General features: G+C 70.1%; 102 protein-coding genes, 5 tRNA genes, 1 other RNA gene and 1 pseudogene (1 of these 109 only partly in view). 43 read left to right on the forward strand and 66 right to left on the reverse strand.

Annotation, left to right across the window (positions count from 1 at the left end):
* Window positions 1–23: 23 nt before the first annotated feature.
* Window positions 24–920 (forward strand): shikimate dehydrogenase, encoded by an 897-nt coding sequence (locus tag AC6CQV_RS05790; protein WP_498260498.1) that lies wholly within the window; start codon window positions 24–26, stop codon window positions 918–920.
* A gap of 42 nt (window positions 921–962) precedes the next feature.
* A pseudogene (locus tag AC6CQV_RS05795) lies at window positions 963–2291 on the forward strand (MFS transporter).
* A 62-nt stretch (window positions 2292–2353) separates the two neighbouring features.
* On the opposite strand, the gene AC6CQV_RS05800 reads toward AC6CQV_RS05795, so the two are convergent.
* The 13 genes from AC6CQV_RS05800 to AC6CQV_RS05860 form a co-directional block, all read right to left on the reverse strand.
* Window positions 2354–2890 (reverse strand): GNAT family N-acetyltransferase, encoded by a 537-nt coding sequence (locus AC6CQV_RS05800; RefSeq protein WP_498260499.1) that lies wholly within the window; start codon window positions 2888–2890, stop codon window positions 2354–2356.
* Window positions 2887–3966, reverse strand: a complete 1080-nt coding sequence (gene aroB / locus AC6CQV_RS05805; RefSeq protein ID WP_060958596.1) for a 3-dehydroquinate synthase — start codon at window positions 3964–3966, stop codon at window positions 2887–2889. The genes AC6CQV_RS05800 and aroB overlap by 4 nt, the downstream gene beginning before the upstream one ends.
* Entirely contained in the window at window positions 3963–4487 is a 525-nt protein-coding gene (locus tag AC6CQV_RS05810; RefSeq protein ID WP_060958595.1) for a shikimate kinase, read from the reverse strand. The genes aroB and AC6CQV_RS05810 overlap by 4 nt, the downstream gene beginning before the upstream one ends.
* Entirely contained in the window at window positions 4484–5701 is a 1218-nt protein-coding gene (gene aroC, locus AC6CQV_RS05815) for a chorismate synthase (RefSeq protein ID WP_060958594.1), read from the reverse strand. The genes AC6CQV_RS05810 and aroC overlap by 4 nt, the downstream gene beginning before the upstream one ends.
* Window positions 5702–5705: 4 nt before the next feature.
* Window positions 5706–6578 (reverse strand): shikimate dehydrogenase family protein, encoded by an 873-nt coding sequence (locus tag AC6CQV_RS05820; protein ID WP_232783905.1) that lies wholly within the window; start codon window positions 6576–6578, stop codon window positions 5706–5708.
* Window positions 6565–8103: an endolytic transglycosylase MltG gene (mltG, locus tag AC6CQV_RS05825; RefSeq protein ID WP_498260500.1), complete on the reverse strand. Its 1539-nt coding sequence runs from the start codon at window positions 8101–8103 to the stop codon at window positions 6565–6567. The genes AC6CQV_RS05820 and mltG overlap by 14 nt, the downstream gene beginning before the upstream one ends.
* Window positions 8103–8576, reverse strand: a complete 474-nt coding sequence (gene ruvX, locus AC6CQV_RS05830) for a Holliday junction resolvase RuvX (RefSeq protein ID WP_101306390.1) — start codon at window positions 8574–8576, stop codon at window positions 8103–8105. The genes mltG and ruvX overlap by 1 nt, the downstream gene beginning before the upstream one ends.
* Window positions 8573–11236, reverse strand: a complete 2664-nt coding sequence (alaS, locus tag AC6CQV_RS05835; protein ID WP_498260501.1) for an alanine--tRNA ligase — start codon at window positions 11234–11236, stop codon at window positions 8573–8575. The genes ruvX and alaS overlap by 4 nt, the downstream gene beginning before the upstream one ends.
* 70 nt (window positions 11237–11306) lie before the next feature.
* Complete coding sequence (locus AC6CQV_RS05840) at window positions 11307–11588, reverse strand: ATPase (protein WP_223848932.1); 282 nt, start codon at window positions 11586–11588, stop codon at window positions 11307–11309.
* A 123-nt stretch (window positions 11589–11711) separates the two neighbouring features.
* A complete protein-coding gene (gene rpsD, locus AC6CQV_RS05845; protein ID WP_060959594.1) occupies window positions 11712–12341 on the reverse strand; it encodes a 30S ribosomal protein S4 in 630 nt (209 codons plus the stop codon).
* A gap of 153 nt (window positions 12342–12494) precedes the next feature.
* Entirely contained in the window at window positions 12495–13229 is a 735-nt protein-coding gene (locus tag AC6CQV_RS05850; protein ID WP_101306388.1) for a DUF1361 domain-containing protein, read from the reverse strand.
* A 44-nt stretch (window positions 13230–13273) separates the two neighbouring features.
* Window positions 13274–14824 carry a tetratricopeptide repeat protein gene (locus AC6CQV_RS05855; protein ID WP_498260502.1) on the reverse strand — a complete coding sequence of 517 codons (1551 nt, stop codon included), beginning with the start codon at window positions 14822–14824 and terminating at the stop codon, window positions 13274–13276.
* 29 nt (window positions 14825–14853) lie between these two features.
* Window positions 14854–16146 (reverse strand): replication-associated recombination protein A, encoded by a 1293-nt coding sequence (locus tag AC6CQV_RS05860; RefSeq protein WP_061781829.1) that lies wholly within the window; start codon window positions 16144–16146, stop codon window positions 14854–14856.
* Between the two features lie 192 nt (window positions 16147–16338).
* Here AC6CQV_RS05860 and AC6CQV_RS05865 point away from each other — a divergent pair, with 192 nt between their 5' ends.
* From AC6CQV_RS05865 to AC6CQV_RS05875, 3 genes are all read left to right on the forward strand, one after another.
* Window positions 16339–16632 carry a dioxygenase gene (locus tag AC6CQV_RS05865; protein ID WP_101306387.1) on the forward strand — a complete coding sequence of 98 codons (294 nt, stop codon included), beginning with the start codon at window positions 16339–16341 and terminating at the stop codon, window positions 16630–16632.
* A 117-nt stretch (window positions 16633–16749) separates the two neighbouring features.
* Window positions 16750–18267 carry a DUF349 domain-containing protein gene (locus AC6CQV_RS05870; protein WP_498260503.1) on the forward strand — a complete coding sequence of 506 codons (1518 nt, stop codon included), beginning with the start codon at window positions 16750–16752 and terminating at the stop codon, window positions 18265–18267.
* 156 nt (window positions 18268–18423) lie between these two features.
* A complete protein-coding gene (locus AC6CQV_RS05875) occupies window positions 18424–18996 on the forward strand; it encodes a type IV toxin-antitoxin system AbiEi family antitoxin (RefSeq protein WP_498260504.1) in 573 nt (190 codons plus the stop codon).
* Here AC6CQV_RS05875 and AC6CQV_RS05880 read toward each other — a convergent pair.
* From AC6CQV_RS05880 to pdxS, 12 genes are all read right to left on the reverse strand, one after another.
* Window positions 18975–21254 (reverse strand): RelA/SpoT family protein, encoded by a 2280-nt coding sequence (locus AC6CQV_RS05880; RefSeq protein WP_060959590.1) that lies wholly within the window; start codon window positions 21252–21254, stop codon window positions 18975–18977. The two genes, AC6CQV_RS05875 and AC6CQV_RS05880, sit on opposite strands and share 22 nt — an antisense overlap.
* Window positions 21255–21313: 59 nt before the next feature.
* Entirely contained in the window at window positions 21314–22303 is a 990-nt protein-coding gene (gene secF, locus AC6CQV_RS05885) for a protein translocase subunit SecF (RefSeq protein ID WP_060959589.1), read from the reverse strand.
* Window positions 22303–24042 carry a protein translocase subunit SecD gene (gene secD, locus AC6CQV_RS05890; RefSeq protein ID WP_498260505.1) on the reverse strand — a complete coding sequence of 580 codons (1740 nt, stop codon included), beginning with the start codon at window positions 24040–24042 and terminating at the stop codon, window positions 22303–22305. The genes secF and secD overlap by 1 nt, the downstream gene beginning before the upstream one ends.
* A 38-nt stretch (window positions 24043–24080) precedes the next feature.
* Complete coding sequence (locus AC6CQV_RS05895) at window positions 24081–24521, reverse strand: preprotein translocase subunit YajC (protein ID WP_498260506.1); 441 nt, start codon at window positions 24519–24521, stop codon at window positions 24081–24083.
* A 63-nt stretch (window positions 24522–24584) separates the two neighbouring features.
* Window positions 24585–25616, reverse strand: coding sequence for a Holliday junction branch migration DNA helicase RuvB (ruvB, locus tag AC6CQV_RS05900; protein ID WP_205282990.1), 1032 nt, complete (start codon window positions 25614–25616; stop codon window positions 24585–24587).
* The gene (gene ruvA, locus AC6CQV_RS05905) at window positions 25609–26232 is read right to left on the reverse strand and encodes a Holliday junction branch migration protein RuvA (RefSeq protein ID WP_061781754.1); all 624 of its coding nucleotides are present in this window, start codon (window positions 26230–26232) and stop codon (window positions 25609–25611) included. The genes ruvB and ruvA overlap by 8 nt, the downstream gene beginning before the upstream one ends.
* A gap of 58 nt (window positions 26233–26290) precedes the next feature.
* Entirely contained in the window at window positions 26291–26857 is a 567-nt protein-coding gene (gene ruvC, locus AC6CQV_RS05910; RefSeq protein ID WP_060959585.1) for a crossover junction endodeoxyribonuclease RuvC, read from the reverse strand.
* 252 nt (window positions 26858–27109) lie between these two features.
* On the reverse strand, window positions 27110–27868 hold the full coding sequence (locus AC6CQV_RS05915; protein ID WP_060959584.1) for a YebC/PmpR family DNA-binding transcriptional regulator: 759 nt from the start codon (window positions 27866–27868) through the stop codon (window positions 27110–27112).
* 33 nt (window positions 27869–27901) lie between these two features.
* Window positions 27902–28435 (reverse strand): DUF1697 domain-containing protein, encoded by a 534-nt coding sequence (locus AC6CQV_RS05920; protein WP_498260507.1) that lies wholly within the window; start codon window positions 28433–28435, stop codon window positions 27902–27904.
* Window positions 28436–28481: 46 nt separating this feature from the next.
* The gene (locus AC6CQV_RS05925; RefSeq protein ID WP_498260508.1) at window positions 28482–29288 is read right to left on the reverse strand and encodes a hypothetical protein; all 807 of its coding nucleotides are present in this window, start codon (window positions 29286–29288) and stop codon (window positions 28482–28484) included.
* A gap of 43 nt (window positions 29289–29331) precedes the next feature.
* Window positions 29332–29934, reverse strand: a complete 603-nt coding sequence (gene pdxT / locus AC6CQV_RS05930) for a pyridoxal 5'-phosphate synthase glutaminase subunit PdxT (RefSeq protein WP_498260509.1) — start codon at window positions 29932–29934, stop codon at window positions 29332–29334.
* Window positions 29928–30767 (reverse strand): pyridoxal 5'-phosphate synthase lyase subunit PdxS, encoded by an 840-nt coding sequence (pdxS, locus tag AC6CQV_RS05935; protein ID WP_498260687.1) that lies wholly within the window; start codon window positions 30765–30767, stop codon window positions 29928–29930. The genes pdxT and pdxS overlap by 7 nt, the downstream gene beginning before the upstream one ends.
* A gap of 134 nt (window positions 30768–30901) precedes the next feature.
* On the opposite strand from pdxS, the gene AC6CQV_RS05940 reads away from it, so the two are divergent.
* On the forward strand, window positions 30902–32260 hold the full coding sequence (locus tag AC6CQV_RS05940; RefSeq protein WP_498260510.1) for an aminotransferase class I/II-fold pyridoxal phosphate-dependent enzyme: 1359 nt from the start codon (window positions 30902–30904) through the stop codon (window positions 32258–32260).
* A 7-nt stretch (window positions 32261–32267) separates the two neighbouring features.
* Window positions 32268–33119 carry a pyridoxal kinase PdxY gene (pdxY, locus tag AC6CQV_RS05945; protein ID WP_498260511.1) on the forward strand — a complete coding sequence of 284 codons (852 nt, stop codon included), beginning with the start codon at window positions 32268–32270 and terminating at the stop codon, window positions 33117–33119.
* Window positions 33120–33462: 343 nt separating this feature from the next.
* Here the strand turns inward: pdxY and AC6CQV_RS05950 are convergent, their stop codons facing one another.
* The 3 genes from AC6CQV_RS05950 to thrS all read right to left on the reverse strand — a co-directional run bounded on the left by AC6CQV_RS05950 (window position 33463) and on the right by thrS (window position 36602).
* Entirely contained in the window at window positions 33463–33927 is a 465-nt protein-coding gene (locus AC6CQV_RS05950) for an SMI1/KNR4 family protein (RefSeq protein WP_498260512.1), read from the reverse strand.
* A gap of 13 nt (window positions 33928–33940) precedes the next feature.
* Window positions 33941–34510: an HIT family protein gene (locus AC6CQV_RS05955; protein ID WP_492490701.1), complete on the reverse strand. Its 570-nt coding sequence runs from the start codon at window positions 34508–34510 to the stop codon at window positions 33941–33943.
* A 73-nt stretch (window positions 34511–34583) separates the two neighbouring features.
* The gene (gene thrS / locus AC6CQV_RS05960) at window positions 34584–36602 is read right to left on the reverse strand and encodes a threonine--tRNA ligase (RefSeq protein ID WP_498260513.1); all 2019 of its coding nucleotides are present in this window, start codon (window positions 36600–36602) and stop codon (window positions 34584–34586) included.
* Window positions 36603–36783: 181 nt separating this feature from the next.
* On the opposite strand from thrS, the gene AC6CQV_RS05965 reads away from it, so the two are divergent.
* The gene (locus tag AC6CQV_RS05965) at window positions 36784–37944 is read left to right on the forward strand and encodes an ArsB/NhaD family transporter (RefSeq protein ID WP_498260688.1); all 1161 of its coding nucleotides are present in this window, start codon (window positions 36784–36786) and stop codon (window positions 37942–37944) included.
* 41 nt (window positions 37945–37985) lie between these two features.
* Here AC6CQV_RS05965 and AC6CQV_RS05970 read toward each other — a convergent pair whose 3' ends face one another.
* From AC6CQV_RS05970 to AC6CQV_RS05980, 3 genes are read right to left on the reverse strand one after another with little or no spacing between them, the layout of a single operon-like run.
* The gene (locus AC6CQV_RS05970; protein ID WP_498260514.1) at window positions 37986–38645 is read right to left on the reverse strand and encodes a DNA alkylation repair protein; all 660 of its coding nucleotides are present in this window, start codon (window positions 38643–38645) and stop codon (window positions 37986–37988) included.
* Between the two features lie 8 nt (window positions 38646–38653).
* Window positions 38654–39163: a glycine cleavage system transcriptional repressor gene (locus AC6CQV_RS05975; RefSeq protein WP_498260515.1), complete on the reverse strand. Its 510-nt coding sequence runs from the start codon at window positions 39161–39163 to the stop codon at window positions 38654–38656.
* 16 nt (window positions 39164–39179) lie between these two features.
* A complete protein-coding gene (locus AC6CQV_RS05980; RefSeq protein WP_498260516.1) occupies window positions 39180–39968 on the reverse strand; it encodes a COG4705 family protein in 789 nt (262 codons plus the stop codon).
* Between the two features lie 651 nt (window positions 39969–40619).
* Between AC6CQV_RS05980 and AC6CQV_RS05985 the strand changes: the two genes are divergently transcribed.
* Window positions 40620–40868, forward strand: a complete 249-nt coding sequence (locus AC6CQV_RS05985; protein ID WP_498260517.1) for a hypothetical protein — start codon at window positions 40620–40622, stop codon at window positions 40866–40868.
* A complete protein-coding gene (locus AC6CQV_RS05990; protein ID WP_498260518.1) occupies window positions 40861–41124 on the forward strand; it encodes a hypothetical protein in 264 nt (87 codons plus the stop codon). Before AC6CQV_RS05985 ends, AC6CQV_RS05990 begins: the two co-directional genes overlap by 8 nt.
* Before the next feature lie 87 nt (window positions 41125–41211).
* Here AC6CQV_RS05990 and AC6CQV_RS05995 read toward each other — a convergent pair whose 3' ends face one another.
* Complete coding sequence (locus AC6CQV_RS05995) at window positions 41212–41727, reverse strand: hypothetical protein (RefSeq protein ID WP_157831616.1); 516 nt, start codon at window positions 41725–41727, stop codon at window positions 41212–41214.
* A gap of 155 nt (window positions 41728–41882) precedes the next feature.
* Here AC6CQV_RS05995 and AC6CQV_RS06000 point away from each other — a divergent pair, with 155 nt between their 5' ends.
* A complete protein-coding gene (locus AC6CQV_RS06000) occupies window positions 41883–42305 on the forward strand; it encodes a tyrosine-type recombinase/integrase (protein ID WP_198553617.1) in 423 nt (140 codons plus the stop codon).
* Between the two features lie 7 nt (window positions 42306–42312).
* On the opposite strand, the gene AC6CQV_RS06005 is transcribed toward AC6CQV_RS06000, so the two are convergent.
* From AC6CQV_RS06005 to AC6CQV_RS06035, 7 genes are all read right to left on the reverse strand, one after another.
* Complete coding sequence (locus AC6CQV_RS06005) at window positions 42313–42996, reverse strand: hypothetical protein (protein ID WP_101306367.1); 684 nt, start codon at window positions 42994–42996, stop codon at window positions 42313–42315.
* A gap of 882 nt (window positions 42997–43878) precedes the next feature.
* Window positions 43879–44574 (reverse strand): DUF3800 domain-containing protein, encoded by a 696-nt coding sequence (locus AC6CQV_RS06010; protein ID WP_198553616.1) that lies wholly within the window; start codon window positions 44572–44574, stop codon window positions 43879–43881.
* Window positions 44575–44690: 116 nt separating this feature from the next.
* Window positions 44691–44957 (reverse strand): hypothetical protein, encoded by a 267-nt coding sequence (locus tag AC6CQV_RS06015; protein ID WP_101306366.1) that lies wholly within the window; start codon window positions 44955–44957, stop codon window positions 44691–44693.
* A gap of 723 nt (window positions 44958–45680) precedes the next feature.
* Window positions 45681–46169, reverse strand: coding sequence for a hypothetical protein (locus AC6CQV_RS06020; RefSeq protein WP_498260519.1), 489 nt, complete (start codon window positions 46167–46169; stop codon window positions 45681–45683).
* Between the two features lie 124 nt (window positions 46170–46293).
* Window positions 46294–46365 (reverse strand) — tRNA-Val (locus AC6CQV_RS06025).
* 28 nt (window positions 46366–46393) lie between these two features.
* Window positions 46394–46464, reverse strand: a tRNA-Cys gene (locus AC6CQV_RS06030).
* 67 nt (window positions 46465–46531) lie between these two features.
* Window positions 46532–46604: transfer RNA gene (locus tag AC6CQV_RS06035), tRNA-Gly, on the reverse strand.
* A 159-nt stretch (window positions 46605–46763) separates the two neighbouring features.
* On the opposite strand from AC6CQV_RS06035, the gene AC6CQV_RS06040 reads away from it, so the two are divergent.
* The 3 genes from AC6CQV_RS06040 to AC6CQV_RS06050 all read left to right on the forward strand — a co-directional run bounded on the left by AC6CQV_RS06040 (window position 46764) and on the right by AC6CQV_RS06050 (window position 47750).
* Window positions 46764–46839 (forward strand) — tRNA-Val (locus tag AC6CQV_RS06040).
* Between the two features lie 79 nt (window positions 46840–46918).
* A complete protein-coding gene (locus tag AC6CQV_RS06045; RefSeq protein ID WP_498260520.1) occupies window positions 46919–47395 on the forward strand; it encodes a hypothetical protein in 477 nt (158 codons plus the stop codon).
* A gap of 4 nt (window positions 47396–47399) precedes the next feature.
* On the forward strand, window positions 47400–47750 hold the full coding sequence (locus tag AC6CQV_RS06050) for a YnfA family protein (protein WP_191008602.1): 351 nt from the start codon (window positions 47400–47402) through the stop codon (window positions 47748–47750).
* A gap of 30 nt (window positions 47751–47780) precedes the next feature.
* Here AC6CQV_RS06050 and AC6CQV_RS06055 read toward each other — a convergent pair whose 3' ends face one another.
* The 4 genes from AC6CQV_RS06055 to AC6CQV_RS06070 form a co-directional block, all read right to left on the reverse strand.
* Window positions 47781–48341: a type II toxin-antitoxin system PemK/MazF family toxin gene (locus AC6CQV_RS06055; protein ID WP_498260521.1), complete on the reverse strand. Its 561-nt coding sequence runs from the start codon at window positions 48339–48341 to the stop codon at window positions 47781–47783.
* A gap of 207 nt (window positions 48342–48548) precedes the next feature.
* Complete coding sequence (locus AC6CQV_RS06060) at window positions 48549–49820, reverse strand: ammonium transporter (RefSeq protein ID WP_060959568.1); 1272 nt, start codon at window positions 49818–49820, stop codon at window positions 48549–48551.
* Between the two features lie 191 nt (window positions 49821–50011).
* Window positions 50012–51040 (reverse strand): cell division protein ZapE, encoded by a 1029-nt coding sequence (gene zapE, locus AC6CQV_RS06065; RefSeq protein WP_101306360.1) that lies wholly within the window; start codon window positions 51038–51040, stop codon window positions 50012–50014.
* Entirely contained in the window at window positions 51037–52287 is a 1251-nt protein-coding gene (locus AC6CQV_RS06070; RefSeq protein WP_061781757.1) for an alpha/beta hydrolase family protein, read from the reverse strand. Before AC6CQV_RS06070 ends, zapE begins: the two co-directional genes overlap by 4 nt.
* 25 nt (window positions 52288–52312) lie before the next feature.
* On the opposite strand from AC6CQV_RS06070, the gene AC6CQV_RS06075 reads away from it, so the two are divergent.
* From AC6CQV_RS06075 to AC6CQV_RS06090, 4 genes are all read left to right on the forward strand, one after another.
* A complete protein-coding gene (locus tag AC6CQV_RS06075) occupies window positions 52313–52918 on the forward strand; it encodes a DUF3000 domain-containing protein (protein WP_060959565.1) in 606 nt (201 codons plus the stop codon).
* The gene (locus AC6CQV_RS06080; RefSeq protein WP_060959564.1) at window positions 52911–54107 is read left to right on the forward strand and encodes a ribonuclease D; all 1197 of its coding nucleotides are present in this window, start codon (window positions 52911–52913) and stop codon (window positions 54105–54107) included. Before AC6CQV_RS06075 ends, AC6CQV_RS06080 begins: the two co-directional genes overlap by 8 nt.
* A gap of 72 nt (window positions 54108–54179) precedes the next feature.
* Window positions 54180–55382, forward strand: a complete 1203-nt coding sequence (locus AC6CQV_RS06085) for a thiolase family protein (protein ID WP_061781758.1) — start codon at window positions 54180–54182, stop codon at window positions 55380–55382.
* 11 nt (window positions 55383–55393) lie between these two features.
* Window positions 55394–57538 carry a 3-hydroxyacyl-CoA dehydrogenase NAD-binding domain-containing protein gene (locus AC6CQV_RS06090; RefSeq protein WP_498260522.1) on the forward strand — a complete coding sequence of 715 codons (2145 nt, stop codon included), beginning with the start codon at window positions 55394–55396 and terminating at the stop codon, window positions 57536–57538.
* 116 nt (window positions 57539–57654) lie between these two features.
* On the opposite strand, the gene pepN is transcribed toward AC6CQV_RS06090, so the two are convergent.
* Complete coding sequence (gene pepN / locus AC6CQV_RS06095; RefSeq protein ID WP_498260523.1) at window positions 57655–60168, reverse strand: aminopeptidase N; 2514 nt, start codon at window positions 60166–60168, stop codon at window positions 57655–57657.
* Window positions 60169–60210: 42 nt separating this feature from the next.
* On the opposite strand from pepN, the gene AC6CQV_RS06100 reads away from it, so the two are divergent.
* Complete coding sequence (locus AC6CQV_RS06100) at window positions 60211–60891, forward strand: TetR/AcrR family transcriptional regulator (RefSeq protein ID WP_498260524.1); 681 nt, start codon at window positions 60211–60213, stop codon at window positions 60889–60891.
* Window positions 60888–61391: a hypothetical protein gene (locus AC6CQV_RS06105; RefSeq protein WP_498260525.1), complete on the forward strand. Its 504-nt coding sequence runs from the start codon at window positions 60888–60890 to the stop codon at window positions 61389–61391. The genes AC6CQV_RS06100 and AC6CQV_RS06105 overlap by 4 nt, the downstream gene beginning before the upstream one ends.
* Before the next feature lie 6 nt (window positions 61392–61397).
* On the opposite strand, the gene dxs is transcribed toward AC6CQV_RS06105, so the two are convergent.
* The 5 genes from dxs to dut all read right to left on the reverse strand — a co-directional run bounded on the left by dxs (window position 61398) and on the right by dut (window position 68282).
* Window positions 61398–63377 carry a 1-deoxy-D-xylulose-5-phosphate synthase gene (dxs, locus tag AC6CQV_RS06110; RefSeq protein ID WP_060959558.1) on the reverse strand — a complete coding sequence of 660 codons (1980 nt, stop codon included), beginning with the start codon at window positions 63375–63377 and terminating at the stop codon, window positions 61398–61400.
* A gap of 86 nt (window positions 63378–63463) precedes the next feature.
* Window positions 63464–66301, reverse strand: a complete 2838-nt coding sequence (locus tag AC6CQV_RS06115; protein WP_060959557.1) for an aconitate hydratase — start codon at window positions 66299–66301, stop codon at window positions 63464–63466.
* A 201-nt stretch (window positions 66302–66502) separates the two neighbouring features.
* Window positions 66503–67255 (reverse strand): DUF3159 domain-containing protein, encoded by a 753-nt coding sequence (locus tag AC6CQV_RS06120; RefSeq protein ID WP_101306354.1) that lies wholly within the window; start codon window positions 67253–67255, stop codon window positions 66503–66505.
* The gene (locus AC6CQV_RS06125; protein WP_060959555.1) at window positions 67252–67836 is read right to left on the reverse strand and encodes a DUF3710 domain-containing protein; all 585 of its coding nucleotides are present in this window, start codon (window positions 67834–67836) and stop codon (window positions 67252–67254) included. Before AC6CQV_RS06125 ends, AC6CQV_RS06120 begins: the two co-directional genes overlap by 4 nt.
* Complete coding sequence (gene dut / locus AC6CQV_RS06130; RefSeq protein WP_498260526.1) at window positions 67833–68282, reverse strand: dUTP diphosphatase; 450 nt, start codon at window positions 68280–68282, stop codon at window positions 67833–67835. The genes AC6CQV_RS06125 and dut overlap by 4 nt, the downstream gene beginning before the upstream one ends.
* Window positions 68283–68294: 12 nt before the next feature.
* On the opposite strand from dut, the gene AC6CQV_RS06135 reads away from it, so the two are divergent.
* Window positions 68295–68774 carry a DUF3093 domain-containing protein gene (locus AC6CQV_RS06135; protein WP_060959553.1) on the forward strand — a complete coding sequence of 160 codons (480 nt, stop codon included), beginning with the start codon at window positions 68295–68297 and terminating at the stop codon, window positions 68772–68774.
* 7 nt (window positions 68775–68781) lie between these two features.
* Here AC6CQV_RS06135 and AC6CQV_RS06140 read toward each other — a convergent pair whose 3' ends face one another.
* A complete protein-coding gene (locus AC6CQV_RS06140) occupies window positions 68782–69072 on the reverse strand; it encodes a DUF4193 domain-containing protein (protein WP_060959552.1) in 291 nt (96 codons plus the stop codon).
* Window positions 69073–69317: 245 nt separating this feature from the next.
* Here AC6CQV_RS06140 and sepH point away from each other — a divergent pair, with 245 nt between their 5' ends.
* Window positions 69318–70364: a septation protein SepH gene (gene sepH / locus AC6CQV_RS06145; protein ID WP_060959551.1), complete on the forward strand. Its 1047-nt coding sequence runs from the start codon at window positions 69318–69320 to the stop codon at window positions 70362–70364.
* Between the two features lie 21 nt (window positions 70365–70385).
* Here sepH and AC6CQV_RS06150 read toward each other — a convergent pair whose 3' ends face one another.
* A complete protein-coding gene (locus tag AC6CQV_RS06150; protein ID WP_498260527.1) occupies window positions 70386–71522 on the reverse strand; it encodes an alkaline phosphatase family protein in 1137 nt (378 codons plus the stop codon).
* Between the two features lie 73 nt (window positions 71523–71595).
* On the opposite strand from AC6CQV_RS06150, the gene AC6CQV_RS06155 reads away from it, so the two are divergent.
* The gene (locus AC6CQV_RS06155; RefSeq protein WP_101306352.1) at window positions 71596–74040 is read left to right on the forward strand and encodes a DNA gyrase/topoisomerase IV subunit A; all 2445 of its coding nucleotides are present in this window, start codon (window positions 71596–71598) and stop codon (window positions 74038–74040) included.
* 6 nt (window positions 74041–74046) lie between these two features.
* Here AC6CQV_RS06155 and AC6CQV_RS06160 read toward each other — a convergent pair whose 3' ends face one another.
* A complete protein-coding gene (locus tag AC6CQV_RS06160) occupies window positions 74047–74709 on the reverse strand; it encodes a response regulator (RefSeq protein WP_082734145.1) in 663 nt (220 codons plus the stop codon).
* A 210-nt stretch (window positions 74710–74919) separates the two neighbouring features.
* On the opposite strand from AC6CQV_RS06160, the gene AC6CQV_RS06165 reads away from it, so the two are divergent.
* Window positions 74920–76089 carry a sensor histidine kinase gene (locus AC6CQV_RS06165; RefSeq protein WP_498260528.1) on the forward strand — a complete coding sequence of 390 codons (1170 nt, stop codon included), beginning with the start codon at window positions 74920–74922 and terminating at the stop codon, window positions 76087–76089.
* Between the two features lie 281 nt (window positions 76090–76370).
* Here the strand turns inward: AC6CQV_RS06165 and AC6CQV_RS06170 are convergent, their stop codons facing one another.
* Entirely contained in the window at window positions 76371–78443 is a 2073-nt protein-coding gene (locus AC6CQV_RS06170) for a DNA gyrase/topoisomerase IV subunit B (protein ID WP_375140947.1), read from the reverse strand.
* 192 nt (window positions 78444–78635) lie between these two features.
* Here AC6CQV_RS06170 and AC6CQV_RS06175 point away from each other — a divergent pair, with 192 nt between their 5' ends.
* The gene (locus AC6CQV_RS06175) at window positions 78636–78854 is read left to right on the forward strand and encodes a DUF7455 domain-containing protein (RefSeq protein WP_060959546.1); all 219 of its coding nucleotides are present in this window, start codon (window positions 78636–78638) and stop codon (window positions 78852–78854) included.
* A 68-nt stretch (window positions 78855–78922) separates the two neighbouring features.
* The gene (locus tag AC6CQV_RS06180) at window positions 78923–79948 is read left to right on the forward strand and encodes a sugar-transfer associated ATP-grasp domain-containing protein (protein ID WP_498260529.1); all 1026 of its coding nucleotides are present in this window, start codon (window positions 78923–78925) and stop codon (window positions 79946–79948) included.
* 84 nt (window positions 79949–80032) lie between these two features.
* On the opposite strand, the gene AC6CQV_RS06185 is transcribed toward AC6CQV_RS06180, so the two are convergent.
* The 3 genes from AC6CQV_RS06185 to AC6CQV_RS06195 form a co-directional block, all read right to left on the reverse strand.
* Window positions 80033–80734, reverse strand: coding sequence for a coenzyme F420-0:L-glutamate ligase (locus AC6CQV_RS06185; RefSeq protein ID WP_498260530.1), 702 nt, complete (start codon window positions 80732–80734; stop codon window positions 80033–80035).
* Window positions 80731–82071, reverse strand: a complete 1341-nt coding sequence (locus tag AC6CQV_RS06190) for an RNA polymerase sigma factor (RefSeq protein ID WP_101306349.1) — start codon at window positions 82069–82071, stop codon at window positions 80731–80733. The genes AC6CQV_RS06185 and AC6CQV_RS06190 overlap by 4 nt, the downstream gene beginning before the upstream one ends.
* 206 nt (window positions 82072–82277) lie before the next feature.
* Window positions 82278–83261, reverse strand: a complete 984-nt coding sequence (locus AC6CQV_RS06195; protein ID WP_498260531.1) for a proteasome assembly chaperone family protein — start codon at window positions 83259–83261, stop codon at window positions 82278–82280.
* A gap of 131 nt (window positions 83262–83392) precedes the next feature.
* Between AC6CQV_RS06195 and AC6CQV_RS06200 the strand changes: the two genes are divergently transcribed.
* From AC6CQV_RS06200 to sucB, 3 genes are all read left to right on the forward strand, one after another.
* On the forward strand, window positions 83393–84862 hold the full coding sequence (locus AC6CQV_RS06200; protein ID WP_498260532.1) for a leucyl aminopeptidase: 1470 nt from the start codon (window positions 83393–83395) through the stop codon (window positions 84860–84862).
* Window positions 84859–86238: a dihydrolipoyl dehydrogenase gene (gene lpdA / locus AC6CQV_RS06205; protein ID WP_498260533.1), complete on the forward strand. Its 1380-nt coding sequence runs from the start codon at window positions 84859–84861 to the stop codon at window positions 86236–86238. The genes AC6CQV_RS06200 and lpdA overlap by 4 nt, the downstream gene beginning before the upstream one ends.
* A gap of 105 nt (window positions 86239–86343) precedes the next feature.
* Complete coding sequence (sucB, locus tag AC6CQV_RS06210) at window positions 86344–88083, forward strand: 2-oxoglutarate dehydrogenase, E2 component, dihydrolipoamide succinyltransferase (protein WP_498260534.1); 1740 nt, start codon at window positions 86344–86346, stop codon at window positions 88081–88083.
* A 29-nt stretch (window positions 88084–88112) separates the two neighbouring features.
* Here the strand turns inward: sucB and AC6CQV_RS06215 are convergent, their stop codons facing one another.
* Window positions 88113–89504, reverse strand: a complete 1392-nt coding sequence (locus tag AC6CQV_RS06215; protein WP_498260535.1) for a hypothetical protein — start codon at window positions 89502–89504, stop codon at window positions 88113–88115.
* Between the two features lie 148 nt (window positions 89505–89652).
* Here AC6CQV_RS06215 and AC6CQV_RS06220 point away from each other — a divergent pair, with 148 nt between their 5' ends.
* On the forward strand, window positions 89653–90363 hold the full coding sequence (locus tag AC6CQV_RS06220; RefSeq protein ID WP_060958907.1) for a DUF4191 domain-containing protein: 711 nt from the start codon (window positions 89653–89655) through the stop codon (window positions 90361–90363).
* A gap of 3 nt (window positions 90364–90366) precedes the next feature.
* Here AC6CQV_RS06220 and AC6CQV_RS06225 read toward each other — a convergent pair whose 3' ends face one another.
* Complete coding sequence (locus AC6CQV_RS06225) at window positions 90367–90816, reverse strand: RDD family protein (RefSeq protein ID WP_060958908.1); 450 nt, start codon at window positions 90814–90816, stop codon at window positions 90367–90369.
* A gap of 131 nt (window positions 90817–90947) precedes the next feature.
* On the opposite strand from AC6CQV_RS06225, the gene glnA (AC6CQV_RS06230) reads away from it, so the two are divergent.
* Window positions 90948–92372: a type I glutamate--ammonia ligase gene (gene glnA, locus AC6CQV_RS06230; RefSeq protein ID WP_060958909.1), complete on the forward strand. Its 1425-nt coding sequence runs from the start codon at window positions 90948–90950 to the stop codon at window positions 92370–92372.
* A 208-nt stretch (window positions 92373–92580) separates the two neighbouring features.
* Here glnA (AC6CQV_RS06230) and AC6CQV_RS06235 read toward each other — a convergent pair whose 3' ends face one another.
* On the reverse strand, window positions 92581–93348 hold the full coding sequence (locus tag AC6CQV_RS06235; protein ID WP_498260536.1) for a M23 family metallopeptidase: 768 nt from the start codon (window positions 93346–93348) through the stop codon (window positions 92581–92583).
* Between the two features lie 330 nt (window positions 93349–93678).
* Between AC6CQV_RS06235 and AC6CQV_RS06240 the strand changes: the two genes are divergently transcribed.
* The 4 genes from AC6CQV_RS06240 (at window position 93679) to AC6CQV_RS06255 (ending at window position 96847) form a co-directional block, all read left to right on the forward strand.
* Window positions 93679–94011 (forward strand): YbjQ family protein, encoded by a 333-nt coding sequence (locus tag AC6CQV_RS06240; protein WP_060958910.1) that lies wholly within the window; start codon window positions 93679–93681, stop codon window positions 94009–94011.
* Between the two features lie 123 nt (window positions 94012–94134).
* Window positions 94135–95913 (forward strand): TIGR03767 family metallophosphoesterase, encoded by a 1779-nt coding sequence (locus AC6CQV_RS06245; RefSeq protein ID WP_498260537.1) that lies wholly within the window; start codon window positions 94135–94137, stop codon window positions 95911–95913.
* Window positions 95913–96266: a hypothetical protein gene (locus tag AC6CQV_RS06250; RefSeq protein WP_498260538.1), complete on the forward strand. Its 354-nt coding sequence runs from the start codon at window positions 95913–95915 to the stop codon at window positions 96264–96266. Before AC6CQV_RS06245 ends, AC6CQV_RS06250 begins: the two co-directional genes overlap by 1 nt.
* Complete coding sequence (locus AC6CQV_RS06255; RefSeq protein WP_498260539.1) at window positions 96263–96847, forward strand: hypothetical protein; 585 nt, start codon at window positions 96263–96265, stop codon at window positions 96845–96847. Before AC6CQV_RS06250 ends, AC6CQV_RS06255 begins: the two co-directional genes overlap by 4 nt.
* Here the strand turns inward: AC6CQV_RS06255 and AC6CQV_RS06260 are convergent.
* From AC6CQV_RS06260 to AC6CQV_RS06270, 3 genes are read right to left on the reverse strand one after another with little or no spacing between them, the layout of a single operon-like run.
* Complete coding sequence (locus tag AC6CQV_RS06260) at window positions 96838–99837, reverse strand: bifunctional [glutamine synthetase] adenylyltransferase/[glutamine synthetase]-adenylyl-L-tyrosine phosphorylase (protein WP_498260540.1); 3000 nt, start codon at window positions 99835–99837, stop codon at window positions 96838–96840. The genes AC6CQV_RS06255 and AC6CQV_RS06260 overlap by 10 nt on opposite strands.
* A gap of 6 nt (window positions 99838–99843) precedes the next feature.
* Window positions 99844–101181 carry a type I glutamate--ammonia ligase gene (gene glnA / locus AC6CQV_RS06265; protein ID WP_060958915.1) on the reverse strand — a complete coding sequence of 446 codons (1338 nt, stop codon included), beginning with the start codon at window positions 101179–101181 and terminating at the stop codon, window positions 99844–99846.
* Window positions 101182–101230: 49 nt separating this feature from the next.
* Window positions 101231–101458, reverse strand: coding sequence for a hypothetical protein (locus tag AC6CQV_RS06270; RefSeq protein WP_060958916.1), 228 nt, complete (start codon window positions 101456–101458; stop codon window positions 101231–101233).
* A gap of 73 nt (window positions 101459–101531) precedes the next feature.
* On the opposite strand from AC6CQV_RS06270, the gene ppgK reads away from it, so the two are divergent.
* On the forward strand, window positions 101532–102290 hold the full coding sequence (gene ppgK / locus AC6CQV_RS06275) for a polyphosphate--glucose phosphotransferase (protein WP_492491376.1): 759 nt from the start codon (window positions 101532–101534) through the stop codon (window positions 102288–102290).
* Window positions 102291–102466: 176 nt separating this feature from the next.
* Window positions 102467–102670, forward strand: a complete 204-nt coding sequence (locus AC6CQV_RS06280) for a three-helix bundle dimerization domain-containing protein (RefSeq protein WP_060958918.1) — start codon at window positions 102467–102469, stop codon at window positions 102668–102670.
* A 267-nt stretch (window positions 102671–102937) separates the two neighbouring features.
* On the opposite strand, the gene AC6CQV_RS06285 is transcribed toward AC6CQV_RS06280, so the two are convergent.
* Together AC6CQV_RS06285 and rnpB are read right to left on the reverse strand one after the other, a co-directional pair.
* Window positions 102938–103360, reverse strand: coding sequence for a hypothetical protein (locus AC6CQV_RS06285; protein ID WP_498260541.1), 423 nt, complete (start codon window positions 103358–103360; stop codon window positions 102938–102940).
* Window positions 103361–104159: 799 nt separating this feature from the next.
* Window positions 104160–104534, reverse strand: an RNA gene (gene rnpB / locus AC6CQV_RS06290) — RNase P RNA component class A.
* A gap of 106 nt (window positions 104535–104640) precedes the next feature.
* Between rnpB and AC6CQV_RS06295 the strand changes: the two genes are divergently transcribed.
* Window positions 104641–105312, forward strand: a complete 672-nt coding sequence (locus AC6CQV_RS06295; RefSeq protein WP_498260542.1) for an LPXTG cell wall anchor domain-containing protein — start codon at window positions 104641–104643, stop codon at window positions 105310–105312.
* Window positions 105305–107083, forward strand: coding sequence for a DUF4012 domain-containing protein (locus AC6CQV_RS06300; RefSeq protein WP_498260543.1), 1779 nt, complete (start codon window positions 105305–105307; stop codon window positions 107081–107083). The genes AC6CQV_RS06295 and AC6CQV_RS06300 overlap by 8 nt, the downstream gene beginning before the upstream one ends.
* A 4-nt stretch (window positions 107084–107087) precedes the next feature.
* Here AC6CQV_RS06300 and AC6CQV_RS06305 read toward each other — a convergent pair whose 3' ends face one another.
* Window positions 107088–108809, reverse strand: coding sequence for a bifunctional 3'-5' exonuclease/DNA polymerase (locus tag AC6CQV_RS06305; protein WP_498260544.1), 1722 nt, complete (start codon window positions 108807–108809; stop codon window positions 107088–107090).
* Window positions 108806–109537, reverse strand: a complete 732-nt coding sequence (locus AC6CQV_RS06310; RefSeq protein ID WP_498260545.1) for a zinc ribbon domain-containing protein — start codon at window positions 109535–109537, stop codon at window positions 108806–108808. Before AC6CQV_RS06310 ends, AC6CQV_RS06305 begins: the two co-directional genes overlap by 4 nt.
* A 119-nt stretch (window positions 109538–109656) precedes the next feature.
* Here AC6CQV_RS06310 and AC6CQV_RS06315 point away from each other — a divergent pair, with 119 nt between their 5' ends.
* The 4 genes from AC6CQV_RS06315 to AC6CQV_RS06330 form a co-directional block, all read left to right on the forward strand.
* The gene (locus AC6CQV_RS06315; protein ID WP_101306333.1) at window positions 109657–111159 is read left to right on the forward strand and encodes an amino acid permease; all 1503 of its coding nucleotides are present in this window, start codon (window positions 109657–109659) and stop codon (window positions 111157–111159) included.
* Window positions 111160–111191: 32 nt separating this feature from the next.
* Window positions 111192–111264: transfer RNA gene (locus tag AC6CQV_RS06320), tRNA-Val, on the forward strand.
* A gap of 133 nt (window positions 111265–111397) precedes the next feature.
* The gene (aceE, locus tag AC6CQV_RS06325) at window positions 111398–114127 is read left to right on the forward strand and encodes a pyruvate dehydrogenase (acetyl-transferring), homodimeric type (protein ID WP_101306321.1); all 2730 of its coding nucleotides are present in this window, start codon (window positions 111398–111400) and stop codon (window positions 114125–114127) included.
* A gap of 8 nt (window positions 114128–114135) precedes the next feature.
* Window positions 114136–114261: the 5' end (the start) of a PucR family transcriptional regulator gene (locus tag AC6CQV_RS06330; protein ID WP_101306320.1), read on the forward strand. It continues 1098 nt past the right edge of the window; only the first 126 of its 1224 coding nucleotides appear in the window; it begins with the start codon at window positions 114136–114138; its stop codon lies off the right edge, out of view.

Below are 114261 nucleotides of genomic sequence, written 5' to 3' on the forward strand. Positions count from 1 at the left end.
GGAGCGTACAAAGGAGTACACCCGTGATCGTCACCCACACCGCTCGGCGTCCCTATCTCGTGGGACTCGTCGGCAGCGGGGTCACGCCCTCGCTCACGCCGCCGATGCACATGGCGGCCGCACGCGAGCTCGGTCTCGAGTACGTCTACCGCCCCCTCGACATCACGGCGCTCGGCCTGTCCCCCACCGCAATCGGCGACATCCTCACGTGGGCGGAGCGCCTCGGCTACGACGCCCTCAACATCACGCATCCGTGCAAGCGGCTCGTCCTGGACCACCTCGACCACGTCGACCCGCTGGCCGCGGCGCTCGGTGCCGTCAACACCGTGCTGTTCACGCCGGAGGGCCGTATCGGCCACAACACCGACACGACCGGCTTCGCCGCCGGGTTCGTGTCCGGCCTCCCCGGCGTCGCGACCGACCGCGTCGTGCAGCTCGGTGCCGGCGGTGCGGGGTCGGCGGTCGCCGATGCGCTCCTGCGCGGTGGCGTCGGTCGACTGATCGTGGTCGACATCGACGGCCGTCGCGCGGCGGAACTGGTCGACGATCTGCGGTCGCGCCACGGAGTCGAGCGCGTCGCCGTCGGTGCCGCCGACGAGCTGGCCGTCCTGCTGGCCGCGGCGGACGGACTGGTCCACTGCACGCCCACGGGGATGGCCGAACACCCCGGGATGCCCGTCGACGCGGCGCTCCTGCGGCCCACCCTCTGGGTCGCCGACATCGTCTACCGCCCCTATGAGACGGCGCTGCTGCGGGCCGCGCGCGCTCTCGGTGCCCCGACGCTCGACGGCGGACGGATGGCCGTGTTCCAGGCCGTCGACGCCTTCGAGCTGATCACCGGCATCCGGCCCGACGCCGATCGGATGTCCGCCCACTTCCACGCTCTCGTGGCCGCCGACCACGACGTGCTCACCCGCTGACCCGAGTCCGGCGCTCACGTCCCCTTCGAAGGAGAACCACCGATGTCCGAATCCGCAATGGCGCGGAAGACCCCTGTCAGAGCCGCCGTGGCCTCTTTCATGGGCAGCGCCGTCGAGTACTACGACTTCTTCCTGTTCGGCTCCGCCGCCGCGCTGATCTTCCCCACCGTGTTCTTCCCCAGCGGTGACCAGGCCGTGCTGGTGATGTCGTTCGCCACGTTCGGGTTCGCCTAAATCGCGCGTCCGTTCGGCGCGGTCATCCTCGGCCACTTCGGCGACCGCATCGGCCGCCAGAAGGTGCTGATGTTCACGCTCATCCTCATGGGGGCATCGACGTTCATCATCGGCTGCCTCCCCGGCTTCGCACAGATCGGCTGGGCCGCCCCGGCCCTGCTCGTGCTGTGCCGGCTCCTGCAGGGACTGTCCGCCGCCGGCGAGCAGGCCGGCGCGTCGTCGCTGACCCTCGAGCACGCACCCGACGACCGACGCTCGTTCTTCACCTCCTGGACGCTGACCGGCACACAGGGCGGGCAGATCCTCGCGGCGCTGATCTTCATCCCGGTGGTCGCCATGCCCGACGAGCTCAAGTTCAGCTGGGGCTGGCGCATCCCCTTCTGGCTGAGCGCCGTCGTCGTCGTGGTCGCCTACGTCATCCGCCGCTCCCTTCACGAGACCCCCGAGTTCGAGGACGCGAAGGCGGAGGGCAAGATCGCCCGTCTGCCCCTGATCCCGTTGCTGCGCGATCACTGGCGCGACGTCCTGCGCGTGATCTTCTGCGCCTTCATCGCCGCCGTCTCGACGGTCTTCGGCAACCTCGCCCTGGCCTACGGCAAGCAGGTGGGACTGGCGGAGAGCCTGACCCTCTGGCTCGTCGTCATCGCCAACGTCGTCGCGCTCGGCACGCAGCCCATCTTCGGTACCCTCGCCGACCGCTACGGACGCAAGCCCGTCTTCATCTACGGCGCGGCCGCGTCGGCGGCGCTGATGCCCTTCTACATGCTCTCGATGAGCAGCGGCAACACCTTCCTCACCCTCGTGCTCGCCGTGCTGACCTTCTCGTTCGGCTACGCGGCGGCCAACGCGGTGTGGCCGTCGTTCTACGGCGAGATGTTCTCGACGCGGGTGCGCTTCTCCGGAATGGCGATCGGCACGCAGCTCGGCTTCCTCATGACCGGATTCGCTCCCTCGATCGTCACCGCGCTGGGCGGCGTCGCACCCGGCGGGTGGGTCGTCATCAGCATCTTCACCGCCGTGATCGCCCTCATCGCCATCGTCAGCGCGGCGACGGCGCGCGAGACCCGCAGCGTCCCGACCGCGCAGCTGGGCCTCCCGCGCACGACCGTGCGGACGAGGGAGAGCGTCTCGGCCTGACGCGCCGGAACGGCCGTACGCCGCGTCCCCTCGCCGGGGCGCGGCGTCCGGCCGTGTGCCGCTCAGGGGCGGGGGCGCCGCATCACGATCTCGGCACCGATCGCGCTCGAGAACGTCTCCCCCGTCGGCACGAAGCCGAGCCGGCGGTAAGCGGCCTGCGCGCGGGCGTTGTCGACGTGCACGTCGAGGGTCAGCGCCTCGGCACCGCGGTCGAGGGCCCAGTCGTGGGCGGCGTCGACGAGTCGCCCGAGCAGCCCCGTCCCCCGGTGCGAGGGCGCGACGTAGACGCCCACGAGGTCCGCTCGCGACGCCGTCACGGCGCGATCGAGATGATCCGATGCCCCCGGCTCCCGCAGGAGCACCGTGACCGTTCCGACCCACCGGCCGCCGTCGTCGGCGATGAACTGCGCCGCATCCGCGCCGATCGCGGCGCCCGCGGCCCGCTCACGCCAGAAGGACTCGTCGCGCGCTCGCTCCTGCTCGATGGTGGTCAGGAACGCGATGGATGCCGCGGGATCGCCGACGGCCTCGATCCGCAGGTCGCGCACCTGGCGCCATTCCGGCATCCGCACGCGGCGGACGTCCGGCTCGTCCGTCACTCCGCGACGTCCTGATAGGCGGCGAAGAGCAGCGACTCGTCCGGTGCCTGGAGGACCGTCGGCTTGGCGATGTCGTCGAGCACGATGAAACGGAGCATCGCGCCCCGCGTCTTCTTGTCGCGCTGCATCGTCGCCAGCAGCTGCTTCCATGCTCCCGAGCGGTAGGAGGTGGGCAGGCCCAGCAGCTCGAGGATGCGGCGGTGCCGGGCGGCGGCGTCGTCCGAGAGACGCCCCGCCAGCCGCGACAGCTCGGCGGCGAACAGCATCCCCACCGAGATGGCGGCGCCGTGGCGCCATTGGTACCGCTCGGCGTGCTCGATCGCGTGACCCAGCGTGTGCCCGTAGTTGAGCACCTCCCGAAGCCCCGCCTCGCGCAGGTCCTCCCCCACGACGCGAGCCTTCATCTCGATGGCCAGCTCGATGCAGCGGCGGAAGGCGGGCGACTGCGGGTCGACGGCGGCGTCGGGGTCGGCCTCGATCAGGTCGAGGATCTCCGGGTACCAGATGAACCCCGCCTTGACGACCTCGGCGAAACCGGCCACCCGCTCGTTGCGGCTCAGCGAGTCGAGCATCGCCAGATCGCAGACGACGGCGCGCGGCGGCCAGAACGCCCCGACGAGGTTCTTGCCCTCCGCGGTGTTGATCCCGGTCTTGCCGCCCACGGCGGCGTCGACCATGCCGAGCACGGTGGTGGGCACCTGGACGACCGCCACGCCGCGCAGCCAGGTGGCGGCCACGAACCCGGCGAGATCGGTGACCGCGCCGCCGCCGAAGCCGACGACGGCGTCGGTGCGGGTGAAGTCGGCCTGTCCCATCACCTGCCAGCAGAAGGCCGCGACCTCGACCCGCTTGCCGGACTCGGCATCGGGGATCTCGGCCAGGAGCACCTGACGCTCGGTCGTCATCAGCAGCTCTCGCAGCTGCGCCGCCTGCGCCGCCAGGGTCGGCGGGTGGATCACGAGCACCTTGCGGGCCGTCTCGGGCAGCGCCGAGCCGACGAGGGGAAGGATGTCGCGGCCGATCGTGATGTCGTAGGGCTGATCTCCCGCGACGGTGATGACGGTGTTCTCGCTCATGAGTCCTCCTGACGCCGGGCGTCTGCGTGCACCCAGTCGACGATGCCGGCCACGACATCGGCGAGGGGTCCGGTCGAGGTGTCGAAGGTGATGTCGGCGACCTGCTCGTACACGGGGCGCCGCTCATCGAAGATGCGGGTCCAGCGCGCCACGGGGTCTTCGCCGGCCAGGAGCGGGCGCGCACCGCCCCCGATGCGCGAGGCGATGATGTGCGGTTGGACGGTCAGCAGCACGACGTCGTGCCGTCGGAGGTCATCGCGGGTGGCGGGGTCGAGGACCGACCCGCCGCCGAGGGCGACCACGCCGCCGACGGCGAGGGCCTCCTGCACCGCGAGGCGCTCGACGGAGCGGAAGTGCGCCTCGCCGTGCGTGGTGAACAGGTCGGCGATCGCCCCGTGATCGCGGACGACGATCTTGTCGGTGTCGGTGAACGGTCGATCCAGGGCCCTCGCGACGCGGCGGCCGACGCTCGTCTTGCCGGCTCCCATCGGCCCGATCAGGACGAGTGCGCGCCCCGTCATCCGAGCGACAGGGCGTCGTCGCTGTCCGACGCCGTCTGCAGGGTGCCCGGGATGGCGGCGAGGTAGCCCTCGAGGTTCCGCCGCGTCTCGGCGACGCTGTCGCCGCCGAACTTCTCCAGCACCGCCTCCGCGAGCACGATGGCCACCATCGCCTCGGCGACCACGCCGGCCGCGGGCACCGCGCACACGTCGGAGCGCTGGTGGTGGGCCGTCGCGGCCTCGCCGGTCGCGACGTCGATCGTGCGCAGAGCGTGCGGGACGGTCGCGATCGGCTTCATCCCGGCGCGTACGCGCAGGACGGTGCCGGTGGACATGCCGCCCTCGGTGCCGCCCGCCTTGTCGGAGGCGCGCGTGATGCCCTCCGACGCCGCGAACAGCTCGTCGTGAGCGGCCGACCCGCGCCGGCGCGTGGTCTCGAAGCCGTCGCCCACCTCGACGCCCTTGATGGCCTGGATGCTCATGAGGGCCTGCGCGAGCCGGCCGTCGAGGCGGCGGTCCCACTGCACGTGCGAACCGAGGCCGGGCGGCAGCCCGTACGCGAGCACCTCCACGATGCCGCCGAGCGTGTCGCCGTCCTTCTTCGCGGCATCCACCTCGGCCACCATCCGCGCCGACGTCGCGGGGTCGAAGCACCGCAGCGGATCGGCGTCGAGCGCCTCGACGTCGTCGGGGGTCGGCAGCGCCGCGTCGGAGGGCACCTGCACGGGACCGATCGAGAGGGTGTGACTCACGAGACGGATGCCGAGCTCGCCGAGGAAACCCCGGGCGATCGCACCGAGGGCGACGCGCGCCGCGGTCTCGCGGGCGCTGGCGCGCTCCAGGATCGGGCGGGCTTCGTCGAAACCGTACTTCTGCATGCCGACGAGGTCGGCGTGTCCGGGGCGCGGCCGGGTGAGAGCGGCCCCGCGGCCGCGGGACTTCTCCGTCAGCTCGACGGGCTCCGCGCTCATGACCTCGGTCCACTTCGGCCACTCGGTGTTGCCGATGCGCAGGGCGATCGGGCTTCCCATGCTGAAGCCGTGTCGGACGCCGGACGAGATGGTGAGTTCGTCCTCTTCGAACTTCATCCGCGAGCCGCGGCCGTAGCCGAGCTTGCGGCGCGCGAGATCGGCCTGGATGGCGGCGCGCGAGACGGGGACGCCGGCGGGCAGTCCCTCCATGAAGGCGACGAGTTCGGGGCCGTGCGATTCGCCGGCCGTGAGCACGCGGAGCATTCGCCTAGTCTCCCACGAGCGCGCGGGCCATGACGTCCACGACGGCAACCTCGTCGGCGAGCGGCACTTCCGGATCCCCCGTCAGGAACGCCCGGATCTGCAGCACCGCCTGGTGCAGCAGCATCCCGCGCCCGTCGACGGCGGGAGCGCCGGCGTCCTCCCACGCCCGGGCGAGATCGGTGGGCCAGTGCCCGTAGACGACGTCGTAGAGGAGCCCGCCGCCGGCGGCCAGGCGGCGGCAGGTCTCGTCGGCGAGGGTGGTGCCGCCCGGCAGCGTCGAGACGGTGAGATCCACGGATGCCGGGGCCTCGGCATCCGTCGGGGCCGTCGTCACCCGCACCGACAGGCGCGCGCCCAGCTCGAGGAGGGCGGCGGCCGCCTCGGGGCGCCGCGCGACGACCTCGACCGTCTGCGCGCCCAGCTGGGCCAAGGCGACGAGGGCGGATGTCGCCGTCGCGCCGGCGCCGACGATGCGCGCCCGTTCCACGCCGTCGACGCCCTGCGCGCGCACGTCCGCGACGATGCCGCCGACGTCGGTGTTGAACCCGACCCGGTCCCTTTCGGTGAGCACGAGCGTGTTGACGGCACCGGTGAGCGTCGCGGTGCGGTCGCGGCGGGTGGCCGCGGCGAACGCCTCGGCCTTCAGCGGGAAGGTCAGCGACAGTCCGCGGAAAGCGGGCGGCAGGCCGTCCAGAACGGTGCGGAGGTCGGCCGCGGCCACGCGCCGCCGACCGTAGGTCCAGTCGAGGCCGAGCCGCGCGTACGCGGCGCGATGCAGCCGCGGCGACAGGCTGTGGTCGATGGGGTCGCCCCACACCTCCAGAGCGGTGCCCGAGGGCAGCACCGCGGAGGCGGTCGAGGCGTCAGCAGTCGTCACTGGCGTTGGCGGCGCACCACTGCTGCCACTGGGCGACGGCCTTCTCATGCTCGGCGTAGGTCGTGCTGAACACGGTCTCGCCCGTCTCCAGGTTGACGGTCACGAAGTACAGCCAGGGGCCGTCGGCGGGGTGCATGGCGGCGTCGATCGCGAGGTCGCCCGGGTTCGCGATGGGCCCCACCGGCAGTCCCGGGTGGAGGTAGGTGTTCCACGGGTTGTCGTTGGCGAGGGCCTCGGCCGAGGAGCTGGCCGTGCCCTTGTTGATCTCGTTGTAGCCGTACTGCGCGGTGGAGTCCATCTGCAGGAGGCCGTGGGTCTCCTCGTTGTCCGGGTCCAGGCGGTTCTCGATGACGCGCGACACCTTGTAGAAGTCGGCGGTGAACCGCGCTTCGCGCTGGATGATCGAGGCGACCGTCAGGATGCGCTCACGCTGGTCGACGGGCACGCCGGCGGCATCCAGCGACGAGACCGTGCGGTCCACGAGGGTCTTGATCACCTGCTGCGCACTCGTGCCGGGGTCGAAGGTGTAGGTCGCCGGGAACAGCCAGCCCTCCAGCGTCGTCGCCGCGACGCCGTACTGCGACGGGTCGGCGGCGGCGGCCTGCAGATCGGCGAGCGGGATGCCGGTGCCGTCCGCGAGCCGCGTGAGGGTCGACTCCATGGTGAGGCCTTCGGGCAGCTGCGCCGTGTTCTCCCGACGACTGGCCGGATCCTCCAGGGCCTTCAGGGCCGCCGCGGACGACATCTTCTGCTTCAGCGCGTAGACGCCGGGCTGGAAGGTCGGGTTCTGGCCGGTCTTGATGAGGTAGTCGTAGAACGCGCCGTCGGTCTTCGTGACCCCGGCCTGGAAGAGCGTCGTGGAGATCGTCGAGCCGGTGTCGCCGCTGACGATGGTCACCGTCGCGTCGCCCTCCGCGATGCCGTCCTCGTAGTCCTTCGGCTCCTCCCAGCCCATGAACGAGCGGATCTTGTCCTCGTACGTGTTCCACACGTAGAAGCCGCCGCCGGCGATCCCGCCGACGATGGCGAGGATCACGCCGAAGATCACCCAGCCGGCGATGCGGCTCTTGCGGCGGTCCCGGTCGTGCTGCTTCACACGCTCGCGTTCGGCGTGCTCTTCGGCCTGGAACAGCGCGGCGAGCTGGTGGTGCTCCGACGGCGGCTCCTCGCGGCGCTCCGGTGCGTCGACGGCGCCCTCGCCGGCGGCATCGGCTGCGGCGACGGGGCCGGCCGGCTCCCCCCTGCGCGCCGACACGGGCGGCGCGCTCGCGGCGAGGTCGGCGGGCGGCTCGGCCGCGGCGGCGGGCACGTTCGCGACCGGGGAGGTCGCGGCGCCCGCCGCGGCCGCTTCCCGGGCGGCGCGGCGCGACGGCGGGACGGCCGGCGGCTCCTCGGTGCGGGGTCGGTCGCTCGCACGGGTCTCGGAGCCCCCGGGAGCACCGGACGACGGCGCCGCGCTCCGCGGCGTCGGGAGTTTGCTGAACAGGTCCGCGAACTCATCGTCGTTCGGCGGGGTTTCGGGCATCAGACGGGCTCCTGCAGATCGGGCACGGCGGCGCCGGCGGGGGCACCGGTGCTCTTCTCGACATCGATCGCCTGCTGCAGCAGGACCACCGCGGCGACTTGGTCGACAATCCTACGAGACGAACGCTGAGAGCGCCCGGCGCTGCGCAGGGCCGCGTGGGCGGTCACCGTGCTGAGCCGCTCGTCCACCAGTCGCACGTCGATCCCGGATGCCGCGCGCAGCGCCGCCGCGAACTCCCGCGCGTCCGCGGTGGACGCGGTGTCCCCGCCCGCGAGGCTGATCGGCAGTCCCACCAGCAGCTCCATGGCGGAGTACTCCTCGGCGAGCTCGACGATGCGCGCCACGGCGGCGTCCGTGCGCGCGACCGTCTCGACCGGGACGGCCAGCAGACCGTCGCGGTCGCACCGCGCCACCCCGACGCGCGCCTTCCCGACGTCGATGCCGAGGCGCACGCCCGGGCGGAATCCGCTCACGCGCCCGGGGTCTCCAGCGCGCGGGTGAGGGCGGTGAGCGCGCTCGGAAGGGCGCTCACCTCCGTCCCGCCGCCCTGGGCGACGTCATCGCGGCCTCCCCCGCCGCCGCCGAGCACGCCGGCGGCGGTCTTGGCGAGCACGCCGGCCTTCGCACCGGCGCCGCGGGCCGCATCGTCGGTGGCGACGATCACGATCGGCCGTCCGCCGACGTCGGCGCCGAGCGCCACGACGGCTCCGGCCCCGACCCGTTCGCGGATCTGCAGCGCGAGCGTACGCACATCGTCGGCGGATGCCGCCGTGCCGAGCGTCTGCGCGACGACACGGTAGGCCCCGATCTGCTGCGCCGTCGCCGCCAACTCGGGCAGGCGGCTCTCCAGCGCCTTCGCCTCGAACTGGGCGATGCGCTTCTCGGCGGCCTTGAGACTCGCGGCGAGATCCGCGACGCGGGCGGCGAGCTGATCCTTCGGCGTCTTCAGCGAGCTGGTCAGCTGCGACACGATGGCGCGCTCGGCCGCCAGCTCGCGGAAGGCGTCCAGCCCGACCAGGGCCTCGACGCGGCGCGTCGACGCCCCCACCGAGGACTCCCCCACGAGGTTGATCAGACCGATCTCGGCGCTGGACGCGACGTGCGTGCCGCCGCACAGCTCACGCGACCACGGGCCGCCGATGTCCACCATGCGCACGGTGTCGCCGTACTTCTCGCCGAACAGCGCCATCGCGCCGGCGGCCTTCGCCTCGTCGAGGGGAAGCACGCGCGTGGTCACCTGCAGGTTGTCCCGCACGGCGTTGTTCGCGATCTCCTCGATCTCCGTCTTCGTCGCCTCCGACAGGGTCTGGCCCCACGAGAAGTCGAAGCGCATGTAACCGGCGCGGTTCAGCGATCCGGCCTGCGTCGCGGACCTGCCGAGGGTGTCGCGCAGGGCCGCGTGCACGAGGTGGGTCGCCGAGTGGGCCTGCTGCGCGGCGCGACGGTTGACGGCGTCCACGACGCTCGTCGCCGGCTGCCCGACGCCGACCTCGCCGGAGGTGACCTCGACCGTGTGGCTCACGAGACCCGGGACGGGACGCTGCACATCGAGCACCTCGAGCTCGTAGCCCGGGCCGACGATGACGCCCTTGTCGGCGACCTGGCCGCCGCTCTCGGCGTACAGCGAGGTCTCGGCGAGGATCACCTCGGCGATCTGGCCCTGCAGCGCGCGCTGGGCGGGAGCGCCGTCGACGAGCAGGCCGAGCACGGTCGACGGGGTCTCCCACTCCGTGTAGCCGGTGAAGACCGTCTCGCCGTGCGCGCGGAAGTCGCGGTACACGCTCGTGTCGGCGAGCTGACGCTTGCGCGAGCGGGCGTCGGCCTTCGCGCGGGCGCGCTGCTCGTGCATCAGCGAGTCGAACGCGTCGCGGTCGACGGACAGGCCCGCCTCCTCCACGATCTCCATCGTCAGATCGATCGGGAACCCGTACGTGTCGTGCAGGAGGAACGCCTCCGCGCCGCCGATCGCGGTGGCGCCGGCATCCTTGGCCGCGGCGATCGAGGCGTCGAGGTTCTCGGAGCCCGCCGCGAGCGTGCGCAGGAACGTCGCCTCCTCGGCGAGGGCGTAGGCGACGAGACGGTCGTAGTCGATGCCCACGACCGGGTACGCCTCCTTCATCGCGTCGCGCGACGCGGCGAAGAGGATCTCGAAGGTCGGGCCGTCCACGCCCAGCAGCCGCATCGAGCGGATGACGCGGCGCATGAGGCGACGCAGGATGTAGCCGCGGCCCTCGTTGGCGGGCGTGACGCCGTCGCTCAGCAGCATCAGCGACGAGCGCACGTGGTCGGCGACGACGCGGAAGCGCACGTCGTCCTCGTGGTTCGCGCCGTACGCCTTTCCGGAGAGGGCGACCGCGGCGTCGAGCACCGGGCGCACCTGATCGGTCTCGTACATGTTGTCGACGCCCTGCTTGAGGAACGCGATGCGCTCGAGCCCCATGCCGGTGTCGATGTTCTTGTTCGGCAGCTCGCCGACGATCGTGAAGTCGTACTTGCTGCGCACGTCGGTGATCTCGTACTGCATGAACACGAGGTTCCAGATCTCGACGTAGCGGTCGTCATCGGTGGCCGGGCCCCCGTCGATGCCGTAGGCGGGACCGCGGTCGAAGAAGATCTCCGAGCACGGACCGGCGGGGCCGGGAAGACCGGTCGACCAGTAGTTCGTGTCCTTGCCGAGGCGCTGGATGCGCTCCTCGGGCAGGTCGGTGAGGCGCAGCCACAGGTCGTGCGCCTCGTCGTCCTCCTCGTAGACGGTGACCCAGAGGTCCTTCGGGTCGAAGCCGAGGCCGCCCTCCTCCTCCGCCGTGGTCAGCAGCTCCCACGCGTAGCGGATCGCGCCTTCCTTGAAGTAGTCGCCGAACGACCAGTTGCCGAGCATCTGGAAGAACGTGCCGTGGCGCGGCGTCTTGCCGACCTCTTCGATGTCGTTCGTGCGGATGCACTTCTGGTTGTCGGCCGCGCGCGCGTAGGGCGCCGGCACGTCGCCGGACAGGTACGGGATGAACGGCACCATGCCGGCCACGGTGAACAGCAGCGCCGGGTCGTCGGTGACCAGGGATGCCGAGGGCACGATCGTGTGCCCGTTCTTCTCGAAGTAGTCCAGGTAGCGCTGGGCGATCTCGGCGGTCTTCATCTGTGGGTTCCTCGGCAGAGCACGGGCGTGCGGGATCGGGCGGTCCCGCACGGGGACGATGCGGGGTGGGTCAGTCGGCGTTCTCGACGGCGTCGGCCGCGGCGTCGACGGCGCTGGAGGCGGCATCCTTCGCGGCCTCCACGGCGTGGGCTGCGGCATCCTTGACGTTCTCGGCGATGCCGTCGATCTTCGCCTCCTGGGCGCGATAGGCCTCGCCGATGCGGTCGGTGAACTCGGTGATGCGGGCATCGACCTCCGCGAGCACCTCGTGGCCGCGCGGATCCTTGTTCACCAGGTGGGCGGCGACGAAGCCCCCCGCGAGTCCGACGACGAACCACAGCACGCTCTTCATGGGTTCCATGTTAGGTGCACGGGTGATCCGGATGGGCGCGGGGACGACGAAGGGCGCCGGGGGAACCCCGACGCCCTTCGGGCGGCATCCGATCGCTGAGCGGATGCCGCGAGTCGAAACGGCTCAGCGCGCGGCGTAGTACTCGACGACGAGCTGCACGTCACCGGTCACGGGGACCTCGGCGCGCTTGGGGCGACGCACGAGACGCGCCTGGAGCTTGTCGAGCTCGACCTCGAGGTAGCCCGGAACGGGGGGCAGGACCTCGGCGTGGCCACCGAGCGCGGCGACCTGGAAGGGCTCCAGCGACTCGCTCTTCGGCTTGACGTGGATGAGCTGACCCGGCTTCACACGGAACGACGGGCGGTCGACGAGCTGGCCGTCCACGAGGATGTGGCGGTGCACGACGAGCTGACGGGCCTGCGCGGTGGTGCGGGCGAAGCCGGCACGCAGCACGAGGGCGTCGAGGCGCATCTCGAGCAGCTCGACCAGGTTCTCACCGGTCAGGCCGTCCTTGCGGCGGGCCTCGTTGAACGTGTTGCGCATCTGCTTCTCGCGGATGCCGTACTGCTCGCGCAGACGCTGCTTCTCGCGCAGACGGACGGCGAAGTCGCTGTCCTGCTTGCGCTTGGTGCGGCCGTGCTCGCCGGGGGCGTACGGGCGCTTCTCGAGGTACTTGGCTGCCTTGGGGGTCAGCGCGATGCCGAGGGCACGCGACAGACGCACCTTGCGGCGGTCCTGGGACTTCGTAGCCACGAAGTGTTCCTTTCGTTACGCGGACGCGACTGTCGCGCCTCGCGGACGTATCGCCTCTCCTCGCCCTGTCCGGACTGCACGCCGGGGCATGCCGGAAGGTCGGTCAAGAAGAGAGGGGATGCCCGAAAACCGGTTTCGAGCCCCTCAAGCCTATCAGAGCGCTCCCCCGCTGAGCGCGGACCAGCCCAGCGCGAACAGCGGCACGTACAGGAGCGCGATCAGCAGCGCGTGCGTCAGGACGAAACCGAAGGCCTCCAGCGCCTTCCCGCGCAGGCGGAGGTGCCCGGTGAGCTTGCGGATCATCGAGGTGGGATGGCGCACGTCCCAGCTGTTGAACCGCAGGTAGCGGCCGAGGTAGACCCCGACGGCGCCGAGCACGATCACGACCCCGGCGAACACCCAGCTCCCGCCGGGAATGCGCCGGTCCGCCGGATCGAGCAGCAGGACGACCATCGTCTGGACGACCGCCAGGCTGAGGACGGCGTTCGCGATGCCCGACAGCGTCAGCGCCAGCGTCTGGACGATGTCGTACCAGAGCGGGACGGGAGTCGCCCGCCCGCGGTGGCTGAAGTTCAGCTCCGTGATGAGGTAGACCGAGTTCGGGAAGAACAGCAGCCAGACGGCGGTCGCGATGACGAGGTAGACCCAGATCGCGACCGTGCCGCCGCCGTCGACCACCTGCGCCGCGCGGCCGAACACGGGTGTCAGCAGCAGGAAGCCGACCCCGAAGACGATCGCCAACAGCACCGGCAGGAAGGACAGGCCGATGTTCACGAGCATCGGCCGGTACAGCCGCACGGCGTACACGCGGGCTCGCAGCACGACGAGCACGGCGGCGTAGACGTTGAGCAGCGCGACCGCCAGGACACCGAGAAGCAGAGCCGACACCCCGCCAGCCTGGCACATCGCCCGTGCGCGCCGGGGCGCGCGGGTCAGCCGAGCAGGTCGAGGATGCCGACGGGGTAGACGGGCCGTGTCGTGTCCCGCGCCGCGGCGGCGATGTCGTACCAGCCGACGCTCGTGTGGCTGTCGCGGACCGCGATCCGCCCGTCGACGGGGAGGGCGCTGAGCGTGCGCGAGCGCACCCGGAAGACGTGCACGATCTCGTGGCCGCGTCCGGCGGGGCCATCGAAGATGTTCTCGGTGACGCCGAGCGCCTCGACGTCGTCGAGCACGGCGTCGAGCTCCTCCGCGAACTCGCGGGCGAGTGCCGCCGCGGCCGGCTCGCCGAAGGCGATTCCGCCGCCCGGAGCTCGGAGGAACTCGCCGTGCCGGTCGTTCGCGGGGTACGACTCGAGCAGCACGCGACCGTCGTGCACGACGAGCCCGACGGCGATGGCGCGGACGCGATCGGGTGCGCTCAGCTCTGCCGCATACGCGCGGACCGCGCGCTGATAGCGCGGCAGTCGCGGAGCGAGGGTGGTGAGGGCGGTGGTCAGCGCGCGCGCCGGCTTCTCGTCGGAGAACAGCGCGAGCGAGAGGAAGGCGCGGGCGGCGTCGATGAGGGGGTCGTCGTCGGCGACGCCCTGCAGAAGGGCGATGGCGGCCGAGGATTCGCCGACGTTTCGCAGGGAGCTGGCCAGCTGGATGACCGCGCGTGTGCGGTGCGGGCTCGCCAGTCCCCGGCCGAGGGCGTCGCGATAGAGCGGGATCGCCTCCCGCTCCTCTCCGAGGGAATCGTGCAGAGAGGCGCGTTCGTAGCTCGCGCGGGCGTCGTCCTGCCCGCGGGCGGCCAGGATCGCGGCCAGCTCGGCGCGGGCCCGCTCCGGTCGCTCGAGGTCGACGTGCTCCCAGAAGCGGTCGAGGTCGTCCTCCGCTGCCGCCGGATTCGCCGCCGTCGCCGTCGCCGTCGCCGTCGCCGCACCGACCGCGGCGCCGTCGCGCCCCGTCCACGCCGAGCCGACGACGCCCTGCAGGTCGCGGAGGGTCGGATCGTCGAGGTCGGATCGCAGGAAGACCTGCAGGCCCCGCACCGCCTCCCCCGCGTCGCTCAGGTCTCCCGACAACAGGTGGGCGATGAGGGCGTCGAGGGTGACGGTGAGGACGGTGCCCGTCTCGCCCGTCTCCCATCGCGGTTCGCCGACGCGGCGGCATCCGGCGGCGATCACGACGTGCTTGCGCCGCGTCGAGTTGGCGCCCGACCACTCCGAGCCGGCGTGGAACAGGGCCGCCGCGCGGTGGCCGGTCTCCTCCCGCAGCTCCCGCGCCGCTGCGGTGACCGGGTCCTCACCGGGATCGATGAGGCCGCCCGGAAGCTCCCGCACGGGCATGCGCGGGCCGACGCGGAACTGTTCGAACAGCAGCGCACGGCCCGCGTCCGTCACCGCGATCACCGCGACCGTGTCGCCCTGCACGAGGACGTCCCAGTCCGAGACGGAGCCGTCGGGAAGACGGTAGGTGTCACGGCGCACCGTGGTGTAGCCGTCGTAGACGGTCTCGTGGCCGAGGCGGACCCAGGGGGTTGCTGCGCTGTCGTCGTCCATCATCCGATCCTCGCACCGGGGCGGCCGCGTCAGTCGCCGAGGATCTTCCTGATCTTCTCGACGCGGGCCGCGATGTCGCGCTCGAGCCCGCGTCCCGTCGGCTCGTAGTAGTGACGGCCGCGGAGCTCGTCGGGCAGGTACTGCTGCGTCGCCACACCGACCTCGAGGTCGTGCGGATAGACGTACCCCTTGCCGTGGCCGAGGCGCTTGGCGCCCGGGTAGTGGGCATCGCGAAGGTGGGTGGGGACGCGGCCGAAGCCGCCCGCGCGGACGTCGGCGATCGCCTTGTCGATCGCCGTGTACGCGGCATTCGACTTCGCCGTCGTCGCGAGGTAGGCGGTCGCCTCCGCGAGCGGGATCCTGCCCTCGGGCATGCCGATGAACGCCACGGCGTCGGCGGCCGCGACGGCGATGACGAGCGCCTGAGGGTCGGCGAGCCCGATGTCCTCGGATGCCGAGATCACCAGGCGCCGCGCGATGAAGCGCGGGTCCTCACCGGCCTCGATCATGCGCGCGAGGTAGTGCATCGCGGCATCCACGTCGGATCCGCGGATGGACTTGATGAACGCGCTGATGACGTCGTAGTGCTCGTCGCCCTGCCGGTCGTAGCGCAGCAGGGCGCGATCGACGGCCTGGGCGACCTGAGCGGCGGTGACGGTCGGCGCCTCGACCTCGGACTCGTCTGCCGTCTCGTCGCCGTCGGCGACCATCGCGGCCGCCGCCTCCAGCGACGTCAGCGCCCGGCGGGCGTCGCCCGACGCGAGCTGGATGAGGGCCGTCCGCGCCTCCGCGTCGAGCCGGACGCGGCCGGCGAGCCCGCGCGCGTCGTCGACGGCGCGGTCCAGGAGCAGGCCCAGATCGTCGTCGGTCAGCGGCTGCAGCGTCAGCAGCAGCGAGCGCGACAGCAGCGGCGAGATGACCGAGAACGACGGGTTCTCGGTCGTGGCCGCGATGAGGATGACCCAGCCGTTCTCGACGCCGGGAAGCAGCGCGTCCTGCTGCGCCTTGGTGAACCGGTGGATCTCGTCGAGGAACAGGATCGTCGAGATCCCGTAGAGGTCGCGCTGGGTCATGGCCTCCTGCATGACCTCGCGCACGTCCTTCACGCCCGCCGTCACCGCCGACAGCTCGACGAAGCGGCGCCCCGAGGTGCGCGCGATGGCCTGCGCGAGCGTGGTCTTGCCCGTGCCCGGCGGTCCCCACAGGATCACCGAGACGGCGGTCTTGGCCGCGCCGGACGGATCCGCGAGCGCGACCAGGGGCGACCCCGGGCGCAGCAGGTGCGCCTGCCCGGCGACCTCGTCGAGCGACGTGGGGCGCATCCGAACGGCCAACGGGGTCTGACCCTGGAAGAGAGCGGATGCCGATGCCACGCACCCAGGCTATCCGCGCCCCCCGACGCCGGGGTCGCCGACGGGGACCCGACGGCGCCGTTTGTGGGCGGGAACGGCCGACACGTAGTCTTCGCGTAGTGTTTGTGCGCCCCCGGATCGCGGGGAACGAGGGAGGTCCGGGTGGCTGCGGCGACAGGGAAGAAGCAATCGCGCGTCGAGAAGGAGCGGGCGCGCGCCTACCGTGCGCGCCAGGAGTTCCATGAGGGCCTGATCGCGCGTCGCCGCCGCGACAACCTCATCGCCGGAGTCGCCGGCGGTCTGTTGATCCTCGCGGTCGTCGGCGGCCAGGTCGCCTACTACACGACGGGCCCGGGCGCCCCGACGCCGGTTCCCACCGACACCGGCACCCCCGCGCCGACTCCGATCGAGCTGCCCGGGTCGTCGCAGATCCCGACGCCGACCCCCACTCCCTGACGCGTCCGGCCCCGGGTCCGGCGGGTGCGTGCGCCCACCACGGACGACGGGGTCGCGCATATAGGCTGTAAGCCGACCGAACCCCCATGCGGCGTGCGCCGCGACGAGGTGCTATCCGTGACTGACGTCTCCCCTTCCCAGCCCGACCACGAGCCCGCAGAGCAGGCCGCCGTCGAGGAACCCGTGCTCGCCGACGACGGCGTGGACGCCGACGCTCCGACCGCGCCCGCGCCCGTCGACGAGGTGCCCTCCGACGAGGCGCCGGTGGAGTCGGCTCCCGTCGAAGAACCCGCCGCCGACCCCGCGCCCGCGGCGGACGCCGGTGCGGCTCCCGTGCCGACGCCGCGAGCCGTTCCCGTGCCGCGCCCGCCGGCGCGTCGGGCGGCCGTCGCTCCCCTGCCGTCGGCCGTGCCCGACACGTTCGGCCGCGTCGACGACGACGGCACCGTCTCGGTGCGCGAGGGCGATGAGTGGCGCGTCGTCGGCCAGTACCCGGACGGCACGCCCGCGGAGGCGCTCGCCTACTTCGAGCGCAAGTACGTCGACCTCGCCGGCGAGGTCACCCTGCTCGAGGTGCGCCACCGCAACGGCGGCGCCTCGGCATCCGATCTGCGGGCCACCCTCGCGACCGTTCGCGAGCGTGTGACCGGCGCGGCCGCGGTGGGCGACCTCGCGGCGCTGGAAGAACGCCTCTCCGCCCTGGATGCCGCGCTCAGCGAGGCGTCCGCGGAGGAGGCCCAGGCCCAGCGCGAAGCGGTGGATGCCGCGATCGCCGAGCGGACCGCTCTCGTCGAGCGCATCGAGGCCATCGCCGCCCGCGATCCGAAGTCGATCCAGTGGAAGCAGACGACCGCCGAGGTGGGCGAGCTCTTCGCGCAGTGGCAGGCGCACCAGGCCACCGGGCCGCGCCTTCCCAAGAGCACGGGCCAGCAGCTGTGGAAGCGATTCCGCGACGCGCGTGCGGTTCTCGACAAGCACCGTCGTGAGTTCTACGCCGGCATGGACGAGCAGCACCGCACCGCGCGCGACGCCAAGGCGCGGCTCGTCGAGCGGGCCGAGGCCCTCGCCAGCAAGGGTGAGGACGGCATCGGCGCGTACCGCACGCTGCTGGACGAGTGGAAGAGCGCGGGCCGCGCGGGCAAGAAGGCGGACGACGCCCTGTGGGCCCGCTTCAAGGCGGCCGGTGACGCCCTCTACGCCGCGCGCAGCGACCGCGAGCAGGCCGACGCCGAAGCCTCGCGCGAGAAGATCGACGCCAAGCGCGAGCTGCTCGCCGAGGCGGCCGCGGTGCCGCAGGAGAAGGACCTGGTGAAGGCCCGCACGCTCCTGACGGGCATCCAGCGCCGCTGGGACGAGATCGGACGCGTGTTCCCCCGCGAGGCCGAGCGGGGCCTCGACGACGACCTCCGCAAGATCGAGCAGAGCCTCAAGGCGCGCGAAGACGCCGACTGGAAGTCGAACAACCCCGAGACGAAGGCGCGTCAGAACGACATGACGCAGCAGCTGCGCGACGCGATCGCGGGTCTCGAGGCCGATCTCGAGAAGGCGAAGGCGTCCAAGAACGCCGGGGCCATCGCCAAGGCCACCGAAGCGCTCGAGGCGCGCAAGGGCTGGCTCAAGGCGCTCGGCGGCTGACATCCGGAGCCGGCGGTCTCTCCGCCGGCTCCTCTGCCCCCTGCTCCCTGCTCCCTGCCTCTGCGGCTTCCTCCCCGGCGGGGGCGTCGCTCGCGATTGTCCACAGTTCGGTGCCTGTCGTGCCTGCCCGCACGCCGCGGGCGTGAGACTGCCGTCATGCCCTGGCCGTTCCTCTACTTCCCCGGCGACCGTCTGTCACGAACCGAGCTGTCGGCCGCGCGTCTCGACGGTCATGTCGTCGAGGTCGGCGAGGCGTACATGCCCGCCGACGCCGTCGAGACCCGGGAACTTCGCGCCGGATCGGCGCGGTCGTGGTTGTCGGCCGCGCTGGCGTTGACGCACGAGTCGGCGGCCTGGGTGCACGGCGCCCTCGCCGAGCCCCCGGTGCGCCAGCGGGTGCAGCGCGTGACGGCGCGCCGCATCCCGTCGGTGCTCGACGTGCGGCTCGTGTACCGGGATGTCGCGCTCCGGCCGGAGGACGTCGAGGTCATCTCGGGCGTCGCGGTGACCACACCGGAGAAGACCCTCGGCGATCTGGTCCGCGATCTCTGCGGCGGCATCGACACGCAGGGCGCCGTCGACGCCCTCCTGGCGTGGCGCCCCGGCCTCGCCCGGTCGACGGCGGATGCGGTGGCAGAGGGGCCGCCACTGCATCACAAGCGCGCGGCGATCGTCTACCTCCGCGCGCGGGCGCAGGAGGTCCGGGCTCAGGAGGAGGTGACGCGGTAGACGTCGTAGACGGCGTCGATGCGGCGCACCGCGTTCAGCACGCGATCCAGGTGCACGATGTCGCCCATCTCGAAGACGTACCGGCTCAGCGCCAGGCGATCGTTGGTGGTCTGCACGGAGGCGGACAGGATGTTCACGTGGTGCTCGCTGAGAACGCGCGTGATGTCGCTGAGCAGCCCGGAGCGGTCGAGGGCCTCGACCTGGATGTGCACGAGGAAGACGCTCTTGGTCGTCGGGGCCCACGAGACGTCGATCATCCGGTCGGGGTCGTCCTTGAGCGAGCGCACGTTCGTGCAGTCCGCGCGATGCACCGACACGCCGCTGCCGCGCGTGACGAACCCGACGATCTGGTCTCCGGGGACGGGCGTGCAGCATTTCGCGAGCTTGACGAGGATGTCGGGCGCCCCGCGTACCAGCACGCCGGAGTCTCCCCCGCGCGGAGCCTTCGAGCGCCCGATGTGCGGGATCTCGATCGGCCCGGTGGAGGTGTCCTCCTGCGAGCTGACGAGCGCCGTGACCTTCTCGAGCACCGACTGGGTGGACACGTGTCCTTCGCCGACGGCGGCGTAGAGCGCGGTGACGTCCTCGTAGCGGAGCTGATGGGCGACCTCGGTGAACGAGTCCTGGTTCATCAGCCGCTGCAGCGGCAGGTTCTGCCGTCGCATCGCGCGGGCGATGGCGTCCTTGCCCTGCTCGACGGCTTCCTCTCGGCGTTCCTTCGTGAACCACCCGCGGATCTTGTTGCGGGCACGGGTGCTCTTGACGAACCCCAGCCAGTCCTGGCTCGGGCCGGCATCCGGGTTCTTCGAGGTGAACACCTCGACGACGTCACCCGAGTGCAGCTCGGACTCGAGGGGAACGAGGCGCCCGTTGACCTTGGCGCCCATCGTCCGATGGCCGACCTCGGTGTGCACGGCATACGCGAAGTCCACCGGCGTGCCACCGGCGGGAAGACCGATCACGCGTCCCTTGGGCGTGAAGACGTAGACCTCTTTCGCCCCGATCTCGAAGCGCAGCGAGTCGAGGAACTCGCCCGGATCGGCCGTCTCGGCCTGCCAGTCGGAGATGTGGGCGATCCACGCCATGTCGGTGTCGACCGACTTGGCCTCGGACTTGCCGCCGGCCATCCGCTCCTTGTACTTCCAATGCGCCGCCACGCCGTACTCGGCCTGCTGGTGCATCTCGTTGGTGCGGATCTGGATCTCGACGGTGCGTCCGCCGGGACCGATCACCGTCGTGTGCAGCGACTGGTAGAGGTTGAACTTCGGGGTCGCGATGTAGTCCTTGAACCGGCCGGGGATCGGTGTCCACCGCGCGTGGATCGAGCCCAGCACCGCGTAGCAGTCGCGCACGGTGTTCACGAGCACGCGGATGCCGATGAGGTCGTAGATGTCGTCGAACTCGCGGCCGCGCACCACCATCTTCTGGTAGACGGAGTACAGCTGCTTGGGGCGCCCCATCACGCGACCGCGGATGCGCAGATCGCGGAGGTCCGCCTCGACCGCCTCGATCACCTTGTGCATGTACTCCTCGCGCTGCGGCGTGCGCTGCTTCACGAGGCTGTCGATCTCGGCGTAGAGCTTCGGGTGCAGGACGGCGAAGGAGAGGTCTTCGAGCTCGCTCTTGACGGCCTGGATGCCGAGGCGATGCGCCAGCGGGGCGTAGATCTCGAGCGTCTCGGTCGCCTTCTTCGCCGCCTTCTCCGGCGGGACGAAGCCCCAGGTCCGTGCGTTGTGCAGGCGGTCGGCGAGCTTGATGATCAGCACCCGGATGTCCTTCGACATCGCGACGATCATCTTGCGGACGGTCTCGGCCTGCGCGGCATCCCCGTACTTGACCTTGTCGAGCTTGGTGACGCCGTCGACGAGCATCGCGACCTCGTCGCCGAACTCCGCGGCCAGCTCGTCGAGGCGGTAGTCGGTGTCTTCGACGGTGTCGTGCAGGAGGGCCGCGGCGATCGCGCGGGGACCGAGGCCCAGGTCGGCGAGGATCTGCGCGACCGCGAGCGGATGCGTGATGTAGGGCTCGCCGCTCTGACGCTTCTGCGCCGCATGCGCCCGAGCGGCCACCTCGTAGGCGCGCTCGATGATGGCGACATCGCCCTTGGGGTGGTGCGTGCGCACCGTGCGGATCAGCTGCTCGAGGCCGTTGCGCGACGGCGCGCGGGAGAAGATGCGCGGCACGAGGCGGCGCAGGGAGGAGCTGGGCGGTGGCGCGACGTTTCCGGCACTGTTGGACGTGGGAACCGTCTCGGCCATCCGCTCACCTCCGCCTTGAATGATCCGTCAATCCTACGCCCGGGCCCACGGCGCCGCGTTCACGCCTCGACGCGCGCGCGTTCGCGTGCCGCGAGCACCCGGGTGTCGCGCGCCTTCAGCTCCGTCTCGTTCTCGCGCAGCAGCGAGTACAGGGGGGCGGCGACGAAGAGCGTCGAGTAGGCCGCGACGATCGTTCCGACGAAGATCGACAGCGAGATGTCGGTCAGCGTCTGCGCACCCAGCCAGAGCGCACCGATGAACAGGATCGCGCCGGTGGGCAGGGCCGCGACGACGGTCGTGTTGATCGAGCGGATCAGCGTCTGGTTGACGGCCAGGTTGACCGACTCGCCGAACGTCCGCCCCGACTTCTCGCCGTCCTCGCGCGTGTTCTCCCGCACCTTGTCGAAGACGACGGTGGTGTCGTACAGCGAGTAGGACAGGATCGTCAGGAAGCCGATGACGGCGGCCGGCGAGATCTCGAACCCGAACAGCGCGTAGACGCCGACCGTGATCACGAGGACGTCGACGAGGCCGATGATGGCCGCGACGGACATCTTCCACGTCCGGAAGTAGATCGCGAGGATGACGAAGGTCAGCGCGAGGAAGATCGCGAGACCCCACAGCGACTGGCGCGTGACGTCCTGACCCCAGCTGGGTCCGATGAACGACGAGCTGACGTCCGACTCCTGCACGCCGAACTCCTGCGCGAGCGCGGTCGTGACGGCCTGTGTCTGGGTGTTGGTCATCTGGTCGGTCTGGATGCGGAGCGCGTCCGAGCCGATCGTCGTGACCTTGGTGGTCGCCCCGGGGACGACGGACTGCACGGCGGCGGTCGCGGCGGTCTGGTCGGGGCTCGCGACCTGGTTGACGGTGAACTGCGATCCGCCGGTGAACTCGATCGAGAACTGGATGGGGCGGAACAGCGGGACGAGGGCCGCTCCGATGACCAGCACCGCGGCGATGATGAACCACAGGCGACGGCGTCCCACGAAGGGGAAGGAGGTCTTTCCGGTGTAGAGGTCGTTTCCGAACTCGTTCATGGAGCGCATCAGTCGTCTCCCTCCGTCGTCGAGCTCGGTCTGGTTCCGTTCTTGCCCGCCAGTTCCGCCTGCTTGCGTTCGGCGATCGTCTGTCGGCGCTCCGCCTCTCCGCGCGAGCGTGCGGCGCGCCGGGCTGCGGCACCCTTCGCGCCCTCCGACACCGGCGCACGGAACTGCGCGCGGCCCCGGTAGACGGCGCCGAGTGCTTCGGGGTCCAGGCCCGACAGGGGGTGACCCCCGCCGAAGAAGCGCGTGCGGGCCAGCAGCTGGAGCACGGGATGCGTGAAGAGGATGAAGATCAGGATGTCGATCAGCGTCGTGAGCCCGAGGGTGAAGGCGAAGCCCTTCACCGTCGCATCGGCGAGGATGTAGAGCACGACGGCGGCGAGGATGTTGATCGACTTCGAGATGTAGATCGTGCGCTTGGCGCGACCCCACCCGTCCTCGACGGCGCCCGTGATCGACTTGCCGTCGCGCAGCTCGTCGCGGATGCGCTCGAAGTACACGATGAAGGAGTCCGCCGTGAACCCGATCGTGACGATCAGGCCCGCGACGCCGGCGAGCGACAGGCGGAAGCCCATCCGCCACGCGAGGATGCACAGGGTGATATAGGTCAGCACGCCCATCACGCCGAGCGACGCGATGATCACGAAGCCGAGGGCGCGGTAGACGATCAGCGAGTACAGGGCGACGAGAGCGAGTCCGATCAGACCCGCGATGAGGCCGATCTGCAGCTGCTGCGAGCCGAGCGTCGCGGAGATCGCGTTGTCGCTGACGATGCCGAAGCTGAGCGGCAGGGCGCCGTACTTGAGCTGATCCGCGAGCGTCTTGGCGCTCTCCTGGTTGAACGAGCCGCTGATCTGCGGCTTGCCGTCGAGGATGACGCCGTTCATCGACGGAGCGGAGATGACCGCGCCGTCGAGCACGAAGGCGAACTGGTTCTGCGGGCTCTTGCCGGCCTGCGTGAACGCGTAGAGGCGCTGGCTCACCTCGCCGAAGGTCTTGGTGCCCTGCTCGTCGAACACGATGTTGACGACCCACTGGCCGTTCTGCGTGTTCATGCCGCTGGTCGCGTCGGTGATCGCCGATCCGTCGAGCTCGACGGGACCGAGGAGGTACTTCGCGGTGCCGGTGGGGTCACAGGCGATCAGCGGCTCACCGGCGGGGCTGTTGGCGGGGTCGTTGTCGGCGGCGGCGCAGTCGTACGCCAGGAACTTCGCCTGCAGCGCGGGGGTGATCCAGTTCAGATCGCTCCCGTCGGTGGGCGACACCGTCGGCGTCGAGGCCAGGCCCGGGTCGGGCGTGGGATACGGCGTGGAGTTGCCGTCCTCTCCGACGTAGGACGTGCTCGCGGCGGTCGTGGCCAGCACCGCGCGCAGCTGCATCTGCGCCGAGGACTCGATGCGCTTGCGCGTCTCCTCATCGGCCTGGCCGGGGATCTGCACGACGATCTGGTTGCCGGCCTGGGTCGTGATGTCCGCCTCACCCACGCCGGACGCATCGACGCGCTGACGGATGATCGCGGCGGCCTGGTTCATCTGGTCGGTCGACGGCGTCGCACCGTCGGGCGTCTTCGCCTCGAGGATGATCTGCGTGCCGCCCTGCAGGTCGAGCGCGAGCTCGGGCGTCCAGGAGCTCTTACCGAAGACGTAGACGCCGAGCGCGTTCACGCCGAACAGCAGGGCTGTGATGACGAGGAGACCGGTCAGTGCGCGCCAGGCACGGCGCACCGGGGTGGGTGTGGCCACGGAGGGTCAGCTTTCTTCGGGAGCGATGCGCGTCTGGATCAGGCCTGGGGCTTCGCGTCGCCCGCGTCGGAGGCCTCGGTCGAGGTCTCGACCTTGCTCGCGGCGCGGTCGTCGCTCACCGAGGTGATCTCGCCGTCGGCGACATCCGCGGCGTACTCGGCCTGGTCGGACTCCGCCTCGATGAACTCGTCCTCGGTGACGGTCCCCTCCTCTTCGTCCGCGACGCGCAGGATGGCCTGGCTGTGGACCTCGACCTCCATGCCGGGGGCGAGCTCGACGAACGCGGGCTTGGACAGGTCTTCCCCGTCGTACGCCACGAGCGTGCCGTAGAGGCCACCCTGGAGGAGCACCTTGACGCCGGGGACCATCGCGCGGGCCTTGGCCTCCTGCTCCGCCTTCATGCGGGTGGCACGACGCCGCGAGCTCCAGAACATGAAGCCGAGCAGCGCCGCCATCGCGACGAGCAGAATCCAATCCATGCGGACACACCTTTCGGGAGCGCGCCGATCGACGCGAAGAAGGCGGCAGAAAGCCTTCAGTGATTATAGGTCATCGAATCTCAGCGCCTCGCCGGGCTGTGCGACGCGTAGATGCGCGTAGGCCTCGGGCGTCGCGATGCGCCCACGCGGTGTGCGCCCCAGGAAGCCGATGCGCACGAGGTAGGGCTCGACGACCGACTCGATCGTCTCCGCCTCCTCTCCCACCGTGACCGCGAGGGTGCTCAGGCCGACCGGACCCCCGCGGAAACGGCGGACCACGGCATCCAGCACCGCGCGATCGAGCCGGTCGAGGCCGATCGCGTCGACGTCGTACAGCTCCAGGGCCGCGGCCACGTGCGCGTCGGATGCGGTCCGGTCCGGCGTGCCGTGCACGATCACGTAGTCGCGCACGCGGCGCAGCAGTCGGTTCGCGATGCGGGGTGTGCCTCGGGAGCGGCGGGCGATCTCCGCACGTGCCGACCGTGGCAGATCGACGCCGAGGACGGCGGCCGATCGCGAGACGACCTGCTCGAGCTCGTCCGGCTCGTAGTACTCCAGGTGCGCCGTGAAACCGAACCGGTCGCGCAGCGGGTTGGGCAGAAGGCCCGATCGCGTCGTCGCGCCCACGAGCGTGAACGGCGCGAGGTCCAGCGGGATGCTGGTGGCGCCGGCGCCCTTGCCGACCATGATGTCGATGCGGAAGTCCTCCATCGCCAGGTACAGCATCTCTTCCGCGGAGCGCGCCATGCGGTGGATCTCGTCGATGAAGAGCACCTCCCCCGGCACCAGACTCGACAGCAGCGCGGCCAGGTCGCCGGCGTGCTGGATCGCCGGTCCACTCGACAGGCGCAGCGGTCGGCTGCTCTCGTGGGCGACGATCATCGCGAGGGTCGTCTTGCCGAGCCCGGGCGGGCCGGACAGGAGGATGTGATCCGGAGGACGCTGCTGGATGCGCGCGGCATCGAGCAGCAGCTGGAGCTGTCCGCGCACCTTCTGCTGGCCGACGAACTCGGCGAGCGACCCCGGTCGCAGCGCCCCCTCGACCGCGAGCTCGGTCTCGTCCTCGGCGAGGCTCGGATCGCGCGGGTCAGACACCGGCACGCTCCGGACGGGCCGGCCCCAGCTGCGCCAGCGCGAGCTTGAGCAGCGAGGGCACGGATCGACGATCGGCGTCGCCCGCGGCATCCACCACGATCGCGACGGCCTCGACGCTGGTGCGCTCGTTCCAGCCCAGTGCGGTGAGGGCGGCGACCACCTGGCCGGCGATGTCGTTGCCCGCGGATGCCGCGGGCGTCGCCGTCGCGCCGACCCCCGCCGGCAGCTTGCCGGCGAGTTGCACCACGATGAGCTTCGCGGTCTTGGGACCGATGCCCGACACGCGGCGGAAGGGAGCGTCGTCCTCGGCGGCCACGGCGTCGGCGATCTGCGCCACGCTCAGGGACGACAGCACGCCCAGAGCCGACTTCGGACCCACGCCGGACACGCTGAGCAGATGCTGGAACACCGTCAGCTCCTGCCGCTCGGCGAAGCCGAAGAGGGAGAGCGCATCCTCGCGGACGATGAGCGCGGTGTGCAGCATCGCGTCGTCGCCGATGTGGAGGGCACGGGCGACCTGGGCGGGCACAGCGACGCTGAAGCCGACGCCGCCGACCTCGAGGATCGCCGACTCGGAGTCGAGGTGCAGCACGCGGCCGCGCAGCGAGGAGATCATGCCACCACCCTAGACACCCGTTCGCAGATTTGTTCGATCGACACGCGCCCCGGCCGCCTCAGCGTCGGCTCGCGCGTTCGGCCTCCGCCCATGCGCGCTGGGCGGGCGTGAGGGTTTCGCCCGTGCCGCCCGCGACCGGCGTCCCCCGCCGCCATCCGTGGCAGAGGGCGATCGCGAGCGCATCGGCGGCATCGGCGGGCTGGGGCAGTGCGTCGAGGCGCAGCACGCGGGCCACCATGGTCTGCACCTGGAGCTTGTCGGCCGAGCCGTAGCCGGTGATGGCCGCCTTCACCTCCGAGGGCGTGTGCGTCGCGGCGGGAAGTCCGTGCTCGGCCGCGAGCAGCAGCGCGATGCCGCTGGCCTGCGCCGTGCCCATCACCGTGCTGCGGTTCTGCTGCGCGAACACGCGCTCGACGGCGACGACGTCGGGTCGGTGCGCCGCGAGCACCTCGCGCAGCCCCGCCGCGATGAGCGCGAGCCGCTCCGACACCGGAAGATCCGCGCCCGAGCGCACCACCCCGACGTGGACGAGGGTCGCGGAGCGGTCCGCCCGCACGTCGACCACGCCGACGCCGCAGCGGGTCAGGCCGGGGTCGATGCCGAGGATGCGGAGCGCGGATGCCACTCCCCCACGCTAAGCGCCGATGGCTGCGGACGGCGTTTCGACTCGCGGCTGCGCCGCTCGCTCAACGACCGGTTCGCCCGCTCCCCCCGGTCGTCGAGCGAGCGGAGCCAATAGCCCCCCCGGTCGTCGAGCGAGCGGAGCGAGCCGCCCCCCCGGTCGTTGAGCGAGCGCAGCGAGTCGAAACGCGGTCGTCGAGCGAGCGGAGCAAATCGCCCCCGGTCGTTGAGCGAGCGGAGCGAGTCGAAACGCGGTCTACTCGTCGTTCTCGAGCTCGGCCTGCACCTCGGCGCTGAGGTCGAAGTTGCTGAAGACGTTCTGCACGTCGTCGCTGTCCTCGAGGGCGTCGATCAGGCGGAAGATCTTGCGCGCGGTCTCCGCGTCGATCTCGACCTTGAGGTTCGGCACGAACTCCACGTCGGCCGACTCGTACTCGATGCCGGCATCCGTCAGCGCGGAGCGCACCGCCACGAGGTCGGAGGCCTCGGTGATGACCTCGAAGCCCTGAGCGTGCGGCTCGATCTCCTCGGCGCCGGCCTCGAGGGCCGCGAGCATCACGTCGTCCTCGCTCGTGCCCTCCTCGGAGACCACGATGACGCCCTTGCGGGTGAAGTTGTAGGCGACCGAGCCGGGATCGGCAAGCGTGCCGCCGTTGCGGCTGAGCGCGGTGCGCACCTCCGCGGCGGCGCGGTTCTTGTTGTCGGTCAGACACTCGATCATCAGCGCGACGCCGTTCGGGCCGTAGCCCTCGTACATGATCGAGGAGTACTCGACCGACTCGCCGCCGATGCCGGCGCCGCGCTTGATCGCGCGGTCGATGTTGTCCTTCGGAACGGACGTCTTCTTGGCTTTCAGGACCGCATCGAAGAGGGTCGGGTTGCCCTGGAGGTCCGGGCCGCCGAGCTTGGCGGCGACTTCGATGTTCTTGATGAGCTTCGCCCACGACTTGGCGCGGCGGGAGTCGATGACCGCCTTCTTGTGCTTGGTCGTGGCCCATTTGGAGTGTCCGGACATGATCTCCAGTTTACTCAGGCGACACCGCTGCTCTCAGCGCAGGATCTTGACGAGTGTGCGCAGGTTGCGCGTCGTGGTCGTGGGCTTGTACTCGGACCGGCCGAGCAGCCTGCCGAACGGCGTGTCCAGCGTGCGTCCCTTCTCGGGGCTCCAGTAGACGACGCCGAATCCGGGCTGTGTGGGGTCTTCTGCAGGGTCGAGGGATGCCGCGGCATCCACCAGCGCGTCGCGCACCGCCAGTTCGCTGCAGAAGACGACGTAGGGCTGTCGTGTTTCGTCGTCGGCGTCGAACGGGTACGTGGTGGTCGCGGCTTCCAGCTCGTCGAGCGTGATGAGCACGATCCACGCGTCGTAGTCGAAATGCTCCCGCAGAGCCGCCTCGATCCGCGCCTTGAGGTCGGCCCGTCCCGTGACGTCCACGTCGGTCGAGAAGCGGGCGTTGCCGCTGGCGAGCACCGTCTTCACGTCGTCGAATCCGAGCCGGCGCAGCAGCGCGGCCAGGTCCGCGCTGCGGATCGTGATGCCGTTGACGTTCACGCCGCGAAGCAGCGCCACCCAGGTCGTCATGCCGCCACGTTAGCCCGCCGCACAGACACCACACGCTCGAGGACGGTCAGTGGGGCGGGCGCAGGTCGCTGAGCGCGGTCGTTCCGCGGCAGCCGAGCTCGCCCGGCTGCAGGTACACGCGCGGCGCGTACACCCGCTCGGTCACGCCATCCACGCGGCGCACGAGCACGCATCTGCTCTCGGTGCCCATCGAGGCTCCGAGCGCGCCGTCGGCGGTCCGCACGACCTCGAGTGGGGCGAGGTGCTCGTAGGGGCCGGTGGGCGGGGTGAGTCGGGCCAGGATCGCGCTCTCCAGCTCGCTCGTCGAGGCCGTCGCAGAAGCGTCGCCGACCACCGCGAGGATCGCGTCGGCCGCCTCCTCGGGCACCACGAACACCGGGGAGGTGTCGGGCGGTGCCGTCACGGCCGTCGCTCCGTCGGGGCAGTCGATCGTGCGGACCGGGCTGGGAGCGCCCCACGGCCGCTCGTGAGCGACGGCTCCGTACCTCGTGAAGTCGACGGCGTAGCACGACGTGCTCGACACGGTGTCGGCGGACCACATATCGGTGCTGCGTGCGGTCATCTCGACGCGGAAGGACAGCGTGCCGAGCGGGTCGATCGGCTCCTGCGCGGTCTGCGGCGTGATGCCGATGAGGGTGATCGTGCTCCGGTCGCCGGTGGCCTCCGTGGCGAGCCGCGCCCATCCGTCGATGTCGGAGGCCTGCCGGGGCGAGATCTCCCCGACGAGCCACGCGACCGCGTCGCGCGCGGCCGCGTCCGCCGGGTTCTCGGGGGCCGCGCATCCCGCGAGGAGGACGACCGAGGCCGCACCCGCCACCGCGCTTCCGATCATCCGCGATGCGCGTCGTGCCATGGTGCGATCCTACGCAGCCGCCTCTGCGGGTCGCAGCATCCGCTCAGCGCGCGCGGGCGGCGACGAGGTCGAGCAACAGCGCGTGGAAGCGCGTCTCCCCCGACATCTCGGGGTGGAAGGCGGTGCCGAGCAGCGCCCCCTGGCGCACGGCGACGACCGCCCCGTCCGGCAGGGAGGCCAGCACCTCGACGTCCGGTCCGGTTTCCACCACCCGCGGTGCGCGGATGAAGGTGGCCGAGACCGGCTCATCGAATCCCGCGACCGCGAGCTCCGTCTCGAAGGAGTCGACCTGCGACCCGAACGCGTTGCGCTGCACGGTGACGTCGAGTCCGCCGAAGGTCTCCTGTCCATGGATGCCGTCGGTGATGCGATCCGCCAGCAGGATGAGCCCTGCGCACGTGCCGTACACCGGCATCCCCTCCGCGATCGCGGCGCGGATCGGCTGCTGCAGGCCGAAGGTGCGCGCCAGCTTGTCGATCACGCTGGACTCGCCGCCCGGGATGACCAGACCGGAGACGGCGGCCAGCTCGGCGGGTCGGCGCACCGCGACCACCTCCGCTCCCAGCGTCTCGAGGCTCCGGACGTGCTCGCGGACGTCTCCCTGGAGGGCGAGGACGCCGACCCGCGGCATCCCCGTCGTCACCATCCGCGCTCGGCGAGGCGGTGCGGCGCCGGGAGGTCGGAGACGTTGATGCCGACCATCGCCTCGCCCAGTCCTCGGGACACGTCGGCGATGACGGCCGCGTCGTCGAAGAAGGTGGTCGCCTTCACGATCGCGGCGGCCCGGGCGGCCGGGTTGCCGCTCTTGAAGATGCCCGAGCCGACGAACACGCCGTCGGCGCCCAGCTGCATCATCATCGCGGCATCCGCGGGTGTGGCGACGCCGCCGGCGACGAACAGCACCACCGGGAGCGTCCCGGTCTCCGCGATCTCGGCGACCAGCTCGTAGGGGGCCTGCAGCTCCTTGGCGGCGACGTAGAGCTCGTCGCGCGACAGTGCCGCGAGCGCAGCGATCTCGCCGCGGATCTTGCGGATGTGCTTCATCGCCTCGGAGACGTCGCCGGTGCCGGCCTCGCCCTTGGAGCGGATCATCGCTGCACCCTCGGTGATGCGCCGGAGGGCCTCGCCGAGATTGGTGGCGCCGCAGACGAAGGGGACGGTGAAGTTCCACTTGTCGATGTGGTTGACGTAGTCGGCGGGAGAGAGCACCTCGGACTCGTCGATGTAGTCGACGCCGAGCTCCTGGAGCACCTGCGCCTCGACGAAGTGGCCGATGCGCGCCTTCGCCATGACGGGGATCGAGACCGCCTCGATGATGCCGTCGATCATGTCGGGGTCGCTCATCCGCGACACGCCGCCCTGGGCGCGGATGTCGGCGGGCACGCGCTCGAGTGCCATGACCGCGACGGCCCCGGCGTCCTCGGCGATCTTCGCCTGATCGGGGGTGACGACGTCCATGATGACGCCGCCCTTGAGCATCTCGGCGAGTCCCCGCTTGACGCGGGACGATCCGGTGACGGGAGTGGACACGGCGGGCTCCTTCGGGAGGGTTCGGATGCCGGATATTGGCCTAGGCCAAAACGTAGCATGATCTGTCACATAGACTTCACGGTGTGACCAGCCCCCGCGGATCGACCACCGAGGTCCGCATCGTCGGCGCCACCGCCACAGAGATCGCCGACAGCGTGCGCCAGCACGTCGAGCGCGGCGTCCTCTCCCCCGGTGCGCCGCTGCCACCGGTGCGAGCGCTCGCCGATGAGCTCGGCGTCAACCGCAACACCGTGGTGGCCGCCTACCGCCTCCTCACCCAGGCGGGCCTGCTCGAAGCGCGCGGCCGCGCCGGCACGCGCGTCGCGGAACGCACCCCGGTCGCGCAGGAGGGCTTCGCGCGGGGCACCGTGCTCCGCGACCTCGCGGCGGGCAACCCCGACCCCGCGCTGATCCCCGACCTCCGCCCGGCTCTCGGGCGCATCGCCGGCCGGCCGGTGCTGTACGGAGAGCCCGTCATCGACCGCGATCTCGCCGCCTGGGCCGAGGCGTGGATGCGCGACGCCGTCGGCGACGACCGGGCCCTGCGCCTGACGATCACCGGCGGCGCCTCCGATGCGATCGAGCGCCTGCTCGCGCAGACGCTCACCCGCGACGACGCCGTCGCCCTCGAAGACCCCTGCTTCCTCGCGAGCCTGAACACCGTCCGTCTCGGCGGCTACCGCCCGGTCGCGGTTCCGGTCGACGACGAGGGCATGACCGTCGACGGCCTCCGCGCTGCGCTGGATGCCGGGGTGCGCGCCGTGCTGCTCACGCCGCGCGCCCAGAACCCGACCGGCGCCAGCCTGACGGCCGAGCGTGCCGCGGCCCTCCGCGCCCTGCTCGCGGACCACCCGTACGTGCTCGTGATCGAGGACGACCACTTCTCGCTGCTGTCCTCGCGGCCGTTCCACTCGGTGATCGCTCCCGGCCATCATCGCTGGGCGCTCATCCGCTCCGTCTCGAAGTTCCTGGGCCCCGACATGTGCCTCGCGGTCGTCGCCTCCGACCCCGACACCGCCGATCGGCTCGCGGAGCGTCTCAACCCGGGCGCCACGTGGGTCAGTCATCTGCTGCAGCGGCTCGCTCTGGAGCAGCTCACCGACGCGGATGCCGTCGCCGCGGTGGCCGCGGCATCCGCCCACTACGCGGCACGCAACGCCGCCGCCGCGGCGGCGCTGACCGCGCACGGCGTGCCGGTGTCGGCCGGTGACGGGCTGAGCCTCTGGGTGCCGCTGCCGGTGCCGGCACGCGCGGCATCCGAGCAGCTCATGCGCCGCGGCTGGCTGGCGCGTCCGGGCGACGAGTTCGTGCTCGAGAACGCCCACGCCGCCCGCCATCTGCGCCTCACGGTGCACGACCTGTCCGACGCCGATCTCGCGCGTCTGGCCACCGACCTGGCCGCGGCGATCCCCGCCGCAGCCGCGACTTCGAAAGCAGGATGATCGCCCGATGAAGATCCTCTCCATCCAGTCCGCCGTCGCGTACGGACACGTCGGCAACTCGGCCGCCGTGTTCCCCTTGCAGCGCATCGGCGTCGAGGTGCTGCCGGTGTACACGGTGAACTTCTCCAACCACACCGGCTACGGAGCCTGGCGCGGACCGCTCATCTCGCCCGACGACGTCCGCGACGTCATCACCGGGATCGAGGAGCGGGGCGTCCTCGGGGAGATCGACGTCGTGCTCAGCGGCTACCAGGGTGGGGAGGGCATCGCCGACGTCATCCTCGACGCGGTCGCGCGCGTGAAGTCCGCGAACCCGGCGGCGATCTACGCGTGCGATCCGGTCATGGGCAATGCGAAGAGCGGATGCTTCGTCGCCCCCGCCATCCCGATCCTGCTGCGCGAGCGCGTCGTGCCGGCGGCCGACATCATCACGCCCAACCAGTTCGAGCTCGGCTTCCTCACGCAGACCGAGCCGGGCGACCTCGCCTCGACCCTCGCGTCGGCGGACGCCGCGCGCGCGATGGGGCCGCGCACCGTGCTCGTGACCTCGGTCGAGCGCCCCGACGCGCCGGAGGGCACGATCGAGATGCTCGCCGTGACCGACGACGGCGCGTGGATCGTGCAGACGCCGCGCATCCCGATGAAGGCGAACGGGTCGGGCGATGTCACGGCGGCGTTGTTCACGGCCCACTACCGGGCGAGCGGGGATGCCGCGGATGCCCTCGCGAAGACCGTGTCGAGCGTGTACGACCTGCTGCAGACGACGTTTGACGCCGGTGCGCGCGAGCTCCAGCTCGTGGAGGCGCAGGAGTTCTACGCCCACCCGCGGCTGCAGTTCCCCGTCACGCGGGTGCGCTGAGGTTCGGCGTTTCGACTCGGCGCTGCGCGCCTCGCTCAACGACCGAGACTCTCCTCGCCGCGTTTCCGGTCGTTGAGCGAGCGCAGCGAGTCGAGACGCCCCTCGCCCCCGCTCCCGGTCGTTGAGCGAGCGCAGCGAGTCGAAACGCGGTGCGCCCGCCTTTCCGGTCGTTGAGCGAGCGCAGCGAGTCGAAACGCGCCTCGCCCGCCTTTCCGATCGTTGAGCGAGCGCAGCGAGTCGAAACGCGCCTCGCCCGCGCTTCCGGTCGTTGAGCGAGCGAAACGCCCTTCGCCGCGTTTCCGGTCGTTGAGCGAGCGCAGCGAGTCGAAACGCCCCCACCCCGTCAGAACAGGTCGTACGGCCAGCGTGCGCTGAGCTCGGGCGAGATCGCCTCCAGTGCGGCGCGGGTGCGCTCCACGGCGGTGTCGCTCGTCTCGTCAGCCGCCTCGAACGACGCGAGCACATGCCCCACCATCAGCCACTCCGTGATCGAGAGGTGCATCGGCGCGAAGCGCGACACGGCCCTCTCGCCGTCGACGTGATCGAAGAACCAGACGTCGCCCCGCGGCCCGAGCCACCATTCGTCGCCCTGGCCGTTGTCGCCGACGATCACCCATCCCGCGGCGACCTCGAGGTCCACCCAGTACAGCGGATCCTGCCGCTCCCGCGTCTCGGCGACGGCGCGGGCGACATCGAACGCGGTGATGTCGCCGCTGAGCTCGACGGTGGATGCCGGCAGCGCCCGGAGCCGGCTTTCGTCGACGGTCAGGGGCTCGGCGCTGTCGTCAGGCCCTCCGCCGCTCACCACGACGGCGCCGTCCTCACGCGTGCGGCCAGGCGGAGGCGACGGCTTCGCGCACCTCGCCGAGCAACTGGGGCAGGGCCTTCGTGCGCGCGATGATCGGGAAGAAGTTCGCATCGGACGCCCACCGGGGCACGATGTGCTGATGCAGGTGTTCGTCGACACCGGCACCCGCGACGGCGCCCTGGTTCATCCCGATGTTGAAGCCGTCGCAGCGCGAGACCTCGCGCAGCACCCGCATGCCCACCTGGGTGAGCGCGCCGATCTCGGCGACCTCCTCCGCCGTCGCCTGGTCGTACGTCGCGATGTGGCGGTACGGGCACACGAGCATGTGGCCGGAGTTGTAGGGGAACAGGTTCAGCAGCACGTACGACGTGACACCCCGGTGCACGATGAGGCCGTCGGCATCCGACTTCTGCGGCGCCGCGCAGAACGGGCACCCCGATCCGCGGAGGGCGTCGGCGCCCGTGTTGATGTAGGCCATGCGGTGCGGCGTCCAGAGCCGCTGGAAGCCGTCGGGGACGCCGGCGAAGGCGCTCGCCTCCTCGAGAGAGGCGTCTGCGTTTCGACTCGCCTCCGGCTCGCTCAACGACCGGGAGGTCGCCTCCGGCTCGCTCGACGACCGGGGGGTCGCCTCCGGCTCGCTCAACGACCGGGCCCTCTCATGCGAGGTCCTCCGCGGTGTTCACGAGCAGCTTTCCCGAGATCGCGGCGACGATCTTGTCGATCGCCTCGTCGACGGGGATGCCGTTGGTCTGCGACCCGTCGCGGAAGCGGAACGAGACCGTGCCGGCGGAGCGGTCCTGCTCCCCCGCGATCAGCTGCAGCGGCACCTTCTGGGTGGTGTGCGTGCGGATCTTCTTCGGCATCCGGTCGTCGGAGTGATCCACCTCGGCGCGTACGCCGGCGGCCCGCAGGCGCGCGACGATCTCGTCGAGGTACGGCGCGAAGTCGTCCGCGACGGGGATGCCGACGACCTGCACCGGTGCGAGCCACACGGGGAACGCGCCGGCGTAGTGCTCCAGGAGGATCGCGAAGAACCGCTCGACCGAGCCGAAGAGTGCGCGGTGGATCATCACCGGGCGGTGCTTCTCGCCGTCGGGTCCGGTGTACTCGAGCTCGAAGCGCTCGGGCTGGTTGAAGTCGAGCTGGATGGTCGACATCTGCCAGGTGCGCCCGATGGCATCGCGCGCCTGCACGGAGATCTTCGGTCCGTAGAATGCCGCGCCGCCCGGGTCGGGCACGAGCTCGAGCCCGGATGCCTCGGCCACCTCGCGCAGGGTCTCGGTCGCTTCGGTCCAGAGCTCGTCGGCCCCGATGAACTTCGGGTTGCCGTCTTCCTTCGTCGACAGCTCCAGGTAGAAGTCGTTGAGACCGTAGTCGCGGAGCGTCTGGAGCACGAAGTCGAGGCTGTGGGTGAGCTCGCCCTTGACCTGGTCGGCCGTCACGTAGATGTGGGTGTCGTCCTGGGTCATGCCGCGCACGCGCGTGAGGCCGGAGAGGGTGCCGCTCTTCTCGTAGCGGTACACCGACCCGAACTCGCTCAACCGCAGCGGCAGCTCGCGGTACGAGCGGCCGCGCGAGCGGAAGATCAGGTTGTGGAACGGGCAGTTCATGGGCTTCAGGTAGTACTCCTGGCCCTCGCGGCTGACGTGACCGTCGGCATCCACGACCTCGTCGAGCACCATGGGCGGGTACATGCCGTCGGCGTACCACTGCAGGTGTCCGCTGGTCATGAACAGGTCGCCCTTGGTGATGTGCGGGGTGTTGACGACCTCGTAGCCGCTCGCGAGCAGACGCTCGCGCATGTAGCGCTCGATCTCGTAGCGGATAATGCCGCCCTTGGGATGGAACACGCTGAGGCCGGGGCCGATCTCGTCGGGGAACGAGAAGAGGTCGAGCTCCTTGCCGAGCTTGCGGTGGTCGCGCTTGGCCGCCTCTTCCAGACGCTGCTGGTAGGCGCGCAGCTCGTCCTTCGTGGGCCACGCGGTGCCGTAGATGCGCTGCAGCTGCGGGTTCTTCTCGCTGCCGCGCCAGTATGCACCGGCCACGCGGGTGAGATCCCAGCCGTTGGACACGTAGCGGGTACCGGGAACGTGCGGACCGCGGCACAGATCGCGCCAGGCCACCTCGCCGTCGCGGTTCACGTTCTCGTAGACCGTGAGCTCGCCGGCGCCGATCTCGGCCGACGCGCCCTCGGCGGCGTCAGCACCCGAGCCCGGACCGCCGGCGAGCGAGATGAGCTCGAGCTTGAACGGCTCGTCGGCCATCAGCTCGCGCGCCTCGGCCTCGTCGACCACGCGGCGCACGAACCGCTGGTTCTCGCGGACGATGCGCTCCATCTCCTTCTTGATGGCCTTGAGGTCGTCGGGGGTGAAGGGGTCGACGTTGCCGAAGTCGAAGTAGAAGCCGTCGGTGATGGGCGGGCCGATGCCGAGGTTGGACTGCGGCTTGATGCGCTGCACGGCCTGAGCCATGACGTGCGCGGTCGAGTGGCGCAGGATCGACAGGCCGTCGGGGCTGTCGACGAGGACCGGCTCGACCTCGTCGGCGGCCGTGACGACCGTCGCGAGGTCTTTGAGGTCGCCGTTGACGCGCAGAGCGACGACGGAGCGGTCGGGGAACAGGGTGAAGCCGTCGGCGGGGTAGGTCACGGCCGCCGCGGGTGAGGCGTCAGTCAAGGAAGGTCTCCAGAAGATGGATCGGATGGGATGCTCAGCTTCGGGCGCCGCGCGCCCTGCCCGCTCAGGCCCAGATCGTTCGTGCACCGGGCGTTCGGGTGCCGGTCGCGAAGGCGCTGATCCGGCTCTGTTCCATGTGTGCAGTCTATCGCCGCACCGGACCGCTCGATGAGGGTCCATGATGGATGCCGTGATGCTTGCCGTGGTCGGAGCGGTGCTGCTGCTCCTGGGCGGCGCCGCCGTCGTGTTCGGGGTGCTGCCACCGGAGGCCGCCCTCGAGATCGGCGATCGGGTCTGGCCGATCCTGCTCTTCGTCGTGGCCGTCACGGTCGTGGCCGAGCTCGCGGCGCAGGCCGGTGTCTTCGACGCCGCCGCGGCCCGGCTGGCGCGCCTGTCACGGGGGCGCGTGATCGTCCTGTGGCTGATGGTCGTCGCGTTCGCGGCGGTCGTGACCGCCTTCCTGTCGCTCGACACCACCGCGGTGCTGTTGACGCCGGTGGTCGTCGCGGTGGCGCGCGCGAACGGGCTGTCGCCGATGCCGTTCGCGTTCGCGACGGTGTGGCTGGCGAACACGGCGTCGCTGTTCCTGCCCGTGTCGAACCTCACCAACCTCCTCGCCGCGCACCGACTGGGCGATCTCGACGCCCTCAGTTTCCTCGTGCTGCTCGGCCCGTCGGCGGTCATCGCCACCGTCGTCACGGTCGTGCTCCTGTGGCTGACGAATCGCCGCGACCTGCGCGGTCGGTTCACCCCCGCGCGGCCGCCGCGCGTCGCCGATCCGGTCCTGCTGCGCATCTCCGCCGTGGTGCTCGTCGTCATGATGCCGCTGCTGGTCATCGGCATCCCGCCGTGGATGCCGGCGCTCGGCGCCGCCGTCGTGCTGTCGGTCGTCTTCGCCTGGCGCTCGCCGCGTGTGCTGCGGTGGGCTCTGGTGCCGTGGCAGCTGGTCGTGTTCGCCTCGGGGCTCTTCCTGGCGGTCGGTGCCGCCGAGGCGCTCGGGTCGGGGGCGCTGCTGGCTGCGGCGACCGGAACGGGTGAGGATCTCGTCTCGCTGTGGCAGGTCGCCGGCGTCGGGCTCCTGGGTGCGAACGTCGTCAACAATCTGCCGGCGTACCTCGCGCTCGAGTCGGCGGCGGGCTCCCCCGTGCGTCTGGCGGCTCTGCTGATCGGCGTGAACGCGGGACCGCTCATCACGCCCTGGGCATCGCTGGCGACGCTGCTGTGGCACGAACGGCTGCACGCCGTGGGCGTCGATGTGCCGTGGAAGCGCTACATCCTGCTGGGGCTCGTCGTCGCCCCGGTCACGGTGGCGCTGGCCGTCCTCCCGCTCGCGCTGCGCTGAGTCCGGCGCGGGAGCCCCGGTCGGATCGCGGGCAGGCGGGCTCAGAGGTTCTTGAGGGCCTCGCGGGCGCTGAGGGGGCTCAGATGATGTGCGGCGACGAACGCGCGCACCTCGTCGGGTCTCGTGCGCGCGGCATCGCGCAGCGCCCACCCGATCGCCTTGCGGATGAAGAACTCCGGATCGTCGGCGTTCTGCTCGATGACATCGGTGAGCAGATCGAGGTCGAGACGGTCGCGTCGGCCGAGCTGCGCGATGATCGCGAGCCGCCGCATCCACAGGTCGTCGTCGACGCTCCAGCCGCGCACGAGCAGGGTCGCCTCCGCGGGGTGGGCGTCGAGCAGGTCCGCCACGCGGTGCGCGAGCTCGTCCGTGATGTCCCACCACTGACCCGTCCGCACCATGTGCGCGATCATCGGGACGATCGCGAGGTCGCCCTTCACCGGTCGCAGCGCGAGCAGGGCCAGCGCGGCATACCGCTCCTCGCGGAACTGCGCGCCGTCCCAGAGCGTGAGCGCGGTCTCCTGCAGCACGACGCCGTCGCGGATGCCGCGCGCGCGGGCGTGTGCGAGCCGCCTCGCGGCGGGCACCCGCACGCCGAGGAACGGCATCGCCGACTTCATGTAGGCCTGCTGGCCGGCGGCGCGCGCGGGGTCGGCGGCGAGCCGCAGATCGGCGCGGATCGCGTCGGCGAGCTCGTCCATCTCCGGCGTCAGCCGACGGTGAGATCGACCTGGATCTCGCCGGCGAGCGCTTCGAGCGCGCTCGTGAGGGCACCGGCATCCGCATCGGCCGGCAGGCTGACGGTGACGGTCGCCTCGAACAGGGTGCCGCCCGCCATGGGGGCGTCGAGCGTACGGCTGCGGAAGGTGTCGATACTCAGGGCGTGGGCCGCGATGGCGGCGGTGACGTCGCGGACGATCCCGGGGCGGTCGTTGCCGAGGACCGTGAACGAGACGGCGTGCGGTGTCGCGATCGACGTCGGTGACGGTGCGTCGTGGGTTGTGATCCGCAGCAGGCCGTCGAGGCCGTTCAGCGCCGTGATGAGGGACTGCTGCTGGTCATCGGGCACCGACACGAGCACGATGCCGGCGAACGCGCCCGCCAGTTCGGCGAGCTCGCTCTGCTCCCAGTTGCCACCGTGGTCCGCGACGGTGTGGGCGAGGGCGCTGACGAGACCGGCGCGGTCGTCGCCGACGACGGTGAGCACGAGGTGGGCCATGCCGCGAGCCTAATGCTCAGGCCAGGGCGGGTGTGAGCGTCGCTCCGCGGCGGCGCATCGATTCCACCAGGAGGATCAGGAGCAGCGTCAAGGCGAGCGCCACCCACCCCGACCCCAGGCCCGCCCCGCCCTCGGCGATCGGCTTCGCGAGGGCATCCGCGACGGACGCGCCCCAGGGACGCGTCAGGACGTAGGCGGCCCAGAACGCCGGCACCGCGGGCCAACGGCCCCACCGGTGGCCCGCGGCGATCACCGCGATCGCGACCGTGAACAGGGCGATCGAGCCGACGTAGCCGATGCCGAGTCCCACGGCCGTGAAGTCTCCCACCGCGGTCCCGAGCGCGAAGGTGCCGACCACCGCGGCCCAGTAGAAAAGCTCGCGGCGGGTGGTCGTGATCTGATGCACCGACACGGTTCCTTCGACACGTCGCCACAGCACGAACACGATCGCGAGGGCGACGGCGTAGGCCGTCGCGGCGACGGGGTAAGGGACCCCCAGGGCGACGTGCATGACGTCGGCGGCCATCGTGCCGAACACGCCGACCGCGGCGACGGCGAGCCAGTAGGCACGCGGACGGTACCGGCGGCGCGTGAGCTGTAAGCCGACGGCGCCCACGAAGAAGGCGAAGCCGAGGAGGACGGCGACCTCGGGCGGCATGATGCGGATGGAGTAGTCGGAGACCGCCTCCCCCAGCGCCGTCGATGCCGCTTTGGCGGCCCAGAAGGCGGCGGTCGGTTCGGGAACCCGCGACCGCGGCGGAACGGGGTCAGACGTCTGATCGGCCTGGGCTCGCGTGGGGGGCACGACCCGAGTTTGACGACATCGCACCAAGACGGCCCCAAGAAATCCACGGCGGAGCGCGACGGCGCCACGCCGGATCCCAAAGCGTCGTCTGTGATCGCGTGTGGTTACGGTGAGGAGGTGAACGGTCTGGGGACCATCACAATCGCAGCACCATCTCCCGAGATGGACTGCGCAAGGCGGGACGTCAGATGCAAACGTCCCGCCTTTTTCGTCTGCGGTGGGAGAGGCGGACTCCCCGTCACTGCTTCTTGCGCTCGAGGGCCATTGATGTCGCTCCTTGTGGGGCCGCCCTTATGGCCCCTGGTGTGCTCACTATCGGCGGGATCTCACGCATGGCGGGGTCGACGGCCTTGTCGTACAGCGCCTTCGCGGCACGACGTTCCTACGGACTTGCGGGTACAACGCGACCCTCGACGAATCCACCCCAGCGGGACGCGACAACATGGCCCTCCTCGTCAACCTCGCCCAGAAAGCGCAGGGTGCCGCCGACGCTCAGTTCGCTCTCGACGGCAACACCGACGGGTACCGAGCGACGCTCGAGAACAGCTAGAAAGCCCTCGTCGACAGGGCCCAACAGCTCGGCCACAACGCCGACGCCGCCCAAGCCCTCGCCGACCAGATCTCGGCATCCCCTCCGACATCCAGTAGAAGATGATCGCCGAAACCGCCGCCGCCCGCACCACCATCGACACGTTCATCCGCGCCTACGACGGCCGCACCATCACTCTCAAACTCACCACCGACCAGGTCGTCGTCGGCGACCGCGTCTACGGAGGGCTGCGAGAGGGACGCGTAGCCGGCGGAATCATCCCCGGCGCACCCTCCAACGTCGACGACCGCATCTACCCCGTCGCAACCGGAGAGTTCATCACCCGCGCATCCGGAGGGGCCGGTGCGTGATCTTCTGCTTGAGATCGCCGGGCTGCAGGATGGAGGAGCGCTCGACGGGTTCGAGCTGTCCGTCATCTCGCGGGTTCATCAGCAGATGACAGATTCGATCCGGGAAGTGTATCGGCCGCGGTCGTCGCTAGAGGCTCAACTCGAGCACGAGAAGGCGCGTAAGGATCTCGAATCACAAGGCATCACGATCCCCGCGTGGACGGAGGATGACATCGCTTTCGTCGTAGAGCGATGGGAGCGATGGCGAGATCGCTGAATGGCCTTGCTTCATTAATCAGATCGAGTCGCGGACTGAGCGGGTGCGGTGCCTTAGGTCAGAGCGACGACACCGGCTGACGCTGTTCTAAGCCGTGATGCGGTCCCTGACGACCTTGAACGCCTCGTAGATCGCGCTGTCCTCGACCAAAGGCGACTGCCGGGGATAGGCGGAGCCGCCGATCTGAATCCGCTGTCCGCCAAGCACGACACTGAACACGAAGCCCTTGTGGCGTGGATGCTCTTCGGTTCCGTCGTAGTACGAGTGCTTGGTTTCGATGACGATGGCAGATGCGCTCGCCACCGGGCACAACTTTGTGACGTGACTCGCGCTATCGGATTCAAGACGAAGCGCATCTACCATGACAAGAAAATTCGGGTAGACGACCAGGAGCGTTCCGGAGAAGCTGTCATCCAGGGAACCGGTCACGGCAACGGGAGATACCTCTTCACCGCTTGCAAGAAGGACGGAGGACACGACGGTCCCCACGTTCCGTCTGAAGCCGGGCATCATGCTGTTCTCAGCGCCCTGGAGGACTTCGTACCACCCGCGCAAGCTCTTGATGGCGAAGTAGAGGGTGCTGCTGGCATCCGTGTTCGGCATGTGGACAGTCTCCATGCCACTCCCGACACCGCCCTACGGTGCAGGCATGGAGGATTGTCTGGCCTGAAGGACCGGCCCCCGGATGGGACGACCACAGGTGTTGTGCGACGCGGGACGGAGCGGACCAGACGACCGAGCCCCGATGGATTCACTGGGTGGACAGTCTCGATCAGTGGGCCACCGTGGCCGGCCTCGTAGCAACCGCGACGAGCCTCGCAGCTCTCGCGAACGTGCTCGCCGCGGCCGCGGCCGCGGTCGTGACTCTGGTGCGCCGGGAGCGTCGCGACGGGCCGGTGTTCCCGACGCCGTTCCTCAAGCGCAGGGATCGTCGCAACACGGCGAACGAGTGGCGGGCGGCGCGGGAGCGGCTCGAGCTGGGTGAGTATACCTTCCACTCGTTCCGCAAGACCGTCGCGACCGCGCTCGATCAGGCCGGTCTTTCGGCTCGCGCGATCGCTGAGTATCTCGGCCACGCGGACCCGTCGTTGACGATGAACGTCTACATGAGCAAGCCGGTGGGCGGCACGGCGGCGGCGAGAGCACTCGATGAGGTATTGCGCAAGATGGCGAATAAGTGACACCTACTCACGCTCGCGCGTGCTGAGGGAAGACTCGTTTCACTTGGTAATCAGAAGCGATAGCGGCGGGGACCCCGATCGCAGCAAGAACAGCGAGGCCGATCCACATGGCCGTTGTGTGATCAGGGGGCATCCCGTACGCGAGTAAGCCGAATGCTCCTAGAACGACGCCACCGAGTCCGAGAAGGCCTAAGCCGTACATCAGGACCACGCACGCCACGCCGGTGATCTTGATCGCCGTCGTATTGCGGCTCGCCATCGCGCCATCGAACGCGAGAGCCAAGCCGACTGACAACCAAAGAATCGTGAACGCCGCCTTCTGCGCTGCGGGGTCGCCGAGCACCTGGTCGACGAGTTCCTCGAAGGTCGGTCTCCCCGAAGTGGAGCGGGGGCCCATGGCCGTGAGCCAGGCGACAGCGCCGTAGATGCACGCTACGGCGGCGCTTTGCAGAGCGACCAAAATGCTGACACGGAAGGCGGCGCGCGCGTTGAGGGCGTCGAAGCCGCGCCGAGTCGAAGACGCGACCATTGCCGCGCCGGATGTGACGCGGCGTGCTGTGTGAATCCAGTCGAGTATCCACAGCACGAGCATCGCGGGCACCAGTACCAAGAACGGTACTCCGGCCAACTGCAGGAACGACCACACGACGTCCTCGAAGGATGGGAACGGATTCTCCACGGGCTCGTTCATGCTCGCAGTGCCTTCATAGCGCGATCATAGCGATCCTGGCAGTCGAGCGAGATCCGCGGGATCGAAGGATAGACTCCGGGCTGGCTCCTCGAACGGTGGGAGAGTAGAGATAAATGTGCGGGGTTTGTGCGGGGTGACATACCCTCGTATTCCGTAGACACCCCGATTTGGCCCGGATTTCCGGGCCTTTCCGGCTTGGCGCAATTGGTAGCGCACCGTACTTGTAATTGCGCACCGTGCATGATCAGGGGTATCTGCGGGGTTTCGGCTTGCGCGCAAGCGCCAGAGGAACGTGGCCGAGGGGTATCCGCCCTTTCCCGCCGATACCAGCATATGTGCGGGGTAAATGCGGGGTCGATGAGTGCACTTTCCGCCAGCCTGAGCCTCTGATGAGCCTGTGCACCACGCCCGGTAGCGGCGCGGATCACCCCTCCTTCTGCTCCGCGATCCACGCCTCCACGACCTCGGGCTTCCAGCGCAGGTATTTGCCGACCTTGAACGGCTGCGGTCCGTAGACGGGTCACATCGTCCGCCACGGGTAGGTCGTCTGGACCGCGACGCCGAGCTTGTCCGCGACGTCCTCGACGGTCAGGAGCGCACCTGGCGCCCGCTGCGTGGGCGGTGGCGGCGTCGGTGCCGCCACGGGCTCGGATGGCGCCTTGGGGGGGCTTCTAGCGCGATCAGGAGGGCTTCAGCGATGTGGTGAGCGATCATCGCGACGGCGTGTTCGCGTGGTGTGGCAGGGCTTGGCATGGTCTTCACGATCGCATCGCGGCGCGCGTCTAGCTGACTGTCAGCGGTGGATGCTACATTGCGAGTACGACGAGCCGGATCCCGGAGCGTTGTTCGCCGAGAGCCCCACGCATGTGGGGCTTTCGTGCGTCAGGGGTCCCATCGGCGGTGCTTCGCGACGATAGGGCGGAGAGCCCACCACAACATGTCGACGAGCTTCACCGCGCGCGCGTCCTGGGTCTGGTGGGCGTCCCGCCGCCGGTAGAGGTAGACGGCCAGGTCGATGAACTGCAATCCGGGTGACGCAGATGAGTCGGCGAACATCATCTGCTCGATCCGGGCGAGCTTGCTGGGTCGGTAGCCCGGTGTGCCGATCTTCTGGTAGATGCCGAAGCGGCGCGAGTGTGCTTCCTGGTCGGTGACCTGGTCGCAGATCACGATGACCTCCTCGCCCTTGCTCGCGGCGTACGTGTTGACGTCTTCGAGCACATGTCTGAGGCAGACAAGGTGCGGCGGGTCGGGGTATGCGTATCGGGCATTGAGTCGTGCGACATCCACCCCTTGGATGTAGACGACCGCGGGGAGTGTGGCGAGCCTGGTGAGAGCGTGCCGGTAGATCTGGCCGGCGGCGCGGTGCTTGTTCCTGATGGGCTCCCAGCCATCGCGACCAGCCATGATGCGGTGCCCGTGGAACTCGGTGCCCTTCTCGATTCCGAAGCCTGCGGCGTACGCGGCGGCCTCCTTGAGGGCGTCGCCCATCTGCCCGATGTCGTCGACGCTGATGACGAGGGCGGCGACGTAGTAGCGGTCCTGAGTGTAGGACTCGTCTATGAAGGCGAAGAGCACGCGCCCACCCTAAACGACGCCTCCCCCCCCCACCGACCTTTCACAGCGTGATGGCGCCCGCGCCAACTGCCACCGTGCCCGAGGACCGGAACAGCGCTCTCACGTGGCGGGTGCGATTAGTCGAGACCCATGTCTCGCTCCGCGATCCGGTCTTGCAGGATCTCGGTGAGCGTCGTACCGATCGTCATCACGGCCTTGTTGAGAGTGACGATCTGCATACGCGCGGACAGGATGGCCACAGCGTCTGGCGAGATGGGCGTCGGCCCACCGCCCGGGTTGACTTGCCGGTGCAGCTCCAGCTCCTCGGCAGCGATCTTCTCGAGCTGTGCGGTCATGTCCTTGAGAGATGTGATGAGCGCCTTGGCCTGCTCAGCTTCGAACACTGTGTTCCCTTCGGTTGGATGGCGGCGTGCTCAGGCTATGGGCTTTCGCCGACATTGGTCAGCGGAGGAACAGGATCGAGCCGGACACGCTCACAGACGGCACCGTGTAGGCCTCCGGGAGCGACGCGAACGCGCTGACGTCGATCGAAGCGCCCGGGGTGGGCCCGAGAGCACCGCCGACGCTGCGGTCGCCACGGAGCCGTAGAGCCCCGCGGGGATACTGTTCCGCATCGTGTTCCGCGCGGTGCCGCTGACATGGGTGCTCGTAAGCGTCGACGAGGTCTCTCCGCTAGCGCGGCACGGGAACGGGTGCGATTCCGGACTGCGGAGAACCGATCTGGAGCTTGAGGAGGTTCTCTCCCCCGCGGTACGCGTTCCATGTGCGGAACAGGTAGAACAGCGCCTGCCCCGGCAGGATGCGTCGGGAAGCGCCGGCCTAAGTCGGACGCCACGCGGCGGGAAGGTGTCAGGAAGGGGTCTTCAGGGCCCGTCTGGATGCCGTCGCGGATGCGGTTGAAGAACTCTGCGGTGTCGTCGACGTCGATGGCGGAGAACTCGAGGAACGCGACTCCGAGTGCGCTGACGGGCAGGCGTATGTACCGGTAGACGTTGCGGGCGAACCGTGCGGCGAAGTCGATGTCCGGGATGCCCATGACCGCTTCGGCCATCTCCGTCTTCGTCAGCTGCGCGCTCCCACCGATGTGGGATGCCGCGTGCTTCACGTCACCCTTCTTCCACGCGACATGCAGTCGCGCGATCGCGCCGACGTCCTTCGCGTCCGCACGTTCGGACAGGCCGGTGATGACGAGCATGTCCCCCGTGTTCCTTGCCGACCCCCGAATCGAGGACGACAAGTGCTTCCTGGCTGATCCCTCGCACGACGAGTACCCACGCGCCGCTGCCGGCGGCGACGATCGCGTGGCACCGGTTCTGCCCGTCGATGAGCCGCCCGTCGGTGTCGAACTTGATCGCCTCACCCGTGAGAACCCAGTTGTCGGACTGGATGTCCCGCACGTACCCGCTGATGCGGCTCTTCTTCACGTTCCGGTTGCGGTCGACGTTCCGCGTCAACCACTCCGCCGCCATCTCGGGCGTGACGAAGATGTACTCCGCGGTCTCTCCCCCGGGGCCGACGGCGATCGACGAGGTTTCTGCGGAGAGGTCGAGATCCTGTGTTGTTTCGGCCGGAGCCGTGGACTTTTCCCTGGTCATACTGTAGTTCTAGTTACACAGCGGAGCAGTTGCTGTTGCACGAGGTCGCGGAGCGATGTTGCACGCATGTTGCACGACGCCTCAGCGGGCACAAAAAAACCCCGGCTGACCGGGGTTGTTCTTGTGCGCGATACTGGGATCGAACCAGTGACCTCTTCCGTGTCAGGGAAGCGCGCTACCGCTGCGCCAATCGCGCCTGTACAGGCATGTTCAGTTATGAGGCGAGGTGGCGACGGGATTCGAACCCGTGTAAACGGCTTTGCAGGCCGGTGCCTAGCCGCTCGGCCACGCCACCGTGTGGATTAACCGTGTGGTTTGACCCCACGTGCCGTGATCACTTCGAAAAGAGATCCCTGCACTCGAGCGGATGACGAGACTCGAACTCGCGACCCTCACCTTGGCAAGGTGATGCGCTACCAACTGCGCTACATCCGCGTGCTCCCTGGTTGCCCCGGGAACTTGATCGACTTTAGCCGACTATCCGCGCATCGCAAAACCGGGCGCAGCCCGCGCGTGTCTCGGCATCCGGGCGCTGACGGATTCGTGCCTGGGGCTTGCATCCGGTAGCATCGGATCTCGGCCCGCACGGGCCATGGGCGATTGGCGCAGTTGGTAGCGCGCTTCCTTCACACGGAAGAGGTCATCAGTTCGAGTCTGGTATCGCCCACCACCCCCCTCCCCCTCCCTGCGGGCCATTTCACGGCCGTGCGCGGATGCTCGGTCGCCGGCGCGCCGGTAGGGTCGCGCCCATGAGGGTTCCCCGCGCGATCCGGCTGTCCCTGCTCATCGTGGCCTGGTTCAACCTGGTGTCCGCCGTCATCGGGCTCCTTCTGCTCACGGTCGTGGGCGGCGACAGCGTCGGGATGCCGCCGGAGTGGCTCGAGCGCACCCCGTTCACCTCGTGGGTCTGGCCCGCCCTCATCCTCGGATTCGTCGTCGGCGGGGCGCAGGCGCTCGCCCTGGCCGCGCAGCGACGGCACCTCGCCGTCACGTGGGGACTGCACGCCGCATCCGGGCTGGTGATGATGATCTGGATCTTCGTGGAGATCGCGATGCTGCTCGTCTGGTCGCCCCTCCACGGCATCTATTTCACGACCGGCCTCGTCCAGACGGTGCTCGCAGTGCTCGCGCTCGGTGCCTGGCCACGGCCGTTCCTGGCACCGGAACCGCGACGAGTGGGCTCCGGCGGCGGGAAACACCCCCGACATCGGGCGCTGGCAGACTGACGCCATGACCACGGCGCGCATCATCGTCCTCTTCCTGCTCGCCGCGGTCGCGGAGATCGGCGGCGCCTGGCTCATCTGGCAGTCGGTGCGGGAGAACAAGGGCTGGCTGTTCGCGCTGCTCGGTGTGCTCGCGCTCGGGGCCTACGGTTTCGTCGCGGCCTTCCAACCCGACGCGCACTTCGGACGCGTGCTGGCGGCGTACGGCGGTGTGTTCGTGGCGGGCTCGCTCGCCTGGGGCATCGTCATCGACGGCTTCAAGCCGACCGTCTGGGACTACGTCGGCTCGGGGGTGGCGCTGCTGGGGGCGGCCATCATCATCTTCGCCCCGGTCGTGCAGCGCGCCGTCTCGGAGTGATCGCGGGCGATCGCGTGCGCCGCTCGTCCGCTACAGGTCGCTGGTCCAGCCGTACCGCTGCTGCAGCGCCGTGGCCACCCCGGCGAAGCGGCGACGGTCGAGTGTCGCCGCTTCACGTCGCATGCCGCGCACGTGCACGCTGTACAGCTGCTCGATGTCGACCCACGAGGGTCGGCCCTGCGCGTCCCACGCGCCCGGCCCGATCGACAGGTAGTCGCGGTCGCCGTCGTGCGACTTGCTGGTGAGCCGCACGGCGTAGACGCGGTCGGCGCCGTGGCGACCGATCACGAGCACCGGGCGGTCCTTGCCCCGACCGTCGTTCTCCTCATAGGGCACCCAGGTCCACACGACCTCCCCCGCATCCGGCGCACCGTCGCGCCGCGGGCTGTAGGTGATGCGCAGCCCGCCACGGGCGGGAGGGCGCACCTCGCGCGTGGCGGTCTCCCCCTCGCGCCCCGGCGCGGGCGCCGACGTGGGTGCTCCCGCCGACCGGGACGAGGGCGCCGCCCGCCGCGACCCATTGCGGCTGAAGAGGCCGACGACGCCGCGCAGCAGTGCCGTCAGAGATCCGTTCCGCTGGCGCTCCGTCATGGACACACGCTACCAACCACGCTCCCCTCCTCCACCCCGCTGATCTCCGAACCGCTATCCCGCGTGCGAGCCGCTACCCCGCGGGCGGTCCGTCCCGTGGCGGCTGGTACAACGCGTAGCGGCTGGCGCACCGTGAGCGTGGGTGCACGCCGAAGGGGCGCCGGACCGGGAGATCCGACGCCCCTTCGGGCTGGTGACGCGGGAGCGTCAGTCGACGAGCGCGTAGCCCTCTTCACCGTGGACGGCGGTGTCGATGCCGGCGACCTCGTCCTCGTTCTTGACGCGGAAGCCGATCGTCTTCTCGATGATGAAGCCGAGCACGTAGGCGACGACGAAGGAGAAGATCAGCACGGTGACCGCGGCGATCGCCTGCAGGATGAGCTGCTCGGCGTTGCCGCCGAGGAACAGGCCCGTGCCGGTCGCGAAGAAGCCGAGGAACAGGGTTCCGATCAGACCGCCGACCAGGTGGACGCCGACCACGTCGAGCGAGTCGTCGAACCCGAGGCGCCACTTGAGCTCGACGGCCAGGGCGCAGACGGCACCGGCGATGATGCCGAGCAGCAGAGCCCAACCGGGAGCGAGGTTGGCGCAGGAGGGGGTGATCGCGACGAGGCCCGCGACGGCACCGGAGGCGGCGCCGACAGCCGTGGGCTTGCCGTCCTTGAGCTTCTCGACGATCGCCCAGCCGAGGATGGCGGCAGCGGTCGCGCCGAGCGTGTTGAGGACGATGAGGCCCGCGGGCGAGCCCACACCGGCGATACCGCTCAGGATGTCACCCGTCGTGCCCTCGGGAGCGGCGTAGAAGGCGGCCGCGCCGGCGTTGAAGCCGAACCAGCCGAACCACAGGATCGCGGCTCCCAGCATCACGAGCGGCACGTTGTGCGGCTTGTGGATGCCCTTCTGGAAGCCGACGCGCTTGCCGAGGACCAGGGCGAGCGCGAGGGCGGCCGCGCCGGCGTTGATGTGGACAGCGGTGCCACCGGCGTAGTCGATCACCTCGGTCGAGAAGCCCAGCGTCGTGCCCAGGTTGAAGATCCAGCCGTTGGTGTTCCACACCCAGCCGGCGACGGCGAAGTAGTCGATCGTCGCGAAGAAGAACGCGAAGATCATCCACGAGCCGAAGCGGGCGCGGTCAGCGATCGCGCCGGAGATGAGGGCCACGGTGATGATCGCGAAGGTGGCGCCATAGGCGACGGCCGTGAGGTTCACGGTCGCGTCCTCACCGGTCGCCATCGTGCCGAGGCCGAAGTCGGAGAAGGGGTTGCCCAGGATGCCGCCCCACCAGTCGGCGGTCTGCATGTTGAATCCGTAGAGGATCCAGAGCACGGCGACCAGTCCCATCGCGCCGAAGCTCATCATCATCATGCTGATGACGCTCTTGGCCTTGACGAGCCCGCCGTAGAACAAGGCCACTCCGGGCGTCATAAAGAGCACGAGCGCCGTTGCGGCGATATACCAAGCGAGATTTCCGCTGTCCATGAAGGTCCTCACTGATGTGTTGTGTAACTCGGACCGGGTCGTCGCGGTTTCGGGGTCGGGACGTCCCAGCGCAATCAGTGTCGCGGCGTGCCGTTTCCGACGGCATGCGTCTCGTGTTTCGCGTCGGTTACACGGGCACCGCTCAGGTAAACATCACGTTTCGTCCGGGCGGTCGACGCCGGTGAATCTCCTCAGGAATGCGTGAGCGCGTTGAGGCGCGAGATCGCGCGGAGGTACTTCTTCCGGTATCCGCCGGCGAGCATGTCGTCGCCGAAGACCTCGTCGAGGGGGCGGCCGGTCGCGCGGACGGGGATCTGCGCGTCGTAGGCGCGGTCGACGAAGGCGACCAGCCGCAGGGCCGCGGACTGATCCTGCAGTGTGACCACGTCGCGCAGGCCGATGGCCGACAGCCCGTCGAGCAGGCGCACGTAGCGGGACGGGTGCACGGTGGCGAGGTGGGCGATCAGGTCGCCGAAACGGTCGTCGGAGACCACGCCGGATGCGGCGGCCTCGTCGATCGCGGCGCGATAGCCGTCGTCGTCCCACACCTCGGCGTGGCCGTCGATGGCGCGCTGACGGTAGTCGGTGCCGTCGATGCGGATCGTCTCGAAGCTCGCGGCCATCGCGTGGATCTCGCGGAGGAAGTCCTGGGCGGCGAAGCGGCCCTCCCCCAGTGCGTTCGGCGGGGTGTTGGAGGTGGCGGCCAGCCGCGTGCCGGTGGGCACCAGCTCTCCCAGCAGCCGCGTCATCACCATCGTGTCGCCGGGGTCGTCGAGCTCGAACTCGTCGATGCAGAGCAGATCGGCGCCGCGGAACAGCTCGACGGTCTTCTGGTAGCCGATCGCTCCGACGAGGGCGGTGTACTCGATGAACGAGCCGAAGTACTTCCGTCGTGCGGGCACCGCGTGGTAGATCGCGGCGAGCAGGTGGGTCTTGCCGACGCCGAACCCACCGTCGAGATAGACGCCGGGCTTCATCTCGGGTGCCTTCTTCGCCCGACGGAACAGTCCGCCGCGCTCGGCCGGGCCGCTCCCCCGGCTGAACGCGATGAGGCGGTCCTTCGCCTCCTGCTGCGACGGGTAGGCGGGATCGGCGCGATAGGTCTCGAACGTCGCATCGTCGAACTGCGGCGGCGGCACGAGCGCGGCCACCATCTCGGCGCCCGAGACGGCGGGCTGGCGCTCCGCGAGCCGGACGATCCCGGTGGTCGTCGACGTCATCGTTCTCCCTCGTCGGTGGGGTGCGTCGCCGGCACCGGCAGCAGATCGCGGTCGCGGAGCCAGTCGCCGATCGCGTCGGTCCACCGCTGCTGGTCGTAGTTCCACAGCTTGGTGTGGCGGGCCGTGCGGAACACCTGGAGGTCGACCAGATCGGGCCGCGCGGCGGCGAGCCGGTGGGAGGCGCTCGAGGGCACGAAGCCGTCGTCGTCGCTGTGCAGGATGAGCACGGGATGCCGCAGCTCGCCCGCCCGGGCCACGATGTCGAGCCGGTCGAACGGGATCGCCCCGTCCGCACCGGTGGCCGGCGCGGTCCAGTCGGAGCGCAGCGCGCCGATGGCCAGACCAGTGACCGGAGACGGCACGTGCAGGGCCTTCGCCTGGTAGGCGAGCACGGTGCGCCAGTCCACGACGGGCGAGTCGAGGATCACGCCCGAGATCTGTTCGCGATGCGCCGAGCCGAGCGAGGTCTGCAGGGCGATGGCCCCGCCCATGGACCACCCCATCAGGAGTACGCGGCGCGCTCCGTGTCGGAGGGCCCAGCCGACGGCGGCATCCACGTCGCGCCATTCGGTGGCGCCGAGCGCGTAGGCGCCCGCACGGCTGCGCGGGGCGTCGCCGTCGTTGCGGTACGACACGACGAGGGAGGTGATGCCGAGCGCGTGGAAGACGGGGACCGCGCGGAGGCATTCGGCCCGTGTGGTGCCGCGCCCGTGGATCTGGATGACCCAGGTCTCGTCGTCGAGGTCGCGGGTGGGCTCGGCGGGGAACAGCCAGGCCGGGCAGGGTCCGATCGCCGCGTGGACGTGCTCCGTCGTGAACGGAAGGTGCAGTTCCTCGGGCCGCTGGTAGTACCAGCCGCTGAACGCGGCGGCGGGCGCAAGCGTCGACTGCCCGCTCACCTGGGTGAGCAGTTTGCGCTTGACGGTGGTCTCGTCGCTCGAGAGGACCGACCCGACCTTCAGGTAGTCGGCCGATCCGGTGGTGAACAGGCCGTAGCGGCCGGGCAGCACGGTATCGGCGGTGCGCGCCAGCGTGATCGTCTGCGCCGGGACGTCGATGTCGACGATGCGGGTATCGGGTACGCGCCCCGAGGGGGTCACGACGCGGCGGGCCATCCGGAGGGCGACTCCCGCGGCCATCGCCACCACCGCGAACAGGGCGGCGGCGAGAGCGAGAGCCAGCATCCGCAGAGTCGCCGCAGGGCCGATTCGTGAGGCGCCGAAGGCGGCGCGCCTGGGTGCCTTCATCGTGGGGCCATCCTAGTCTGTGAGCGTGGATGACACCCGTCCCGCCGCTGAGACGCCCGCCTTCGCGCGTGCCGCGCAGCAGCTGCGCGCCCTCACGTTCCGATCCGACTTCTCCGTGCGCGAGATCGCCGCGCCGACGAGTCTCGCCCCGGAGGCGATCGCGTTCGCCGGCGACGTGCGACCGGATGCCGAGGGCATCGACTCCGAGTACGGCACCGGGCGCTTCGTGCTCATGCACGACCCCTCCGAGCCGGACGCCTGGGGCGGCGCGTGGCGTATCGTGTGTTTTGCGCAAGCTCCGCTCGAACCTGAAATCGGCGTCGACCCGCTGCTCGCGGACGTCGCCTGGTCCTGGCTCGTCGACGCGCTCGACACGCGCGGCGCGGCCTTCCATGCGGAGTCCGGAACGGCGACGAAGACCCTGTCGAAGGGATTCGGATCGCTGGCCGACGAAGGCGACGGGGCGCAGATCGAGTTGAGGTCGTCCTGGACGCCCGACGGTGATCTGTCCGCTCACGTCGAGGCCTGGGCGGAGCTGGTGTGCATGCTGGCGGGACTTCCGCCGGGATCAGAGGGCATCGCCGTGTTCGGCTCGCAGCGGGGTGCAACGGGAAGGGGAACGCGTGGCTGAGTACGACGTCATCACGGATGCCGCCGGTCTCGCCACCGCCGTCGACGCGCTCGTCGCCGGCACGGGCCCGGTCGCGGTCGACGTCGAGCGGGCCTCCGGCTTCCGGTACTCGCAGCGGGCGTACCTCATCCAGGTCTTCCGGCGGGAGGCGGGTGTCTTCCTCATCGACCCCCCGGCCGTCGGCGACCTCAGCGCGCTTCAGGACGCGATCGGCGACATCCCCTGGATCCTGCACGCCGCGAGTCAGGACCTGCCGTCGCTGCGCGACGAGCGTCTCGAGCCGCCGTCCCTCTTCGACACCGAACTGGCCGCCCGCCTGCTCGGGCACGAGCGCGTGGGACTGGGCGCCGTCGTCGAGGACACGCTCGGCATCAGCCTCGCCAAGGCCCACTCCGCGGCCGACTGGTCGACCCGTCCGCTGCCGCAGCCGTGGCTGGAGTATGCGGCTCTCGACGTCCTCCATCTCGTGGACGTCCACGACGTGCTGGTGGCCGAGCTCGAGGAGCAGGGCAAGACGGAGATCGCGGCGCAGGAGTTCGAGACGGTGCGCACGCGACCGGTGAAACCCGCCCGCGAAGAGCCGTGGCGTCGCCTCAGCGGCCTGCACACCGTCCGCGGACGTCGCGCGCTGGCGGTCGCCCGTGCGCTGTGGCTCGCGCGCGAGGAGTTCGCGCGCGAGCAGGACACCTCCCCCGGCCGCCTGGTTCCCGATCGCGCGCTGGTCGCAGCGGTGCTGGCCGACCCGGCCAGCAAGCAGGACCTGGCACGCGTGAAGGACTTCACGGGGCGAGCCAGTCGTAGCCAGCTCGACCGCTGGTGGGCCGCGATCGAGGCGGGCCGCGCCGATCCCGTGCTGCCGGCGGAGCGCGCGACGGGCGACGGGATGCCGCCGCCTCGCGCCTGGGCGGATCGCAATCCCGCCGCCGACCTGCGCCTGAAGGCCGCGCGACCGCTGCTCGAGCAGCTCGCGGTCGAGCTGCGGATGCCCACCGAGAACCTCCTGACCCCCGACACTCTGCGTCGCATCGCCTGGACTCCCCCGGCCGAGATCGACGCGGCATCCATCGGCGACGCGCTCGCGTCGCACGGCGCGCGCCCGTGGCAGATCGCGCTCACCGCCCCCGTCATCGCCGGCGCTTTTGTCGAATCCGTCCAGACACCCGAGGCTGCGTCCGACCTGGCATCGTAGAATCGTCCCAAGCGTTTCGGTGAGACTGAGTTTCACCGTACGCTGGACTGAATCTCAACCCTTGGAGGCAGTGTGGCCGAGCTCTCGGACGTCTACTTCGTCGATGGAATGCGCACCCCGTTCGGGCGCGCCGGCGAGAAGGGCATGTACTGGAACACCCGCGCGGACGACCTCGCGGTCAAGGCGACGATCGGTCTCATGGCGCGCAACGCCGCGGTGCCCGCCGAGCGCGTCGACGACGTCGCGATCGCCGCCACGAGCCAGACGGGCGAGCAGGGACTCACCCTCGGGCGCTCCGTCGCCATCCTCGCGGGCCTCCCGCAGACCGTGCCCGGATTCGCGATCGACCGCATGTGCGCCGGTGCCATGACGAGCGTCGCCATGATGGGTGCATCGATCAGCGCCGGCATGTACGACGTCGCCCTCGCCGGCGGCGTCGAGCACATGGGGCACTACCCCATCGGCGGCAACGCCGACCCCAACCCGCGCTTCGTGGCCGAGAAGATGGTCGACCCGGGCGCGCTGAACATGGGTGTGACGGCCGAGCGCATCTTCGACCGCTTCCCGCAGCTGACCAAGGAGCGCTCCGACCGGTTCGGCATGCTCAGCCAGCACAAGGCGCAGGCCGCGTACGAGGCCGGCAGATTCCAGCCCGACCTCGTGCCCGTCGCGATCAAGGATGCCGAGGGCACCTGGGGCCTGGCGACCGAGGACGAGGGCCGCCGCCCGCAGACCACGATGGAAGACCTCGCGGCGCTGAAGACGCCGTTCCGCCCCCACGGTCGGGTGACGGCCGGCACGTCGTCGCCCCTGACCGACGGCGCGACGATGTCGCTGCTGGCCGGCGGCGGCGCGGTCAAGGAGCTCGGGCTGACGCCGAAGATGCGCATGGTCTCGTTCGCCTTCGCCGGTGTGCAGCCGGAGATCATGGGCATCGGCCCCATCCCGTCGACGGAGAAGGCGCTGAAGAAGGCCGGGCTCACGATCGACGACATCGGCCTCTTCGAGCTGAACGAGGCCTTCGCGGTGCAGGTGCTGTCGCTGCTCGACCACTTCGGCATCGCCGACGACGACCCGCGCGTCAATCAGTGGGGCGGCGCGATCGCCCTGGGTCATCCGCTGGCCGCCTCCGGTGTGCGCCTGATGATCCAGCTCGCCGCGCAGTTCGCCGAGCGGCCCGATGTCCGCTACGGCCTGACCGCGATGTGCGTCGGGCTCGGGCAGGGCGGATCGGTGATCTGGGAGAACCCGCACTACAACGGCAAGAAGCGCTGAGAGGTACGGACATGACCAACTACGAAGAGATCGACTTCTCGCCCTTGACCGCTCTCGCCGACGGCGAGGTCGTCACGCACTCGCGCGTGCGCGACATCACCCTCCCGTCCGGGAAGGTGCTCGCCCTCATCACGCTCGACAACGGCCGCGACCACACCCGCCCCAACACCCTGGGTCCGGCGACGCTCACGGAGCTGGGCGAGACGCTCGCGACGCTGAAGGCGCGCGCCGCCGCCGGCGAGATCCAGGCCGTCGGCATCACCGGCAAGCAGTACATCCTCGCCGCCGGTGCGGACCTCTCCGACATCACCCGCGTGGGGTCGAAGGACAACGCCCGCCTGGTGGCGCAGCTCGGTCACAAGGTGATCGGCGCGCTCGGCGACCTGGGTGTGCCGTCCTTCGCCTTCGTCAACGGCCTCGCCCTCGGCGGTGGCCTGGAGATCGCCCTGAACTCCACCTACCGTACGGTGGACGCCTCGGCGGCCGCGATCGCGCTGCCCGAGGTGTTCCTGGGGATCATCCCCGGGTGGGGCGGCGCCTACCTGCTGCCCAACCTCATCGGCATCGAGAACGCGCTCGAGGTCGTCATCAGCAACCCGCTGAAGCAGAACCGCATGCTGAAGCCCCAGCAGGCGTTCGAGTACGGCATCTTCGACGCGATCTTCCCCGCGGCGACCTACCTGGAGAGCTCCCTCGCCTGGGCCGACGGCGTCCTCACGGGTGCCGTGAAGGTCGACCGCAAGAACGAGCCGGGCAAGATCGAGCGTCTCACCAAGTGGCCGATCGCCATCAAGATGGCACGCGGCATGCTCGAATCGAAGATCGGCACCGTCCCCCGCTCCCCCTATGCCGCGCTCGAACTGCTCGACAAGGCGAAGAGCGGCACGAAGGCCGAGGGCTTCGCGCGGGAGGACGAGGCGCTGGCCGACCTCGTCACGGGCGATCAGTTCGCGGCATCCATGTATGCCTTCGACCTCGTGCAGAAGCGCGCGAAGCGTCCCGTCGGCGCGCCGGACAAGACCCTCGCCAAGAAGGTCACCAAGGTCGGCATCATCGGCGCCGGTCTCATGGCGAGCCAGTTCGCGCTGCTGTTCGTGCGCAAGCTCCAGGTGCCGGTGCTCATCACCGACCTCGACCAGGCGCGCGTCGACAAGGGTGTCGCGTACATCCACGACGAGATCGGCACGCTCGAGGCCAAGGGGCGCCTCGACGCCGACTCGGCGAACAAGCTGCGCGCGCTGGTCACCGGGACGACCGACAAGAGCCTGTACGCCGACTGCGACTTCGTCATCGAGGCCGTCTTCGAGGAGGTCGGGGTCAAGCAGGCCGTTTTCGGCGAGATCGAGAAGATCGTCGCCGAAGACGCGATCCTCGCGACCAACACCTCGTCGCTGTCGGTCGAGGAGATCGGTTCGAAGCTCGCACACCCCGAGCGCCTCGTCGGCTTCCACTTCTTCAACCCCGTGGCGGTCATGCCGCTCATCGAGATCGTGAAGACGCCGCAGACGACGGATGCCGCGCTGTCGACCGCCTTCGTGGTCGCGCGGGGGCTGGGCAAGAACGCGGTGCTGACCGCCGACGCCCCCGGCTTCGTCGTCAACCGGCTGCTCGCGAAGGTCATGGGTGAGGCCGCTCGCGCCGTGTACGAGGGCACCCCGGTCGCCGACGTCGAGAAGGCGTTCGCCCCCCTCGGCCTGCCGATGGGGCCGTTCCAGCTCATCGACCTGGTCGGTTGGAAGGTGGCGGCGCACGTGCAGGACACGATGGTCCATGCGTTCCCCGACCGCTTCTACGCGAACGAGAACTTCCACCAGCTCGCCGAGCTGCCGGAGGTCGTGGAGAAGGACAAGGGTGGACGGGTGACCGGATTCACCAAGGCCGCCGAGAAGGCGCTGAAGGGCCATGTCGGGTCCGCACCGGCATCCGCCGACACGATCCTGCGTCGCGTGCAGGACGGCCTCGCCACCGAGATCAAGCTGATGCTCGACGAGGGCGTCGTGCCCGAGGTCGAGGACATCGACCTGTGCCTCATCCTCGGTGCGGGCTGGCCGTTCATCGACGGCGGCGCCTCGCCCTACCTCGACCGCGAGGGTGCGTCCGAGCGGGCATTCGGCGACACCTTCCACCACCCGCCCATCCGCGGCATCGGCGGCTGACGACCGCCGGATCCGCCGTCACGGATTCGGATGATCACAACGGAATCGGATGCCGCACCTCGCGGCATCCGATTCCGTTCTTCATGTCCGAATCCGGTGGCTGCGCCGTCGCCTGCTCAGCGCGTGGGTTGTGCCGCCCGCACCCGCAGATCGCGCGCGAGGCCGTCGCGCTGCTCGATCACGAGACGGCGGAGGGCCCCCGGCGCGTCCGGGTGATCCCGCAGCCAGGCGTCGGCGGCGTCGAGCGAGGGGGATGCCGGGAAGAGGCCGATCACGAGGCGCCGGGCGATCTCGATCGAGCGCGACCGCCATGCCGGCAGGATGCGCGCGTAGTAGTCGTCGTCGAAGCCGGCGATGAGGTCGCGGCGTCCGCCGGCGCGCACGCCGGCGATCGTCGCGTCCAGATGGTCGTTGGTCAAGGTCGCGTCGTTCCAGGCGTCGTTCCAGGCGGCGGCGCGGACCGCGGCATCCGGACGCGCCGTCCGGGCGGTGCGTGCCGCGACGCGTCCCGACGCCGTGTCGTCGGCGGCCAGCTCGTCCGCGATGTCCGCGTCATCCGCGTGTCCGGTGGCCGACAGGGCGACGGTCCAGGCCCAGCGGAGGTCGGGGTCGAGCCTCAGCCCTTCCGGTGCCGGTGCGGCGCCGGCGAGGATCGCACGCAGGTCCGGCGCGCGCTCGGCGCTGACGGATGCCGCGGCGCCGACCGTGCGGGCCCAGATGAGCTGCGCGTCAGACCCGGGCGTCGCGTGCTGCAGCGCGTTCCACGCCGTCTCCAGCCACTGCGCCGCCAGGGCGGACCGGTCGCCGTCCGCCGCGAAGTGCGCGATCGTGAAGGCCGCGCGGGCGGCGGCCTCGGTCAGCAGCGCGGCATCGGTCTCCGACGGCGCGTGCCGCGCGACGATTGCGACGTAGTGCTGAGCGGGCAGGATGCCGTCGCGCACCGCGTTCCAGAGGGCCGCCCAGACGACGGCCCGCGCGAGAGCGTCGTCGATCGTCGAGAGGCCGCGCGCGACGGCGTCCGTCGACGCGTCGTCCAGCCGGACCTTCGCGTACGTCCGGTCGTCGTCGTTGGGGACGATGAGAACCACGTCGTCCAGAGCCGCGCCGGTGAGCGCGGTGCGTTCGGCGGTGATGTCGGTCGCCAGGCCGCCGCGGCGGACGAGGCGGCCGTCGCGCTCGACGTAGAGCCCGACGGTCACGCGATCGGGGCGCACCGTGGACACCGTCAGCTCGAGCGCGTCGGCGGTGTGCTCGGCGCGCAGCTCGGTGACGCCGGTCGTCTGCAGCCACGCCGCGCTCCAGGAGCGCAGGTCGCGTCCGGACGCCTGTTCGAGGGCTCTGAGCAGGTCGGACAGGGTGGTGCTGCCGTACGCGTGGTCGGCGAAGTAGCGCTGCGCGCCGCGGAAGAAGGCGTCTTCGCCGACGAAGCCGACGAGCTGCTTGAGCACGGAGGCGCCCTTGGCGTAGGTGATGCCGTCGAAGTTGAGCTTCGCGGCCTCGAGGTCGGGGATGTCCGCGACGATCGGGTGCGTCGTCGGCAGCTGGTCCTGCGTGTAGGCCCAGCCCTTGCGTCGCGTGGCGAAGCTGACCCAGGCATCCGGGAACCCGCCGACCGCGGCCGCGGCATGCGTGCCCATGTAGTCGGCGAACGACTCCTTCAGCCAGAGGTCGTCCCACCACCGCATCGTCGCGAGGTCGCCGAACCACATGTGGGCCATCTCGTGCAGGATCGTGTTCGCCCGGGCCTCGTGCTGCGCGGCGGTGGAGGCGCCGCGGAACACGTAGGCCTCGGTGAAGGTCACCAGGCCCGGGTTCTCCATGGCGCCCAGGTTGTACTCCGGCACGAAGATCTGGTCGTACGTGCCCCAGGGGTACGGGAAGTCGAACGCCTCCTCGAAGAACGTCAGCCCCCGTCGCGTGATGTCCAGGATCTCGTCGGCATCCAGATGAGGAGCGAGGGAGGCGCGGCACAGCACTCCGAGAGGGATCTCGCCGGCTGCGCCGTGGTGCGTGCCGTCGACGCGGTGATACGGACCCGCCGCGACCGCGGTGATGTAGCTCGACAGCGGCAGGGTCTCGGCGAACCGGGTGCGCACTCCCCCGTCGACGGGCTCGCGGCGGGTCTCGGCGCCGTTGGAGAGCACCTGCCAGCCGGCGGGAGCGGTGACCGTGAAGCGCCAGCGCGCCTTCATGTCGGGCTGCTCGAAGCAGGGGTACACGCGCCGGCAGTCGGCCGGCTCGTACTGGGTGTACAGGTAGGTCTCGCCGTCGACGGGGTCGCGGAAGCGGTGCAGGCCCTCGCCCGACGTGCTGTAGCGCCCGGTGGCGACGATCGTGACGGTGTTCGTGGTGCCCGCTGCCGTGCGCAGCCCGGTGACGCTCACGCGTGCGCCGTCCCAGTCGACTCCCTGCTCGACGCCGTTGACGACGACCGCGTCCACCGCGGCGCCGATGAAGTCGATCCACGTGCTCTCCGCCCGAGCGGTGAAGGTGAGGGTCGCGCGTGTGCGGAAGGTGCTCTCCGCGGCATCCGGGGCCGAGCGGAGGTCGAGATCGATGTCGACGGTGTCGAGGTGGATGACCGCGGCGCGTGCCGCCGTCTCTTCGCGCGTGAGGTTGGCGGAGCTCATCCCTCCATGCTGTCACGGGGCGGGTTGTGCTATTTTTCGAACATGTTCACTTCTGAGGCACCCGCGATGTCGAAGAGCGACCGGACGCGGGCGCGGCTGCGCGAGATCGCGCTGAGGTCGTTCCGCGACCGGGGCTACGACGCCACCACGATGCGTCTGATCGCGCAGGAGGCCGGCGTCTCGGTCGGCAACGCCTACTATCACTTCGCCACCAAGAACGACCTGGTGCAGGAGTTGTACCTCGATGTGCAGCGCGGACACCGCGAGGCCGCCGCGCCCCGTCTCGCCGACGCGGACGACCTCGTCGACCGCATCGCGATCGTCTATCGCACGGGGCTCGATCAGCTCACCGCCTACCACGGGCACGCGGCCGAGTTCCTCTCCGCCGCCGTCTCGCCGCGCTCGGAGATCAACCCGCTCGCGGAGGCCTCCCGTGAGGCCCGCGCCATCACCGAAGGCCTGTTCGCGGAGGCGGTGCAGGGCGCCCGCTCGGGCGCGGTGCCGACAGAGCTCGCCCGCTCGCTGCCGCCCGCGCTCTTCCTGGGGCATCTCCTCCTCGCGCTGTTCTGGGTCTACGACCGCTCCGAGGGGCAGGAGCGCACCCGGCGACTGCTCGATCGCGGACTCGCGCTGCTGCGGACCACCCTGCCCCTGGCGCGGCTGCCGCTGGTGCGCGGCGTCGTCCGCGATCTGCTCGAGCTCATCGCGGAGGCAGGGCGGTGAGCGCGCCGGTGCGACCGGCAGCCTTCACGCGTGACCAGCTCTGGCGCGGTGCGCTGCACGCGTGGCTCGGTTTCGTCGCGCTGCTCGTGATCGCTGCTGGGGTGTGGACGCTGGTGGTCAGCGCCGCGCGGTTCGACCTGTCGACCGTCTCCGTGGCGGTCTACGCCGCCGGATGGTTCGGCGTCCTCGGCGCGCTCATCTCGCTGGTCGTGACGATCGTCGGACTTCCCGTCGCCGCGCTGATCGGCCACGCGCTTCGCGGCGTGCGTCGCCGCTGGGTCCACCTCGTTGCTTTCGCGGCTTTCGGCGTCGGCATCGGTGCGGCGGTGGTCGGTGTGTTCGTCGCGCTGTCGAGAGCGGTGGCGCTAGATCCGACGATCGTCACGGTACTGCTCGCGCTCTGCGCGGCCGCCACGGCCTACGGACGGTGGCAGGGAGCGCGGACACCGAAGCGTCGCGCCCCCGCGATCGAAGAGGAGGACCGCCTGCTCGGCGGGTGAGCGGCCTCAGCCGCGGCCGTCGCCGTGCTCGGCGTGCTCGGAGCTGCCCGCCCCGCCCTGCACGGTCCAGATGGCGCCCGTGTCGCTGGATGGGCGCGCCACCGGGATCCGCGTCCCCAGCACCTGGGCGACGACGTCCTGCGCGATCTTCGCCGCCGACAGTCCGGCATCCTCGAGGATCTGCTCCCGCGTCGCGTGATCGATGAAGGCGTCGGGCAGACCCAACTCGTCCACCGCGGTGTCCACGCCCGCTTCGCGCAGAACCTGCCGCACGCGCGTGCCGACCCCGCCGACGCGGATGCCGTCCTCGATCGTGATCACGAGACGGTGCGCGGCCGCGAGCTTCACGATCGACGGCTGAACGGGCACGACCCACCGCGGATCCACCACGGTCGCCCCGATCCCCTGCGCGCGAAGACGCGTCGCGACCTCGACGGCCAGCTGCGTCATCGGTCCGATGCCGACCAGCAGCACGTCCTCCGCGCCGTCGCGCCACAGCACGTCGACGCCGTCGGGCAGACGCTCGATCGCCGGCTGCTCCGTCGCCACGGCGCCCTTGGGGAAGCGGATGACGGTCGGTGCGTCCTCGACGGCGATCGCCTCGTCGAACTCCTCGCGCAGGCGGGCCTCGTCGCGGGGTGCGGCGATGCGGATGCCGGGGACGAGCTGCAGCATCGCGAGGTCCCACACGCCGTGGTGGCTCGGACCGTCGGGGCCGGTCACTCCGGAGCGGTCGAGCACGAACGTGACGCCGGCGCGGTGCAGCGCGACGTCCATCAGCACCTGGTCGAAGGCGCGATTCATGAAGGTCGCGTAGATCGCGACGACCGGGTGCAGGCCGCCGAACGCGAGCCCCGCGGCGGATGCCACGGCGTGCTGTTCCGCGATGCCCACGTCGTAGACGCGGTCGGGGAAGCGCTGCGCGAACGGCTGCAAGCCCGTCGGCCGCAGCATGGCCGCCGTGATCGCGATGACGTCGTCGCGCCGCTCCCCCGCGTGGAGGAGGGCGTCGGCGAAGACGTCGGTCCAGGCCACGGCATCCGAGGAGCCCAGCGGCTCCCCCGTGGCGGGATCGATCTTGCCGACCGCGTGGAACTGGTCCGCCTCGTCGTTGCGAGCGGGCTCGTACCCGCGCCCCTTCTCGGTGATGACGTGGACGATGACGGGTGCGCTGTAGTCCTTCGCGAGCTGCAGCGTCTCCTGCAGGGCGACGAGGTCGTGGCCGTCGATCGGACCCAGGTACTTGATGTCGAGGTTCGAGTACAGGGCTTCGTTGTTCGAGAATCGGGAGAGGAAGCCGTGCGTGCCTCCGCGCACCCCGCGATAGAGCGCGCGCCCCATGGGCCCGAGGCGACGGAAGAAGGATGCCGAGCTCTTGCGCAGGCTCTCGTAGCTCTCCAGCGTGCGCACGCGGTTGAGGTAGCGCGCCATGCCGCCGATGGTCGGCGCGTAGGAGCGGCCGTTGTCGTTGACGACGATGACGAGGTTGCGGTCGTTGTCGTCGGAGATGTTGTTGAGCGCCTCCCACGTCATGCCGCCGGTCAGGGCGCCGTCGCCGACGACCGCCACGACGTGGTGGTCCTTGCGGCCGGTGCGGGTCAGCGCGCGCGAGATGCCGTCGGCCCAGCTGAGGGAGCTGGAGGCGTGCGAGGACTCGACGACGTCGTGGACGCTCTCCGCCCGCTGGGGGTAGCCGGCCAGTCCGCCGCGGGAGCGCAGCTCGCGGAAGTCCTGACGCCCCGTCAGGAGCTTGTGCACGTACGACTGGTGTCCGGTGTCGAAGACGAACGGGTCGTTCGGCGAGTCGAAGACGCGGTGCAGGGCGATCGTCAGCTCGACGACACCGAGGTTCGGGCCGAGGTGTCCGCCCGTGCGGGCGACGTTCTCGATCAGGAACTCGCGGACCTCCTGCGCGAGCTGCGCGAGCTGCTCCGCGGACAGGGAGTCCAGGTCCCGCGGACCGGTGATCGAGGCGAGCAGACTCATCCTCCGAGTCTACTTCGCGCGCACGCGAACGCCCCGGCATCCGCGTCCCCTTGCGGGGACCGATGCCGGGGCGTTATACGCGGCGATCAGACGAGCGAGCGCAGCACGTACTGGAGGATGCCGCCGTTGCGGTAGTAGTCCGCCTCACCGGGGGTGTCGATGCGCACCTTGGCGTCGAAGACGATGGTCTCCTTGCCTTCCGGCGAGAACTCGCTGGGGGCCGCGGTGACCTTCACGGTCTTCGGCGTGACGCCCTCGTTGAGCTGCTCGAGGCCCTCGATCGAGACGATCTCGGTGCCGTCGAGGCCGAGCGACTTCCAGCTCTGGCCGTCGGGGAACTGCAGCGGGACGACGCCCATGCCGATGAGGTTCGAGCGGTGGATGCGCTCGAAGCTCTCGGTGATGACGGCCTTCACGCCGAGGAGGGACGTGCCCTTGGCCGCCCAGTCGCGCGACGAGCCGGAGCCGTACTCCTTGCCGCCGAACACGACGAGCGGGGTGCCCTGGGCGCGGTAATTCTCGCACGCGTCGAAGATGTACGACTGCGGGCCGCCCTCCTGCGTGAAGTCGCGGGTGAAGCCCCCCTCGATGATCTGACCGTCGTTGACGGCGGCGACCAGCTCGTTCTTGAGGCGGATGTTCGCGAAGGTGCCGCGGATCATGACCTCGTGGTTGCCGCGGCGCGAGCCGTAGGAGTTGAAGTCCTTCTGCGCGACGCCGTGCTCCGTGAGGTACTGCGCGGCGGGGGTGCCCGCCTTGATGTTGCCGGCCGGCGAGATGTGGTCCGTCGTGACCGAGTCGCCCAGCGCCGCCATGACGCGTGCGCCGTGGATGTCGCTCACCGGGGTGAGGTCCATCGACATGCCCTCGAAGTACGGCGCCTTGCGGACGTAGGTCGAGTCGGCATCCCACTCGAAGACCGGGCCCTCGGGGGTGGGCAGGCTCGTCCAGCGCTCGTCGCCGTCGAACACGGTGGCGTACTGCTTGATGAACTGGTCGCGCGAGATCGACGAGTCGATGACCTCCTGGACCTCCTCGGGCGACGGCCAGATGTCCTTGAGGAACACGTCGTTGCCCTCGGCATCCTTCCCGAGCGGGTCGGTCTCGAAGTCGAAGTGCATCGACCCGGCCAGGGCGTACGCGACCACGAGGGGCGGCGAGGCGAGGTAGTTCATCTTCACGTCGGGGCTGATGCGCCCCTCGAAGTTGCGGTTGCCCGAGAGGACGGCCGTGACGGCGAGGTCGTTCTCGTTGATGGCCGCCGACACCTCTTCGATGAGCGGTCCGGAGTTGCCGATGCAGATCGTGCAGCCGTAGCCGACGGTGTAGAAGCCGAGGCCCTCGAGGTCCTTGTCGAGTCCGGACTTCTCGTAGTAGTCGGTGACGACCTTCGATCCCGGGCCCAGCGTCGTCTTGACCCACGGCTTCTGCTTGAGGCCCCGGTTGCGCGCCTTGCGGGCGAGCAGGCCCGCGGCGATCATGACCGACGGGTTCGAGGTGTTGGTGCACGACGTGATGGCGGCGAGGGTGACGGCGCCGTTGTCGAGCAGGTAGGAGTCGCCCGCGGGCGAGGTCACCGGCACCGGGTTGGATGCCGCGGCCGGAGCGCCGCTGGAGATGTGCACGTCGCGCGTCTCGGGCTCTTCGTCGCCCGGGGCGGAGCCGGGGTCGGAGGCCGGGAACGAGTGCTTCGACTCGAGGTCGACGATCGAGTTCGACACCGACGGCGTCGTGTAGTCGACGATGTCCTTCTCGAACTGGGTCTTGGCCTCGCTGAGCAGGATGCGGTCCTGCGGGCGCTTCGGGCCGGCGATCGACGGTACGACCGTCGAGAGGTCGAGCTCCATGTACTCGCTGAAGACGGGCTCGCTGGCGGCGTCGTGCCAGAGCTTCTGCTCCTTCGCGTACGCCTCGACGAGGGCGACGGTCTGCTCGTCGCGACCGGTGAGGCGCAGGTAGTCGAGCGTCACGTCGTCGATCGGGAAGATCGCCGCGGTGGAGCCGAACTCGGGGCTCATGTTGCCGATGGTGGCGCGGTTGGCGAGCGGCACCGACGCCACGCCGGCACCGTAGAACTCGACGAACTTGCCGACGACGCCGTGCTTTCGCAGCATGTCGGTGATGGTGAGCACGACGTCGGTGGCCGTCACGCCCGCCGGGATCTCCCCGGTCAGCTTGAAGCCGACGACGCGCGGGATGAGCATCGACACGGGCTGGCCGAGCATCGCGGCCTCGGCCTCGATGCCGCCGACGCCCCAGCCGAGCACGCCCAGGCCGTTGACCATGGTGGTGTGCGAGTCGGTGCCGACGCAGGTGTCGGGGTACGCGCGCAGCACGCCGTCACGACCGGTGCGGTCGTAGATGACCTTCGCCAGGTGCTCGATGTTGACCTGGTGGACGATGCCGGTGCCCGGCGGGACGACCTTGAAGTCGTCGAACGCCGTCTGGCCCCAGCGCAGGAACTGGTAACGCTCGCCGTTGCGCTCGTACTCGATCTCGACGTTGCGCTCGAGCGCGTTCTCGGTGCCGAACAGGTCGGCGATGACGGAGTGGTCGATGACCATCTCGGCGGGCGAGAGCGGGTTGATCTTCGCCGGGTCGCCGCCGAGGGCCGTGACGGCCTCGCGCATCGTGGCGAGGTCGACGATGCAGGGCACGCCGGTGAAGTCCTGCATCACGACGCGCGCGGGCGTGAACTGGATCTCCGTGTCGGGCTCCGCGTCGGCATCCCAGTTGCCGAGGGCCTCGATCTGGGACTTGGTGACGTTCGCGCCGTCCTCGGTGCGCAGAAGGTTCTCCAGCAGCACCTTGAGGCTGAACGGGAGCTTCTCGTAACCGGCGACGGTGTCGATCCGATAGATCTCGTAGTCGGTGCCACCGACCGTGAGGGTGCTCTTGGCTCCGAAGCTGTCAACAGTGGACACGTCTGCTCTCCTTCGTTGGGAGTTCCTGAGGCCGCGGGCTCAGTCGTCGGCGGATGCAGGGTTCGGCATGGAGGGCCGTTGCCTGATCCTCCATCTTCCCCGCCGCCGCGTCGCCGGGCTAGTGAGGCTGGCCTTACCCGCGGTGGGCGCCGGTGGCGTACCGCGAGGGGACGAATTTATCTTGATATCAAGATAAATCTATCACGCCGCGACGTCGCCGTCGTCCTCGACGCGGCGCGGGTAGACCGCCCGGACGGCGAGCCAGGTCACGGCGACGAGCGGAGCGAACAGCGGCAGACCCATCACGAGCTTGAGGGTCCCGAGGGTCGTGACGTCGCCGGAGAAGTAGAACGGGAGCTGCACGGCGAGACGGAGGTAGAAGAGGCCGGCCCAGGCGATCGCGAGCCAGAAGAAGACGCGACGTTTGCGGTTGTCAGCCCGCCAGGCGGTGCCCTCGTTCATGAGGAAGCCGACCGCCAGGCCGATGATCGACCATCCGATGAGGGCCGACACGAGGAACGCGGTGCCGTACACGGCGTTGGTGATGAGGCCGGGAACGAAGTTGTCCTGGCCGCGTCCGGTCCACAGCGCGAGCGCTGCGGCGGCTGCGGCGGCGATGAGACCGCCCAGCGCAGCGCTGACGGGCGAGCGCTGCACGAGTCTCACGACGGTGAACAGCGCCGCGGCTCCCACCGAGATCGCGAGCGAGAGCGCGAGGTCCTGCGTCACCGTGAAGAGGATGACGAACGCCAGCCCCGGCAGCACGCTCTCCAGCACGCCCCGCCAGCCGCCCATGGCGGCCCACACGACGTGACCGGTGTGCGACTGTCGCGACGGGTCCAGTCCGGCCCGCCGTGCGGCGCCGCCGAGCGCCTGTCCCAGGATGTCGGAGGCCGACGGCGGCGTGAGGGGGTCGGATGCCGACGCTCGCGCGTCGTCGTCGGGGATGCTCATGCCGTACCGGGAGCTGCCGGCATCTTCAGCGGGATCAGGTCGCGCGGGGGCATGGGGCTGCCGCCGCGGACGACCACGATCGAACGGAAGAGGTCTTCCACCCGTGCCGCGGCATCGACGTCGGTGGTGGCCGCGCCGCCGATGACGCCGCGCAGGAACCACCGCGGACCGTCGACGCCGACGAACCGCGCGAGGCGCTTGCCCGCGACGGCGTCGGGTCCGCTGACGACCGGCACCTCGGCCAGCAGCTCCGGCCCGAGCGGGCCCTCGCGCTCCTCCACCCGTCCGCCCTGCTGGCGGATCTGCTGGCGGATCTGCTCGCGGGTCTCGTCCCACAGGCCGCTCGAGCGGGGGGCGGCGAAGGGCTGCACCTGCAGGGTCGACTCTGCGTAGTCGAGGCCGACGGCCACGATCCTCTTCGTCTGCTCCTCCACTTCGAGACGGAGGTTGAGGCCCTCCCGTGGGAGCACCTTGATGCCGCCGAGGTCGATGTACGGCCGGACCGGGTTGGCCTCCGACTCGTCGAACGGGCCGGTCGAGGCGCGGTCGCCGGCGCCGGGGGTCTGCGGTTCGTCGCTCATGCGATGACTCCTGTCTGGTAGCCCGTCGAGCCGAAGCCGCCCTCGCCCCGGGTGGACTCGGGCAACGTCTCGACGGGAAGGAAGCGGACGCGCGGCACGGGCATGACGATCATCTGCGCGATGCGGTCGCCGGGGGCGATCTCGTACGCGTCGCGGGGGTCGGTGTTCAACAGCGCCACCTTGATCTCGCCCCGGTAGCCGGCGTCGATCGTTCCGGGCGCGTTGACGATGGTGATGCCGTGCTTGGCGGCCAGCCCGCTGCGCGGGACGACGAACGCGACGTAGCCGTCGGGCAGTGCGATGCGCACGCCCGTTCCCACGAGCGCCCGCTCGCCGGGCTCGAGGCGGACGGCCTCGGTCGCGACCAGATCGGCGCCGGCATCGCCCGGGTGCGCGTAGACGGGAACCTGCGACGCGATAATGGGAACGTCCACGGATTCGATCACTCCACGAGGGTAATGCACATCGCCGCCACAGCCCCCTTCTCGCCCACCGACCTCGTCTACCGCGAGCGGCTCAGCCCGTCGCTGTGGACATTGCTGAGCGCCGCCGTGCTCGCGCCCATGGTGGCGCTGGTCTTCGTGCCGCTCGATCCGACGATCGCCCTCGGGGCCGGCATCGCCGTGGCGGCGGCCCTGATCGCACTGATGGTGTTCGCCTCCCCCGTCGTCGAGGTGCGAGGTGGCGAGCTGCGGGTCGGTCGCGCGCACATCGGCGTCGACGACCTCGGCGAGGCGGAGGCCCTCTGGGGCGAGGAGGCCCGGGCGGCGCGGGGGCCGGAACTCTCGCGCGACGCGTGGCATCTGCTCAGGGGCGGCATCGACCCGGTGGTGCGGATCGCCGTCACCGATCCGGGCGACCCGGTGACGCAGTGGGTGTTCGCGACACGCACGCCTGACCGGGTCATCGCCGCGATCAGGCGTGCGCAGACGCGCTGACGTCAGATCAGGCGCACTCGACGCAGACGGCGCCGCCGGCGGTCTCGTGGTCGATCTGCGTGCGGTGCTTCACGAGGAAGCACTCGATGCAGGTGAATTCGTCCTCCTGCGGCGGGAGCACGACCACGTCGAGCTCGAGGTCGGAGAGATCGGCTCCGGGCAGTTCGAAGCCCGAGGGGTTGTCGGCATCCTCGACGTCGACGGCCCCGGACATCTTGTCGGGAACGCGCTCCTTCAGAGCCTCGATCGACTCGCTGTCGTCGTCGGTCTTGCGGGGGGCGTCGTAATCGGTCGCCATGCTCTCAACTTCCAGGTTGTTGCCAAATGCCGACCAGCGGCGGGCGGACCGACGTGGGGCGGCGATAGTTTGCACGACGGGTCGGGATTTCGCAAATGATCGTCGTGCGCGTGCCCGCTTCCGGCGGGTGCGTCGCATGGAACTCGCGGCACGCCCGCGATATTCCCAGGGGCGGCGATCTGCTGTGACAGCATGGGCGCGGCAACGGAATCGTGCCCGAGCAGGGAACGGGAGGGGTGTTTCGCATGGAACAGCTCAAAGTCATCGGAACCGAAGAGGGCATCCTCGTCCTCGCCACGGAGGCGGGCGAGCGCTATGCCCTGCCGGTCGATGAGACGCTGCGCAGTCAGCTGCGCCGCTCCCAGCGTGAGAGCGAACCGCGTTCCGCGCGACCGAGCCCGCGCGACATCCAGGCCCACATCCGCTCCGGCCTGTCGGCGCAGGAGGTCGCCGAGCTCCTCGGTGCGCGGATCGAGGACGTGCAGCGCTTCGAGCGCCCGGTGCTGGCCGAGCGCGAGCACATCGTCGGTCAGGCCCTCGCCGTTCCCGTGCTGATCGCCGGCGAGCTCGACGCGAACGCGCAGCCGACGTTCGGCGTGGCGGTGCGCGCCAAGCTCGCGGAAGCGGGCGCCACCGGCGAACGCTGGACCAGCTGGAAGGACGAGGACGGCTGGGTCGTGAAGCTCGAGTTCACGGCCAACGAGGTCGACCACGACGCGCGGTGGAGCTTCGACCCGCGCCGGAGCAGCCTCGCGCCCCTCAACGCCGACGCGACGCAGCTCTCGCGTCAGGGCTCGCTGCCGGAGGGGCTGATCCCCCGACTGCGCGCGCTCGACGCCTCGCCCCTGAAGGATGCGTCCCGATTCGACTCGGGGGCGTTCGGTCCCCGCCGCCTCGACCTCGACCCCTCCGCGACGGCACCCGAGGCGGACATCGTCCGGCCCGACGTGCGCACGCCGGTCGCGCCCGCCGTTCAGGATGCCGCGATCAAGCGGGCCCCCGATCACGCCGTGACCTCGGCGGAGACGGCGGACCTCCTGGAGGCGTTGCGCCGGCGCAGGGGTCAGCGCGAGCCGATGCCGGCCGAGGAGTCGGCACCCGAACGCGCCCACTCCCCCGTCGCACTCTTCGACGCGCTCGAACCGGGCTACGACGACGCCGACGCCGAGACCGACGACAGCGCCGCCGGCATCGAGGACACCGTCATCAGCGAGGCGTCGCGGCGCAAGGGCCGCACCTCCATGCCGTCGTGGGACGAGATCGTCTTCGGCGCGCGGACCGAGGACGGCTGAGCCGCCTCGAGTCGCGCCGCGCTACCGGGTGGTGAAGGCGCCGAGCCGGATCAGCGGGACGATGCGCTCCTGATCGGTGAGTGAGCCGTGCTGTCCGACCATCCGCTGCGGCTTCTTGTCCGAGAGACGGTCGTCGTAGTACGCCACGGCCCCGCGGGCCGCGACGAGCACATCGCCGATGCGCGGCAGCACCTCGGCATCCACCACGGGACCGTAGAGGCCCGCGGCGATCGCCTCCGCGCGGGTCAGCACCCACGAGCGTGAGCCCTCGGCCTCCCGCCAGCGCGCGGCGACGCCGTCGGCGGCGCCCTCCTCGCTGTACAGCTGCAGCAGACGCGGCTCGCCCGCGACCAGCTCGACGCCGTCGAGGAGCGCGTCGCCCTCGCGCAGCAGCACGTGGCGGTGAGCGGGAACGTCGACCATGCCGTGATCCGCCGTGACGAGCGCGCCGGTGCCCGGATGCAACGCGTTCTCGAAGCGGCGCAGCTCGGCGTCGAGGTCTTCGAGGCCGCGCAACCAGTTCTCGGACTCCCACCCGTGCGCATGCCCGAGGGTGTCGAGCTCGGGGAGGTAGACGTAGACGAGAGCGCCGGCGTGGGTGGCGGCGAGGTCGGCGGCCGTGGCGAGGCGCTCGGCGGGAGTCGCCGCACCGACGAACGTCGCCCCGCGCTGGATCGCGCGAGTGAAGCCGCTGTCGCGGTACACGCCCTTGCTCACGACGAAGCACGCCCGCCCGGCGTCCGACTCGCGCTGCAGCAGCGGCTCCGCCCGCTGCCACGTCAGGGGGTCGAGCCGGTCGGTCTCCCATCCCTTGAGCTGGTTGGGAGCGGAGGAGGTGCCCGGCACGCGGCCCCGGTAGCCGACGATGCCGTGGATGCCGGCATCCACTCCGGTCAGCAGGCTCGTGAGCGCCGTCGCCGTGGTCGACGGGAAGGTGCTGCGCGCGGTGTCCTTCTTCGTCAGGCGTTCCATGAGGAAGCGGGCGTGGCCGGCGCGGGCCGCGAGGTTGCCCCGACCGAGCCCGTCGACGAGCACGAGGACGGCCGAACGGGCGGGCGGGAACCAGTCCGCGGGGCCGTTCAGAGAGCGCAGCAATTGCGGCACGATACCGGTGAGGCTCCGGGCCGATGGCGGGTCCGCGGGTAGGCTGAGAGACATCGGGGCCAGTCTCGCACACGGCGCACGGGCCCCTCTTCCCGGCCCACCCGAGCACCGAGGGAACCGCACATCCATGGCAGCTTCGCGCACCGCGTCCATCCCCGAGGATCACGGCCGCATCGAGGACGTCGACGTCTCTGCGGAGATGCAGGACTCCTTCCTCGAGTATGCGTACTCGGTGATCTACTCCCGCGCCCTTCCCGACGCCCGGGACGGGCTCAAGCCCGTGCAGCGGCGCATCCTGTTCCAGATGGCCGACATGGGCCTGCGGCCCGACCGCGGACACGTCAAGAGTGCGCGCGTGGTCGGCGAGGTCATGGGCAAGCTCCACCCGCACGGCGACTCGGCGATCTACGACGCGCTCGTGCGCCTCGCTCAGCCGTTCGCGCTGCGCGTGCCCCTCGTCGACGGGCACGGCAACTTCGGGTCGCTCGACGACGGTCCCGCCGCGGCCCGCTACACCGAGGCGCGACTGGCCCCGGCCGCTCTCGCGCTGACGGAGAACCTCGACGAGGACGTCGTCGACTTCGTCCCCAACTACGACGGTCAGTTCCAGCAGCCGGCGGTGCTGCCCGCGGCGTTCCCGAACCTCTTGGTCAACGGCGCCTCGGGCATCGCGGTGGGCATGGCCACCAACATGGCGCCGCACAACCTCATCGAGGTCGTCGCGGCGGCGATCCACCTGCTGGACAACCCCGACGCGACGACCGCGGAGCTCATGGAGTTCGTTCCCGGGCCGGATCTGCCCGGCGGCGGCATCATCGTCGGCCTCGACGGCATCACCGAGGCGTACGAGACCGGGCGCGGCACCTTCCGCACCCGGGCCAAGACCTCCATCGAGTCGCTCGGACCGCGTCGCACCGGCATCGTCGTCACCGAGCTGCCCTACATGGTGGGCGCCGAGCGCGTGATCGAGAAGATCAAGGATGCCGTCAACGCGAAGAAGCTGACCGGCATCGCCGACGTCAACGATCTGACCGACCGCAACCACGGGCTGCGGCTCGTGATCGGCATCAAGACCGGCTTCGACGCCGCGGCCGTCCTGGAGCAGCTGTATCGCCTCACCCCGCTCGAGGACTCGTTCGGCATCAACAACGTGGCGCTCGTCGACGGCCAGCCGCAGACGCTCGGGCTCAAGCCGCTCCTGCGCGTCTACCTCGACCACCGCATCCAGGTGGTCACCCGGCGCAGCCGCTACCGCCTTGCCCGCAAGCAGGAGCGACTCCACCTCGTGGAGGGTCTGCTCATCGCGATCCTCGACATCGACGAGGTGATCCAGGTCATCCGCGCCTCCGATGACAGCGAGCAGGCGCGCTCCAAGCTGATGAGCGTCTTCGACCTGTCGCAGGTGCAGGCGGAGTACATCCTCGAACTGCGCCTGCGCCGTCTCACCCGGTTCTCCCGCATCGAGCTGGAGACCGAGCAGGATGCGCTGAAGAAGGAGATCGCCGAGCTGGAAGCCCTGCTGGCCAGCGACGTGCTGCTGCGTCGGCAGGTCGCGCACGAGCTGGATGCCGCGGCGGAGACGTTCGGCACACCGCGGCGCACGATGCTGCTCAACGGCGGGCCCGTCGCCGCGCGCTCGCGCAGCGCGGCGCCGGCCGACCTGCAGATCGCCGACGCGCCCTGTCGGGTCTTCCTGTCGGCCACCGGTCGCATGGTGCGCGCGGAGCTCGGCGAGTCGGGCGAGGTGGTCGCCCCCACGCGGCGTGCGAAGCACGACGGCATCCGCGCCGCCGTCGATGCCACGACGCGCGGCGATGTGGGCGCCGTGACCAGCCTCGGACGCCTCGTGCGCTTCTCCCCCGTCGACCTGCCCTCCGTGCCGGCCAATGCCGTCCAGCTGGCTGCGGGGACGCGCGCGGATCAGTACCTGGGCCTGGCGGCGGGCGAGCACGTCGTCGGCATCGTCCCGCTCGGAGAGGTCGTCGTCGCTCTCGGCACGGCGCAGGGCGTCGTCAAACGCGTCTCCACCGCGGAGCTGGCGCCGGGCAAGCACGACGTCGAGATCATCTCGTTGAAGGACGGCGACCGCGTCGTCGGCGCGGCGATCGCGCCCGACGGCGCAGAGCTCGTGTTCGTGGCATCCGATGCGCAGCTGCTGCGTTTCGATGCGTCGAGTGTGCGTCCCCAGGGGCGCTCGGCGGGCGGCATGGCGGGCATCCGACTCTCGGACGGCGCGAGCGTGATCGCGTTCACGGCCGTCACGGACGCCGACGCCGCGGTGGTCGTCACGATCGCGGGCTCGCTGCTCGCGATCGCCGGCACCGATGCGGGAAGCGCGAAGGTCTCGTCCTTCTCGGAGTTCCCGCCGAAGGGCCGCGCCACGGGCGGCGTGCGCGCGCAGCGCCTGCTCAAGGGCGAGGACGCGCTCACCCTGGCGTGGGTCGGCGTCGAGCCGCGTGCGCTCGCGGCCGACGGTGCGGTGCGAACGCTCCCCGACGTCGGCGCCAAGCGCGACGCGTCCGGACAGGCCCTGGATGCCGTCGTCGCCGCGGTCGGCACCGCGATCGTCTGAGGGGCGTCAGCCGAGCGAGACGAGTCCGTACTGCGTGGCGCGGATCAGCACCTGGATGCGGTCGCGGACACCCCACTTGGCGGTGATGCGGCCCAGGTGCGACTTCACGGTCGCCTCCGAGACGAACATCGCGGCGGCGATCTCCGCGTTGGACATGCCCTGGGCGAGGAGGGTGACCACCTCGAGCTCGCGCTCGGTCAACTCCTCGTCCCGTCCGACCTGGCGCGGCGCCGGGGGCTCGTTCTGCTGGACCGAGCTCACGAGTTCCTTCGCCACCCGGGGTGAGAGCACGTACCCGCCCTCGTGAGCGAGACGAGCGGCGTCGAGGATGCGGTCGGGCGACGTGTCCTTCACGAGGAAGCCGGAGGCGCCCGCGCTGAGCATCGGCACGATCACGCGCTCGGACGAGAACGTGGTCAGGGCGACGATCTTGATGCCCGGGAACTCCCGCGTCAGCCGCTGCGTCGCCTCGATGCCGTCCATCTTCGGCATCTGCACGTCCATCAGCACGACATCGGGGTGGGTGCTGCGTACCAGCGCGATCGCGTCGATGCCGTTGTCGGCCTCACCGACCAGGTCGAAGCCGTCAGCCGAATCGAGGAAGACGCGCAGTGCTGCGCGCACCAGCGACTCGTCGTCGACGATGATCACCCGAATCGGTTCCGTCACATCCCCATCTTACGAACAGCGCTGTGGCGCCGATTCCACGCGATATCGACGAAAGTCGCAACTGATGTAGCTATACGTCGGTCGTGCGAGAGGACCTCTGTTTGAAGAATCGATTCGAGAGATTGCAGGAGGTGAAACACATGTGGTACTGGCTTGGACAGCTCATCGGTATCTTCAAGTGAGGGTGCACATTCGCGAGATAATCGCGAGGTGACCTCCGTTCGAGAGAACCTTCTTCGCTTCGTGCGAGCGCCCTTCTGGGCGTACCAGCCGCTGCGGCCCGCCGCTCGGCGCATCGTCATTATTCTCGCGGCAGTGGCCCTGATCCTCGACTCGCTCTTCCGGGCGACGTCCGGAGGTCCGGGCAACATCATCTCTGCCGCCATCACGACAAGCATCACCCTTTCGGTTGCCCTCTTCGCATGGCGTCCGCCGGTCGCGGCCATCGTCCTGGTGGTTGCGGCGCTGCTGGCCGGTGTCACGGGAATTGCCGACAGCCTCCTCGCGGGGGCGGCGATCCTCGGCCTGGTGGCGTTCAGCTGCAGTGGTCTGCTCACGGCCGTGTACTTCGTGGCATGGCTCGTCTGGCTTGTCGCGGTCGTCTGGAGGCCTGATTCCGTCTTCCAGCCACTGGGCGGGCTCATCGTCGCCATCCTCAGTGTCGTGAGTCTGATGATCGGTCTGGCGATCCGGCAACAGTTCGAGAGGGCGCAGTCTTTGGCATTACAACTCGAAGTCAGCGAGCGCGAAGTCGCCGAGCAGCTCAAGCACGAGCGCGATCTCATCGCGGACGAGCTGCACGACATCGTCGCGCACGAGATCACCATCGTCGCCCTGCACGCCGCGGTCCTGGACCGCACCGAAGACGTGCAGACGCGGTCGCAGTCGCAGACGGCGATCCGCGAGGCGGCCGTTCAGGCCCTCACCGACATCCGCCGCGTTCTCGGCATGGTGCGCGGTGAAGAGAACCTCTCGCCCGACCGCGTCTCCTCTCCGGACGGCATCAACGGCACCATCGCCGCCGTGACGAAGGAACTCGGTCAGGCCGGCATCGAGGTACATGCGGACATCCCCGCCGACCTCCGCCTGCCGAGCGCATCGCTCGTCGCTCTCACCCGCGTCATCCGCGAGAGTGCGACGAACGTGTTGAAGCACGCGACGGGTGCCCACAACGTCAAGATCGTCCTGCGGGTCGAACGCGGCTGGGTGCATCTCACCTTCGCCGACGACTCCCCGCCGGCGCGCACCGCGGGTCTTCCCGCGTCGGGCTACGGCATCATGCGGCTCCGCGAGCGCTTCCGCCTGTTCGGCGGAACCTTCGAGTCCGAACGCAAGTCCAACGGCTGGGTCGTGAGCGCTTCGCTCCCCCTGACCGGCTGATCCCGGCGGGATGTCCTCGCGCCACAGGTCTATACGAAAGTCGCAGGCGAATCCGCCTATCGTCGAGGTCGTGGCCATCTTCGCGCGCCTACTGTTTATCTAGCCGAAGAGCTGATCCCCAGTCGGTTCTTCACAGGGCACGGCGCGTGACGTCCGTGATTTCGGGGACGAGGAGACCGATCTGGTTTCGTCGTCATCCGGATGTCCCCCGTAGCCGCGGCGATGGCCCGAGACCGAATCCCCCCAGATCGGTTTCGGGCCCCGCGCGTTTTCAGGGGCCCTCAGGCGTCGATCGCCTCGCGGTCCAGCTTGTCGCTCGAGGTGACGATGAAGTCGCGCCGGGGTGCCACGTCGCTGCCCATGAGGAGCTCGAAGACGCCCGAGACGGCCTCGGCATCCTGGACCCGGACGCGCCGCAGCAGCCGCCCGGCACGATCCATGGTGGTCTCCGCCAGCTGGTCCGCATCCATCTCGCCGAGACCCTTGTAGCGCTGGACGGGCTCCTGCCACCGGCGCCCCGACTTCTGCACCTTCGCGAGCAAGGCGTGCAGCTCCTGCTCCGAGTAGGTGTAGATCGTCTCGTTCGGCTTCGATCCCGGATTGACGACGATGACCCGGTGCAGCGGCGGCACGGCCGCGTACACCCGTCCCGCCTCGATGAGCGGGCGCATGTAGCGGAAGAACAGCGTCAGCAGGAGCGTGCGGATGTGCGCACCGTCGACGTCGGCGTCGCTCATGAGGATGATCTTGCCGTAGCGCGCCGCCTCGAGGTCGAAGCTGCGGCCGGAGCCGGCACCGATGGTCTGGATGATCGCGGCGCATTCGGCGTTCGAGAGCATGTCGCTGATCGACGCCTTCTGCACGTTGAGGATCTTGCCGCGGATCGGCAGGAGGGCCTGGTACTCGCTGTTGCGCGCGAGCTTGGCCGTGCCGAGGGCGGAGTCGCCCTCGACGATGAACAGCTCGGACTGCTCGACGTCGGAGGTGCGGCAATCCGCGAGCTTGGCGGGCAGCGACGACGACTCCAGCGCGTTCTTGCGGCGCTGGGTCTCCTTGTGGGTGCGCGCGGAGATGCGCGCCTTCATCTCCGAGACGACCTTGTCCAGCAGCAGGGCGGTCTGCGACTTGTCGTCGCGCTTGGTCGAGGCGAACCGCTCCCCGAGCTCCTTGGCGACGACGTTCGCCACGATCGTGCGCACCGCCGGGGTTCCCAGGATCTCCTTGGTCTGTCCTTCGAACTGCGGCTCGGGCAGGCGCACGGTCAGGACGGTCGTCAGCCCGGCGAGGATGTCGTCCTTCTCGAGCTTCTCGCCCGCGCCCACCTTCAGACGCCGCGCGTTCTGCTCCACCTGCGTGCGGACGACCTTCATCAGGCCCTGCTCGAAGCCGGCCTGGTGGGTTCCGCCCTTCGGCGTCGCGATGATGTTGACGAAGGACCGCGTGACCGTGTCGTAGCCGGTGCCCCACCGCAACGCGATGTCGACCTCGCACTCGCGCTCGACCTCGGTCGGCACCATGGCGCCGCCGGCCTGGAGCACGGGGACGGTCTCCGTGAACGTGCCCGTGCCCGTCAGCCGCCATGTGTCGGTGATGGCCGCGTCGGGCGCGAGGAACTCGGCGAACTCGGAGATGCCGCCGTCGTAGCGGTGGGTCGTCTCGACGACCTCGGCTCCGCGCTGGTCGACGATCGCGATCTCGAGGCCGGGGATGAGGAAGGCCGTCTGTCGCGCGCGCTGCTCGAGCTCGTCGGCATGGAACGTCGCATCCTTGGTGAAGATCTGCCGATCGGCCCAGTAGCGGATGCGGGTGCCCGTGACGCCCTTGGCCGCCTTGCCGATGACCCGCAGCTCGGACGCGCGCTCGAACGGCGTGAACGCGGAATCGGGGCTCGGGCCGTCGAAGCGACCGGGCTCTCCCCGGCGGAACGACATGGCGTACGTCTTGCCGCCGCGATCGACCTCGACGTCGAGACGCTCGGAGAGGGCGTTGACGACGGAGGCGCCCACGCCGTGCAGACCACCGGATGCCGCATACGAGCCTCCGCCGAACTTGCCGCCGGCGTGCAGCTTGGTGAAGACGACCTCGACGCCCGTGAGGCCGGTGCGGGGCTCGACGTCGACGGGGATGCCGCGGGCCCGGTCGCGCACCTCCACGCTGCCGTCGTCGTGGAGGACGACGTCGATACGCGATCCGTAGCCGGCGAGGGCCTCGTCGACGGAGTTGTCGATGATCTCCCAGACGCAGTGCATGAGTCCCCGGGAGTCGGTGGACCCGATGTACATGCCGGGGCGCTTGCGGACGGCCTCCAGGCCCTCGAGCACCTGCAGGTGGTGGGCGGAATACTCGGCTGTCACAATCCTCAAGCGTATCCAGCCCCGCCGACACTGCGGCCGCGACACACACTCCGTTCCCGAACCGCCGTATTCCCGCGCCCCGGCGGGGTACGCGCACAGCGAAATGTGACCGGATCGCGGCATTCCTGCGGCCAGGGCGTGGTTGTATGTCATGACACCGCACCGCAACTCATGTACCGAGGAGGACCCGAAATGAGCATGTCGACCACCGCAGAGCCCGACGTCCTCGAGTACCGACTGAGCGCAACGGACCGTTGCGACTCGTGTGGTGCGCAGGCTTACATCGCCGCCGAGGTGAACGGCAGCGAGCTGCTGTTCTGCGCGCACCACGGACGCAAGTACGAGGAGAAGCTGCGGGCCGTCGCCACGTCGTGGCACGACGAGACCGCGCGCCTCGCCGAGGCGCGCTGAGCCTCACGCAGGCCCCCACGTAGACTGAGGGGAACCCCGTTCCCGCTCGTCCCTGGGAGGACTCTGCCATGGCATCTCGAGGCCTTCCGCTGTTCCACCGCTTCGCGGTCCTCGTCGAACGCGCCCGCGGGCTCGACGTCGCCTCGCTGACGGAGCGGGCGCGGTTCACCGCGAACGTCCACGGCAAGAGCTATCCGCTCGTGCTGGTGGACATGCTCTGGTCGGCGGCGCGCCACCGCGTCGGGTTCAACGACTACATGGAGTTCGACTTCGCGATCCTCACGCGGGCCGAGCGCGCCACCTGGGTCACGAGTCCCCTCGCCCTCGAGCTGTCCAACCGCTACGACGATCCCGCCCAGGTCCACCGGTTCCACCACAAGGTCGACTTCAACCGCGACTTCGATCGTTTCCTCGGGCGTGAGTGGTTCGAGCTCGTGCCGGGCAACGCCGAGGAACTGCGTGCCTTCGCGCAGCGGCATCCGGTCTTCATCGCCAAGGTCCCCGTCAGCAAGTCCGGGCTCGGCGTGCGCCGCTACGACGCCGCCGAGGTGACCGACTGGGAGGCGTTCCACGCGGAGCTGAGGAACAAGGGCGAGGTGCTCATCGAGGAGCGCATCGTCCAGCATCCGGATCTCGAGGCGATCGCCCCCGGAACCGCCAACACGACGCGGGTGACCACGTTCGTCAAGGACGACGGCACGGTCGAGATCATCAACATGGCCCAGAAGTTCGGGCGGGGCCAGGTGAGCGACCAGGCGTCGTTCGGCGGCTTCTACACCGCGCTGCACGAGGACGGGCGCGCGATGGGCATGGGCTACTCCACGTCGGGCGAGCTGTTCGAGACCCACCCCGACACGGGGTTTCGCATCGCGGACTATCGACTGCCGATGATCGACGAGGTGCGCGCCCTCATCTCGGACGTCGCGCTCGTCATCCCCGAGGTGCGCTACGTCGGCTGGGACATCGTCGTGACGCCGACCGGTCCCGTGCTGGTCGAGGGCAACTGGGGCGCGGGCGTCTTCGAGAACAAGCCGTCGGCCACCGGCATCCGGCACGGACACCTGCCGCGCTATCGCGCCGCGATGGGGTTCTGAGCGCACGCGGCAAGACACTCCCTCGACGCGAGAGAACGCCGGCGCTCCCGAATCGGAGGCGCCGGCGTTCTCGCGTCGTGGGGCTCAGACGGTGCGGATGATTCCCAGCGGAGTCGACTCGTGGCCTTGCCCGAGCGGGTTGTCGGCCAGGATGCGCACGAGCCGGCGCTCCCCCGCCTTGTCGAGCGTCGAGCCGAGGATGTTGCCGCCGATGTCGTTGATGTCGACGACGGCGACCTCCACCTGCCCGCCGAGGAGCGTCCGCAGTCGCGTCGCGACCTCGGCCGGCTTGGTCGGTCCGAGCACGACCGCACGGTTGTAGGGCGGGATCGTGCCGTTCGTGGGCCCGTCGATCGCGCGCGCCTTGTCACCGGCGATGCGGTAGAAGTCGCCCCGTCGCCCGAACAGCTTCGTGACGGCGCTCACCGCGGCCGCGAACAGGATGCGCACGGTGCCGCATTCGCGCAGCGCCATCTCCATGGTCTCGGGCATGCCGAGGCCGATGCCGTACGAGGTCTTGGTGACGTACTTCGAGAGGAAGCGCGCGAGGGCACGCGGCTGGATCTCGTCGAGGGTGTAGGAGCGGCCCTGCGTGATCGCGACGATCTTCTCGGTCACGAAGAGGAGGTCCCCCGCCGTCACCTCGGCCGCGGCGTACTCCGTCACGAACGCGTCCAGGTCGTCGCCGGGCATGACGACGCGCGTGCGGATGGGGATCCGCGCGAACGTCGTCCCCTCGACGGTGACGGTGAGCACCTTGCCGTCGTTGGGAACGTCGGCGCTCATTCGAGATAGTCCCGCAGCGACTGCGACCGCGACGGGTGGCGGAGCTTGGCCATCGTCTTCGACTCGATCTGGCGGATGCGCTCGCGGGTGACCCCGAACGTGTCGCCGATCTGGTCGAGCGTCTTCGGCTGCCCGTCGCCGAGACCGAAGCGCATGCGGATCACGCCCGCCTCGCGCTCGCTCAGCGAGTCGAGCAGCGACTCGAGCTGACGCTGCAGCATCGTGAATCCGACGGCATCCGCGGGCACGACGGCCTCGGTGTCCTCGATCAGGTCACCGAACTCGCTGTCGCCGTCCTCGCCGAGCGGGGTGTGCAGCGAGATCGGCTCGCGGCCGTACTTCTGCACCTCGATGACCTTCTCGGGGGTCATGTCGAGCTCGCGCGACAGCTCCTCGGGCGTGGGCTCGCGTCCCAGATCCTGGAGCATCTGGCGCTGCACGCGGGCGAGCTTGTTGATGACCTCGACCATGTGCACGGGGATGCGGATGGTGCGCGCCTGGTCCGCCATGGCGCGGGTGATGGCCTGGCGGATCCACCACGTCGCGTACGTCGAGAACTTGAAGCCCTTGGTGTAGTCGAACTTCTCGACCGCGCGGATGAGACCGAGGTTGCCCTCCTGGATCAGATCCAGGAACTGCATGCCGCGGCCCGTGTAGCGCTTGGCCAGCGAGACGACGAGGCGCAGGTTGGCGCCGAGCAGGTGGCTCTTGGCGCGCTGTCCGTCGCGGGCGACCCACTGGAGGTCGAGGCCGAGCTGGCTCGACTTCTCGGCGGCCGACATGTGCGACAGCTTCTCCTCGGCGAACAGACCCGCCTCGATGCGCATCGCGAGCTCGACCTCTTCGGCCGCGTTCAGCAGCGGCACCTTGCCGATCTGCTTCAGGTAGTCCTTGACCGGGTCGGCGGTCGCGCCGGTGATCTGCGTCGAGTAGACCGGGACATCGTCCTCGTCGCTCGACGAGATGACGATCGCGCCGGTCGGCAGCGGCTCGGAGAAGGCCGGCTTGGTCGCGCCGTCCTCTTCCTCGTCGTCGTCCTCGCCGTCGCCCTTCTTGGCGGCCGCGGCCGCGGGAGCGTCTTCCGCGTCGTCGTCCGTCGCCTCGTCGGCGGTGTCGTCGATGTCGGCCTCATCGAGCTCGACGTCGTCGTCCAGCTCCTCGTCGTCGTCCGACGTGGCCTTCTTCGCAGCCGTCTTGGGGGCGGCCTTCGCCTTCGCCGGCGCCTTGGCAGGAGCCTTCTTGGCCGCCGGCTTCTTCGTGGCCTGTTCCGTGGTGGACTCCGTGGCTTCCTCCTCCTCGACCTTGCGGGAGCGGGTGGTCTTCGTGCCTGAGGTCACGTCTTGCCTTTCACCGACGGGAGCGCCGGGTTTTCGGACAGGAGTAAGACCCTTGTCAAGTCCGCAGCCGTTTCCAGGGGAAACGGCCTTCGGTCGACAACGGGTCAGGGATCCATTGTCGCATACATCATCGGATCCACCGTGCGCAACAGTCGATCAGGATCCCCACAGCATCCACAACGTCGTGGGACGGGCGGGCATTCCCCTCAGCGCCGGCCGCGCCGGTCGTCGCCGCGCCATTCGTCGCCCTTGCGGTCCTCGCCGCGGCGGTCGTCGTCGCGGCGGTGGTCATCGGTGCGACGATCGGCGAGGAAGCGCTCGAGCTCGGCGGCGAGCTCATCGGCGCTGGGCAGATCTCCGGTGTGGATGATCGGCTGGCCCAGGTTGGAGCCGGCCATGTAGGAGTCGTACCGCTCCTCGAGAGTGCGCAGCATCGCGGTCAGCTCGGGATTGCCCTCGACCTGGTCGTCGACCTTCGAGACGTACTCCCGGTTCTCCTCGCGCACGCCGTCCGCGTCGAAGACGAGGCCCGTCGCGACCGACAGGCTGTCGAGACCGGCCAATGCCGCGGCGGGATAGTCGGTGTCGGCGAGGTAGTGCGGCACGAGGAGAACGAACCCCGAGACGGAGGCGCCGCTCTGCGCGAAGCGGTGCTCGAGCAGATGTCCCACGGTCGCCGGCACCTGCGTGTGCGGCTGCCACACGGAGTGCGCCTGCGTCAGATCGCTGCGGGTCCCGCTGACGGTCGTTCCGATGGGGCGCGTGTGGGGCACCGGCATCGGGATGGCGTGGACCCAGGTCACCGAGGACACCTGAAGGCCCTCGGCGAGCCCGATGACCGTCTCCGCGAACGACTCCCAGGCGAAATCGGGCTCGTACCCGGCGAGGAGCACGAACGGCTGGCCGATCGCGTCGTGCGCGAGCGACAACTCCAGCCGCGGAGGGCGGTAGTCCGAGAGATGGTCGGCGTCGAAGGTGATCGTGGGGCGCCGCGCACGGTAGTCGAGGAGCACGTCGGCCGAGAAGGTCACCAGCGGCGCCGGATCCAGGTCCTCGCGGAAGATGTCGACCATCTGCGAGATCGCACCGCCGGCATCCGTGAATCCGGTCAGCACGATCACCATCGGGATGCCCGCGGGCACGGGTGGGGCCGACGCGACGCGCTCGTAGAGGGGACCGCTCAAGGGCATGGTTCCACTGTACGAGCCCCCGCCGCGTGCGGCGCCGCGTGCCGCTGACAGCGAACACGACCCGCGGGCGGCGCGCCGGTGGGGGGCGGGCGCACGCCACCGCGGCGAACGGCAAACCTAGGATGGAGGTCATGGCGTTTCCCGAGCTGTCGTACACCACCGACCCTCTGCGCGGGATCGAGGCGGATGCCCTCGTCCTGGCCCTGCCGCCTCTCGAGGAGGTCGCCGACGAGCTGGGGCACTGGCCCGGCCTGTCCGACGCTCTCGAGGCGGTCGGCTTCACGGGCGCTGCGGGCGGGGCGATCCGCGTCGCGGTGGCCGACTCCACCCGTCTCCCCCTGATCGTCGTCGGAACAGGTTCGCGCCCCGGGGCGTCGGCGCTGCGCGACGCGGTCGGCGCCGCGATCCGCACCACGGCGGGCTTCGACACCATCGCGATCGAGGCCGTGGGCGCGGATGCCGACGGCTGGCGCGGTGCGGCGGAGGGCGCCGTCCTCGGCGGCTACCGGTTCGACGGATACAAGACCACCGCGGCGCCGGCTCGCGCCCGTCGCGTCATCCTGCGGGCGGACCACGCGCCGTCGGAGTCGGAGCTCGAACGCGTCCGCGCCGTCGGTGCGGCGGCCGCGCTGGTCAAGGACCTCGTGCACACCCCCGCCGAATGGCTCGGCCCCCAGGATGTCGCAGACGCCGCCGTGGACGTCCTGCGCGACCTCCCCGTCGAGGTCGAGGTGCTCGACGAGACGCAGCTGGCCGAGGGCGGATACGGCGGAATCCTCGGCGTGGGCCAGGGGTCGGATCGCCCCCCGCGACTCGTGCGGGTGGACTACCACCCGGCCGACGCCCTTCGGCATGTCGCGCTCGTCGGCAAGGGCATCACCTTCGACACGGGCGGCCTGTCGTTGAAGCCCGCGGCCGGCATGGTCGGCATGAAGTACGACATGTGCGGTGCGGCGACGGTGCTCGCCGTCGTACGCGCGGCGGCGCAGCTGCGGCTGCCGGTGCGCGTGTCGGCATGGCTGTGTCTCGCCGACAACATGCCCTCCGGCCGCGCGATCCGCCCCGGCGACGTGCTGCGCATCCTCGGCGGGACGACCGTCGAGGTGCTGAACACCGACGCGGAGGGGCGACTGGTGCTGGCCGACGGTCTGGTGGCGGCGAGCCGCACCCGCCCCGACGTCCTCATCGACGTCGCGACGCTGACCGGTGCGATCTCGGTCGCGCTCGGATCGCGGCACACCGGGGTCATGGGAAGCGAGGACGCGGTCGCGGAGTATCTCGAGGCCGCCGCATCCGTCGACGAGCCCGCGTGGCCGCTGCCGCTTCCCGCCCACATGGAGGAGGAGCTCGACTCCCCCATCGCCGACCTCGTCAACGCGAAGATCGGCGACCCCACCGGGGGTTCGCTGTTCGCGGGACTGTTCCTCCAGCGATTCGTCGGACGCACGTCCGATGCCGAGGACGCGCCCCGCATCCCCTGGGTGCACCTGGACATCGCCGGCAGCGGATCCACGAAATCCGCCACCGGTGCCACGGACAAAGGTCCGACCGCGGCGACCATCCGTTCGCTGCTCGCATTCGTCGAAGGAGACGCACGATGACCGAACACCGCGCCGACCTGGTGGTCCTCGGCGGAGGCTCCGCCGGCTACGCCGCCGCCCTGCGAGCGGCCGAGCTCGGCCGTTCGGTGGTGCTCGTGGAGAAGGACAAGCTCGGCGGGACCTGCCTGCACCGCGGCTGCATCCCGACGAAGGCGATCCTCCACGCGGCGGAAGTCGCCGACAGCGTGCGCGACGCCGCCCAGGTGGGCGTGCGCGCCTCGTTCGAGGGCATCGACGCGGCCGCCGTCACGGCGTTCCGCGAGGGCATCGTCGCCAAGAAGTACAAGGGTCTCGAGGGTCTCGTGAAGGCGCGCGGGATCACGGTCGTCGCCGGAGCCGGACGGCTCGCGGTGGATGCCGACGGGCCGGCGGTCGCCGTCGGCGAGGACCTCTATCGCGGCACCGACGTGCTGCTCGCGACCGGTTCCTACACGCGCACGCTCCCGGGGATCCAGATCGGCGGGCGCATCCTCTCGAGCGAGGAGGCCCTCGCCCTGACCGAGGTGCCGGCATCCGTCATCGTCCTCGGAGGCGGCGTGATCGGCGTCGAGTTCGCGAGCGCCTGGCGGTCGATGGGGGCCGAGGTCACGATCGTCGAGGCCCTCGATCACCTGGTCCCCGCGGAGGACGTCTCCTCGAGCAAGGCGCTGGAACGTGCCTTCCGCAAGCGGGGCATCACGGCACGGCTCGGGTCGCGCTTCGCGTCGGTGACGCCCACGGATGCCGCGGTCACGCTCGTTCTCGAGGACGGCAGCGAGCTGTCGGCCGAGTACCTGCTGGTCGCCGTCGGGCGCGGCCCGGCGACGGCCGACCTGGGATTCGAGGAGGCCGGCGTCGGCATCGAGCGCGGCTTCGTCGTCGTCGATGACCGCCTGCGCACGAGCGTGGCCCACGTGTGGGCGGCGGGCGACATCGTCCCCGGCCTGCAGCTGGCCCACCGCGGGTTCCAGCAGGGGATCTTCGTCGCGGAGGAGATCGCCGGGCTCTCCCCCATCGCGGTGCCCGAGCACACGATCCCGCGCGTGACCTACTCCCACCCGGAGGTCGCGTCGGTGGGCATCACGGAAGCCGCAGCGCGCGCGGCCCACGGCGACGCCGTCGTCGCGTACGAGTACAACCTCGCCGGCAACGGACGCAGCGAGATCATCGGCACGGGCGGCATCGTCAAGGTCGTGCGGGTCGCCGACGGCCCCGTCGTCGGGGTCCACCTGGTCGGGGATCGGGTCGGCGAGCTCATCACCGAGGGTCAGCTGGCCGTCGGCTGGGAGGCCCATCCCGAGGACATCGCCCCCTACATCCACGCCCATCCCACGCAGAGCGAGGCCCTCGGAGAGGCCTTCCTCGCCCTGGCGGGCAAGCCGCTGCACGCCATCTGAGCCCCATCCGCCACCCCAACCCGCGTCCGACGCCCGGGCCGCTGTGCGGTCGCAAGGGTCACTAAGCTAGTTGTCGGACATCGAACTTCTGAAGGAGACACAGTCATGAGCACATCCGTGGTCCTCCCCGCGCTCGGAGAGAGCGTCACCGAGGGAACGGTAACCCGTTGGCTCAAGAAGGTCGGTGACACGATCCAGGCCGACGAAGGGCTGCTCGAGATCTCGACCGACAAGGTCGACACGGAGATCCCCTCCCCCGTCAGCGGTGTGATCGAGGAGATCCTCGTGGCCGAGGACGAGACCGTCGAGGTCGGCGCCGTCCTGGCGAAGATCGGCGACGGCTCCGCCGCCCCGGCCTCCGACGACGCGCCCGCCGCCGCGCAGAGCGCGCCCGAGGCCGAGCCCGCGCCCGCCGTGCCCGCACAGAGCGAAGCGCCTGCCGCGCCCGCGCCGGCCGAGGCGTCCGCCGCCTCCGGCGACGCGAAGGACGTGGTCCTGCCCGAGCTGGGCGAGAGTGTCACCGAGGGCACCGTCACGCGCTGGCTGAAGCAGGTCGGCGACGACGTGGCGGTCGACGAGCCGCTGCTGGAGATCTCGACCGACAAGGTCGACACCGAGATCCCCTCGCCCGTGGCCGGCACGCTGCAGGAGATCCTCGTCTCCGAGGACGAGACGGTCGCCGTCGGCGCCACGCTCGCCCGCATCGGCTCCGGGGCGCCCGCCCCGGCCGCCGCGGCGCCCGCTCCCGAGCCTGCTGCACCGGCTGCTGCTCCCGCCCCGGCTGCTGCGCCTGCTCCGGCTGCCGCTCCCGCTCCGGCTGCTGCTCCCGCTCCGGCTGCCGCTCCCGCTCCGGCTGCTGCTCCCGCCGCGCCGGCCGCTCCTGCACCGGCTGCCGCTCCGGCTCCCGCCGCCGCGGCGACGGACGACGACGTCGCGACCTATGTGACGCCGCTGGTCCGACGCCTCGCGCAGCAGCAGGGCGTCGACCTCGCCTCCGTCGTCGGCACCGGGGTCGGTGGACGCATCCGCAAGGAGGACGTCCTCAAGGCCGCCGAGGCCGCCCAGAGCGCCCCGGCCGCGCCCGCTGCGGCTCCCGCCGCCGCGGCGCCCGCGCCTCTGGAGGTGTCGCCGCTGCGCGGCACGACGCAGCCGATGTCGCGCCTGCGCAAGGTCCTCGCCGAGCGCGCCGTCGCATCCATGCAGCAGACGGCTCAGCTGACGACCGTCGTCAAGGTCGACGTGACCAAGGTCGCGGCGTACCGGGCCGCGGTCCAGAAGGACTTCGTCGCCAAGACGGGCGGCAAGCTGTCGTTCCTGCCGTTCTTCGTGCTCGCCGCCGCCGAGGCGCTGCAGGCGTTCCCGGTCATCAACGCGACCGTCGACGGCACCGACATCGTGTACCCGGCGACCGAGAACATCTCGATCGCGGTGGACACCGAGCGCGGTCTGCTCACCCCGGTGGTGCGCGATGCGGGCGGCAAGACGCTCGCCGGCATCTCCTCGGAGATCGCCGACCTGGCGGCGCGGACGCGCGACAACAAGCTGAAGCCCGACGAGCTCGCCGGTGGCACGTTCACCGTGACGAACACGGGTTCGCGCGGCGCGCTGTTCGACACTCCGGTGGTGTTCCTTCCGCAGTCCGCGATCCTCGGTACGGGTGCGGTCGTCAAGGAGCCCGGCATCGTGAAGGTCGACGGCGTCGAGGCGATCGCGGTCCGCTCCTACGTGTACCTCGCGCTGTCCTACGACCACCGCATCATCGACGGCGCCGACGCGGCGCGCTTCCTGGGCGCGGTCAAGACGCGCCTCGAGGACGCGCAGTTCGAGAGCACGCTCGGCATCTGATTCGGGCGCCCCGCTCACTCGGGTCGTCCTCATGGCTGGTCCGCGACGTCGTACACGTCGCGGACCAGCCATTTTCCGTCGGTGCTGACGAGGACGACCACCTGCGGCGCCCGCCCGTCGGCGCTGACGCGGTAGACCGCGACGCCGCCGTACTCGTCCAGCACGTCGATGCGACGCGCGGCAGCGGCGTCGGTCGCGACCCCGACCGGCATCGAGGCGGTCGGATCTTCCAGGACGCCGTCGCACACGCCGCCGGCGACGCACGCGGCGAGCTCCGACAGCAGGCCGTCGACCTGTGCGCGCTCGTCTGCGGCGTCCACGCCCGCTCCCGCGGTCGGCGCCGCGGTCGGTGCGGCCCGCGGTGCCGTCGCCGTCGGGGAGGGCGTGCTCGCCCCCTCGGAGGCGGAGCCGCGCGCGCCCGTGGAGGTGGTGCCGATCGCCGCCGACGGCGAGTCGTCGACGGGCCATGCCACGCCGACGCCGACTACGACCAGGGCGATGGCCGCGGCCACGAGCGCCGGAGCGCGGTGACGGTGCGAGCGCCGCGCCGGCGACGCCGCGGCGCTCGGAACCGCCGGCTCACCGCCACGGGCGTGCCGACGCGGCGTCACCTGCGCGCGTCCGCGGATCTGGCGCAACCGCGAGATCGACGAGGCGGTCGCACGGATCGCCTCATGCGCACGCTCGACGAGGTGATGATCGAACAGCGCGCCGGCCCCTCCGGCGAAGCGTGCTGTGCCGGTCACGGGGCTGTCGTCCGCGATCCGCGCCGTCGCCGCGCGCCGCGGGCGCGACGTCGCGTCCTCCCGTCGCTCGTCGCCGATCAGCGATGAGGGCTCCGCCGCCGAAAACAGGGCTTGCTCCACGCGCTCGTGCCGACGCGGAGTGATCTCGTCGGCGGACACGAGCTCGATCGCCTCCGCGAGCGCGGCACCGAGTGCGCCGCGAGAGCCGCGAGAGCCGCGAGAGTCGTCGGACAGCAGTTCCAGCATCCGCACCGTCTCCTGCCGCCACGGCGCGGAGCCGTCCGCGGCCAGGACGGGGCGACCATCGGCATCCACCCACCACGATCCCATCGAGATGCCGCAGCGCAGGGCCTCCACCGCGCCGCGCAGCAGGCTGATCGCCGCGGTGACCACGGCTCCCGGCGACAGCGGCCCACCGGCGGCGATGACCGTGGCCAGGCGCTGCGCGCAGTGCGGCAGCAGCGCCACATGGCCGTCGGCGGAGCGTGCGACGTCCACCGGCGCCAGCACGTGTTCGTCGCCGCGCGCCCGCCACACGGCGTCGGGAAGCTCATCGGCGGGCACCCACACCGTCGGCGGGTCTCCGGCCCGCAGGACGCCGGGGAACGGCGATTCGTCCGCGCGCAGCGTCCGCAGCATCGGCGGCGGGGCGAGCGGAGAGGCGTCGAACGTCATGCTCCGAGCGTCGTGGAGCGGCCTGGCGCGCTGACTCCGCCGCCCCTCATCTGTGGACGATGCGGGAGATCCGACGGCTGGGGAGGAGGTGCGTGGGCAGGCGTACGCCCGCGCGTGCGGGCTGCCCCGCGACGGTAGGCTGTGTGCCATGGCATCCCGCAGTACCGCTCCCGAGAAGGGCCCCGGCTTCTTCTCCCAGCTCCGCTCCCTGTACACCTTCACGAAGGCCGAGTTCTCGTGGCTTCCGTGGGTTCTGGCGGCGGTCGTCGTCGTGGGCATCGGCATCGGCGTGCTCGTGGGCTTCCTGATCCCGCCCACCGCCATCTGGAGCATCATCCTCTGGGGGGTCACCGGTCTGCTGTTCGGTCTGCTCGGCGCCATGATCGTGCTCACGCGCCTGTCGACGCGTGCGATGTACATCAAGCTCGACGGGATGCCGGGCGCCGCCGGGCACGTGCTCTCCACCTCGCTCGGGCGCAGCTGGGTCGCCTCCGACATGCCCGTCGGCGTCAACCCCAAGACGCAGGACGCCGTCTACCGCGTCATCGGACGCGGCGGCGTGGTCATCGTCGGAGAAGGTGCCCGTGGACGCCTGACGCGGCTCGTCAACGACGAGAAGATGAAGGTACAGCGCGTGGCATCGGGAGTGCCGATCAACGTGCTCTACATCGGTCACGGCGAGGGCGACATCCCGATCTCCAAGCTCTCGGCCACGATCAAGTCGTTCCCGAAGAAGGTCGACCGCGCGACGATGGCGGCCGTCGTCAAGCGCGTGGACTCCGTCTCGCAGTCGGTGACGTCGTTGCCGATCCCCAAGGGCATCGACCCGATGCGCGCCCGCGCCCCGCGCCCGCGGTGACCGTCACCCTCTGACGAGAACGGTCCCTGCGGCCTTGTCGTGCAGTCCCCGCTGATCCGCATCCCAGATCACGGCGGGGATGACCAGCGCCAGCAGCAACGTCCGCACGAGCGGCCGCCACAGTCCCGTCCAGCCGCCGCCGACACGGATCACCCTCATGCCGAGCAGCCGGTGCCCCGGACTGCCGCCCAGGGTGGGGATGAACAGGATCTGCACCGCGAGGAAGATGATGTTCGATGCCACCGGGTTGGCGTTGCGGAAGCCGGTGACCTCGTCGATCGTCGGGAAGAACGCGTACGCGATGAGGGTCGCCGTGGCCAGATCGATCGCCAGGGCGCCGATGCGGCGCCCGATCCGGGCGATGCTTCCCGCGCCGGTCTGCGGCAGCCCGAGCCGCTCGCCGGGATAGCTGTCGTCGGAATGTCCCGTATTCTCAGTCGTACCGGCTGTCACCGGCTCAGCTTATCCGCGTCGCCGTAACATCCCCGAAACACAGGGGATACTGCCGGGCAACCGGTCCTCGATAGCGTCGAGGAGAGCCTGATCCCGTTCAGGCGTGTTTCACACCCGATCTTGGAGACTCCATGTTCAAAGATTCATCCGAGGTTCTGAAGTTCATCAAGGACGAGGACGTCAAGTTCCTCGACATCCGTTTCACGGATCTGCCTGGTGTGCAGCAGCACTTCAACATCCCTGCCTCGACCGTCGACGAGGAGTTCTTCACGGTCGGTCAGCTCTTCGACGGCTCGTCGATCCGCGGTTTCGCAAACATCCACGAGTCCGACATGCAGCTCATCCCCGATGTCTCGACCGCCTACATCGACCCGTTCCGCGAGGCGAAGACGCTCATCATGCTCTTCGACATCTACAACCCGCGCAACGGCGAGATCTACAGCAAGGACCCGCGTCAGGTCGCCAAGAAGGCGGAGAAGTACCTCGCCTCCACCGGCATCGCCGACACGGCCTTCTTCGCCCCCGAGGCGGAGTTCTACATCTTCGACGACGTGCGCTACGAGGTGAAGCAGAACGCTTCCTTCTACAGCGTCGACTCCGAAGAGGGCGCGTGGAACACCGGTCGCGCCGAAGAGGGCGGCAACCTCGCCAACAAGACGGCGTACAAGGGCGGCTACTTCCCCGTCTCCCCCGTCGACAAGACGGCCGACCTCCGCGACGACATCAGCCTGCACCTCATCGACTCGGGCCTCATCCTCGAGCGCGCTCACCACGAGGTGGGCACCGGCGGCCAGCAGGAGATCAACTACCGCTTCGACACCATGGTGCACGCGGCCGATGACATCCTGAAGTTCAAGTACATCGTCAAGAACGTCGCCGAGCAGTGGGGCAAGGTCGCGACCTTCATGCCGAAGCCGCTCTTCGGCGACAACGGCTCGGGCATGCACACGCACCAGTCGCTGTGGCTCGAGGGCAAGCCGCTCTTCTACGACGAGAAGGGCTACGGCGGCCTGTCCGACCTCGCCCGCTGGTACATCGGCGGTCTGCTGGCGCACGCGCCGGCCGTGCTCGCCTTCACCAACCCGACGCTCAACTCCTACAAGCGTCTCGTCAAGGGCTACGAGGCCCCGGTCAACCTGGTCTACTCGGCCGGCAACCGCTCGGCCGCGATCCGCATCCCGATCACGGGCAGCAACCCCAAGGCCAAGCGCATCGAGTTCCGTGCGCCCGACGCCTCGGGTAACCCGTACCTCGCGTTCGCCGCGCAGATGATGGCGGGCCTCGACGGCATCAAGAACCGCATCGAGCCGCACGAGCCGGTCGACAAGGACCTCTACGAGCTGCCGCCCGAGGAGGCCAAGAACATCCCGCAGGTGCCGAACTCGCTGCTCGACTCGCTCGAGGCGCTCCGCGCAGACCACGAGTTCCTCCTCGCCGGCGGTGTGTTCACGCCCGAGCTCATCGAGACCTGGATCGAGTACAAGATCGAGAACGAGATCAAGCCGCTCGCCGCGCGCCCGCACCCGTTCGAATACGAGCTGTACTTCGGCGTCTGACGTTCTACCGAGTGACCGCGAGGCGTGACCGCCTCCTGGTCGGCAGGTAGTCCGCAGAGAATCTGAGGCGAGAGCCCGTCCCGGCGAATGTCCGGGGCGGGCTCTCGTCGTCTTGCGCGACAGAATCAGCCCCTCACCCCGCGGAAGCGGTGGTGAGGGGCTGATGACGGATGACGGTGAGAGAATTCCTGTCGAGAACGCCCGCAGACTATTTGCTGACCTTGGACAGAATGTCCTGCAGGATGTCGTAGTTCTTCGTCACGTCGCCGCGGACGCGCGTGCGAGTTTCGACCACGCCATCGAGGATCATATCGACGGGACGCTTGTCGAGACCGTATTGCGTTCGGCCGTTCAGGAGCGCTTCGCCGAGTTGCTTCACCCAGAAGATGACCTCGTCTTGCTTCGCGATGATCGTGTTGTACTGCTCAGGGGACATTGTGTCTACCTCTCCCGCCAAGGGGGCGTTATGGATGTACGGATAGGGGTCGAGGTGATCCGCGCGGCGGCTCGAAGACCACAGTTCGAGGTGCAGATGGTTGTCCCAGTCGCCGCCGGTGCGCCCGACATTGCCCACCTGCGTGTGTAGATCGATCTGATCGCCGGTTCGGACCGTGAGGGCGCTCATATGGGCGTAGAGCGAGGTCCACCCGGATGGGTGCCGCAGGCGCACGTGATAGCCGGCCCAACTCCATTCGTCGGACGAGTCCCAGCCTGCGTAGACCACGGTGCCCCGCGCGACGGCGTACACCGGTGTCCCGCCACCGAACGGGTAGTCGATCCCTCGATGCGGACCGGGTTTCGGGGTGTACTCCGGATAGGAGCCGCCCCAACCGCGTGACGGATTGATCCGGGACGTAAACGGGTATCCCCACATTTCGCCGGCATAAGCGGGACTGATCGTCTCGCTGGCGGCGATCATCGCCCCGACGAGTCCCCCTATGGCGAGAAGAGTTCTTCGAGATAGCTCGTTCGTCATGAATCCAAGCTATCCGGTGGGCCGCCGGTGCCACATCGGGCTAAAGTCTCTACCGATATTCGGGTGAATGAGCTATTTTCCGCCAACACATTATGCACGGCGCGAGTCATGCCGAGAGACTTTCGAGAATTCTTCGAGGGCGCGCGAATTCCCTCCAGCGACGAGGAGCGCTGTCGATCGCCTCCGCGCCGCGACAGTGCGTCGGCGTCGCTTCTCGTACCCGCGGGTCTGCGTGCGAACGGGGCCGCGGCGTCCATAGGATCGACCCGGCACCATCCGTACGCCGCCTCGGCGACGGAGCATCGGGCCGATCACAGAGACGAGGTCACCATGTTCGCTGTCACCACGAACGACGTTCCGGGTTATCGCATCACCAAGGTCCTCGGCGAGGTCATGGGGCTCACGGTGCGGTCGGCCAACTTCGGCCAGAACTTCACCGCCGGCTTCCGCTCGCTCGCCGGCGGCGAGATGCCCGAGTACACGAAGGTCATCTACGAGTCGCGCTTCGAGGTGATGCAGCGGATGTGGGCCGAAGCGCAGCAGCGCGGCGGCAACGCCGTAGTGGCGATGCGGTTCGACTCGGGTGCGATCGGCAGCTTCACGGAGTTCTGCGCGTACGGCACGGCCGTGGTGGTGGAGCCGCTCGATCCGGCGCAGGCGTAGCGGCATCCGGGCACGGATGCGGGTCGTCGGCGCGTCGCGGCATCCGCATCTGGTGAGTCGCGCTCGCGGCCCGCTAGATTTGACGCACCCGATTGCGTCAGCGCGCCGAACCCGGAGGTGCCCGTGGGCGTGCTCTCCCGCCGCCAGTTCCTCGCCGTCGTCGGCGGTCTCGCCGCTGCCGGCGCACTCCCCCGCGACGAGCTCGCGCACACTCTCGCCGCACCGCCGCGCGCGGTCGCCGACGCACCGAGCACGCTCCTGCAGACGATCCTGCAGGGGCCGGTTCAGAAGGGCTCCTACCGCACGCTCGTCGCCGGCGCGGGTGAGCCCCACATCGCACGCTTCGACGTGCTCGGGCGCTCCGCGGACTCCGGGCGCGCCGCATCACGTCGGTCGCTCCTCTACCTCGCCCACCTCTCGGACATGCACGTCATCGACGCGCAGTCGCCCGGCCGCATCGAGCCGATGATCGTGCAGGACCACGCCGCGTGGGGATCGGCATTCCATCCGCAGGACCCGCTCAGCCCGCACGTGATCGCCGCGATGACCAGGTCGATCTCCGATCTTCGGTACAGCCCCGTCACCGGCGCTCCGATGGATGCCGCCGTCGTCACCGGAGACAGCGCGGACATGCACTCGCACCGCGAGCTGCGCTGGTACATCGACCTGCTCGACGGACTGACCGTCGACCCGCGCACGAGCGACACGTTCCAGGGCGTACAGGCGTGGGCCGAGGCCGTCTGGGCCTATCGGCCGGCCGATCCGACGGGCGGCGCGTTCGGCGCCTACGGCTTCCCCACCCTGCCGAGCCTGCTCGACGAGGCGATCGCCCACCCCGTGTCGTCGGTGGGCCTGCCCGCCCCCTGGTACACCGTCTACGGAAACCACGAGACGCTCCTGCTCGGAACGTTCGACCTCGACACGCAACTGCGCGCCCTCGCGGTGGGCGGACGCAAGTCGTACACCCTGGAGGCGACGGCGGCGATGGCGCTCGGCGGCTACGCGGCGCGCACGAGCGCCGTGCAGCAGACCCTGGATGCGTGGGGGCTCGAGCTGGGGCTGCGTCCCGGATTCAAGGCGGTCCCCGCCGATCCGGGGCGGGCGCTGTTCACGCAGCAGGAGTTCATGACGGAGCATTTCCGCACGGCGGATCGTCCCGGCCCGGTGGGGCACGGCTTCACCGAGGAGAATCTGCGCTCCGGCCAGACGTGGTGGAAGGCCGATCTGTCGCCGCGGGTGCGGGTGTTCGGCCTGGACACCTGCAACCAGGTCGCGGGCCCCGACGGCGCCGTGCCGAAGAACCAGTTCGACTGGCTCGAGGCGGAGCTCGTCACGGCCACCAAGGAGAACCGGCTCGCGATCGTGCTCAGCCATCACAACAGCGACACCCTGGAGAACCGGGCACAGCGGCCCGGGCAGGAGGAGGTGCTGCTCGGAGCCGACGAGTTCGTGGCGATGCTCGTGAGATACCCCGTGGTGGTGGCGTGGCTGAACGGACACACCCACCTGAACCAGATCCTCGCGCACCGCGCGTCGGGCGGTGGCGGCTTCTGGGAGATCACGACCGCATCCTGCATCGACTTCCCGCAGCAGCAGCAGACCGTGGAACTCGTCGACAACCGGGACGGCACGCTCTCGATCTTCACGACCGTCGTCGACCACGCCGCCGATCCGCGGCCGGGAAGCGGCGGCGACTATCTCGCGCTCGCTTCGCGCAGTCGCGAGCTCGCGTCCAACGACTGGGCCGAGACTCCGCTGATGCGCCGCGGGTCGGCGCTCGACCGCAACACCGAGCTCCTCCTGCCCGCGCCGTTCGATCTCGCGACGATCAGCGATGCGGCGCTCGAAGCGCAGCATCTCGCCGCGCGCACGCGCATCCTCGCGCACGAGGGGAACCTCTGATGCGCGCCGCTCGGCTCGCCTGCGCCCTCGTGGCGTGCGCCGTCGCCGCGGGCCTGGCGGGCTGCTCGCAGGTCGCCGCCCTCGCACCGGTCGGAGGAAACGGCCTGGCCGAAGTGCGCTTCGGAGCGATCGACGTCCTGCAGCAGAAGGGCATCGATCTGCTCGAGGCGCCCGTCTGCGCGACCGTGGGAGCAGGGCCCGCGGTGACCTGCACCGGCCGCACGCTCGACGGCCGCGACGTCTCGGTCGCCTCCAGCGTCTCGTCGGACGCGCGACTGGACGTGCTCGTCGGCGGACAGACGCTCTTCTCCGGCCTCCTGTCGGATGTGCTCGACGCGGCGGCGCGCGGATGAGCGCCGCTCCGACGTCGCTGACGCGGGTGGCCCTCGCGGGGGCCGTCGTGGTGGCCAACGCCGCCGCACAGGCTGCGCTCGTCGCGGTCGCGCCGCGTCAACCGCTGGATGCCGCTGCCATCGCCCTCGCCGTCGTCTCCGGTGCGGTCCTCGGTGCGGCGGCGGCCGCGCTATGGGTGATCGCCCAGGGGCGGTTCCGGGCGCGCACAGTGGGCCGCACGGCGGTCGCCGCGGTCGCCGTCGCCCTGTTCGCGGTGGCGGCACCCGTCGCGATCCCGGTCGTGGTCGCGATCGCGTGCCCCGTGATCGCGGCGGACCGCCCGGTCGTCGCCGGGACGGGGCTGCGGCGGCATCCCTGGCGCACCACCCTCCATCTGGTGCTGACGGCTCTGGCGGTCGCCCTGGCGAGCGTGGTGGCGATGCTTCTCGGGCTGCTCGCCCCCGGCGCGATCGGGTCCGCCGCCGCGTGGCTGATCATCGGAGCCGGCGCCGCCGTCATCACCGGGAGCTGGCAGCGCTGGGCACGCCGTGCTGAGTCCGAGCACGGCACACGCACGGCCCCGACATCCGCTCAGCCGTAGAAGAGCTTCTCGAAGTCGCGGCGCGCCCGTCGCGCCGTCCGCAGCCACTCCTCCTCGACGAGGGTGGCCGACCGCGGCGGGTACTCCAGCAGACGGCCGATGCCGTCGAGCTTGCCGCGATCGGTCGGAAGGACGTCGCTCGTCTGGCCGGACAGCAGCGTGTTGGCCGACCGCAGTCGACTCGCGAGCCGCCACGCGTCGTGGAGACGCTGCGCGGCGGCATCCGGCACCAGTCCGGCCGCCCGGGCGGCCTCGAGCGCGTCGAGGGTGGATGTCGTGCGCAGCGCCGGGACGTCGTGCGCGTGCTCGTGCTGCCAGAGCTGCACGAGCCATTCGACATCGCTCAGCCCGCCGGGGCCGAGTTTGAGGTGTCGCGACCGGTCGGCGCCCTGGGGCAGTCGCTCGTTCTCGACGCGCGCCTTGATCCGCTTGATCTCCCGCAGGTCCTGCTGCACGGGATGCCGGGGGTAGCGCACCTCGTCGGCGAGGGCCATGAACCGGCCGACGAGCTTCACGCTCCCGGCGACGCCGCGAGCGCGCAGCAGGGCCTGGGCCTCCCACGAGAGCGACCACCGACGGTAGTACGCCGTGTAGGAGTCCAGCGACCTCACGAGCGGTCCGTTGCGCCCTTCCGGACGCAGGTCGGCGTCGAGCTCGAACGGGACCCGATGATCTTCGGAGTAGGTGCGGATGCCGGCGACCAGGCGCAGCGCGAGATCGTGCGCGCGCTGCGGGTCGAGGCCGTTCGCGTCGTAGACGTAGAGCACGTCGGCGTCGGATCCGAAGCCCAGCTCTCCCCCGCCGAAGCGGCCCATCGCGATGACCGAGAAGTCCAGCGCGGCGTCCTCGGCGCCGACGATGTCGCGGCGGACCGCGCGCAGCGTGGCCTGGATGGTCACCTCGCTGACCGTCGTGAGGCCCTGTGCGAGCTCATCGATCGTCAGCGTGCCCAGCACGGCCCCGAAGGCGAGCCGCAACAGCTCCCGGCGACGCAGAGCGCGCACGGCGCGCATGGCCTCGACCACCGTCTCGTGCCGCGTCTGGATCGCGCGCGCCTCTTCCTGGAGGGCGACGCCGGGGCGCGGGCGGAGCTGGTCTTCGGAATCGAGCCAGGCGACCGACTCGGGGATCCACTCCATCAGCTCGCCGATGTAGCGCGATCCCGACAGCACGCGGGTGAGCCGCTCCGCGGCACCCGCCGAGTCGCGCAGCATCCTCAGGAACCAGGGCGTGTCGCCCAGACGCTCGCTGATGCGCCGGAAGGCGAGCAGGCCGTAGTCCGGATCGACCCCGTCGGCGAACCACCGGATCATGACCGGCATCAGATGACGCTGGATGGTGGCCTTGCGGCTCAGACCGCCCGTGAGCGCGCCGATGTGACGCAGCGCTCCCGCCGGATCGCGGAACCCGATGGCCGCGAGGCGATCGTGCGCCTGCGCGGTCGACAGCTGCTGCTCGTCCGAGCTCAGCGCCGCCACCGCCGACAGCAGGGGGCGGTAGAACAGGCGCACGTGGATCTCGCGCACCTCGCGCTTGATGCCCTCCCACAGCGCCCAGACGCCGGGCCCGCCGTCCGCCAGGCGCGACGCGCGAGCGAGCACCCGCAGACCGTCGGGCTGCTGAGGCATGAGGTGGGTGCGGCGCAGGTCACGCAGCTGCACGCGATGCTCGAGGACCCGCAGCACCCGGTAGTCATGCGAGAACGTCGCGGCATCCTCGCGCCCGATGTAGCCCGCGCCGACGAGCGCCTCGAGCGCATCGAGGGTGCCCCGTTGCCGGATCGTGTCGTCGGTGAGCCCGTGCACGAGCTGGAGCAGCTGAACGGTGAACTCGATGTCGCGGATGCCGCCGGGACCGAGCTTCAGCTGGTAGGGGACCTCCGCGGCGGGGATGTGGTCCGTCACCCGCTCGCGCATGCGCTGCACGCTGTCGACGAAGTTCTCCCGGGCCGCGCTCGTCCAGATCTTCGGCTGGACGGCCGCGACGTATGCCTCACCGAGAATACGGTCGCCCGCCAACGGGCGTGCCTTGAGGAGGGCCTGGAACTCCCAGCTCTTCGCCCAGCGGTCGTAGTACGAGAGGTGGGAGTCGAGGGTCCGCACGAGGGCGCCCTGCTTGCCTTCCGGGCGCAGATTGGCGTCGACCTCCCACAGGGGAGGCTCGATCTCCATCCCGGAGATGCCGCGCATCGTCTGCACTGCGAGCCGCGTCGCGATGTCGATCACGCGGCTCTCGCCCACCTGCTCGACGAGTTGCGGGTCTCCCCCGCCCACGAAGATGACGTCGACGTCGCTGACGTAGTTGAGCTCGCGCGCGCCGGTCTTGCCCATACCGATGATCGCGAGCTGCGTCGCCGCGACCTGGTCGCGCGGGAACAGACCCGATCCGGGCGCACCCCCGGCGACCCGCGTCCGTGCGACGCAGAGGGATGCCTCGAGTGCGGCACCGGCGGCATCCGCCAGGCTCGCCGCGACCGGTGCGAGCACGGCGACGGCGTCGTCGGCACCGAGGTCGTGGGCGGCGATGCGCGCGAGCATGCGCCGGTAGCGGACGCGGAGCGCCACCCACGCGCTCTCGTCGCCCGTCGCGGCGAAACCGTCGGCATCCGCGCCGACCGCATCGGTCAGCTCGCGCCGCAACTCCTCCGCCGTCGGCAGCGGCACCTCGGGGCCGACGAGGTGGGCGAGCTCGGCGGGGTGTCGGAGGAAGAAGTCGGCGAATCCCGTCGACGCGCCGAGCAAGCGCCACAGCGCAGAGCCTCCCCGCGTCAGCGCCTCCGCGACGGCGGTGGCGTCGCGGCGCGCGATGCGCGCGAGCGCCGCCAGAGCGCCGTCCGGATCGGCCGCGTGCTGGGCGCCGCGCAGGATGTCCTCGCGGGAGAGGCCCAGGGCCTCCGCCAGCTCGGTCAGCAGCGCGTCGGCGTCGCCGAGGTCACCGAATCCGTCGCGCGCCAGCAGCGTCAGAACCGACGTGCGCTCGCTCGAGGTCATGACGGATCAGAGCATCTCCAGGTTGCTCTTCAGCTCGAAGGGCGTCACCTGTGCACGGTACTCGTGCCACTCGCGGCGCTTGTTGAGCAGCACGTAGTTGAACACCTGCTCGCCCAGCGTCTCGGCGACCAGCTCCGACTCCTCCATGTACTCCAGCGCGTGGTCGAGGCTCGCGGGCAGCTGCGCGTAGCCGAGCGCGCGTCGCTCGGCATCCGTGAGCGACCAGACGTTGTCCTCGGCCTCCGGCGGAAGCTCGTAGCCCTCCTCGATGCCCTTCAGGCCCGCGGCGAGCATCAGCGCGAAGGCGAGGTACGGGTTCGCCGCCGAGTCGAGCGCGCGGTACTCCACCCGCGTCGACTGCCCCTTGTTCGGCTTGTACATGGGCACCCGCACGAGGGCGGAGCGGTTGTTGTGACCCCAGCAGATGAAGCTGGGCGCCTCGTCGCCGCCCCAGAGCCGCTTGTACGAGTTGACGAACTGGTTGGTCACCGCGGCGATCTCGTTCGCGTGGGTGAGCAGTCCGGCGATGAACTGGCGACCGGTCTTCGACAGCTGGTACTGCGCGCCCTCCTCGTAGAAGGCGTTCTGGTCGCCCTCGAAGAGCGACATGTGCGTGTGCATGCCGCTTCCCGGCTTGCCGGACAGGGGCTTCGGCATGAAGGTCGCGTACACGCCCTGCTCGATCGCCACCTCCTTGACCACGGTGCGGAAGGTCATGATGTTGTCGGCGGTCGCGAGGGCGTCCGCGTAGCGCAGGTCGATCTCGTTCTGCCCGGGGCCGCCCTCGTGGTGGCTGTACTCCACCGAGATGCCGAGGTCCTCGAGCATCCGCACGCTACGGCGGCGGAAGTCGTGGGCCGTGCCGCCGGGGACGTTGTCGAAGTAGCCGGCGGAATCCACCGGCTCCGGACCCTCGGGGCCGAACGACGACGACTTCAGCAGGTAGAACTCGATCTCGGGGTGGGTGTAGAACGTGAACCCGGCATCCGCCGCCTTCGCGAGCGTGCGCTTGAGCACGTGCCGCGGGTCTGCCACCGCCGGCTGCCCGTCGGGCGTGGTGATGTCGCAGAACATGCGGGCCGTCGGGTCGATCTCACCGCGCCACGGGAGCGTCTGGAACGTCGTCGGGTCGGGGTGGGCGAGCAGATCCGACTCGTACGAGCGGGTCAGGCCCTCGATGGCCGATCCGTCGAAGCCGAGTCCTTCGGTGAAGGCGCCCTCCACCTCGGCGGGGGCGATCGCGACCGACTTCAGCGTTCCGATCACATCGGTGAACCAGAGGCGGACGAACTTCACGCCCCGCTCTTCGATCGTGCGCAGTACGAAGTCCCGTTGCTTGTCCATCGCGTCCTCTCAGATGCCGCTTCGAAGGGAAGCCGGGCCGAAGGCCAGACTATCGGTCCCCGTCGGTGTGCGACGCGTCGCCCGACGTACCCCAGTCGCCCTCGCGGGCGTCGTCCTCGGCCCACTCGCGCGAACGCTTCGCGAGCAGCTCCGGAGCCTTCGCCGCCTCTTCGGCCGTGTCGAACGGTCCGGCGCGGTCGATGGCGGGCGACTCGAACCCGCGCTCGACGGCGCCGGTCGTGAGGTTGTACCAGTACTTCTCGTCGCCTGACGTCATGGCAGGTCCTTCCTGTGGGGGCTCTGGCTCGATCCTAACGATGGGCGCGGAGGACCTGGATAGGCTGGACCGCATGACGACGAAGGCGACCCGCGCGGTCGGTGTGGACATCGGCGGAACCGGCATCAAGGGTGCCCTCGTTGACCTCGAGGAGGGAAAGCTCCTCAGCGACCGCGTGAAGGTGGCGACGCCGACCGGCGCCGAGCCCGACGACGTGCTGGCGGCGGTGCAGACCGTTCTCGACACGCTGGGCGTCACCGACGCCGACATCCCGCTGGGCGTCGCGTTCCCCGCGATCGTCAAGAACGGCAAGACCCTCTCCGCGGCCAACGTCGCCGACACCTGGGTCGGCTTCGAAGCCGAGAAGTTCTTCGAGGACGGCCTCGGCCGTGAGATCCACTTCGCGAACGACGCGGATGTCGCCGGTGTCGCGGAGGCGCGATACGGTGCCGCTCGCGACGTGCCCGGCCTCGTGCTGCTGACGACGCTCGGCACCGGCATCGGGACCGCCATGCTGTACGACGGCGTCCTGATCCCGAACGCCGAACTCGGACATCTCCAGCGTGCGCATCACGGCAAGGATGCCGAGGCGTGGGCGGCCTACTCGGCGATGGAGCGCGACGAGCTCACGTGGAAGAAGTGGGCCAAGCGCCTGCAGTGGTATTACAGCTACCTCGACTTCCTCCTGAGCCCCGATCTGTTCATCGTCGGCGGAGGGGTCTCGAAGCACGCCGACGAGTTCCTGCCGCTGCTGCAGCTCTCCACACCCATCGTCCCCGCCACGCACCGCAACAACGCGGGGATCATCGGCGCGGCGGCGCTGGCGGTGTAGCGCGATCGACTGTTGCCACGCGCGTCCTGTTCGCTCTATGGTGAGCCTGACGGTCTGGGGACTGTCGAGCTCCACTTTCACACGCTGATGCAAGCGGCGGAGAGGCGGGACGCAGAGCTGCGTTCCGCCTCTCTCCGTCTTACCGTCGTCGCGCTGCGCGGCGTAGGCTCGTCGCTATGTCGACCCAGCCCGCGGATCCCGAAGCGGTCATCCAAGAGATCGTCGAACGTCTCGAAGTGCGTTTCCCGAACGCCCCGGCCTCCGCGGTGAGGGCTGCTGTCGAGGAGGCTCGCGATCACTTCTCGCGCGCTCGCGTCAAGGACTTCCTGCCGGTGTTGATCGAGCGCGAGGCGAAGGCCCGGCTCGAACGACCCCTCTGACCCCTCCGGCGGTCGGGTCGCGAACCCTGCCGGACGCGGTGAGGCGAATGGGCCGGCCTGTACGCCGGGTTCTGAGAGCGCAGATATTGGCTCTGGTGGGCGTTCGTTGGCACACCGCGTCATCCCGGTGAGGCGGTGATTCCGCTCATTGGGCCCCGTTGGTGATCCCAGACATGTAGGCGCCTTCGCGGGCCCTCAACGCAGAACGGCCCCGGTCGACCTGTGAGGGCCAACCGGGGCCGTGTCGCGACGCTGACCTGTGTACGACTACTGGAGGTACTTGGCGAGTGTCTCGGTGAATGCGCTCCTAATCGCCGCCTCGCTGGTTCGTGGAGGAGTGCGCTCATCGACCTGGACCTTGATACGTCGGGGCATGCCCCACAAGAACGGCACCTTCTTCTCGTCCTTCGTCCAATACCAGGAGCCGCTACGAGTCACCAGCACGGTTTCGCCGATCGAATAATCGTTGGTGCTCTCCCATATGCTCACGAGCCATCCCTCGCGGTGTCGACCGCGTTCGATGCGCACGGTTGGGAGGGACCGGGCCTGTGCTGCCTTCGCGAACTCCGAAGCGCACTGATCGAGCGCATCGTGTGCGAGCCGTTGCAAGTTGCGCGCCTCCACACGTTTCGCCTCCTCGCGTGCACGTTGTCTCTCGGCCGCCGCCTCAGCATCCTCAAGAAGTCCCATATGCGGATGCTATTGGACCAGCGGACAGTCGGACAGCCCGACAAAGCGACTGACCTATGAAGGACAGGCCGGGGCTGCGACATGATGCTGGACTATCGACTGCGATAGCGACGCCCCGAGAGTCCGGTGCGGCGCGGTCACCCGCCGTAGACCTCGACGTCACGGAGCGGGCATCTGTGTGAGCGCCGACCCTCTCTCCTGCGAGGCCCGCGCCCCCGGGGAGCGTGGAGTACCTAAACTCCAGGCCGAGGGATCAGATCTGACTCGACGACGAGAGCTGCGAGTGACTAGAGCTTCGCGAGCAGGTCGACCATCCCCGCACGCAGATTCTGAAGGTTTACACGGTCCAGGTTGCCGACTGCGGCCCGGGTCGTCGTCCGCACAGCGGATCCGACGAGCATCATCAAGAATCGACGGTGGAACACGTGGATGACCGCGGTGAGTCGACCGTCGGTCAGGAGGACAAACTCTTGCTTGTGGGCGACTCCCCGGGATAGGAGAGCTCTTACAGTGGCCACCCGTGACCCAGCACGCCGCCGGCCCATACGGACACTGATGCGCCACGTCCATCGTGGAGTACTTTGCGCCGCGTCCGCTGCTCATGCACGGGCACGAAGGGCTTCGAACGGCGCGCGCGATGCTCCGGGCGCGAGTCAGCGACAGACGCGCGGCTTCGCCTCCTGTAAGTGACTCCGACGACCGCACGCGCGGGGCCATCGACAGCGTTCTTGACCTTCTGCGGACTCCAGGCGGACTGGCGGCGCGTACCCCAGGAAATACCTGATCAGATGGGATAAGGCGAATGGGCCGGCCTGTACGCCGGGTTCTGTCCGGGAGCTCGCGCTCCGTGGACGGTCATCTCTCTCGGCGACACGTTGCCGTGCCGCTCCAGCGGCCTACCCGGGGACTCGGCGAGCCGCGTCGGCATCCCCTGTCTGGCCTTGCTCCGGGCGAGGTTTACCGTGCGGACCGTGTCACCACGATCCCGGTGGTCTCTTACACCACCCTTTCACCCTTACCCCGGTGCTCCGACGAGCGGAGTCCGGGGCGGTCTGCTCTCTGTGGCACTGTCTCGCGGATTGCTCCGGGTGGGTGTTACCCACCGCCCTGCCCTGTGGAGCCCGGACGTTCCTCGGTGCGGGTGACCCCGCCACGCGACCGTCCAGCCGACCCATTCGCTCCCCCGATCCTACTGGTTCGCGTCGTTCCGACGTGGTACGGTGTCGCCACGAGGCCCGGCTGGGGGGTTTGGGCTCGCATCGCCTGGGGGAGGCATCATCATGCGTAAGTACGCGCTGCCCGTTTTTCTTGCCGTCGTTCTGCTGTCGGGGGGTGCGTCGGCCGCGTCGGCTGCCGATACCGGCGACGACTACGGCCCCGACACGCCGTCATCGCCGTCGCTGAGCGGGACGACGGTCTCGCCGTCCTGCGACGCGAACGTGCCGTGGATCGACTACTCGGTGGTCCTGAACGATCCGGACGGGCAGGCCACGAGCCACACGGCGCGCCTGGTGCTGACCGACGGCGCGCAGAGCACCACCATCGCGCTCGGGGAGATCGTCGACGGGACGCTGTCCGGACGGGTGCTCTGGCCCGGCGCATCGGTGGACGAGAACGGGCAGGGGAACGGCTGGCCCGGGTGGGCCTTCGAGAACGGTCAGTGGGTCGCGTCGCCGGGCAACTTCGCCTGGACGAGGGGCGACATCTCGGCCACCGTCGAGGTGAACCCGTCACTGCGGGTCGCGCTCTCCTACCCGCCGTCGACGCCGGCGTGTCTGACGGACCCCGCCGGTGTGGCGACGTCGGGAGCCGTCGCGGCTGCGGGGATGTCGCTACCGGCGACGGGCGGCGACGGCGCAGCCGTGCTCCCGCTCACGGCCCTCGCGCTCGCGCTCGTGGTCGGCGGCGGTGCCCTGCTGTACGCCCGGCGCGCGCGCCGCGCCCGTGACTGAGGTCGCGCCGCCCACCACCGCGACCGGATCGCGCCGCCGCAAGCGGCGGCGGGGGGCTCTGGTCGCCGTCGTGGTGGTCGGGCTGCTCCTCGCGGTGACGGGATGGCTCGGCATCCGCGGGTGGATGGCGAAGAACGAGCTCGAGGAGGTCGTCGCGCTGCAGCCGCGCCTGTCGGCGGCCCTCGCCGCGGGCGACCTGGCCGCACTGACCCCCGTCGTCGATGCCGCACGGGAGCATGCGTCGCGCGCAGCCGCCCTGACGTCGGACCCGCTGTGGCGAGCCAGTGAGGCGATCCCTGTCGTGGGGGCGAACACCGCCGCCGTGCGGATGCTGGCGGACACCGTCCGCGACGTCGCCGCCGCGACCGGAGACGTCCTCGTCGCGGCGCAGCCCACCGGCGGTGCGGACGGAACGATCGACCTGTCGGGGGTCGCCGCGGTCTCGGCTCCGCTCGACGCCCTCGCGCAGCGCGTGGCCGCCGCCGACGGCGCCCTCACCGCGCTCCCCCGCGACCAGCTCGTCGGTCCGCTGCGGGATGCCGCCGACCGCGCCGGCGTCGCGGTCGGCGCCGGGGCGCCGCTGCTGCGGGACGCGGCCGCCGCGGCGAACGCGCTCCCGGGGATGCTGGGTGCCGACGGTGCGCGGACGATTCTGGTCATGATCCAGAACACCGCGGAGACGCGCACCGGCGGCGGCATCACCGGCTCCTTCCTCGCGATACGGGCGGTCGACGGTCGCCTGGAGGTGACCGACCACGTCGACTCCCGCGCCTTCCACTCGCTCGATCATCCGATCGCGGAGCTTCCTCCCGATCTCGTGGCGCTCTACGGTGAGGCTCCCGGGCGGTTCGTCATGAATGCGACGATGACCCCCGACTTCGCCCTCAGCGCACGGCTCGCGTCGGCGTGGTGGCAGTCGCTCGGCCATGCCGCGCCGGACACGGTGGTGGCGGTCGATCCCGCCGTGCTCGCGTCTCTCCTCACGATCACCGGGCCACTGACCCTCTCCGACGGCACCGTCGTCGACCGCGGCGACGTGGTCGAGGACATCCTGGTCCGGCCCTACCTGGAGAAGACGGCCGACGAGCAGACGGCGATGCAGAGTGATCTCACGGATCGGCTGTTCGCGGCGCTCTCGTCGCGTCCCCTCGATCCGCTCCGCTGGATGGACGCCCTCGCGAAGCCGGTCGCGCAGGGGCGCGTGTCGGTGTGGAGCGCCCGGGCGGATGAGGGGTCGGCGCTGGCGCAGGGCCCGCTCGGCGGAGCGCTCGCCCGCCTGCGCGCGGCGGGACCCGACGCCGTGGGCGTCTTCTTCAACGATGCCACGACGGGGAAGATGGACACCTATCTGCACACGCGCATCGCTCCGTCGGTGCAGACGTGCCGGGCCGACGGCGCCGCCGACGTGACGCTCGCCGTGACGCTGCGCAGCAGCGCGACCGTGGCGGCTCGCGACTTCTCCGTGTGGATGACGGGAGCGGCGAACCCGTCCGCCCCCGGCGACATCACGACGGATGTCACGGCGATGATCCCGGACGGATGGTTCCTGGGCGGCGTGGAGCTCGACGGCGAACGGGCTTCCTCCACCGACGTCGACGGCGACGCGTCGGCGGCGACCCTCGCGCGTGTGACACTCGCTCCCGGACAGGAGCGCACATTGACGTTCCACTTCGTCGCCCCACGCGGCGCCGGGCTGCAGCCCGTCGTCGTGCACACCCCGATGATGAACGATGTCGACGTGGAGGCAACCAGCGCGCCCGGGTGCGGGTGACCCCTCAGTCCTTCGCGGCGTCGACGGCGATCCGCAGATCCAGCGGGAAGTCGATCGGGAACGAGCCGAAGAGCAGCCGAGCGGCGTTCGCGGCCTCCTCCCGCACCGCCTCGGCGACGGCCTCCGCGTGCGGGGCGGGGGTGTGCACGATGATCTCATCGTGAAGGAAGAAGGCGAGGTGCGCGCGTCGGCCGAACACGGGCCCCGATGCCGCCGCGCCGTCCGCGGCGTCCACCTCGGGCAGGGCCGCGAGGCGGCCGCGCAGGTCGGCGAGCCACGCCGCCGCCCACTCAGCGGCGGTGCCCTGCACGACGAAGTTGCGGGTGAAGCGCCCGCGATCACGGGCGGAGCGGCGGGCGCGTACGCGGTCTGCCTCCGTCGCGTCGGGAAGCGCGGCGGAGGCCTGGATCTCGCGCCAGGAGGAGGACGGAGGCGGGCTGGAGCGACCGAGCCAGGTCGAGACGACTCCTCCCCGCTCCCCCGTCGCTGCGGCGTCGTCGACCAGTCCCATCGCCCGCGGGTAGGCGCGCCGCAGCGCCGGGACCAGGCGGCCGCTGTCTCCCGTCGTCGCACCGTACATCGCGCCGAGGACGGCGATCTTGGCCTCCTGGCGGGTCTGGACCACCCCGCTCGCGACGATGCCCTCGTAGAGATCGCGCCCGCGCGCCGCCGACGCGAGCGACTCGTCGGACGCCATCGCCGCGAGCACCCGCGGCTCCAACTGCGCGACATCGGCCACGACGAGGGTCCACCCCGGATCGGCCCGGACGGCGCGGCGCAGCTGGCGCGGGATCTGGAGTGCGCCGCCCCCGGATGACGCCCATCTGCCCGTCACGACCCCTCCGGGCACGTAGACGGGACGGAACCGGCCGTCGGCGGCCCACTCGTCGAGCCAGGCCCAGCCGTTCGCGCTCATCAGGCGCGTGAGCTTCTTGTAGGCGAGGAGGGGCCCGATGGCGGGATGGTCGTACTCGGCCAACTCCCACCGACTCGTGGATTCGGCGCGCACCCCGACACGGTGAAGGCTGCGCAGGAGCTTCGGGTGCGAGTCCAGACTCGCCGCCGGGTCACCGAGCGCCACGCGCACGGCCGTCGCGAGGTCGCGCACGCGGGCGGGGAGCTCGCCGGGCGCGGGGCGGGCGCCGAGAACGTCCTCGAGGATCGCCTCGTGCGTCCGCCGGTCCCAGGGCAGACCTGCCGTGTTCATCTCCGTCGCCAGGAGCGCGCCGGCGGACTCGGCGACGATCAACAGCTGCAGACGAGCGGGGTCTGCGCCGTCGCGGAGCGCGCGCTGCTGGCGCCGGAACTCGGCGAGCGCCTCGTCGGGATCGTCGGGCACGCCCGCACGCGCGGTGCCGTCGAGATCGAACAGCGCGGGTGCGGTGGGTGTCGCGGGCTCGTCCACCGCGACATCCCACACCGTCGCGGCACGCAGCGCGGCCGCATCGGTGACGAGAGCGCTGTCGCGCAGGATCGCGTGTGCGAGCCGCAGGTCATGGCACCGTGCGAGGACGGTGCCGGCGCGGAGCGCCCGCGGATACCAGCGTGTCGTGTCGGACCAGACCCACCGGGTGAGCGGGTCGTCGTCCCACCACGCATCGAGCGCGCGGCGCTCGACGTGCTGGACGTCGAGGTCTGCGCCGATCGTGGTGACGACCGCCTGCTCGCCCGATGTCGTGACCAGGCGCCAGCGCGGCGTGCTCCGTGCCGCGCTGGTGGCGTTCACAGCCCCGATTCGTCCGTGCGCACGAGGATGCCGCCGCACTCGGGGCACTGGACGACGTCGTCGTCGGCGGCCTGGCGGATCGTCTGCAGATCGGTGCCCGCGAGCACCATGTTGCACCCCTCGCACGTGCGACGGCGGAGCAGTCCGGCGCCGACACCGCGAGCGGACAGGCGCTCGTACAGCGCGAGCAGATCCGCGGGCACACGGGCGGCGATGGCGGCGCGGTCGCGGGTGGCGACCTCGCTGCGCGCGGTCGCGGCGGCGACGCTCTCCTTCGCGGCGGCGCTCAGTCGCCCGCCCTCCTCGTTCACGGCGGCGATGGCCGCCTCCTGCGCCGCGACGGCGGCTTCGGCGGCCTCGAGCCGCTCCATCAGCTCGAGCTCGGCATCCTCGAGGTCGCTCTTGCGCTTCGCGAGCGACGCCAGCTCGTGCTCGAGTCCCTGCGCCTCCTTGGCGTTGGCCGACGCCGCGAGGCGTTCCCGGTCGCGGGCGACACGAGCCTCGACGAGCGCGACATCCGACTCCAGACGCGCCAGTTCCGCGTTCACGTCGTCGCGGGCCCCGAGCAGCGTCGTCAGTTCGGCGGACTGGGCCTGGCGCTGTGCGAGCAGCTCCTGCACACGGCCGGCCTGCTCCGGGTTGCGGCGGGCATGCTCAGCGTGCTGGATCGCGGCGTCGAGCGTCGCGAGTTCGAGCAGGAGCTGCTGGTCGGCGGGTCGTGACTTCACCGTCCCAACCTACCGCTCCCGACGCAGGGGCGTTCCGGTCGGCGCGGACGTCGCACTAGCATGTTCACCCTGACCGCAGTGCTGCGCACCGTGCTCTGCGGATCCTCAGAGGAGGCGCCATGAGCGTGATGCGCACGAAGTCCATCGAGCGATCGATCGCCGACACGGAGGAACCGGAGTTCCGGCTGCGAAAGTCGCTCTCCGCGCTCGACCTGACCGTCTTCGGGGTCGGCGTGGTGATCGGCGCCGGCATCTTCACCCTGACCGGCCGTGCCGCCCACGAGGTCGCCGGACCCGCGGTGGTCGTCAGCTTCATCGTGGCGGCGGTCGCCTGCGCTCTCGCGGCGATGTGTTACGCCGAGTTCGCATCGACGGTTCCGGTGTCGGGCTCCGCGTACACGTTCTCGTACGCCTCGCTCGGCGAGCTGTTCGCCTGGATCATCGGATGGGACCTCATCCTCGAGATGTTCCTCGGCGCGAGCGTGGTCGCCCAGGGGTGGAGCGCGTACCTCGGCGTGCTCCTCGGCCAGCTCGGCATCCCCTTGCCGGAGGCCATCGGCTACGGCGGCGTGGTCGATGTCATGGCGATCCTCCTGGTCATCGTCCTCGGCATCCTCATGACGATCGGCATTCGCGAGTCCATGCGTGTCAACCTCGTGCTCGTCGGGGTGAAGCTCTTCATCGTCCTGTTCGTGATCGTCGCCGGGATCATGTTCATCAACCCCGCCAACTACACGCCGTTCGTCCCGGATGCCGCGCCGCGCGAGGCGGCGACGGGTCTCATGCAGCCGCTTCTCCAGTTCCTCTCCGGCTCGGCGCCGATGGCGTTCGGCGTGGGCGGCATCTTCGCGGGCGCGGCCCTCGTCTTCTTCGCCTACATCGGCTTCGACGTCGTCGCCACGACGGCTGAGGAGACGAAGAACCCGCAGCGCGACCTCCCGATCGGCATCATCGCGTCGCTCGTGATCTGCACTGTTCTCTACTGCGCCGTCGCGCTCGTCGTGACCGGCATGGTGCGCTACGACGAGCTCGACCCCGCCGCCGCCCTCGCGAACGCGTTCACGCATCACGGTCAGGCCTGGATGGCCACGGTCATCTCCGCCGGAGCGGTGGCCGGCCTCACCACCGTCGTGCTGACGCTGATGATCGGTGCGACGCGCATCATCTTCGCGATGTCGCGCGACGGTCTGCTCCCCCAGCGGCTCGCCAAGGTGCACCCCACCCGACGGACCCCCTGGGTGATCTCCATCGTGGTCACCGTGATCGTCGCCGTCGTCGCCGGACTGACCCCCATCGGTGTGCTCGAGGAGATGGTGAACATCGGCACGCTGTCGGCCTTCGTGCTGGTGTCGGTCGGTGTGGTCGTGCTGCGGCGCACCCGCCCCGACCTCAAGCGCGGCTTCCGGGTGCCCGGCAACCCGGTGCTACCGCTCCTTTCGGCCCTCATCTGCGTCTACCTGATGCTGAACCTGACGGTGGAGACCTGGCTGCGGTTCCTCATCTGGCTCGTGATCGGGTTCGTGGTCTACTTCGCCTACTCCCGCGGTCATTCCCGACTGGGCAAGGACGACGGGATGTACCTCAATCCCGCCGAGCCGCGTGTCGTCGGGCGCGACGGCTAACCGCAGCCCCTCCTCATAGACTGAGGGGGTCAGGGCCTTTAGCTCAGCTGGTAGAGCGCCACGTTTACACCGTGGATGTCGTCGGTTCGATCCCGGCAGGGCCCACTCGCGTCCCGCGCGGTCCACCCCATCGCGATGTGACTAGGCTGATCCAGGACGCGTTGTCGACGCTGCACAAAGCCGCGCGCATCCCAAGCCCCATCCCTGGCACGATCTGCCAGACGACGAAAGGTGTCTCGTGACGGTCAACGATCAGGATCCGTACTCTCAGGGACCGCAGGACAGCGACCCCGAAGAGACGCACGAGTGGCAGGAATCGCTGCAGCAGCTCGTCGACAGCAAGGGGGCGGGGCGCGGTCGCGAGATCATGCTCAGCCTGCTGAACAAGTCGCACGAGCTGCAGCTGAACGTGCCCCAGGTCCCCACGACCGACTACATCAACACGATCGCGCCGGAGAACGAGCCCGCCTTCCCCGGTGACGAGGAGATGGAGCGTCGCTACCGCCGGTGGATCCGCTGGAACGCCGCGCTCACCGTGCACCGTGCTCAGCGCCCCGGTATCGGCGTCGGCGGACACATCTCGACCTACGCGTCGTCCGCGTCGCTGTACGAAGTCGGCTTCAACCACTTCTTCCGCGGCCTCGATGACCCCACGGGCGGCGACCAGATCTTCATCCAGGGCCACGCCTCCCCCGGCATCTACGCCCGCTCCTTCCTCGAGGGGCGTCTGTCGGCCGACCAGCTCGACGGTTTCCGTCAGGAGAAGTCGAAGGCACCGCTGGGCATCCCGTCGTACCCGCACCCGCGGCTCATGCCCGAGTACTGGCAGTTCCCGACCGTGTCGATGGGTCTCGGACCCATCAACGCGATCTACCAGGCGATGACCAACAAGTACCTCACCAACCGCGGGATCAAGGACCTCTCGGGCTCGCGCGTCTGGGCCTTCCTCGGCGACGGTGAGATGGACGAGGTCGAGAGCCGCGGACAGCTCCAGGTCGCGGCCAACGAGGGTCTGGACAACCTCACCTTCGTGGTGAACTGCAACCTCCAGCGCCTCGACGGACCGGTGCGCGGCAACGGCAAGATCATCCAGGAGCTCGAGGCGTTCTTCCGCGGCGCGGGCTGGAACGTCATCAAGGTCGTCTGGGGCCGCGGCTGGGACGACCTGCTCCAGGTCGACACCGACGGTGCTCTCGTGCGCCTCATGAACACGACGCCGGACGGCGACTTCCAGACCTATCGCGCGGAGGACGGCAAGTTCATCCGCGACCACTTCTTCGGCCGCGACGAGCGCACCGCCGCCATGGTGAAGGACTGGTCGGACGAGGACATCTGGGGCAAGCTGCGCCGCGGCGGCCTGGACTACCAGAAGCTCTACGCCGCCTACAAGGCCGCCACCGAGCACAAGGGCCAGCCCACGGTCATCCTCGCGAAGACCATCAAGGGATACGGTCTCGGTCACCACTTCGAGGGCCGCAACGCGACCCACCAGATGAAGAAGATGACGCTCGACGACCTCAAGCACTTCCGCGACTCGATGCGCATCCCGGTCTCCGATGCGCAGCTCGAGGAGAACCCCTACGCGCCGCCGTACTTCCACCCGGGCATGGAGGACGAGACCATCCAGTACATGGTGGAGAAGCGTCGCGCCCTCGGCGGGTTCCTGCCGGAGCGTCGCACCCACCACGTGCCGATCAGCCTGCCCGACGACAGCGCGTACGCGCTGCCGAAGAAGGGTTCCGGCACGCAGGAGGTCGCCACGACGATGGCCTTCGTCCGCCTGCTGAAGGACCTGCTGCGCTCGAAGGACTTCGGCAACCGCATCGTCCCGATCATCCCGGACGAGGCGCGCACCTTCGGTCTCGACGCGTTCTTCCCGACCGCGAAGATCTACAACCCGAACGGTCAGAACTACACCTCGGTCGACCGTGAGCTCCTCCTCGCCTACAAGGAGAGCCCGCAGGGGCAGATCATGCACGTCGGCATCAACGAGGCGGGTGCGGTCGCCGCCTTCACCGGCACGGGCACCTCGTACGCCACGCACGGCGAGCCGCTGATCCCGGTCTACATCTTCTACTCGATGTTCGGCTTCCAGCGCACCGGCGACGCGCAGTGGGCGGCGGCGGACCAGATGGCCCGCGGCTTCATCATGGGCGCAACGGCCGGTCGCACCACTCTGACCGGTGAGGGCCTCCAGCACGCCGACGGCCACTCGCACCTGCTGGCCTCGACGAACCCCGCCACCGTGTCGTACGACCCGGCGTACGGGTACGAGATCGCCCACATCGTGCGCTCCGGCCTGGACCGCATGTACGGCGGCAACCACCCCGACCCCAACGTGATGTACTACATCACCCTCTACAACGAGCCGCTGGTGCAGCCGGCCGAGCCCGAGGGCGTCGACGTCGACGGCATCGTCCGCGGCATCCACCGCATCTCCGAGGGTTCCGGCGACGGTCACCGCGTGCAGCTGCTCGCGTCGGGCGTCGGCGTGCCGTGGGTGCTCGAGGCGCAGCAGCTGCTGCGCGACGACTGGGGTGTGGCCGCCGACGTCTGGTCGGTCACGAGCTGGACGGAGCTGCGCCGCGACGGTCTCGCCGCCGACGAGCACAACTTCCTCAACCCGCTCGCCGAGCCGCGTACCGCGTACCTGACCGAGAAGCTCCGCGACACCGCGGGTCCGGTGCTGGGCGTGAGCGACTACATGCACGCGGTCCAGGACCAGATCCGCGAGTGGGTGCCCCGTCGGTACGTGACGCTGGGTGCCGACGGCTTCGGCTTCTCCGACACCCGTGCCGCGGCGCGTCGCTTCTTCAAGATCGACGGACCGTCGATCGTGGTCCGCGCGCTGCAGGCGCTGGCCGAGGAAGGACTCGTCGACCGCTCGCTGTCGGCCCAGGCGATCGAGAAGTACCGTCTGCACGACGTGACGGCCGGAACGACCGGGAACGCCGGCGGCGAGAGCTGACCGGTTCGATGCCCGCCCGCCCCACACCTCAGGAGAAGGCGGAGACACTCGCGTGGCTCCGCCGCATCTCCGGGGACCTGGCCACGGCGACCATCAAGCGACTCGAAGACTCGCTGCCGTGGTACGCCGACATG

It is taken from the genome of Microbacterium sp. EG9 (genome assembly GCF_059759475.1).

Coding starts and splice junctions, on each gene's coding strand:
- aroB (WP_060958596.1), bottom strand. CDS start 3,966: ATGAGCGAGAACACCGTCATCACCGTCGCGGGAGATCAGCCCTACGAC.
- AC6CQV_RS05810 (WP_060958595.1), bottom strand. CDS start 4,487: ATGACGGGGCGCGCACTCGTCCTGATCGGGCCGATGGGAGCCGGCAAG.
- aroC (WP_060958594.1), bottom strand. CDS start 5,701: ATGCTCCGCGTGCTCACGGCCGGCGAATCGCACGGCCCCGAACTCGTC.
- mltG (WP_498260500.1), bottom strand. CDS start 8,103: ATGCCCGAAACCCCGCCGAACGACGATGAGTTCGCGGACCTGTTCAGC.
- alaS (WP_498260501.1), bottom strand. CDS start 11,236: ATGAAGACCGCCGAGATCGCCCAGCGCTACCTGGACTACTTCGAGAAG.
- AC6CQV_RS05840 (WP_223848932.1), bottom strand. CDS start 11,588: ATGAAGAGCGTGCTGTGGTTCGTCGTCGGACTCGCGGGGGGCTTCGTC.
- AC6CQV_RS05855 (WP_498260502.1), bottom strand. CDS start 14,824: ATGGACGACGACAGCGCAGCAACCCCCTGGGTCCGCCTCGGCCACGAG.
- AC6CQV_RS05860 (WP_061781829.1), bottom strand. CDS start 16,146: ATGCGCCCCACGTCGCTCGACGAGGTCGCCGGGCAGGCGCACCTGCTG.
- AC6CQV_RS05875 (WP_498260504.1), top strand. CDS start 18,424: ATGCCCTGGCCGTTCCTCTACTTCCCCGGCGACCGTCTGTCACGAACC.
- AC6CQV_RS05880 (WP_060959590.1), bottom strand. CDS start 21,254: ATGGCCGAGACGGTTCCCACGTCCAACAGTGCCGGAAACGTCGCGCCA.
- secF (WP_060959589.1), bottom strand. CDS start 22,303: ATGCGCTCCATGAACGAGTTCGGAAACGACCTCTACACCGGAAAGACC.
- AC6CQV_RS05895 (WP_498260506.1), bottom strand. CDS start 24,521: ATGGATTGGATTCTGCTCGTCGCGATGGCGGCGCTGCTCGGCTTCATG.
- ruvA (WP_061781754.1), bottom strand. CDS start 26,232: ATGATCTCCTCGCTGCGCGGCCGCGTGCTGCACCTCGACTCCGAGTCG.
- AC6CQV_RS05915 (WP_060959584.1), bottom strand. CDS start 27,868: ATGTCCGGACACTCCAAATGGGCCACGACCAAGCACAAGAAGGCGGTC.
- AC6CQV_RS05920 (WP_498260507.1), bottom strand. CDS start 28,435: ATGACGACCTGGGTGGCGCTGCTTCGCGGCGTGAACGTCAACGGCATC.
- AC6CQV_RS05925 (WP_498260508.1), bottom strand. CDS start 29,288: ATGGCACGACGCGCATCGCGGATGATCGGAAGCGCGGTGGCGGGTGCG.
- pdxT (WP_498260509.1), bottom strand. CDS start 29,934: ATGGTGACGACGGGGATGCCGCGGGTCGGCGTCCTCGCCCTCCAGGGA.
- pdxS (WP_498260687.1), bottom strand. CDS start 30,767: ATGCTCAAGGGCGGCGTCATCATGGACGTCGTCACCCCCGATCAGGCG.
- pdxY (WP_498260511.1), top strand. CDS start 32,268: ATGAAGATCCTCTCCATCCAGTCCGCCGTCGCGTACGGACACGTCGGC.
- AC6CQV_RS05965 (WP_498260688.1), top strand. CDS start 36,784: ATGGATGCCGTGATGCTTGCCGTGGTCGGAGCGGTGCTGCTGCTCCTG.
- AC6CQV_RS05970 (WP_498260514.1), bottom strand. CDS start 38,645: ATGGACGAGCTCGCCGACGCGATCCGCGCCGATCTGCGGCTCGCCGCC.
- AC6CQV_RS05975 (WP_498260515.1), bottom strand. CDS start 39,163: ATGGCCCACCTCGTGCTCACCGTCGTCGGCGACGACCGCGCCGGTCTC.
- AC6CQV_RS05985 (WP_498260517.1), top strand. CDS start 40,620: ATGATCGCCGAAACCGCCGCCGCCCGCACCACCATCGACACGTTCATC.
- AC6CQV_RS05995 (WP_157831616.1), bottom strand. CDS start 41,727: ATGCCGAACACGGATGCCAGCAGCACCCTCTACTTCGCCATCAAGAGC.
- AC6CQV_RS06005 (WP_101306367.1), bottom strand. CDS start 42,996: ATGAACGAGCCCGTGGAGAATCCGTTCCCATCCTTCGAGGACGTCGTG.
- AC6CQV_RS06020 (WP_498260519.1), bottom strand. CDS start 46,169: ATGACCAGGGAAAAGTCCACGGCTCCGGCCGAAACAACACAGGATCTC.
- AC6CQV_RS06045 (WP_498260520.1), top strand. CDS start 46,919: ATGAGGGTTCCCCGCGCGATCCGGCTGTCCCTGCTCATCGTGGCCTGG.
- AC6CQV_RS06050 (WP_191008602.1), top strand. CDS start 47,400: ATGACCACGGCGCGCATCATCGTCCTCTTCCTGCTCGCCGCGGTCGCG.
- AC6CQV_RS06055 (WP_498260521.1), bottom strand. CDS start 48,341: ATGACGGAGCGCCAGCGGAACGGATCTCTGACGGCACTGCTGCGCGGC.
- AC6CQV_RS06060 (WP_060959568.1), bottom strand. CDS start 49,820: ATGGACAGCGGAAATCTCGCTTGGTATATCGCCGCAACGGCGCTCGTG.
- zapE (WP_101306360.1), bottom strand. CDS start 51,040: ATGACGTCGACGACCACCGGGATCGTCCGGCTCGCGGAGCGCCAGCCC.
- AC6CQV_RS06070 (WP_061781757.1), bottom strand. CDS start 52,287: ATGAAGGCACCCAGGCGCGCCGCCTTCGGCGCCTCACGAATCGGCCCT.
- AC6CQV_RS06090 (WP_498260522.1), top strand. CDS start 55,394: ATGACCAACTACGAAGAGATCGACTTCTCGCCCTTGACCGCTCTCGCC.
- pepN (WP_498260523.1), bottom strand. CDS start 60,168: ATGAGCTCCGCCAACCTCACGCGCGAAGAGACGGCGGCACGCGCCGCG.
- AC6CQV_RS06100 (WP_498260524.1), top strand. CDS start 60,211: ATGTTCACTTCTGAGGCACCCGCGATGTCGAAGAGCGACCGGACGCGG.
- dxs (WP_060959558.1), bottom strand. CDS start 63,377: ATGAGTCTGCTCGCCTCGATCACCGGTCCGCGGGACCTGGACTCCCTG.
- AC6CQV_RS06120 (WP_101306354.1), bottom strand. CDS start 67,255: ATGAGCATCCCCGACGACGACGCGCGAGCGTCGGCATCCGACCCCCTC.
- AC6CQV_RS06125 (WP_060959555.1), bottom strand. CDS start 67,836: ATGAGCGACGAACCGCAGACCCCCGGCGCCGGCGACCGCGCCTCGACC.
- AC6CQV_RS06135 (WP_060959553.1), top strand. CDS start 68,295: ATGCACATCGCCGCCACAGCCCCCTTCTCGCCCACCGACCTCGTCTAC.
- AC6CQV_RS06140 (WP_060959552.1), bottom strand. CDS start 69,072: ATGGCGACCGATTACGACGCCCCCCGCAAGACCGACGACGACAGCGAG.
- sepH (WP_060959551.1), top strand. CDS start 69,318: ATGGAACAGCTCAAAGTCATCGGAACCGAAGAGGGCATCCTCGTCCTC.
- AC6CQV_RS06150 (WP_498260527.1), bottom strand. CDS start 71,522: ATGTCTCTCAGCCTACCCGCGGACCCGCCATCGGCCCGGAGCCTCACC.
- AC6CQV_RS06155 (WP_101306352.1), top strand. CDS start 71,596: ATGGCAGCTTCGCGCACCGCGTCCATCCCCGAGGATCACGGCCGCATC.
- AC6CQV_RS06175 (WP_060959546.1), top strand. CDS start 78,636: ATGAGCATGTCGACCACCGCAGAGCCCGACGTCCTCGAGTACCGACTG.
- AC6CQV_RS06180 (WP_498260529.1), top strand. CDS start 78,923: ATGGCATCTCGAGGCCTTCCGCTGTTCCACCGCTTCGCGGTCCTCGTC.
- AC6CQV_RS06185 (WP_498260530.1), bottom strand. CDS start 80,734: ATGAGCGCCGACGTTCCCAACGACGGCAAGGTGCTCACCGTCACCGTC.
- AC6CQV_RS06195 (WP_498260531.1), bottom strand. CDS start 83,261: ATGCCCTTGAGCGGTCCCCTCTACGAGCGCGTCGCGTCGGCCCCACCC.
- AC6CQV_RS06200 (WP_498260532.1), top strand. CDS start 83,393: ATGGCGTTTCCCGAGCTGTCGTACACCACCGACCCTCTGCGCGGGATC.
- lpdA (WP_498260533.1), top strand. CDS start 84,859: ATGACCGAACACCGCGCCGACCTGGTGGTCCTCGGCGGAGGCTCCGCC.
- sucB (WP_498260534.1), top strand. CDS start 86,344: ATGAGCACATCCGTGGTCCTCCCCGCGCTCGGAGAGAGCGTCACCGAG.
- AC6CQV_RS06215 (WP_498260535.1), bottom strand. CDS start 89,504: ATGACGTTCGACGCCTCTCCGCTCGCCCCGCCGCCGATGCTGCGGACG.
- AC6CQV_RS06220 (WP_060958907.1), top strand. CDS start 89,653: ATGGCATCCCGCAGTACCGCTCCCGAGAAGGGCCCCGGCTTCTTCTCC.
- glnA (WP_060958909.1), top strand. CDS start 90,948: ATGTTCAAAGATTCATCCGAGGTTCTGAAGTTCATCAAGGACGAGGAC.
- AC6CQV_RS06235 (WP_498260536.1), bottom strand. CDS start 93,348: ATGACGAACGAGCTATCTCGAAGAACTCTTCTCGCCATAGGGGGACTC.
- AC6CQV_RS06240 (WP_060958910.1), top strand. CDS start 93,679: ATGTTCGCTGTCACCACGAACGACGTTCCGGGTTATCGCATCACCAAG.
- AC6CQV_RS06250 (WP_498260538.1), top strand. CDS start 95,913: ATGCGCGCCGCTCGGCTCGCCTGCGCCCTCGTGGCGTGCGCCGTCGCC.
- AC6CQV_RS06255 (WP_498260539.1), top strand. CDS start 96,263: ATGAGCGCCGCTCCGACGTCGCTGACGCGGGTGGCCCTCGCGGGGGCC.
- AC6CQV_RS06260 (WP_498260540.1), bottom strand. CDS start 99,837: ATGACCTCGAGCGAGCGCACGTCGGTTCTGACGCTGCTGGCGCGCGAC.
- glnA (WP_060958915.1), bottom strand. CDS start 101,181: ATGGACAAGCAACGGGACTTCGTACTGCGCACGATCGAAGAGCGGGGC.
- AC6CQV_RS06270 (WP_060958916.1), bottom strand. CDS start 101,458: ATGACGTCAGGCGACGAGAAGTACTGGTACAACCTCACGACCGGCGCC.
- ppgK (WP_492491376.1), top strand. CDS start 101,532: ATGACGACGAAGGCGACCCGCGCGGTCGGTGTGGACATCGGCGGAACC.
- AC6CQV_RS06280 (WP_060958918.1), top strand. CDS start 102,467: ATGTCGACCCAGCCCGCGGATCCCGAAGCGGTCATCCAAGAGATCGTC.
- AC6CQV_RS06285 (WP_498260541.1), bottom strand. CDS start 103,360: ATGGGACTTCTTGAGGATGCTGAGGCGGCGGCCGAGAGACAACGTGCA.
- AC6CQV_RS06295 (WP_498260542.1), top strand. CDS start 104,641: ATGCGTAAGTACGCGCTGCCCGTTTTTCTTGCCGTCGTTCTGCTGTCG.
- AC6CQV_RS06315 (WP_101306333.1), top strand. CDS start 109,657: ATGAGCGTGATGCGCACGAAGTCCATCGAGCGATCGATCGCCGACACG.